The organism is Desulfobacterales bacterium (genome assembly GCA_034003325.1).
GTDB lineage: Bacteria > Desulfobacterota > Desulfobacteria > Desulfobacterales > JAFDDL01 > JAVEYW01.
Genome location: JAVEYW010000019.1, coordinates 1 through 89,711 on the forward strand (window position 1 = coordinate 1; position 89,711 = coordinate 89,711).

Genomic DNA, 89,711 nt, shown 5'->3' on the forward strand with positions numbered 1-89,711 from the left:
TTGATCTGCCATTTTTTATTCCAATAATTCGAACCGCATCACCTGACATGATTTGTCCTCCATTCTGGGGCCTATCATGCCAGGATTTTTCCAGGCTGTGAAGATGGGGTTTACCGGACGCTTACCCTCTGCGGGACAAACCCAGCTTGTCGGCCAGCGACTTTTCATCCAATGGGCCGTGCGTTTTGATCAGCGTTTGCGCTTCCGACTCCAGCTCCTCCAGCCAGTCTTCGAAAAGCACCAGCACATCGGGATCGGCAATGGCCAAAAGCTGTTCGGACCGCGCGACTTTATCCACCAAGCTTTGGCACATCTGCGTTGGGTCGACACCTTCGCCCATGCACTCAGCCAGTCACAAATGCACCATGCCTGAAATCTTGTCGCCTTCGGATTGCCCGATGAGCGACATCAAAAACCGTTCGCGTGCGTCATTATCCAGGTCCTGCAAGAGCCTTCCCAGGACCTTGGTGATTTCCGACAGAGCCTCTTCAGGTGCCATGTGGGAAATGATTTCAAAAAATTTGTCCATACGGTCGATCTACCCCCTTTTCCTTCAAAACAGTTTTCTGCCGGCCAAAAGGTCCGTTGCCACATCGCTCAGGATTTGCAGTACATTTAAGATCCTCGAATCCGCCAATTCGTAATAGACGAATGGACCCTCACGCTCTACCTTGACCATCAAGGAGCGCTTCAACTCTTTCAGGTGATGCGACACCAGCGGTTGAGACAATTCAAGCTCCTCGACGATTGCGGATACCGATTTCCTGCCATTGCTGATGAGGACCAGTATCCTCAGTCGGTTTCCATCGGATAGACACTTGGCCAGAAAGGCGGCGCTTTGGAGATGATCATTCGTCAACTCACATTTAGCCGCGAATCCGTCGTGGCGTGCTGCCAAGTCCTGGCCCACATCGTCATTGGACGACTTGTTTTGCATTCTGTTCATCGCTGAAACCATCATGTTGACACGTCTGGCCGCCTTTGCGGGTTTCGACATAATGCGCTGCCGCCAAGGCGGCCGTGCATCCGTCCGCGGCGGCGAGCACGATCTGATTGGCGTATTTTTGCCGAAGATCGCCCACTGCGAAAATGCCTGGAATATCAGTCTCGCATTTTTCATCCGTGATGACATAACCGGTGCGGTTGGTCTTGATCCCGGCGGGAACCAGCTGGTTGTTGGGAGCAAAACCGACGAAAATAAAAACACCCTCTGTTTCAATATTTCGCTGCGCACCGGTTTGCGTGTCCTTCAAGGCAATGTCACGGACACCGTCGCCGCCACCGTTGATGGAGGTGACGACCGCATTGTATATGATTTCAATCCGTGGTTCCGCGAAAACCCGTTGCTGGAGGATGCGGCTACCGCGGAAAGCGTCCCGCCGATGGATGAGATAGACCTTGCGGGTGATCTTTGAGAGGTAAAGGGCATCCTCCAAAGCGGTGTCGCCCCCGCCCACGACCGCGACGGTTTTGTCACGGAAAAAGAAACCATCGCAGGTTGCGCAATAGGACACCCCTTTGCCGAAATTTTCGTCCTCGCCCGGGATGTTCAGCTTTCTTGCAGTGCCGCCGACGGCCAGAACGACCGCATGGGCCTTGAGCAGGGTGCCATCGGCCAGACGCACCGCATGATACTCGATCCCGGGCTCAGTGGCGATGACCTCTTTCTCGATCATTTCCAGCCCGTAATGCTTGGCGTGTTGCAAAAATTTATCACAAAGATCAAAGCCGCCTATTTCAATGAACCCCGGATAATTCTCAACTTCCTTGGTGATGGCAACCTGCCCACCCGGGACGCCTCGCTCGACCAACACGGTTTTGAGCGCCGCACGCATGGCATAAATCCCAGTGGTCAAACCGGCCGGGCCTCCGCCTAAAATGATCAAATCGTAGTGTTCGTTTCCAGCCATGTCTCCTTTTCCTCTTAATAAAATCGATGCACGATATGAACCTCAACGCCGTTACCATGAACATATAAGTTGTCATTTATATGTTTATTTTAGTCCTTGTCAATAGCTTTTTCTTCAGGGGGAAATCCATATAAAAAGAAGATGATGCACACAGAAAGGATTTTCATTAACAAAACAAGGGGAATGGAATTTTAGAGACCTGGGGTAGGATATCCCTGTGCTTGATATGCAAACGGGAATCGAGCCCGCATCCGTTCTCTGTTTCGGGAAAATGAAGAGAATCAATTTTCTCGCGGCTGACTTCGACGAAGCCTACTGGCGGGAGGATGCCAAGGCTGTACTTTACTTCGACCGAGATCGATTGCGCTTTTTATCTGTGCGGGGTTTAATTTCCTCCCCCGCCTGTTCCAGCCACAGCAGCGTGTCGATATAGGAGACAAACCGGTTCAAATAGTTCGGCGATAACCGGCGCATGATAAAAAGGGAACGCGTCGCCAGCAGTTGCGAATTGAGAGGACCGGCATTCTCGGGGCGTTCCTTGATAGCCCGCGCGACCAACCGCTCCGAATTGAGCGTGGCCAGGGTCTTCTTGAAAAACCGAAATGGTTTCGACCCCGCTTCATTCGGGCTGCTTGAAGGGGCGTCTTCAAACGCCACGGCATGGCCGAGCGACTGAAGGACGTCCACTTCCTGCTGATATAGAAGATCATCAAACGCAAGCAGCGTCTTTTCCTTTTCCCATGCACGCGCGTTTTTTTCGATATGACGCGTCAATGCGAGAAGAAGCCCCTGACGATGCCGAAGACGAAGCCTTTCGACCAGCCGCCTGAACGCCTTGAAATTACTTTCTTCAAAAAGCCGTTGCAACTGTTGCGTTGCATCGGGATATGCTGAAGCGGCACGGGCCATGATATCCGCTGACTTTGCCTGCTCGCGGTCAAAGCGACTCTGATAGTCATCGAGGGCCGTCAGGGCTATTCGCGCGATTTGTTCTCTAACGTTGCCCTGCTTTTTCCCGGCTCTTTGCAATAGGGATGCGATATACCGCCATCGGGCCGGATCAAACCCATCGGCCCCCTTCTCTTTCAGCACGGCAAGCCGGTGTCGAAGCAAATCGCACCGCTCCATCACGGGGGATCTCCCGGTGTTTTGCCTCTCGGAACCGGCGCAATCTCCACGCGGCGATTTTGAGACCGCCCTTTTTCGTCCCGGTTCAAAGCCACGGGCTGATGCTCCCCAAAGGCGGCGGCAAACACCAGCGCCGCCGGCATGCCTTCTTCGATCAAGGCACGGGTAACCGTCAGTGCGCGCTGAGCCGAAAGATCCCAGTTGTCGTCAAACCGGGAATTCCCGTCAAGAACGGGCAGGTCGTCGGTAAATCCGCTGATCATCAACAGCTCATCTCGTTCGCCGAGATAGACGCGCAAGGGGGCAACCAGGGTTCGCAGCAACTCTCGGCCTTCCGGCTGCAATTGAGCGGAGTTCAACAGGAACAACACACTGCCGCTGATGCCGATCCGGCCGTCGCGCAACGTCACCCGCCCTTTCGCCAGCGGATCCGCCAGGGCGGTTTCCAACGCGATTCTGCGCTGTTCTTCCGCCTTTCGTTTTTCGATTTCGGCTTTGAGCGACTGGGAAAGGTTGACCTGGAACACCAGGGTCCATACCAAAAGAAGCACGAACACGCCCACGACACCCGTCATGAGGTCTCCGAAAATCGCCCAGATGGGCGGCGTGTAAGCCGACTCTTCTTCTAGTTCTTCCATTCGCTTGATTCCGGATTCACCGTGTGTCTGGGGCGAAGCTGCTGAAGCGCTTCGAATATTTCCTTCTGTGAGCGCATGCAGTGATCCACGATCTCACGTGCTTGCGCCACGTAATACCCCAACTGTTCATCGCTCCTGGCGGCCGTTTTATCCAAAGACGCCTCAATATTGACGAGGTTCTCCACCAGATTTTCATTAGTGTCCGTAAACACCTGGACAGCGGCGCCGAAGGCCTCCCCGAGACTTGCCATCTCCGCCGCACTGACGGCGAAACTCTCCGCTACCTTTGAAAAATTCGATGCCTCAGTTCCCACCTGTTCGGCAAACCGGCCGGCAATCTCTTCCAGCATGCGCCGGGATGAACCGATGAGCAGTTCGACGGCTTCCTGCTGCCGGTTCGAAGTCGATGCCAGGGCGCTTGAAAGCGTATCGATTTTCGTCAGAATGCCCCGGTGTTCTTCCAGAAAGCGATTGTCACGTTCAACGGTTTTTGCGGCTTCCTTGCGCAGTTGGCCAATGACCTCCGCGGCAGCGAGCGGAACCTCGGCCGCCGTTTTAATCAGACGATTCATCGGGGCTTCGATTTCTTTGGCGATCCTTTCCAGATGGGAGGCAAGCGTGTCTTCCAGCATTGACAGGCGCGCCACCGCCGCCTCACCGCGATGGTCTTCCGCCTCCCTGAGGGCGGATAATTCCGCTTTCAGCGACGCCGTGAGCGCATCCATTCGATCGCCGTGTTGCGCAAGCCAAGCCGCTTCCGTCTTCATTCGCGCTTGAATCAGGTCTTCGGATGACGTCAACAGGCCGGCCACCTCCTGATGCATTCGGGCAGTCAGGGTCAGGGCATTGGCGGATAGTTCCGCCACCGTTTCCTTTGACATCGCGGCAAACAGACCGGAAACTTCCTTGAGGGTTTCTGTGGCGGACCGCGTCAGAAGCCCGTGAACCCGCTGCGTCTCCGCTGAAAGGCCTGCCATGGCCGCTTGCAGAATCGGCTGCATGCGCTCACCCGCCAGCCGAATGCTTTCGCTGAGGTTTTCCTTATGGGATCGATCCACCGAAGCGGAAAGATCGGCATACATGGTTTTCACCGTGGCATGAAACATGTCCTGATTGGCAGCCAACCGGTCCCCCAGTGAATCCAGCTTGTCCGTCATGGCAGCCATCTTCTCCACGACTTCAGGCAGCGCGCGCGTCTGACCTCGAATCGCCCGGAACGTCTCCCGCTGGTCATGGGCCAGAGAAAAATCCTGAAAGGCCGCTGCCGCTCGGGTATCCAGACAGCGGGTCGCCAGGATTCGATCGCGCCGGCTGAGTGTGGACATCAGTCCCAACATGGCGGATGTCGCCACCCCCGCAACAGAGGTGCCGAATGCCAGACCGAGTCCTCGAATCGGTGCTGCGAGCCCTTCCCGAATCGCCTGAATTTCAGTCGCCCCCTCAAGGGCGCCGACCGCCCCTCTCAAGGTCTCCACCATGCCCACGAACGTCCCCAACAGCCCCAACATGACCAGAAGCCCGATTAAATAAGGGGTCAAAATGGGGGCCGGCAGCCCCACCCGCTCCCCTTCAATCCGCAGGCGGACAGAACTTCGAAGCGATGCATCGAGCGGATCGAGCCACGCATTCAGATCCGTGACCTTCTCCGCTATCGTGGCAAGGGCGCGCAACAGCGTGAATGTCGCACGGCGAAATTGAAACAGCTCGACCACACCGATGCTGTAGACACCCCCGATGACGAGGGTAACGATCAGTGCCAGGCCGTTCGTATCCACCATAACGGAACTGATCCAGCCGACGGCAGCGATCCCCAGCAAGAGAGCCATCGTAAAAAGAAGTTTAGTCACAGTCCGGGCCTTTTTCCTGATCCAATAAGTGATCAGCAGCGCTTGTTTCCGAAAGCGACTCAATCATCCCCGACACCGGCTGCAATCGCACTTCAAGTTCCGCCAGCAGCAGCGCTCGCATATCGTTGCAAAAGAGCCCTATCCACCCATCCGGCTCGATCCACTGCGCCAAATCGGAGGCCGCCGGCGCTTTTGAAAGTGTCCGCCGATGTGCATCAAGGCCGCCCCCGAAGCGCCGTTCCAGCAGCTTTGGAATCACCGCAAAGAGTTCTTGCGTGCGGGGTAACAGCACCTCGCCGAGGGAGGCGTCCAGTGTCGAAAGCTGCGCCGATTGCGGGGATATACCGGAAATTTCAGCTCCGATATGGGACCGAAGCTGCCGAACCTTCATTTCAAGCTCTCTTTGACGCGCCGTGTAAAATTGCCGGTAAGGCTCAAACGCCGTAGCATGGGTTTGCGGGTTTCCGGGGCGTTTGACTGCAAAAACCCCGGTCAACTGAAAATGGGCGTGAAGCCGCTCCGGCGTGGGCAGCCGGTCCTTTGGGTTCCCCGCCATCGGAATAAAACTCATGGCAATGGCGCGCACCAAAGACCTGCGCGCCCTTAGAAAGGCTTCCGTAATCATCTTGGCGGCACCTGCGCTCGTTGCCGTCACGTCCGGCTTAAGCCCCGTCGCGGAAAGTTCCGCATGCACCTTTGAGAGCGACATCGAACCGGCCAACCCCACCAGGTTACCGAACCGGTCCGCAAAATAGCGACCGGGCGCCTCGATATCGGCGGGAATAAAGGCGGACAACAGGCGGACAAGCCTTGATCCGTTAAAAGATGGAATTGCCGGAGTATCCATGAAATTTCAGCGCGTGCCTTTCAGGAGAAAAGGTTATGCGTCAAGCGGTTTCCCTTTTTAACTTTTCGTATGATTAAAGATAGTTCCACCACATATGCGTTCTAAACTCATTCCACGCACAATATATTGTGGCCATCCGTTACCATAACTCCTTGAGCATTTCAATTCTTAAATGACGGCAGGCGCAAGCGTATCAACCGGGCTATCCGAGCAGAATCGCCGCCATAATCGCACATACAATCCCGGCGCTGGTTTTCAGCGTGATGGCTTCGCCGAGAAAAATAACGGCCAGTAGCGCCGTGATCAACGGATAAAGCGCCGTCAGCGGCACAACAATGCTGGCGGGTTTATATTTCAGGGCAACGATAAAGGTCACCGTTCCCACGCCCCATAGAATCCCGAAAAGATATCCCCACCCGTTAAAATGGCTGAACACGGACAAGAAATCTTTTCGAAACGACAAGCAGATAAGCAAAGCCACCGTCAGTGATCCGGCCGCCTCCAGCAAATAGGTGCTTATGGCCGTGGCTTCCTTTAACACCGCTTTGCCGATAAACGCGCCGATTCCCCACAGCAATAGGGTCAAAACAATAAACAGATCCGCCATTGGTTTTTCCTTTTCAATCGGATAATGTTAATATTGACTTTTATCATAAACGGACCCATCAAACTTGCAAGCACGTTGCGCTGGAGGGGATAAAAATGGAAGAAACGGCAAGAGCGCATGTTATTATAACCGGCCGCGTACAAGGGGTTTTTTTCAGGATGGAAACCAAACGCGCCGCCGATCGGATCGGTGTTTCCGGTTGGGTCCGCAACCGGCCCGAAGGAACGGTTGAGGCTGTTTTTGAAGGGGATAAGGAGAAGGTCGAAGCGGCTATAAATTGGTGCCGGGTTGGATCACCCGGATCTCAAGTAACCGATGTGGCCGTCACCTGGAAGCCGTTTGAAGGGACCCATGAACATTTTGAAGTCACTTATTTTTGAAGCACTCCCTTCGCATCGGAAAATCCGGTTGTCAGGCGACAAAACCGGCGAATACGCCGCCGACACGACCATCAACGGGAGAATATCAAATTATAATACCGCCGCTGATAGTTTCGTGCCATAATGTATCAGAACCGTCCGAGCAGCAAATGCGGTGATAGGATATAGATTATTCGGCCCGTTTATTTCTCAATTCGCGTAAAATGCTTCGCTGTGCGAAAGCGTGCTCATTAAACAAGCAGATGAGGAGTTGAATGGTTGCTAAACAGTGCTCATTGGGGGTGTGTCTCGGTTCCGCCACCATATCGATGGTACTTCTGGAGACCACCCCGAATCACATAGATGAATCCAACAATCCTTCATTACGCCCGCAAATCGTCGGCTCCTGGCGATTGGCGCATGAAGGAAACCCGAAAGAAACACTTTTAAACGCGCTGGCGCAAGTCAAGATAGAAGAAATAGACCGGATTGCCTGCACCGGCCGGAAATTTCGTGAGCTCATCAACCTTTCGACCATTGCCGAACCGGTGGCGGTCGAGGTTGCGTACCGGTTTCTAAAACCCGCCGGTGTGAATTGCCCCGCAATCGTGTCCGCGGGCGGCGAGACCTTCATGGTTTATGTATTAAACCGCGCCGGGCAAATTGTGAATGTGCTCACCGGAAACCGATGCGCCTCCGGGACGGGCGAATTTTTTGTGCAGCAGTTGCGGCGGCTGAATATTTCCCTGAATGAAGCCGCCGATTGGCCGGTCACCGAAAGCCCTTATCAGGTATCCGGCCGATGTTCGGTATTCTGCAAATCCGACTGCACACATGCCACCAACCAGGGCATCGCCAAATCCCGCGTGGCGGCCGGTCTGTGCCAAATGATGGCCGACCGGGTGACGAGCCTTCTGACCAAGGTGCCCCGCAGGCACATTATGCTCACCGGCGGCACCGTCCACAATCAAATGATGCGGGAATACCTCGGCCGCGAAATTGAGGATATCATCGTCCCGGACGCGGCGGATTGCTTTGAAGCGCTGGGCGCGGCGCTCTGGGCGCTGAAGAATGAGACAACTCCCTTTCCGGGTAAAGCCGCCTTGTTCAACGCCAACCGCACCTCTTTTGCAACGCTTCCCCCCTTGCGCCAATTTAAGGACCGGGTCACATTCAACACGCTCACAAGGGGGGAAATCCGCGTCGGCGACACCTGTATTCTGGGTCTCGATGTCGGCTCCACCACCACCAAGGCCGTTTTGATGCGCGAATCGGACGATGCGATTCTTTCATCCGTTTATCTTCGCACCAACGGTGATCCGGTGGGGGCCGCCCGCAGTTGCTATGCCGATCTTCTGGCGCAGGTATCCGAAAAAGTGACGGTGGCGCAAATCGCCATCATCGGTCTGGGAGTTTGCGGCTCCGGCAGGCAGATCGCAGGGCTTCACGCATTGACCGACGGGGTTATCAACGAAATCATCGCGCATGCCGCAGCCGCCGTCTATTTTGACCCCCAGGTCGATACCCTTTTTGAAATCGGCGGGCAGGATGCCAAGTACACGCATATCACCAACGGGGTACCTTCCGACTATGCCATGAACGAAGCCTGCTCGGCCGGTACCGGCTCGTTTCTGGAAGAATCGGCGTTTGAAACTCTGGGCATCGCAATGGCTGAAATCGAATCGATCGCTCTTGCCGGGAATTCTCCGCCCAATTTCAACGATCAGTGTGCCGCCTTTATCGCATCGGACATTAAAACCGCCATTCATGAGGGCATCGGTCGCACCGACATTGTGGCCGGTCTCGTGTACTCCATCTGCATGAATTACACAAACCGGGTCAAGGGCAACCGGCCCGTGGGCCGAAAAATCTTCATGCAGGGCGGGGTCTGCTATAATAAAGCCGTCCCCCTGGCCATGGCCGCATTGGTGGGAAAACCCATCGTGGTGCCGCCCGAGCCCGGCCTGATGGGCGCGTTCGGCGTGGCCCTGGAAGTCAAAAACCGGATTCGAAACGGGTCGATGCAGGCAGGCTGTTTTGATCTGAAAACCCTGGCGGATCGCTCCGTTACTTACGGAAAATCGTTTACCTGCAACGGCGGCCGGGAAAAATGCGACCGCCGGTGCACCATCGCGGTGGTGTCCCTGGCGGGAAAACGCTATCCCTTCGGCGGCGCCTGCAACCGGTATTATAATATGCGCCACCAGATTCACCGCGCCAACGAATCCGTCAATCTCGTGCGCGCGCGACAGCATCTCGTGTTTGCGGAAATCGATTCATGTGCAAAACCGCCCGGCCAAACCATCGCGCTTAACCGCAGTTTCATGGTGAACACCTATTATCCATTTTATGCCGCTTTTTTCAATGAATTGGGGCTATCGGTAATGCTTCCCGACACAGCCTCCCGGGAAGGCATTGACCGGCGCGGATCCGCCTTTTGCTATCCCGGAGAGCTGGCCCACGGTTTTTTTCACACGCTGTTGGCCGAAACACCAACGCCCGACTTTATTTTTCTTCCCCACTTCAAATCATTCCCTTCCGGAAACGGCGATTCAAGCAGCCAGGTCTGCCCCTTTGTTCAGGGCGAGACCTATTATCTGAAAACAGCCTTTCGAAACGACATCGAAAAACTGGAGCAGCAGGGCATGCGCATCCTTTCTCCGGTTCTCGATATGGCCAAGGGGCTTGATGCGGCCAATTCCGAAATGCTGAAAGTAGCCGCCACCCTGGGGCGAAGCCGCCACCACGGCCAACTCGCATTTCAAAAAGCGCTCGCCGCGCAGCAACGGTTTCATTCTGAGTTAAAAGCACTCGGACGCCGGCTGCTCTCGGATCTGGAAGCAACCCCCGGAAAAAGCGCCGTGGTCCTTTTCGGCCGCGCCTATAATGCCTTTGCGCCCGAAGCCCATATGAGTATCCCCGATAAATTTGCTTCTAGAGGCATCCCGGTGATTCCCTTTGACGCCCTGCCCTTTGAAGCGGAACCGGCCAAACGGCATATGTATTGGGGTACCGGCCGGCAATTGTTGCAGGCGGCCCGGCTGGTCTGGAAACATCCGCAGCTTTTCGGCGTGTACGTCACTAATTTCTCCTGCGGCCCGGATTCTTTTCTTATCGGCTATTTCCGGGAGATCATGGGGCAAAAGCCCGCCTTGACCCTGGAGCTGGACAGTCACACGGCCGATGCCGGACTGGAAACCCGGGTGGAAGCGTTTCTGGATATCGTGGCGGCTTATTCCCACAAGCCGGTTGCGCCCGCTGAAAACACCCAAACAGTCAAATGGGTCGAACCCACGTTCTTTTTCGGCAATGGCGTGCCCATGGTCATGACCGCATCGGGAGAAAAATTATCCTGCCTGAACCCGCGAGTGACCCTGCTCATTCCGTCGATGGGCCAACTGGCCACCCAGGCGCTTGCGGCCGCATTTCGGGGCAGCGGGTTTAACGCCGTCGCGCACCCGCCGGCGGATGAAGCGGTCCTGAAATTGGGCCGGGCCAACACGACCTGCAAGGAATGCCTGCCGTTGATTCTGACCACCGGCAGCCTGCTCAACTACATTCGAAACCAAAAACGGTCCGATGAAGTCCTTCTCTATTTCATGGCCACCGCCTCCGGGCCATGCCGATTCGGGCAGTATTATGTCTTCATGGAGGATCTGATTCGGCGGGAAAAAATATCCAACGTCGCCATGTTCTCCCTGACCGCTGAAAACGGGTACATGGGCTTGAAAAACGGTTCCGAGCTAAGGGGGTGGTGGGCCATCATCATATCGGATGTCATGGAGGATATTCGGGCCATGCTGCTGGCCGCCGCGGAAAAGACCGAATTCGCCACGGCGAAATTTGAAGAAATCTGGCAAAATTTGCTACTTTGGCTGGAAAAAGGCAAATGGGAAGACATTCAAACCGCGCTTTTTGAAGCAGCCCGGCAATTAAAACAGATTCCCTTAAAAAAAGCGCCCGCCGAAGTGCCCCTGATCGGTCTGGTGGGAGAAATCTTTGTCCGCCGGGACGGGTTGTCCCGGCAATGGCTCACCGAGCATCTGGCGGAAAAGGGGTTCGCCGCCGTCTGCTCACCGATCGCCGAGTGGCTTCACTATTGTGACTATCTATTCCATCACGACCTGGTCGATAATCCACCCAACGCCATCCAAAAAATCAGAAGCCGGTTTCGGCGCCATTTTAAAACACGATTTGAGCGCCGAATAAAATCGATATTATCGGAATCCGGGCTGATTCAGGCCCATCCGATTCGTCTGGACCCGATCATCAATGCCGCCCGGCCGTATTTATCCGCCAACCTGACCGGAGAGGCCGTTCTGACGGTCGGCTCATCGCTGGCGGATGTTGCCGAACGGTTCTGCGGCATTATTTCCATCGGCCCGTTCGGGTGCATGCCTAGCAGACTTTCAGAGGCGATTCTCTCTGAAATAATGACCGTAACGGATAAGTTGTCGCTCGTCTCCGGGAACGGGCATCTTCGCGCCGTGTTATCCAATGTCGAGGATTTGCCGTTTTTGGCCGTGGAAAGCGACGGCTCGCCGTTTCCACATCAAATCACCGCAAAGCTGGAAGCCTTTTGCCTTCGGGCGTTGCGGCTGCACGACCGAATGCGGTCGGTAGCCAGCGAAGGTCCCCTTGGAAACCGTGCCGCGCACTTTTATTCAATGCCGAAGAACCGCGCTACCCGAGCAAGACAATAGGAGAAGCATATGGCGGTACCGGGTTGGATGGAAAAAGCATTTTACGCTATTTCGGATTTTCTTTTCGAAAAACTTCCCCGGCCGGCGCCGACCCCTGCCCAACTTAAAACCACGCGGCTGATATCCCATCGCGGCAGTTACGATAATCATCGGGTCTATGAAAACACCCTGGCGGCATTTGACCGGGTCATGGCAACCGGCATATGGGGAATCGAGTTCGACCTTCGCTGGACCGCCGACAGGCAACCGGTGGTGTTCCACGATGCGGACTTAACGCGTCTCTTTGCGGAAAAGACAAGCATCGGAGGTCTGTCTCTCAAAGCGGTAAAAGCAAGATTTCCGATGATCCCGACCCTGGCCGAGGTGATTCAACGATACGGCGGTCGAATGCACCTGATGGTGGAAATAAAACCGCATGTCCTTCCTGGCCGGCATCTGAATGAAGTTCTTTCGGAGCTGTTTTCTCCCTTGCAACCCGTCACGGATTTCCATCTACTTTCGCTTTCCCCTCAGCTCTTTTCAGCCGTCACGGCCCTGCCTCGGGAAGCCATGATTCCCATCGCGGAGACAAATGCCAGCGCCGTTTCAGATCTGGTGCTTCAAAAAGGCTACGGCGGAATGGCCGGGCATTACCTGCTGATTCAAAACGCGGCCCTGAAAAAACTCACCCGGCATCACCTCCCGGTCGGCACCGGCTTCATTAATTCCAGAAACTGCCTCCATCGGGAAATAACCCGCGGCGTCACCTGGCTTTTTTCGGACCGGGCCATAGAACTGCAGCGCTTAATCAGCGTGCCAAGGTCCGTAAAATGACTCTCCGGTCACCCGGCGCCTGACTCAGATGAGCGCTTTTACAAATTGCTCGGCGTCAAAATCCTGAAGGTCTTCGATGCTCTCGCCCACACCGATTTAGCGAGGCGGAATATTCATCTCATGACAGATGCTCACCACCACGCCACCCTTGGCGGTTCCATCCAGCTTGGTCAGGGCCATGGCGGTGACCCCGCAGGCCTCATGAAAAAGCTTTGCCTGAGATACGGCATTTTGCCCCGTGGTGGCATCCAGCACCAGGAGAACCTCGTGAGGGGCCGCCGAATCGATTTTGGCAAGCGACCGCTTGATTTTTTTAAGTTCTTCCATGAGGTTGACCTTGGTGTGAAGGCGTCCGGCCGTGTCGATAAAAAAGAATTAGGGAAATTATGATTGTCACCACTACCCTCTCTCTGTGCCCATTCAGGGGGTACAAAACATGGAAAAACAGGTATTGAGAAAGCGTCGAAAAAAGAGTGATCCATAAAGGCAATTTTGATATTTTAGAAATCAGCCTTTTATTAATGATAATATCGGCAATGCAACCCCAGGTTGCCCAGCAATTCTCGGTGAAGGGCCGGAATAGCCACTTGCCGGACAGTTTCGGTATCCGCACGGTTGTTTTACCGGGGCGAATATGAAATTATTCAGTCCAATATGCCCCATTGGAGCATGTAAAACCGGCGAAATACGGACAAAGAGACGCTGCCATTCCAGTTTTGACGTGCGCGCGCCTTTACAATTGAAACATCGCGTAAAGATGAGCGTGATTTCGATAAATTAAAGGCAGGAAAGACGGGAAGCACGCGATAATCTCACAACGCCCTTACCATGGACGGATCAGAAAGATAATCCAGCAAGTGGTAGAAGTCCCTGAACAGGATAATTCGGAAGGTGCATCGCAATTGATTCCAGAATTCTTTGCGAGAGGAAAACTTTGCGCGGCACCGCTGATAGGAAGGGTCGCAGAGTTCTATGATTTGATAGACAAAAACAATATCCCCAAGCGCCCCATGGTGATACCTCCTTTTTTAACCCAATCGTTGATAGTCCGGGAAATCATGTCACCCCTTAAAAACCGTTCAGGCGAAGGGTTTCTTGAATCTGATCGCGCCATGCGGCGGAAACCCCTGCATCTTCCGCATAGTCCCGCCAGCGGGAAACAACTTCTATTACCTCGGTGACAATGGCAGCGGCACGTCCCCGCTTCATGGAAGCGGTTTTCGCGCAGGCATTGAAGTCATCCAGCGTAAAATGATCCCGCTTGCCGTTCATCGTCATCTGGTGCGCGGCGGTCCATTCGCCTGAAGGGTTGAAGCTGTATGTCAGGTCAAAGGCCGGCGAAAGCGACCAGTTGCCGGATTTATCCATCAGAAAGGCGATGTTTTTCACATGGTCGTCCTGATTCCTGGAAATGATGTTAAAGGCCATGCGCCGGAACTGCTCTTCGACATCACCCATCGCCAGCCCCAGTTGCCGGATGGCAAACAATGCCTGCTCGTAGGCATAGGCTCCGGCCAGATTAAAGTCGAAATGGGCAAGCGCGCCCAGGGACTGCATGTGCAGTTTCTCCCCGTTTTCAAGCCGGTCAAATCGACGGCTCATGAAATGCCGCCGGTTGTTCTCTTCAAAGAGGCGGCATTCGCTCATGCTGATGCCGGCATCGGATGCCATGCGAGAATAGGCGTATTCAATGGCGCCATACCCTTTCGGGTCTTCGAGTTCCTTATCCTTGTTGCCGGCAACCCCGTCAAATTTAAGCAGCCAATACTCAAAGCCTTTGCCCGCCGGAACCTGGCCTGAGCGCACTTCATTGGTCGATGGATTCCAGGCAATTACCGCCTTTGCCCTGGCACCGCCGGCCGAGGTGCCGACACTCAGAATTTTTTTCAAAGCCTGCTCTTTTCTGGGGGCAGCAAACGATACCTTCAGATTATTGCGATGGGTCAGGATTTCAGATGCCAGCGCTACGAGTTTATCAATTTGAACTCGAGAGGCCTTGCGGGTTTTCGGCCCAATGGCGGGCTCAAACTCAAGCGCGCCCATTCCTCTTTTCCCCGTATAGCAGAGACGCTCGATCGCATTGAAGGATTCCGGTGTCCGACCCTGGGTGGCCAACCAGGCATTGATAAGGGCGTTGCCGAACCGGTCCGGCAGAGAATCCGCGAGCAACCCGGGAAGCCCGTGAAAAGTCCTCCGCGATAATTCCGGGAATGTGTAAACGCGATCGGAAAGCGGCATGGTCAGCGGTGCGATTTCAATCCCGCTTTGGGCAAAAGCTGAATCATACTCAAAGGCGGCGGCCTCCCTGCCCTCTTCAAGGGATACCGCACCGATCGTTCGTCTCCAGAGCTTGACCTCGGCGATCGTGCTCACGAATCATCCCCCCAGGACCAACCTGTTTTGGGTCGCTCCGGGGTCTTGCCGGATGAGGCGCGCTTGCGCTGCTTCCCTTTGAGTTTGAGCAGCTCCATCGGCCTGGAGCCGGGTTCCGGAACCAGTTGGTCGAGGCCCTGCAGCAGATCCAGTACCCGCAATATTCGAATCAGGCTCAACGTCTGCGCTGCAGCCCCGGTTTCTATCCGCTCAACCGTTCTTTTGGACACACCGGCCTGTTCGGCCAATTTCGCCTGTGTAAGCTGAAGATCAAGGCGCCGGCGCGACAGCCGTCTGCCGAGCGCTTCGAGAAGTGCGCCGTCAGACATCAATTTAATATCTTCCATAGTCGTCTTTCGTGTCGAAAATTTTATTATAAAACCTTTTTTTCGCCTTTTTTGACGAATTAAAAGCTATTTTAATCTCGCCATACATGGCAACGCCCAGCAAACCGGAACAGGTTATACGGGAAAGTTTAAGGTAAGATGACGTTACCCTCAACATTGTTTTTTTCAATCACAGCGAAAAACGGTTTTAATTACAACCGCACCCCCTTCACAGGTGGGTTCGATGACCTTTAACTCTTTCAGGACAACTATCTTCCGGAAATACCCATTTTAAGCTTACATCCAAAAAATAACCTTTACAAAATCATACATAATACTTTACCTTTTGCTATATATTAGTTGACCTACAGTTGCAATGAACGATAGGTATACTCTTGCTGATAATTCTCATGGGACAGCCAATACCTGATCCTACGGCCCTCGACGTCTATCGCCTACGTAATCCACAAGCCAGTGGCTACTACCAATGCGTTCAAAATCATTTTGAAGAATTGGGTCAGCTTTGGGACGATCGATATGCACCTCATTTTGGATTTTGGCGTCCCCATGTCATGGATGTCATTCGCCGCTATTTGGATTGCGGCGATCTGCATTGTGGATTCGCAAGAGTTAAAAATACGGAATGTGGTCATGAGTAGTTATTGGCTTTTTCTTGGAAGCGGAAGCATTTTTGTCCTTCCTGCCACCAGAAAAGAGTGGTTGTTGACAAATGTTTTGGATGCGATTCCCGGGGCCAGCATAGCTGTGCACACTTACGGAGATTTTTTAAATTCCAATCCCCATTTGCACACCATCGTGTCGGACGGTTATTCGGCCATTCTTACCAAGGCCATCCGGGAATGGCCGGTCGATTCCGTCATGATGCCCATAAACCCGGTTGAAGCGGCACTGGGCGGATTCATGGATATGGCTCTCAAGACCGCTTTGGAAAAAAATATTGCCGTGATTGGAATCAAAGTCCTTGGCAGCTCCCATTACATTGCCCCGGATGCGGGTATGACACCACCTGGTGTACTGAATCGCTTCGCCCTGTCCCAAGCCATCACGGTTGCCATCGTCGGCTGTTCCAATGTGTATCACGTCCGAACCCTCTCCGCAGCCGGCCGGAATTTCAGCCCGCTCAGTGTGCGGGAACAACAGGACATCGTGGGCCTCTATAATGCTCAAGCCAAACAGCTGGCTTTTTATAGAGGCGTTCTTTAAACAAGGCTGGAAAGGAGTTTTACTGATGGCAAAACCAAACCAGAACGATAATTTCCTTTCAAATTTTACTCAATTTATATCTTTTCTCAAAAATCTTTGGGGTGCACTTGCAGGTATATCAATGTTTTTCCTCTTTCGAATATATTTTTAAAAATGATTCCGATACGCAACACTCAGGATGATCCTGCTGGCGCGTGGTCTTATGTCTCTGCGGGATTAATTACTTCTCTTACCACGTTAGTCCTTTACTTCGTCTTATTGTGGACCTATGGGCAACGTTATCATGAAACTTATAGATTTCTAACGGAAACCATGGCAAAGACACCCCGAAACTAATCTTAAAAAAGATTCCCGATGATCCCGACCCCGGCCGAGGTGATTCAACGATACGGCGGCCGAATGCACCTGATGTAAGATGACCCTTGCCGGTCACCCGGCGCCTGACTCAGATAAGCGCTTTTACAAATTGCTCAGCGTCAAAATCCTGAAGGTCTTCGATGCTCTCGCCCACACCAATGTAGCGAAGCGGAATATTCATCTCATGACAGATGCTCACCACCACGCCGCCCTTGGCGGTTCCATCCAACTTGGTCAGGGCCATGGCGGTGACCCCGCAGGCCTCATGAAAAAGCTTTGCCTGAGATACGGCATTTTGCCCCGTGGTGGCATCCAGCACCAGGAGAACCTCGTGAGGGGCCGCCGAATCGATTTTGGCAAGCGACCGCTTGATTTTTTTCAGTTCTTCCATGAGGTTGACCTTGGTGTGAAGGCGTCCGGCCGTGTCGATGAACACCAGGGTCGCCCCCCTGGATCTGGCGGCAAAATACCCGTCATACGCCACGGCGGCGGGATCGGTTCCTTCCCGGTGTTTCACGAAATCGGTTCCGGCGCGATTTGCCCAAATTTCCAGTTGCTCCACAGCCGCCGCCCGAAAGGTGTCAGCCGCGGCGATCAACACTTTTTCTCCGCGCGCAACGGCCCTGGCCGAAAGCTTTCCGATGGTCGTGGTCTTGCCGACGCCGTTGACGCCCACCACCATCACGACCTTGGGACCGATAATCTGCGGCGCACGATCGTCTACAGAAGAAATCAGCGCCAGAATCTCTTCTCTCAGCACCGCTTTTAAGTCTTCAACCCCTTTGATTTTTCCGACCTTCTTTCTCACCCGCGCCATCAGGGAAGTGACCGTATGAATGCCCAGGTCCGCCGTGATCAAAAGTCCTTCCAGATCTTCCAGAAAATTTTCATCCACCTTCGTCTTGCCGGTAAATAGCGAGTCGATATCCGTGGTGAGAAATTCCCGTGTCTTGGTCAACCCGCGCTTGAGGCGATTGAAAAATCCACCGTTTTTCGGTTTGGACAAATGATTGAAATCCGTATTTTCCGCGCACACTGCAGCGCCCCCCTCCGGCTCGACCGCCGCTGAGGTCTCATCTTGCTCAGCGGGCGTATCAACCGTTTCCGCTTCTGAAGCCGAATGCTTATTCGAAGATGCCTGCAATTCTGTTTTTGTTTTCTTAAACCACCGTAATGCCATAGTGTTTTCCCATTAAGTTAGGCTGTTGTTCGGCACCGATCCTTCGGTGACGGTCCAATGCCATAGCATTAATTCCCCGATGACTCAAGACCGGTGAGAAACGGCTACAGAGCAAAGGCATGTGGCTTTGGCTTGAGAATGGTAACTCAGTCTGGTCTCCGATCAGCCGGGTTTGATATCGCCTTAACCGGCTCTAAAAACTGCGGGAAATCGATCAGGCGCTTGCCGGGGGAGGAAAATTGTTGATCGCCGCAGGGGGGCGCAGGGCGTATTTTGCCCGCACCCCCGGATGCTTATGCGGTTTCATCAACACGCTTGGTATTTAGAGCCGTTATCAAAGGCATACACGCAAAAACCATGCATCCGTCAACAAGGTGTATTTGATACAAACTATCAACTATAAGCAGTGAACTGCCAGTTCCCGGCGAAACCGGATTGGGGTAGCGCGGACGGAACGCCTACGATCAAAGGCGTTTTATTCGGGGAGCAAATTCAATAATCCCTTCTTCGGAACGGCTTCTTAGCGCGTTGCTTGCCACCAGGATCCGCGGGATTTACTTTAATGTTGTTTCCATCGATCATCTTTCCGTTTAATGCCTTGATCGCCTTGTCCGCATCAGAATTACTCGGCATTTCGACGAAACCGAATCCTTTTGATTTTCCGGTAAATCGGTCGGTTATAACCTTGACGGTTTCTACCTCGCCAAACTCATCGAAAATTGTTTTTAAGCTGTCCGTCGTCATATTATATGACAGGTTTCCGACATAAATATTCATATTCAAAATCCTTTCTCTCATTTTTTGCAATTCAAATCATCCGCAAAAAACGCACCTGACCCCACAAAGACAGAGAAATGATAAATCGATGGCTTTATGCAAAAACATAAAGCCCGAACGATGAAGGGCACCCACTGAACTTTGGTGGCATGCCCTTCATTACAAAATAACCGAAAAATTAGGCTACAGTGACATTAACTGCAGACGGGCCTTTTTTCCCCTGCTCGATGTCAAACGTAACCTTGTCGCCTTCATTCAAGCTTTTAAAGCCGCTGGCATTGATTGCCGAATGGTGAACAAACACATCCGGACCATCAGCCTGCTCGATGAACCCGAATCCTTTGCTGTCGCTAAACCACTTAACTGTTCCATTAATCATGACAACATCCTCCTTTCTAAAAATTTTCAAAGTCTTACGCTGGAGGATGTCAAATCGGTAGGTATAGACACCTTCAGAAAAAACTGCCCCGCCACTTGCAGGCGAGGCCAAATGAGTGTGTCAAGGTAACCTTTCCTTTGAATAATAGCAAGCTAATTATTAAGTTTTTTTAAGAGGGGCTTGTTTTCGTTCACACACCCCCCGACCCGGCAAGGCCGGAAGCTGGAATGCTGGGATGCTGGGATGCATAAAAGCCATCTTTCACCTTCGGCGAATATACACGCAAAAGCGTGTATGTTACTGATAAAGAGTCTATCCTCTAAATGGGATGCGCTTGATTCACATATCGGCCGTTACGCCGCCTCCCTGCGCTCCAAACTGACCGATACCACCTTCGAAATTCCCTTTTTCTCCATGGTAACGCCGAAGAGCGTATCGGCAAATTCCATGCTTCGCTTATTGTGTGTGACGATGACGATCTGGGACTGCTCACCGATAATCCGCAGCAGTTCATTGAACCTGAAAACGTTGGATTCATCCAGGGGCGCATCGATCTCATCGAGCAAGCAGAACGAGGCCGGCTTGATCAGGAAGATGGAAAAAATAAAGGCGATCGCGGACATGGCTTTTTCACCGCCGGAAAGAAGGCTCAGGCGGGTGACTTTCTTGCCCGGTGGATGAATGATGAATTCCAGCCCCGACTCCAGGGGATTGTTCAAATCCGTCAGCACCAGCTCCGCGGAACCGCCTTCAAACAAACGCGGAAATACCTCCTTCAATTTTTCGTTAACCCGGCTCAGTGTTTCAAGAAACCGCGCCTGGGTCACGCGACTGATTTTTCGAATGACTTTCTGTAGATCTTCCAAGGCCCGGTTAAGGTCATCCCGCTGGGTCGTTAAAAATTCAAAGCGCTCCTTTTGGGTATCATACTCCCGGATGGCGCCTGGATTAACTTCCCCCATATTGGTTATTCGCTGCCGAAGTTCCACCAGTTGCGTTTCGATTTGCTCGGGGGATCGTTCGTCTTCGACATCGGCAAACCGGCTTTTCAGTTCCTCAAAGGGGCGCTGATAACGCTCTTCCATGCGCACGGCCAGGCTCTCCAGGCGCGTTCCTCGCTGGGCTTGCTCTGTTTCCAGCATGCGAATGTTCTGCAAGGTCTTTTCCCGCTGGGTCTGGATATCGGAAACCGCCGTGTCCTTATGCTGCATATCCGCGGAGATGGCCTGATACTGGCTTTCGTTTTCTTCCAGGGCACAGTTCAGTGACGTCAACTGCTCATACATGGCGGCAAGGGAAGCGTCCAATTCGGCGGCCCGCTCCTTGGCGGCAATTTGCCTTCCGGCTTTCGCGTCGATATCCAGGCGCAATTGTTCAAGGCGCTCTTGGCCGTCCCGTTGAAAATCCGCCAGGCGTTTTAGTGTTTTTTCACCGTTTTCCAACCTTGCGTTCAGAGAGGTCTGCGTCATCTTGCCATCCACGATACGCCGATCAAAGGACTCTATTTGGCGTGTCAGATTCCCGAACTCTGCGGCGAGCTCGTTAATCTCCTGTTGGGTGGCCTGAATTTCTTTCCGGATTTGAACCAGCTCGCCCCGGAACCGGTTCAGCTCCTCATCCACATCGTTCTGTTCTCCCTGAAGCTGTTCCTGTTCCAGTTGCACGATATCCAGATGATGTTGGGCGGTTTTAAGGTCTTCCCCGGCTTTATAATGCGCTTTTTCGAACTCCAGTTCATTGCGGACCGCCCGGTTTTTCTTCTCGATCAACTGCTGTAAGCCGGTTTCAGCAGCCCGAACACGAACTTCCAGCTCCGTCCGGATTCGTCCGACTTCATCCAGTGCGGAATCCATCTCAAAGATTTGGTGCTGAAGGGCTTTTAATTCTTTTTTCTTCAACAGGATGCCGGCCAGGTTCTCTCGGCTTCCGCCGATCATAATCCCCTGATGAGAGACCACATCCCCGCCCTTGGTAACCACGGATTGCACCGCGCCGTTTCGATGGTAAAGCGCCATGGCTTCAGATAAATCTTCGGCCACGGCCACATGGCCCAGCAAAGCCTCCGCCACGTTTTCATATCCCGGTTGAATCGTCACATGGTTCAGCAGCCGCTTGTCCGCATCCGGCCCTTTTGAGCTGCCATTTGTAACGGTCTTGACCGCAGAGACAGGCACAAACCCGCCACGACCCGCGCCGGAACGTTGCAGATAGTCGATGGCGCCCATTCCGGCTTCATGGTCACTGACCAGAATATACTGCAGAGATTCACCGAATACCGCCTCTACCGCCATTTCGTAACTCGGTGCCGGTTCCACCATGTCGGCGACGATTCCCAGCACACCGTTCACCGGTGCCGGGACAACGTCCCGTTCATCGTCCCCTTTTTTCACGCCGCAGGATGTTAAAATGGCCTTGACCCCGTCCTTGTACCACCCCATGCTCTCTTCCATTTTTTTCAAGGTGGCATATTGGGACACACAGCTTTTGCGTTCAAGCTGCAACCTCTGGTGTTGTTTGATCTGCTCGCTCAGGGCGCGGCCGGATTCATGCACCTCTTTTTCCGAAGTCGACACCCTGCCTTTCAAGTCCGCCAGTTCCCGGCAGCATTCGTCGAGATCTTCATGAGCGGTTTGAACACGCTGCTGCACCTCGCTGACTTTCTTCCGGGCGAGCACCTCCTGCTCATCGGCCAGCCGCAATCTCCGCTTCAATGTTTCTTTTGTATTTTCTGAATGCTGGAAGATATTTTGGTACTGGGCTTCCCGGGCGCTCAAATCAAGCAGGCGACGTTTTTTATCTTCCATCACCGCATTTAAGGCGGAGAGCTTTTCCCGAATAGCGCGAGAGGCTTCATGCTCCCGGTTTAAGGTCACTTTTACGGATTCCAGCGCACTGCGGGTCTGGTTGTTTTCAGTGCGAACCTGATCGATTTCCCCATCGATGGTCTGATTTTTTTCCGCCAACTCATTGTGGGCCGCCTGAAGTCCTGCCTGCTCGCTGCCAAGCCGCCCGATTTCTTCACGCAAATGCGCCAGGTCATTTTCCGCCTTATCAACGCGCCGCTGGTATTCAAACTGGTTCGACTTTTGCTCCGAGATAAGCTGATTTTTCCGCCATCTGGACAACTTGATCGCTTCCAGCACGGCATCAAGTTTTTTAAGCTCCGCGAAATGAGCCGTATCAGCGTCCCTGAGGCGGGTCAGCAGGGCATCGGCTTCCTGAATTTCACGAGATAATGCCTCATAATGGTGAAGGGTCAAGCGAACATCGAGCTGAACGGTTTGCTCCTGAAACTGGTTATACTGCTCGGCCTTTTTGGCCTGACGCTTCAAACCATTCATCTGACGCTCCACCTCAACGATAATATCGTTTAAGCGCAACAGGTTCTGTTGGGTGGCCGTGAGCTTTCGAAGCGCCTCGTCCTTTCGCTGTTTATAGCGCGTAACCCCTGCCGCTTCTTCAATAAACACCCGCCGCTCTTCCGGCCCTGCGTCGGTGATCGCCCCGATCCTTCCCTGCTGAATAATGGCATAGGATTTGGCACCCAGGCCACTGCCCAGAAACACATTGTGAATATCCTTCAGCCGGCAGGGCCGCTTATTGATAAGGTAAGTGCTCTCGCCAGACCGGTACAATCGCCGGGTAATCATAATCTCGGAAAAATCCCGCAGTTCCTCGGGCATGAAACTGCCGTCGTTGGACAGGGTAAGGGATACTTCCGCCATGTTCAGGGGCGGTTTTCCACCGGCGCCGGCAAAAATAATATCCTCCATGGCCTTGCCCCGAAGCTGCTTGACGCTCTGCTCGCCCATGACCCATCGAAGCGCATCGAAAATATTGCTCTTTCCGCAGCCATTGGGCCCCACGATCGCACAAACGCCTTCAGGAAATTCGATCCCAGCCTTATCCAGAAACGACTTGAATCCGAGAATTTCCATCTTTTTAAGTTTCATTAGCGAATCACTCCTGATGAAGCCTGCCGGAAAATTTATAGAGAATATTAAGGACCCATGCATTTTAAAAATATCATACGACCTACCAGAAACCTGCTTTTCTGTAAAGCAAAAAAACACAATTTGCGGTATTTGCATCTATATATAGACACAATATATGGGAATATCGCTTGAACACACCGGCCGGACTGCGTGGCTTGCCCTTAACCTGTGCCGCCGTGCGCTTGCAAACGCCAAGCGGCTTGCCCCCCAACCTTTGAAATGATCTTGACACCTTGCCCCCTACACAGGTATGTATCTGAATTAAGATGGAGAATATGCGGCTGTTTGGTCCATACGCGTTAAAAGCCGAACCAGGAGGAAGCACCCGACCCATGCCACCTACTACAGAATCGACTGACCCCCAAAAATCCGGATCAGGGCAGAAAATTGACTCCCTCAAACTGCAATTGGCAATAGTGAAAGAGCATCGGCAAGAACTCATTAACCGGCTTGACAAACTGGAACACCAGACCAAGGAAAACGAATCAAACTACCGGTGGAACCTGTTGGCGCTGGCGCAGCTTCTGCGCGTGGACGGCAATCCTGAACTTGAACAGCATTTAAATGCCTTTAAGCGGCTGGCGAAAAACGGCGCGTCCCACGAGTCACTGAAACACCTGTTGCTTCAGCTGAAGGATGCGACACTTAAACAAAGCATCAACGCCCCCGAATCAAAAAAGAATAAGAGTATCTCCCCAGCACTGCTCAAATGGCTTCGGAAAAGTGATCCAGCTGAAACCGCGCCGGCAGCACAACAGCCAGATGCGTCCGATGCCATCTCTCAGATAAAACAAACGTACCAGCATATTATCAATGAGCTGCGCCTCAATCTGGACGAAAGCGTGCTTAAAAAAGTTCGGAAAATCGAGCAACAGCTCAATCAAGCCGCAGACGCCGAATCGTTTGTCACCATTCGAACATCGATATTGAACCTGATAACCAATTACGTTTCTAAAATCAGCAAGGAACGTGAAGAGGCCGCCGCGTTTATCAGGGAAATTGGGGAGCGGTTGATTGAAGTGGAAGGTCAAATGATCAATTCCCTGTCATTTGCCAAAGACGTTCAACAGGTCAGCTCCTCATTTACGGACACCATTGAAGTTCAACTGGTCGACTTCAAGCAAAGTATCGACTCCTCAAGAAATTTATCGGAATTAAAAAGTGCGGTCGTCTCCAGACTCTCTTTCATCAAAACCGTACTGGAAAATAAACGTAAAGATGACTCAACGCGGCTCGAACTGGCGGATCAGCAAACGCAGAAACTTCAACAGAACCTGCATGATATGAAAGGAGAAATTCAAACCGCCTGGAAACGCGCAAAAGCCCTTGAGCGCGAACTTCTGATCGATCCGCTCACGGGCATCTATAACCGCCGTGCGTATGATCGAAGAATGGAAGAGGAACTCCAACGATTCCAGCGGTATCATCGCCTCTTTTCCCTGCTAATTTTCGATGTCGACAACTTCAAGCGTATCAATGACCTTTACGGGCATAGCATCGGCGATTTATGCCTGAAGGAAATTATCAACCGGATCAAACCGGTGCTGCGAAAAAGCGATTTTCTGGCCCGGTATGGTGGAGAGGAATTCATTGTCATCGTGCCGGAAACCCCCGCCGAAGGCGCGCTGGAAATGGCGGAGAAATTGCGGCAAACCGTTGAGCAGACAAAGTTTATTCACAAATCCGACGAGGTGACCATCACCGTCAGTATCGGGCTTACTCAAACCGTTCCCGAAGATCTTACCCAAGATGATATTTTTACCCGAGCGGATCGGGCGCTTTACAACGCCAAGCAAGCCGGGCGAAACCGCGTATCCGCCCTATAAACTTTTTTCAAAAATCAAACTACGGAATGGACGTGATGAATATTGAGGAATTTTTAAAACACCCTGAAGTTGAAAAAGTGACCGCCAACAAAAATCCGGAGTTAATCGAAAGAAGACAATACAAGCCGCCCGTGTGCGCCGCCTTTCTCAAGCCCTACACGATCTTAACCGATAGCGATCAATACAAATTCGAGATCGATGGCGAGGCCAGAAAGCAACTGCCTAAAATTATAAACAACAAACTCCAAACCATTCACGGTACCACCTTGCCCGGTGAAGCGGAAAAAACCGCTTTCAGCAAAAAACGCAACATCGGTATCGTGTTTTCAGGCGGCCCCGCACCCGGCGGACATAATGTCATCGCCGGCATTTTCGACGCGGCCCAAAAGGCCAACCCGGAATCCAGACTGTTTGGATTTCTGCTGGGGCCGGACGGCATTATAGAGGGGCAATATGTTGAGCTGACCCGGGAACTTGTAGACAACTATCGGAATATCGGCGGATTCACGATGATAAAAACCGGGCGAACCAAAATAGATACCCCTAAAAAAATGGCGCTTTCCAGGGAGACCTGCAAACGACTCGGTCTGGATGCCCTGGTGGTCGTGGGAGGGGATGACTCCAACACAAATGCCGCCTTTCTGGCACAGGAAATGTTCGATGATCATATTCAGGTCATCGGTGTCCCCAAAACCATTGACGGGGATATTCAAGTACGGGACGCGACCGGCAAAACCCTTTGCGCCATGTCTTTTGGCTTCCACACGGCCGCGCGCGGGTTTGCCCTCGAAATCAGCAATCTCTGCACGGACTGCAGCTCGGACGTTAAATATTGGCACATCTGCAAAGTGATGGGACGGGTGGCCAGCCACCTGGCCCTGGAAGTCGCCTTGCAAACCCATGCCAATATCACCCTCATCGGCGAAGATCTTTGCGATTATGTGGATCACAGACGGCTAAGCAAGGCTGACCCCACCCATAGCGACATCGATTACAGCGCCTATGGTATGACCTTGCGACATCTTTCCCGGGTCGTATGCGACGGCATCGTTCGAAGGGCCGCAGCCGGAAAAAACTACGGCGTTATCGTCATCCCCGAGGGGGTTCTGGAATTTATCAATGAAATTCAGGTTTTTATTATCAAGCTCAACATGATCATCGCGGAATATAACCATACTCACGACAAGGATTTTCACACCACCTTCCTCCTGTTGGAGGAAAAGCTGGACTATTTACGGCGGCTGGGCCGGGATATTCGCGGAGAAAGCGCCCGCGGCATATGGAACAGCCGGGATGACGAATTATTCAATGATCTGCCCCAGTTTTTTCAGGAAGGCCTCTTAACGGAGCGCGACAGTCACGGCAATTTCCAGTTTTCCCTGGTTGAAACCGATAAGGTTCTGATGGGCCTGGTCACGGACTATTTGAATATTTTAAAGGAAAAAGGGGAATATAAGATCGGCATTCATAGGGCATACTATGAGGAAACATTGAAAAAAGGCGGTTTGGACCCAGACTTTTTCGGTCCCATTCTGTTTAAAAATTATCCGAATGCCGATTACTACATCGTAAAGCCGGACATCATCTCTCAAAAAACCCTGAAGCAGGCGATCGTCAAGGGCCAAGCCATTAAAGAAGCGCAGGACACACCGGCGGCAATCGCTAAAATTTACACCGCCTCCGTGCCTAAATTTAAAACACAGTCTCATTTCTACGGGTACGACGGCCGCGGCAGTGATCCGACCCGGTTTGACTGCATTTATACGTATAATCTGGGGCTAACCGTATTCAGCCTGATCGCCAACGGCGCCACCGGCCAGATGGCGGCCATTCAGAATCTGGAAAAAGATTTTTCACAATGGGAACCCATCGGCATTCCCATCGCGCCATTGATGCATTTGGAAGAACGGCAGGGAAAGCTTTCCCTGGTGATCGAAAAAAGTTTGGTGGATATTCATTCCCCGGCCTTTCAGGTCGTCAAAGCCTTTCGGGAAAAATGGCTCGCGGCATCTCACGGGGATGATGACTACAGGCACCCCGGACCGATCCGTTTTACCGGAATGAGTGAAGAAGACCGGCCCATCACCCTGATGCTCAATGATCTGTGGAACGGCCGGAACACCGAATAAGTCTCTTCACAAAAGCGCCCGCCACGCCCTTGACGGCGTGGCGCAAGAGCACGCCTTAAGACAAATACTTTTGAAGGCGGTGCTCAGCTTGTTCGTCTTTTTTTGTCATGGGGATCGGCAAAAAGTTTTCCTCTCAGGCGGTATCGGTCTTATCTGGTTCAACCATGAAGGGCCTTGACGGCATCCATGGCAAAATAGGTTAAAATGATGTCCGCCCCGGCCCGCTTGATGGCGGTCAGCGTTTCTAGCATCACGCGTTTTCCGTCAAGCCATCCCATCTGCTCGGCCGCCTTGATCATGGCAAACTCTCCGCTCACGTTATAAGCGGCCACCGGCAAATCAATTTCCTGGCGAATGCGATAAATCACATCTAGATAGGCCAATGCCGGTTTTATCATAATAATATCAGCCCCCTCCTCAATATCCAGGGTCACCTCTCGAATCGCTTCCAAGGCGTTGGCTGGGTCCATCTGATAGGTGCGCCGATCACCAAATTTGGGTGCGGAACCGGCCGCTTCCCGAAAGGGCCCGTAATAGGCGGAACAATATTTTGCCGCATAGGACATAATCGGAATATGACTGAAATGATTGTCATCGAGCGCTTCTCGAATTTCAGCCACCCGGCCGTCCATCATGTCCGAGGGCGCCACCATGTCCGCGCCCGCCTTGACATGGGACACCGCCGTACGGGCCAGCAGATCAAGGGTTGCATCATTGTCGATGACCTCGCCGTCCAGGCATCCGCAGTGACCATGCTCCGTATAGTGGCAAAGGCATACATCTGTAATTACGGCCAAATCAGGCACCTTTGACTTAACGGCGCGAACCGCTTTTTGCACGACACCGTCACTTCGGTACGCTTCGGTACCCAGGGCGTCTTTTTTGCCAGGAATGCCGAAAATCATTACCCCGGGAATTCCAAGATCCCGTGCCTCCTTGCAGACCTTGACCAAGTGATCCGGGGAAAGGTGAAAATTGCCGGGCATCGAGGGGATCGGCTTTTTCACGTCCTTCCCCTCAACGGCAAAAAGGGGCAAAATGAAATTATCGGGGGTCAGCACCGTTTCCCGTATCATTTTTCGAAAGGATTCATTTTGGCGCAATCGTCGTGGCCGATAATCCGGAAAGAGCATTTGGTTCTCCTTGTTTTTTTTATTCTTTTGTATCCTGCAGCTTACTGCTCATCGCCTGGCGAATGAGCCGGTTTAAGGCTTCCTCCGGATTCAGGAGCGCCTCCCTATTGATAAACAGTCTGTTTTTTTCCGGTTTTTTCAACCAAAAGCTTGGCGCCGTCTTCAAAATCATGGGAGAGCTTTTCCCAAATCGCCTCCATCGGCATATCCTTTTCGACGATCTGCGCGATAATATAATCCACCGCGTCTTCCTCAAGAACGATATTGGTGTCATGCTGTTTGTAAAACCGAAGCTCGATATTTTTTATTTCCTCGTAATACGTTTTAATCTTTTTCACCGCGGCTTCAATATCAATAATATGCCCGGCATAATAGTCGGCGATGGATCCCATCCGGGAAGGCGTCAGCGTAAACCGGTATTTCCCGGACCAGTTTTCCCGGTTCTGTTCCAGATACGTCATCAACGCCTGTTTGTTTTCCTGAACGATTTTCTCAAATGCCGCCAATTGGCTGTCACTGCCGGGATTATCGCTAAGCTCTTGAAGAAATTTTTCAGGCGCTTTGATAATATCGATCGTCGCCGGAAACTTACGCAATTTCGTGGACGGCAGCTTCGTTTCAAAGGGCAGCATCGCGCTTTCGACGGCGCTGACCAAGCCCCGGGCGCCCGTATTTTCCTCATAGGCAATAGCCGCCAATTTTTGCAGCAGCTGGTCTTCCATCTCCAACTCAATACCGTAGGAAGCAAAATCCAGCCGTTTCCCTAACATTACGGGATTGTTCGGATTTTTCAAAATATCATAGAGATCTTTCTCTGTGAGCCGCTCAAAAACAGCGCGTACGGGCAACCGCCCCACAAACTCGGACTCGAAACCGAAGTCTATCAGGTCTTCAGATTTCAGATGCTTTAAAATATCCGACTTGTCCTGAAGTTTGTTGATTCTGGCGCCAAACCCGATCCCCTGATTCAACAGGCGTTTTGAAATGATATCCGATAGATCGTTGAACGCCCCGCTCATAATAAACAAAATATTTTTGGTATTAACGGTGGCCTTCTCCCGCTTTCCCGTTTTCCGGAACCGCTCCACCTCCTGAATCATGGAAACCGGATCATGGGGCACCTTTAAATCAACATCCGTTTCCTCCATCGGTTTCAGCAACGCCCGTTGCACGCCGGTCCTGGAAACATCCGCGCCGACGATATTCCGGCTGGAAGCGATTTTGTCAATTTCATCGATATAGATGATCCCGCACTGGGCCAACTCGATATCGTCGTTGGCTTCCCGCACAAGATCCCGAACCAGATCCTCCACATCACCACCGACGTATCCGGTTTCGCTGAACTTGGTGGCATCCCCCTTTACGAACGGAACCCCTATTTTCTTGGCGATCAGCTTGATCATATAGGTTTTTCCGACACCGGTCGGACCAACCATCAACACATTATTCTTGATGTTACCGACCATTTCAAAGGCTTTTTCGGATTGCCCCTGCAAATGCTTGATGCGATTGAAATGCGTGCAAATTTTGGTAGCCAGTACGGCTTTGGCATAATCCTGCTTGATAATGTACTGATCGAGGTAATGCACCAGTTCTTCCGGTTTCAGGTCAAAATTTATTTTTTCTTCCTTTTTAACCGGTTTTTCCGTCATGTCGGTCATTGCCTCTTTGGGCAGCGTAAAGGGGGATATGATTTTCACATTCTCACCAAACCGTTTGGATAGAAAGCTACTGATTTCCTTCTCGATCTCTGAGGGGGACGGTGTGTTCTTTTCACTATAAGGTTTCATAATGCCTATATATACCCATATCATTGAATTAATTCAAACAAGCCGCCGAACCGCCCGCTACCGCAAGGGCGGTCCGGCGGCGGACTGTCATCACCTGCGCGCATTCAGCCCGCAACGCGAACGCGGCAACTATTCTATCGCAACCATTACGGCATTCTCCATGGGATCTTTAAACGGCACCGTAATTTTCAATAAGCCGTTCTCGTAAGTCGATTTTGCCTTTTCTGCACGAACCGGACAGCAAAAACCCGAAGCAGCCACATATTCAAAATCATCCCGCGGTGCGGAAAGGCTGAAACTGTCATCCAGCATCCGTAAGGTGATATCCTCTTTTTTTACCCCGGGAATTGCGATCTCAATGCTCAATGCCGATTGGTCGTCATGTACAAACGTACAAATCTCCGGAGCAACCCTATTTCTATCATCAGCCATGTTGCTCACCTCCTTTCCCATAGTGACAACTGGCAATACGCCAAAGATTCCCCCTGTTCTTTCAATTTTCAACCAATAATGGGGCATCTCGTGACTGATAACATAATACGAAGGGTCGTAAAGGCAAGCCTGTTGGGGGCTATTTAATTGATTTAGTACTTATTTTTTTTGTGACCGCCCCCCATGCGGGGTGTGTTTCGTTCTTAAAAAGATGAACCTGCCGTAACATGACGAAACATAAAAAAGGCGGCACACGCCAGACAAACACTGGCCCACAGATAATCCCATGTCAACGGTTGTTTCATATAAAAAAAACAAAATCCGCCGAATACGATCATGGTGAGTACTTCCTGAATGACCTTGAGCTGCACCAGTGAAAAGTAAGCACTTCCCATGCGGTTGGCCGGCACTTGCAGGCAGTATTCAAAAAAAGCGATGCCCCAACTGATCAGAATCACCAGCAGAAGGGACTTGGCCCGCATGTCTTTCAAATGTCCGTACCAGGCATAGGTCATAAATAAATTTGAAATAAGCAGCAGGACTATCGGCGCCAACCGCATACTGTAACACTCCATTCCTCAGGGAATAAAAAATGCATCCCGCCGGCACACCGCATCGGCGGAAAAAAAAGGGCATTTCACCGAAATTCAATGAAATACCCTTTATCCATCAGGAATTATTTTTTATTCTTCAGTCACATTGACTGCGGAAGGCCCTTTCTTGCCCTGCTCGATGTCAAATGTAACCCGGGCACCTTCTTTGAGAGTTTTGAACCCACTCGAATTAATCCCCGAATGATGGACGAATACATCCGGTCCATTCTCCTGCTCAATAAAGCCAAACCCTTTTTTGTCGCTAAACCATTTTACAATTCCTTTTGCCATCTTGCTCTCCCCTTTTGATAAAAATCCTCAATTGTTAAATCTCAACTTCTAACCTAATATGAAATTAAAAATGTTTGTCAATAAAATAAAACCGGTTAAACCCTGCCGCGAAAGACTGAACCTCTGGTTGCCGAGGGCTTCTTAACTCACCACAAAACGTTAAAATCAAATATATATTATTTTTTCAAATAATTAAGAAGTATTCCCGATGCAGTTGTTTTTTCAAAAAGACAGGGATGGGTATTTTTACCCAATTTGATGAATTTAAAAATAATGAACACCCCCCATGCTCTATTTTTGTATCTTTCATCCAAAAATAAGCTTACGTCCCTTTTTAGGGCGGAGATCAAAGTGAAACGGCTGAACCGAATTAACGGATCAGCCGTTTGGAGGAGAAGGATTTAGCCGGTTGCGCCCAAACAACCGGCTAAAAGGAGGAGAACAGATGAATTATTTTGTCTGTTTGATGAGAGTTAGTGCAATAAATTTGCCAAATCAGCATAGATCGCCCTGATTTCTCCTCATTATTTTTTAACCATATGTTTTTATATTATATTATATTTTTATCGCGTTAGCTACGCAAACGATTTATCGCAGGGAGCCTGATCCGGCGCCTTTTCCAGTTCAATATTTTAAATTCAAAATCAGACCGTTTTAATATTATTTTACAATATTTACAGCATATTAACAAATTTTTCCGAGCGTTCAAAATTTTAAACCATGCGCGTGCATTCGCATAATGGCGGATAACTGATTTATATGATTTGGTTTCTATGGTTTATTCCTGTGAACTTGTTTTTCCGACGTCCGCTTTGAATTCGAGGGTTTATTCCGTGCAAAACCCTGTGAAAGGAAACGGTTGAATTCGGGTATTGCCCAACGTAGCGTTTTTCGGCATAATTAAAAAGATTAAGTAACTGCTCAGTATCCAGGAGACAGTATTCAGAATTCTGTGTTCCTGAGTAGTTACAAAATTAAGTGATAATCAAATTCGCTGGAGTGTTTACCCAAGAACATGACAACCAATCGGCTTTTTAAAAAAATCATTCTCTTTGAATATATTGGATTTGGCGTTGTCATTCTGGTTTTGTGGCTGAATGAAATATTGGATGTGCCCGCCTTCCTTCCCGGTGGTCACCCCACACCGATAAATTTTACGGAAAGTCTTTTCGAAACCGCTGTCATTTTGCTGCTGTCAATATTCGTTATCTGGGCAACCAGGGATATTCTTTGTAGAATCGAGCACATAGCCATGTATGACCCGCTGACCGATTTGATGAATCGGCGGTTTCTGATGGAATATTTAAAACACAAGGTGATGAAAGCCTCCCGATCAAAGCGGCCTTTTTCGATCATCCTCTGCGACATCGACGATTTCAAAAAGATAAATGATCGCTTTGGTCATGAAACCGGCGACTTCGTTTTACAACAAATAGCCAATATTCTTAAGGAAATAACACGCCCACAGGATTTAACCAGCCGGTGGGGAGGAGAAGAATTCCTGATTTTTCTGCCGGACATGTCCTCAGGGAATGCCGGCGACACGGCGGAAAGACTTCGGGAAAGGATTGACGGGCACATTTTTTCATTCGACGAAATAGAAATTAAGGTCACCATGAGTTTCGGCGTCTCCGATCACTTCTACGGCGATACGGGATCAGCAGAATGTATTCGGGAGGCCGATAAAAACCTGTATGAGGCAAAAAGACAGGGGAAAAATCGGGTCGTAAAAAGCGCTGAGTAAAAGGCGGTGGTATTCCGAAACTGCCCCAACTGCAACAATCACCGCTTATCACCGGTCTCTTCTTTAGGCCCTTTACCAGAAACATGCACGCCTTTGCGTGTATGTTCGCCGAAGGTGAAAGATGGCTTTTATGCATCCCAGCATCCCAGCATTCCAGCATCCGGCTTTTCCGGATTAGGTATCACCTCGTTAAATAAACTTTCAATTTCTGCCGGAAGCGGTGCAATCCAATCCATCTTCCTTCCCGAAACGGGATGAAGCAGTTGCACCCGATACGCATGAAGAGCCTGGCGGGAAAGAATCAGCTTCTGTTTGTCTTCCGCGGTTAGTCGGTCTTCGATGAACCGAAGAAAGAGGGTGTCATCCGGTCCGTATAGTTTATCCCCCACCACGGGGTAGCCCATCGAAAACAGCGTCGTTCGAATCTGGTGCAACCGACCGGTGACCGGAAAAGCGGCCAGAAGCGACAGCCCTCGGTTTCGCGCCAGCAGTTGAAAATCGGTTTGGCAAAATTTCACGGCGTCCGAAGAAAAGTCATACGCCCCGCTAACGATAAAGCGCTGTTTTTTTCGAACCGAGCTGGTCATATCCCTGCTCAGTCCCCCCTGTGCGCCTATTTTTCCTAGCGGAAAATCACCATAAACCGCTACCCGATATTGCTTTTGAACCGAGCCGGATTCAAATTGCCGACGGCATGCGTTACCCGCATCAAGGGTTTTAGCCACCAGGACAATGCCGGATGTCTCCCGATCGAGCCGATTGATAAAATGCAGGGCACCCATTCGATACCGGGCTGTCAGAAGGTGCCACAGGGTATGCCGAAAATAGCGCCCGCCCGGATGGCAAGGCAAATTTCCCGGCTTATTGATGACGAGCAGATCCTCGTCCTCATACAAAACATCGTATTGCTCGCAAACCGGCGGTTCTATTTCATCAAACCCCACATAGGCCAATTCATCTCCGGCATTGAGTTCCGCAAGGGGATTCGTTTCCCGGTCATTTATCCTCACGTTGCCTGCGCGGATCAACCGGGTCCATTTGCCGCGGTCATGATAGGTGAAACGACAGCATAAAAAATCCAGCACACCGGTGCCTGCATATTCAGCGCGAATTCGGATGGATGCCCTGCGATTCCCCTGCCGCGCGCCGGGCCACTTGACTTTTGACGATAAGACCCCATATTTACGGTCATAGTCTTTAATACGATAGGGTTTCATTGTGACAACACTTCTCTAAAAGGGAGGTACACCATGACTTATACATGTAAAAATTGTGGTGCCATGGCCAACTCACCCGGGCATCTGTGCAATCCATGCGATGAAAAGGAAAAATGCAGTTTTTGCGGCACGCTGGAAACGGATCCCAAGCATATGTGCAAGGACAAGCTATCCGCCATGAATTTTGTCTGTGACGGTTGCGGTCGGCTTTCCATTGAGTCGGAGCATCTGTGCGCCCCTCAGCCAATCCAATAAAACGGTTGCGCCCCTCTGCTTATAAAGGGCTTCGGAAATCTCTTTTTCCTTAGCCCTTTTTAACATCAATTCGGGGACGGTGAATGCGCTCGCACAGGAGGTGCATCATCATTTGACAATCCTTAATCTGTGCGTCGCTTTGAGCTTTTGCCACAACTGCTGAAGCAACACGGCGACCGCCTCTTCGCGTTGATAGATCTTACCGGTCAATTGAAAATACGACGCCACGAGCGCGCTGTTGGCAGTCCATTCGTCCAGTCTTTCAGCAACGTAACGACCGAGCGTCTCTTCAAGCGAAAGCACCTCTTTTTCGGTCATGTTGGCCACCATGGTTCTATCTTTAAGCGACATGGCACCAATAATAATATCCACAGCCGCTGCCACACTGCCAGGCAAATGGGTTAATCCCTTTTCCGACTGTTGGGGCGGCAATTGGGCCGTCATATTCGCTTTAACCATGCCCAAATAATACACGCCCTCAATAATTTTTCTGACATCGGCATAAATCGTTGCATCTTTGCTGGCCCGCGGACCGGCCACGTTGAGAACGGCGATACGGTTCGCTATAAGCCAGTCCACGATCTCGGATAACGCTGAAAAAGCGGGCGTTACATTCAAATCGATGTGAAGGGACGGCTTTTTGTTATCCTTGGCTGCTGTTAATGTGGTAGCCGACCCCCCTGTGAGAGCCCCCCGCGAGATAATCAGGGTGCCGTCAGAATCAATGACGTTTTGCACGGTGCGATCCCTGTAATCAGCAGAGGGCATCTCCTGAAGCGCATAGGAATCCGGCAACGGACCGTCTTCCGCGATTCTGCCCTTGGGCAACCACCCGCCGTGAGGAACTCCCAAGGCGATGGCGGCATCGAGCGCCGCCCTGTCCGCGCCGGTCTGACCACCGGATACGATTTTTTCTATCACATGAACCCCTTGATGTTTTAGGCTGAAAATGGTTTGATTTATCATGATACTATAATACAAAAACCGCGTATTAGAAAGGTATGAAAAAGCAGAGGGCATCACACCCATATAGAATCGATACTGTTTCCAAAAGCCCGGATGGTTCGCCTCCCATTTCTTGTTGCTGACCCGCTGGTTCTCCTTGTATGATCAAAAAAATACGGATATTTCAAAACATCTGGGAATCAAATCGAATAAAAATGGAAACCGGCTACCCTCCGCCGGTGATTTCGGCATCGAATTATGCCAATGAAAACGGTGAAAAATGAAGATCCAACCCCACGCCACGCACTGCCGAAAACGCCGGGAAGCCGGGGGATCGGTTATGATAAGTGTGAGGTTACCCTTCGGGTGAGGGGAAACCTGCTGCCCTGATTATGGCAGCCTTTTGTTAAAAGGATATCGAAATGCGCTATAGATTTGACGGTAAACAACCGGTTGTCGGGAAAACTTCCTATATTAGTGAAATTGCACAAGTCATCGGCGATGTGGTGATAGGGGATGACTGCTATATCGGGCATGGTGCCATTTTAAGAGGGGATTACGGAAGAATTGTGATCGGAGACGGCGCATCGGTAGAAGAAGGCGCCATCGTTCACGCGCCCCCCGGCGATGTAAACCGGATCGGAAAACATGTTACGGTTGGCCATGGCGCGATTCTACATGGGGAAGAGGTCGGGGATCACGCCGTTATCGGTATGGGGTCGGTTATCGGCATTTGGTCTAAAATAGGAGAATGGTCGATTTTGGCAGAGGGAAGTATTGTAAAGCGCCGGCAAATCATTCCGCCGGAAGTCGTTGTTGCGGGAAATCCGGCGACTATTGTACGAAAACTTGCTGAAAAAGATAAAGAATTTTCAAGCAGGCGGCAACAGATCTATATTGAATTGGTGAAGAAATATCTGGAAGCCGGAATGACGGCTATCGGTAACCGATGACCTTTTCCCGCATGGGCCGCACGGTTTGCCCAATTTCCCATACGGCGCTGCAATGCCTTGATTCTCTCCGCAGGACAACCAACGACGGGTTAGCAAGGCCGCTTTCCCGGCAGTTGCTGGAGGAAAAGGTGCCACCGGGCTCGGCGGTTCCTTATGGTTCCCCACAAAATCGGCATATCTTGTCGGCAACCTGTTGCGGGGTCAATTGATCCGTATCGATTTCGTATTGTGCGGCACGCTGGTATTTCGGCAACCGTTTCGTCAGGATCTCCGAAACTTCCTCCGTAAAGGATTTTTCGCCGGTCAGAGAGGGGCGCTCGGTATCCCCTTGAATACGTGAAACAATGGTGGCTACTGAGGCCTTGAGCCAGATGAGTTGAGCATTCTTTTGAAGCGCTGTGATATTTTCAGGCCGTTCAATGACCCCGCCACCGGTATCAATGACAAGCTGATCACGCGCTGCCAATGCTTGCGCCACTTCGGACTCCATGTCGCGGAACCCGGGCCAGCCATATGTTGCCACAATTTCCGGAATGCTCATGCCGGCCTTTTTGACTATTTCCACGTCCATGCCGACATACGACAGTTTTAGCCGTTTGGCCACAAGCTCTCCAACGACGCTTTTCCCGGTGCCACGATACCCGATCAACACAATCTTCATGCGGTTAAATGCTCCATGACCACCTGCCGCATCACATCGACCGGTGCGTTTTGGCCGGTAAATTGTTCAAACTGCAGGGCTGCCTGGTTGATAAACATTTCAACGCCGGATATGGCCGTTAGCCCGCAAAATCTGGCGTCTCGTAGCAGCTTTGTTTCAAGCGGTGTATAAACCGCATCAAACACCACTTGCCCCGGCCGAAACAGCTCGACCGGAACCAGGGACGCATTCACCTTTGGATGCATCCCGATGGGTGTGCAATGGATAATGATATCCGCGGTTGCCATTGCTTCGGCGAGGGTGCGTTCGGTCAGGGACTCGGATTTGATGGCGGCGTCCGTTCCGGCCTTTAGATCCGCTGCCAGCACCTGTCGCATGGCCTCGTCGATATCTAACAGCATGAGTTCCCGCAGTTTCCTGTTTATAGCGAGAGTAAAGGCAATGGCTCTGGCGGCGCCACCGGCGCCGAGCATCAAGATCGCTTTCCCGTCGATTTCCGTACCCGCATCACCAAAGGCCTTTAACGCACCGGGGCCATCGGTGCCCAATCCGATCAGCCTGTCTTTCTCATGAATCACCGTATTGATGGAGCCGATGGCACGGTCCGCTGCCGTGATGTCATCCACATATTTCATCACTTCGATTTTGTGCGGAATCGTGACACTTAAGCCGCGAAAATTACGGAAGGCACGCATGCCCGCCAACGCATGTTTCAAGTCCACCACCTGATGCGCCACATAAACAAAATCAAGACCCGAATGACGGTATGCGGCATTGTGAATCGCCGGAGAGAGACTGTGAGCAACCGGATTGCCGATCACCGCGCAAACTTGCGTACGGGTACTGATTGAATGCCTATCTGTCATGATTCCTCCTATGAATTCGGCGGGGAAACGGCCCGTCGTTTTTTGGCTGCCCGCTAGACGCTTCCGGATCGATATGCGACCTATTCCTACCACTTCTAACTGATTTATCAAGTAAAAACAGCGCATATAAAATTCCGGCGCGATTCCGTGTCGTTCCGGCGGGCTTTAAGTTCAAATCGTTATGACTGATCGCGCCCGGGATGCAGCGCTTGCTCGAATTCGAAAAATTCTCTATAAGCGTATGGGAGCAGTTTATCAGAAACATGCACGAAAAAGCGTGCCTGATTGAAAAGGGTGCCTGGCGCCAAGCAGTCCAGCCGCCCAGCTTTTCAGAAGCGCCGGTGGGTTGCTACGAAAAGGAAAGCGTGTCATGAACTACGATGATGTTGAAACGGGTTTGATTGGCGCCCTGACCCTTGCGGGGGATGAAGCAGGGCTGCGGCACATTTTCTTTCCGCAAGGAAAAAAATTGGTTTTCCTTCGGGACGACTGGAAGAGAACCCCGGAATTTTTCAAGTCCGCCAAAGCACAACTGCGGGCCTATTTTAATGGGGAATTAACACGGTTTGAGCTTTCTCTGGCGCCTGTGGGCACCCCCTTTCAGCAGAAGGTTTGGAACGCCCTGCAAAAAATTCCCTACGGAAAACTGGTGACCTATCAAATGATCGCCGAAGCTGTCGGCAGCCCCAAAGCCGCCAGGGCCGTGGGCGGTGCTGCCGGTAACAATCCCATTCCCATCATCGTGCCGTGCCATCGGGTTATCGGCAGCAACGGCGCGCTGACCGGCTTTGGCGGCGGTTTGGCGGCGAAAAGGCGGCTCATTCAATTAGAACGAACTCAACGCTAACCCGTAATTTTGGTATGATGGCGACCCACTGTCCTTATGATAGAAATTGGATAAGGTATTCGTGCGGGGGAGGGGGAGGCAAGGCGGGGCGCGGCGCCGGCTTCTTTCATCAGTCGGTCGGCGGCTGGGGCATTATCCGCGTTTTTCCGGGTCATGGATGACATTTCTTCCAAAGATGCGGATATTTCTTCGATGGACGCCGCCTGTTCGGTGGATCTTTCCGCTAAAGAAAGGCTCGCAGTTGAAATAAAGCTGGCTGCCGTATCGATCAAGGGCGTAACATGCGTTAAACGATTGATCACGCTGTTTACCGGATCGGCAATGAAACGTTTAACCACCAGCCACACGACCGTCAGCGACAAGGACAGCACAATGCCGAAAAGAAAGGGAGCCTTACGTCCAGAAAGACAAGATCGTAATGCCCTTCCTGAATCATGGTGCGTCCCTCAAGCAACGTATGCGCCTTTTGGACGATGTGCTTAAGACGAAGAACATACTCGCAAAGAATGTCGCAAACCAGCGGGTCGTCATCAACCACAATGACCTTGGCCATCATTTTCTCCTATCCGGTCGCCCCGGCTGTGAGTGCAAGGGCTTTAATAACGTAATTAAAAGTTATGTTGTATTGCATGTACGCTCTTATTTTTCAACAATCCATTCCAACGCAATGAATCGATGAGAGGTGCTTATGCGCCGATTTTTGAATATTTTTCGGCATTGAGCGGCATCGCTCTGAAAGGATAAACCGTATTGAAATTTTATACCTCGTGGCATACAGTAGATCAGTATTTTTATTTTAGTCGGTTGCCCACGATTCGGATAGGGTCGGCTTGTGATGACCGGTTCAGTGTCTCGGTCCGGCGGAATTTTCCGTCCTTGCGGCACTATCCATTTCCTTTGAGCCTGAAAATGACATTCATGATTCAGAACGGTAACGCACCGGAAGATACTGCGGCGCAAGCCTTTAAAATAAGAATAATAACCATCGGCCTATCTTTGGTTGTCGGCGTTCTTTTGATGGCGGTTAAATTCTATACTTACAGGCTCACGCATTCTTCCTCCGTTCTGTCCGATGCGCTGGAATCCATCATTAATGTTGTTGCCAGTGCGTTTGCCATGGGCAGTATCATCGTTGCCGCCAAACCGGCGGATCGGAGTCATCCCTACGGCCACGGCAAAATCGAGTATTTTTCCGCCGGGTTTGAAGGCGCCCTGATTATCGTCGCCGCTATAGGCATTTTTAAAACGGGCCTGAATCGTATAGTTACCCCGCAAGTGCTTCCCAACTTGCAACAGGGGATGATTATTTTGTTTTTGGCCTCTCTGGTAAATCTGGCGGTCGGCAGCCTGCTGATTCGTATGGGCAACCGCACCCAATCACTGACCCTTATCGCGGACGGCAAGCACCTTCTGACGGATGTGTACACGACGTTCGGCGTTCTTCTCGGGTTGCTTCTTGTCAAAAGCGGCGGATGGCTGTGGCTGGACGGCGCCGTGGCCTGCATGGTGGGATTGAACATTTTGTATACCGGGGCGAAACTGGTTCGTCAAAGCTTTTCAGGACTCATGGACACCACGGATCCGGGCATTATCGATGAAATATCCGCGCTCCTTCTTCGCCACCGCAAACCCTATTGGATCGACATTCATAAACTTCGGACCAAACGGTCCGGGGCTTTCCTTCATATTGATTTTCACCTGGTTCTTCCCCGTGATTTTTCGTTGGCGAGGGCCGATATTGAAGTGCGTGAGCTCGAACACATCATCAGCACCCATTTCAAGGGAAATGCCGGTGCGTTGATTCATACCGATCCCTGTAATGATCCGGACTGTGCCATATGCAGCGAATATGCCTGTGAAAACCGCACATCGGAGCAAGCACTGAAAAAAGACTGGACGGGCGAAGAAATTTCGCATTGCGGTAAATAATTTATTTTTGTTACCAACGACTACGCGCATCTTCACCTTTGAATGAAATCCATTGATTCATCCTTTCACCTGTGTTAACCGATCGGATCTTTTATTTTTTTTAGTTATCCATGACAAATAGGCACGTTTTTGTGGGTATGTTTCCGATACAGCGTTTAACCAATAAAAAGGGAGAAAAATGGGCGGTTTTTTTGGCGTAGTTGCAAAACATAACTGTGTTGAAGATCTTTTTTACGGTACGGATTACCATTCGCATCTCGGAACCAAAAGAGGCGGTATGGCGCTGTTGGGAAAAACCGGCATCCGCCGATCGATCCACAGCCTTGAAAGTAATTATTTTCGGACAAAATTTGAATCCGAACTGCCGAAAATGGAGGGGAAATCGGGCATCGGCGTTATCAGTGATTATGATTCTCAACCACTCATCATTGGAAGTCATCTGGGAACCTTTGCGATTGTCACCATCGGCAAGATTGCCAACATAGACGAACTGGTTCTTAAGGCGCTCGATCAGAAAAGCTATTTTTCAGAAACAACCGGCGGCAAGGCCAATCCTTCGGAAGTCATCGCCATGCTGATTTGCCAGGGCGAGTCTTTTGAAGCGGGAATCCAAAAAGCCCGGTTAATGATAAAAGGATCATGCTCCTTGCTGTTGTTAACCGACAAGGGAATATACGCTTCCAGGGACAAGCTCGGCCGAACCCCCATTTGTATCGGAAAAAAAGACGGTGCACTGGCCGCCGCTTCCGAAACCTGCGCCTTTCCCAATCTTGGATATGAAACCGTTAAATTTTTAGGCCCCGGTGAAACCGTTCTTTTATCCGCCGACGGGTATGAGCAGGTGATTGCGCCGGGGGATAACATGCAGATATGCTCCTTTCTCTGGGTGTATTACGGGTATCCGGCTTCCGAATATGAAGGCATCAATGTGGAGGAAGTCAGAAACCGCTGCGGCGCCGCGCTGGCAAAAAGGGACGATGTGGTGGTGGATATGGTCGGCGGCATTCCGGACTCCGGCATCGGCCATGGCATCGGCTATGCGAATGCTCGGAATTTGCCTTATCGCCGGCCCTTCGTAAAATATACCCCTACCTGGCCCCGAAGTTTTATGCCGCAAAACCAAGCCGTCAGGGATCTGGTCGCCCGAATGAAGCTGATTCCGGTGAAAGCCATCATCAAGGGGCAACGATTGCTTTTCTGCGAGGATTCCATTGTCAGAGGAACGCAGCTCAAGGAGAACGTCGAACTTTTATTCGAATACGGGGCCAAAGAGGTTCATATGCGCCCCGCATGCCCGACCTTGGTTTATCCGTGTGAATTCTTGAATTTTTCCACATCACGCTCGACGCTGGATCTGGCCGGACGCGCCGTCATTTTCGAGCTTGAAGGCCAAAATGAAAGATGCCTGCCCGAATATGCCGAATGCGGATCGGAAAAGAACCTGCTCATGATCGAGAAAATTCGGCAGAGATTGAAACTGACCACCTTAAAATATCAACGATTGACCGACCTGATTGAGGCAATCGGCATACCCAAGCAACATCTGTGCACCCATTGCTGGGATGGCTCGAGTTATTTTTAGATTAAAAGGCCATTCGGCTTCCACACCGAATAGCCTTTTTTCAATATATGCCGGTCAGGTGAGCGGTCCTATTTGATGTTGCCGTGATATTCCTGAAGGGATCGCACGATCGGCTTTCCTTCCCGGCGGGCGGCGATGCCTTTGGCCGCCGCGATGGCCGCCGCGGTCGTACTGATATAGGGCACCTTGTGCTTGATGGCGGCGCGCCGAATATTGGCGCCTTCTTCCGCACTTTTCCGGCCGCTCGGGGTATTAACCAGTAAATCGATATGGCCGTTTTTGATGGCATCCACCAAATCCGGCCGCCCGTACCCGAGTTTTCGAATCGGCGTGGTTTCAATTCCCCTTTCACTCAGGAATTTATGGGTGCCTTCCGTGGTCATGATCGTAAACCCGAGTTCCCGGAAAAGGCGGACCGGTTCCAGCGCCGCGGTTTTGTCGCGGTCCGCAATGGTAAAGAGCACGCTGCCTTCAAGCGGAAGCCGCCCCTGAGTGGCCTCTTGTGCTTTAAAAAACGCTCGGCCATAGGAGTGGGATAATCCCAGCACCTCGCCGGTGGAACGCATTTCCGGCCCCAGCAACGGATCCACTTCATGGAACATATTGAACGGAAAGACGGCCTCTTTAACGCCGAAATGCGGAATCAGCCGATGCGTAAGCCCCAGCGACGAGAGCGGTGTGCCGAGCATTACCTGGGTGGCCAGTCTGGCCATGGCCACATTGCAGACCTTCGACACGATCGGCACGGTCCGGGATGCGCGCGGATTGGCCTCCAGCACATACACGGTATTTTCAAAGATGGCATATTGAACATTCATCAATCCGACCACATTGAGCGCCATCGCGATTTTTCGGGTATACTCGCTGATGGTTTCGATATGTTTCGGGGCGAGGCTGACCGGCGGTATCACACAGGCTGAATCGCCCGAATGAATACCGGCCAGTTCAATATGCTCCATGACGGCCGGCACAAAGGCATCGGTTCCATCCGCGATCGCATCGGCTTCTGCCTCGATGGCATTATCCAAAAATTTATCAATTAAAATCGGGCGGGTCGGGGAGATATCGACGGCGCCTTCCACGTACCGCTTGAGCATCTCCTCGTCCAGAACCACCTCCATGCCGCGGCCGCCGAGCACATAGGAGGGCCTTACCATGAGCGGGTATCCGATTCGATCGGCAATCTGCCCGGCCTCTTCGAGATTGCAGGCCATGCCGGATTCGGGCTGGGGAATGCCAAGTTCGCGCATGATGTGACGAAACCGGTCCCGATCCTCCGCCAGGTCAATGGTGTCCGGAGACGTCCCCAATATGGTCACCCCTTCGGCCGCCAATTCCGCGGCAATATTCAAGGGTGTCTGCCCCCCGAATTGGACGATGACACCCTCGGGTTTTTCTTTTTGGTAAATACTCAGCACATCCTCGACCGTAAGTGGTTCAAAATACAATTTGTCCGACGTGTCGTAATCCGTTGAAACGGTTTCCGGATTGCAGTTGACCATGATCGATTCGTAGCCCGCCGCTCGAATGGCCATTGCGGCGTGAACGCAGCAGTAGTCGAATTCGATTCCCTGGCCGATTCGGTTGGGACCGCCGCCCAGGACCATGATTTTTTTCCGGTCACTGACCGGCACCTTATCCGAGGCATTGTAAGTGGAGTAATAATAGGCCGCCTTTTCCACGCCGCTCACCGGTACCGGCTCCCATGCTTCCACGACGCCAAGGACGGTTCGTCGGGTTCGGATTTCTTTTTCCGTTATATTCAACAGTTGCGACAGATAGCGGTCTGAAAAGCCGTCCTTTTTTGCCTGAACCAACAACGCATCCGGCAATGCGTTGTCTTTATATGCCAAAATTTGTTCTTCAAGATCCACCAACGCCTTCATCTGCTCGACAAACCAGCGTTTGATATGGGTTATCTCAACCAACCGATCAATGTCGGCGCCTTTTCGAATGGCTTCATACATCAGAAACTGCCGTTCGCTCGTGGGCGTCAACAGCCGCACCATTAATTCCTCAAGAGACAATTCGTTAAAATTTTTGGCAAACCCTAACCCATAGCGATTGATCTCCAGGCTGCGGATGGCTTTTTGCAATGCTTCCTTGTAGTTTTTCCCGATGCTCATGACCTCGCCGACCGCACGCATCTGCGTGCCGAGCTTGTCCTCCACGCCCTTGAACTTCTCAAAGGCCCACCGGGCGAATTTTACCACCACATAGTCTCCGGACGGCGTGTATTTTTCCAGCGTGCCATCCCGCCAATAGGGGATTTCATCCATGGTAAGGCCGCCGGCAAGCAGCGAGGATACGCGTGCAATGGGAAATCCCGTGGCTTTGGAGGCAAGGGCGGAAGACCGTGAGGTTCGCGGATTGATTTCAATCACGACGATGCGGCCTGTTTTGGGGTCATGCGCAAATTGGACATTGGTACCGCCGATCACTTCAATGGCATCCACGATGTCATAAGAATATTGTTGCAATCGTTGCTGAAGCGCTGAAGAAATGGTCAGCATCGGGGCCGTGCAATAACTGTCTCCCGTATGAACCCCCATGGCATCCACGTTTTCAATGAAGCAGACGGTGATTTTTTGATTTTTGGCATCCCGGACGACCTCAAGTTCAAGCTCCTCCCAGCCCAGCACGGATTCTTCCACCATCACCTGGCCGACCAGGCTCGCGGCAAGTCCGCGGGACGCCACCACGCGAAGCTCCTCCACGTTATACACCAGGCCCCCGCCCGTACCGCCCATGGTATACGCCGGTCGAATCACCACTGGATACCCCAGGGATTCGGCCGTTTTTTCCGCTTCCGCCAGAGTGGTGACGATTTCGCTTCGGGGCATATCGATGCCGAGGCGCTCCATGGTCTGCTTAAAAGCCAGCCGGTCTTCCCCGCGCTCAATGGCGTCCACGTTAACGCCGATGATTTTGACACCGTATTTTTCCAGGACGCCGGCGCGGTGAAGTTCCGAAGAAAGATTGAGCCCCGTCTGCCCGCCTAGATTCGGCAACAATGCATCGGGCTTTTCTTTGGCGATAATTTCGGTTAAAACCGTTAAATTGAGGGGTTCGATGTAGGTGGCATCGGCTATTCCGGGATCGGTCATGATAGTGGCCGGGTTGGAATTTACCAGAACAATCTCATATCCCATGGAACGTAACGCCTTGCAGGCCTGCGTTCCGGAATAATCGAATTCGCACGCCTGACCGATGATAATGGGGCCTGAACCGATAATCAGAATCTTGTGAATGTCGTCACGTCCGGGCATCGGGACTCCTTTCGTTCATTTAATTATTATTACAAACTGTCGATATTAAATTCTTGTGAGGATTTCAGTTAAAATAAATAGACTATGGGGTATTAAAGAAAAAAACATGCCAAATCAAGGGAGAATATTGCAAATTACAAACCATGATGGCCACGCTGATCGATAGACATTTAACGAATGGAAAAGTAACCAACGTCATGAGATATACATTTTGCCCCTCCTGCGGCAGCCAATTCGAGCCTTTGCCTCAAGGAAAAGGAGGCCGCCAGTATTGCCATCATTGTCATACCACTCATTACCACAACCCGACCGTCGGGGTCGCTGTCGTGTTGTTGGAAGATCATTGTCTATTGTTGGTGAAACGCAATGGCTCGTATCGGGATCAATGGTGTATTCCCTGCGGCCATGTGGAATGGGATGAAGACATCCGCGCCTCCGCCGCTCGCGAATTTAAAGAGGAAACTGGCCTTCAGGTTTCGATCGGCCCCGTGTTGGCGGCATTTTCAAATTTTCACGACCCGTCCCATCAGACCGTCGGCATTTGGTTCTGGGGAATTCGTGACAGCGGGGCACTTACCCCGGGGTCGGACGCTGCCGACGCTAAATTTTTCCCCCTATCCGGTATTCCGGAGAACATGGCGTTTCCGACCGACATCCGCGTTTGCGAAGCGTTAAAAAAAGCGGACACCGACGGCGCTTTATATCAATGGCTCACTTCAGCCGTACAAATGGAGAGAAGCTTTTCTCTATTGCTTAGGGAATAAGGGGGGGGGGTGTTTTCCAGTTGGATATCGAATTAATTCTGTAACTGCTCAGTAGCCAGGAGACAGAATCCAGAATTCTGTATTCCTGAGTAGTTACTTAATTCTTTTATTATCAGAAGTTTTCTGGTAGATTTCAGGCTCGGATGATGATGGGATATTTCGGTAAAGAAAAATCCGCTTCTCTTCATTCCCAATTTCAGAGGAGGATAACGGATAGGGAGTTTATGTCAATGGAACCGGAAAGACGGCTTTCGATTCTTCGCTCACATATCAGCAAGATGCCGCCGCTATCCCCCACCGTTTCAAAGGTACTGGCGTTATGCAACAAGCGGGATGCCTCACCCGTTGAATTGAACCGGGTAATCAGCATGGATCCCGTTCTGACCGGTAACGTCCTGCGGCTTATTAACTCGGCGTATTATGGCCTGAGCCAAAAGGTTACCAGCGTGGTCAGGGCAATTACCATGTTGGGCATCAATACCGTCCGGAATCTTTTACTCAGCACGGCGGTTTTGGGCGCTCTGGGAAACCGGAAAAATTTCGACTCCCTGGACTCCGCACAATTCTGGGAACATTCCCTCGCCGCCGGTGTTGCGGCCAGATTGATTGCCGTCAAACACCGTGTTCCATTGGATCAGGTGGAAGGGTATTTTATTGCAGGATTGTTGCATGATGTCGGCAAAATCCCGCTGAACAATCGGTTCGCTGAAGAATTCAAGACCGCCTTGCATCTGGCGGATGAAAAGGGGCAGGCCCTGTTTAAGGCGGAACAGGAAATTTTTGGCCTTGATCACGCTGCCATCGGCAAGCTGATTGCGGAGAAATGGGGCCTGGGGGAGGAGATATCAGACACCATCGCGTTCCACCACACCCCCGCCGACTATAGCGGGTCGCATAAAAATTTTGTGTATCTCGTTACGCTGGCGGACTATTTTGTTAACACCTTGAGAATAGGGTTTTCGGGAAATCTGCATCGGGTGGAAATACCGCCGGAGGTTCTGAATTATCTGAAATCGAATTTGGGGTTGACGCTTCAGATTATCGAAACGATCATAAAAGAATTATCACAGGAAGTTGAAAAATCCCGCGTCTTTTTAACACTTACACAATAAGGCGTCATCGGGCCTGTTCCCTTTCGCCGTTCTTTGGGCGTTCGGAAGCGGCATCCTCTGCTGAAGGAGCGTTTTATGAAGGTCAAATTTTGGGGTGTTCGCGGCTCCATTGCGTGCCCGGGTCCGAAAACGGTCTATTATGGCGGTAACACGTCGTGCATCGAACTCTATTTCGAAAAAGCAGATCGGCTAATTATCATTGATGCCGGGTCCGGAATCCGCCCACTGGGACATGACCTAAAAAAAAGAACCCTATCGAAAAAAGGCCTGAAAGCGGATATCTTCCTAAGTCATACGCACTGGGATCATATTATGGGGTTTCCCTTCTTTGACCCGATTTATCTGCCAGGCACCGAGCTGAATATATACGGCCCCGTGACTTATGAAGAAGAAACGCTGGAAAAAATCATCGGCGCGCAATTGAGTTATCGTTATTTTCCGGTCCGCCACAGCGAATTGGCGTCAACGCTTCGATATCACCAGCTAAAGGAGTGTGAGATAGACCTGGGGGATGGCATTCATCTTAAAACGAAATTTCTCAACCACACATTGCAATGCCTCGGGTACCGATTTGAATATCAAGGAAAATCCTTGTGCACCGCCTTTGACACCGAGCCTTTCCATAATCTTTTCGCCATGCCGGCAAATTCCCCGGACTACGATCCTTACGCCGTTGCGGAAGGAAAAAAAGCCGCAGATGAGGAAAACCGCCGCATCGTTGCCTTTTGCCTCGGGGCGGATATGCTGATTCATGACGCCCAATACAGTGAAGAAGAGTATGAAACCGATAAAAGAGGATGGGGGCACTCTTCCTTTGAGCATGCGATAGCGACGGGCACATTCGCAAAGGTTAAGAAACTCTATCTCTTCCACCATGATCCCGCCCGTTCGGACAAGGATCTGGCCACGGTTGAACATAAATGGCGGAAAAAGTCACCCGGCGACAACCGTCCCGACATTTATGTGGCCAAGGAAGGAGCAACGGTCGAGTTGTAGTTTTCATTGATTCATACCGGCCCGTTCCCGATAATTCACCGACGATTGATCTTCGAATTAAAAAATATTATATGGCTTCATTAACTGTATCAGACCCTTTACCAGAAACATGCACGCTTTTGCGTGTATCTTCACCGAAGGTGGGAGATGCCTTTTTTTGCATCCCGGCATCCCAGCTTCCCAGCAATCCGGCTTCGCCGGGTTAGGAGACCATACGCATGAGCAGACCCCATCCCGCCGACCTTTCCGTTTGGAAAAAACTGGAAAAGCAAGCGCATACCATGAATCAATCCGAAAACCACCTGAAATATCTTATCGAACAACCGGATAGACTTTCGGATTTTTCCCTCAAAGCCGAGGCGTTTTTTTATGATTTTTCCAGGCAACGCTTGAATGGCGTCACCCTCTCACTCCTTCTGGAATTGGCGAAAGAAAGAGATGTTCTTCAACAATTCAGCGCCATGCGCTCCGGAGCAATTGTCAACCGGACTGAAGACCGGGCCGCATTGCACACGGCATCCAGAAGCTTTTCGGAACAACCCGTTTGGGTGAACGGGGTGAATGTGACGCCTGAAATCAGCCGAATTCGCATGCAGATAAAGGACTTTTCGGAAAAAGTGCATGCGGAAATCATCACCGGGTCCACGGGAAAGCCCTTTCGACATATCGTGGTCATCGGCATCGGCGGCTCCTATTTGGGCACGGCCTTCGTTTCCGAAGCACTGGATGCTTACGCGGATAAGGGAATGAAGATTCACTACCTTGCCAATGTGGACAGTCATAATTTCGGCAGCATCGCGCGAAAAATCGACCCGAAAGCAACGCTTTGGATCGTGATCTCCAAAAGCTATACCACGGCTGAAACCATGGCCAACGAAGCACTGGCCCGTGCGTTCATGCGTGATAAGGGGCTTGAACCGAACAAGCACTTTGTCACGGTCACCGCGAAGGGAAGCCCGGGGGACAAACCGGACAGTGGAGACATTCTGGCTTCCTTTCATATGTTTGATTTTATCGGTGGTCGTTACAGCGTCACGTCCGCGGTCGGTGGTGTTCCGCTGAGCCTGCTTCTTGGTTTTGACCGGTTTGAGCGGTTTTTAAAGGGGGCGGAAGCGATGGATCAACACGCGGCCGATACACCCGCTTCCCGGAACATTCCCCTGATGGCGGCGCTGATATCGATCTGGAACAACAATTTTCTCAAGTATCCCACGCAAGCCATCATTCCGTATGCGGAGCCATTGAGCAAACTGGCACCTCATGTTCAGCAACTCAACATGGAAAGCAACGGAAAATCGGTTTCCGCTGACGGTTTGCCGATGACCATTGAAACCGGGGGAATTGTTTTCGGCGAGCCCGGTACCAATGCGCAGCATTCGTTTTTTCAACTGGCGCATCAGGGCCGCCCGTTTCCGGTCGAGTTTATCGGCGTCGTAACGCCCCAGTATACCCAATACACCCAGCTTTCCAAAGGCGTTACCAATCACCAGGAACTTTGGTCCAATCTGATTTCCCAGCCCAGGGCGCTGGCTATCGGAAAGGATAGCGATGATCCGGCCAGATTCTTTTCCGGAAACCGGCCTTCGGCCACTATTTTATTGGACGATCTCTCCCCGGAATCAGTAGGCGGGTTATTGGCCTATTACGAGGCCAAAACCGTGTTCGAGGCCTTTATCTGGGGAATCAACCCGTTTGACCAGTTCGGTGTGGAATTGGGGAAAAAACTGGCGTCCGGTATTCGTGAAGAAATGGCGCAAAAAAATCGGGACAGCAGCCATTCCTTTGACAAAACAGATACGATCTCCCGGTTTTACCTGGACACACTTTTCGCAAATACCAAGCCAATAGGGTAATCCTTTGAAACATTTCACACTTTGCAGGAAACCTTAGACCATGATCGCAGACATTTTGACCCACCCCACATTTATCGCCTCGGTTATCTGTTTCATTCTCGGCAGCTTCGGCTACATTCTCTTTCGGCTTTGGTTCAGCCCGATGATGCAATATCGAAAAACAAAGAAAAACATTCGCGCGGCGCTGATGGGTTTCGATTCAGCCGAATCGAAAAAAACGCAGTTGAGGCAATATGCCGCCACCTTATCGTCGGTTTATTACGATACCCTTCCTTATTGGTATCAGTTGCTTCTCGAAAAGCGAAACGAAGATCCGATTCAGGCGGCTTCGTTGCTGATGAAGCTTTCCAATACGCGCGACAAAACGCACGCTTCACGCCAGACCAAGGAAATCATGGCCTGTTTACAGTGTGAGAATTAACGGAACGGTATTCAGCCGGGTTTTTATCCGCCATGGATTCCGGCTTGAATTGCATCGATAATCATTGGAAGGGTAATCCTATCATTGGATTGTTAATAACAAAGGCAAATAAATGAAACATTCTGATTCTGATCGTGTTCCAGCATATGAAATAGAAAACCGTATTAACATCATACAACAAAAACTTCAAAAAACCGCTATCGGCGGACTGGTTGTGATTCAGCAAGTGGATTTGCTTTATTTTTCAGGTACGGCCCAAAACGGATTTCTCTATATCCCGGCAACCGGCGATCCGCTGCTGATGGTTAAACGATACCTTCCCCGGGCGGTTAAAGAATCCTCGCTCAAACATATCCTTGAAATTAAATCTGTTAAGGAGGTTCCCGAGAGAATTTTGGATGGTTACGGCACTATCCCGCGAACCATCGGCTTTGAGCTGGATGTTCTTCCCGTAAGAGAGTTTAATTTCTATCAGACGCTATTCCCCGATTCTTTGCTGGTGGACGGATCCGCTCTGATTCTGGAAACGCGAATGATAAAATCGGTTTGGGAGATTGAGCAGATGCGTAAGGTCGCCGCGCTTTCCCATAAGACCTTTGAATTCATGCGATCGGTCATAAGGCCGGGCTTGAGCGAACTTGAATTTGCCGGCATGGGTGAAGCGTTTTCAAGAAAATGCGGTCATCATGGGAAAATACGCATGCGTGATTTTCAAGCACAGGTCTATGCCGGACATGTGTTGAGCGGAGAAAACAGCGCCATGCTGGGCTTGCTGGAATCTCCGGCCAGCGGAGCCGGAACGTCGGCGGCGTTTCCCTGCGGCCCGGGGTGGAAGCAATTAAAACGAAATGAACCCATATTCGTCGATTTTGCTTCTGCGTTTGACGGGTATCATATGGACGAAACCCGAATGTTTGCCATTGGGGCCATGCCGCAAAAGGCGTTGGATACGACGAAAGCATCCATAGAAATTCACAATGCCATTATAGAAACGCTGAAACCCGGCATGAGCGCTCACGAAATATTCGAGTTTGGACTTTCTGTGGCGCAACGCGCGGGTTATCAGGAATCCTATCTGGGGCCTGAAGGATATAAAATGACGTTTGTGGGGCATGGGATCGGGATGGAATTGGTTGAGCCGCCGGTGCTGGCCAGAGGAAAACACATATTGCTGGCGCCGGGCATGACCCTTGCCGTGGAACCCAAACTCGTGGTGAAGGATGAATTCATGGTCGGGGTTGAAAGCGTTTTTGAGGTCACAGAAACCGGCACCCGCCTTATTTCAGAAGTTCCGGTCGAGATCTTGATCGGTTGACGACATCCCTGTTTTTTTGCCCCGCCACCTTTTTACAGTGGCTTTTCGTCGGGCAACGGTTCGGTTCAGAAGTGAGAACCGGGACCGCATTGCCAGCCTTTACCCACTGAAGCCGGTTTTTACAAGATAGACGATATAGCCGACATAGCAGGCCAATAAGGCCGACCCCTCAAAACGATTGATACGGCCCGGCCCCTTCCTGAATTTAAACCTATAGCCGATTGCGAAGAGCGACACGGTCAGCACGGCCATCACCAGTATGTCACGTAAAAAAACCTCCGGCCCCACAGACAGCGGATGAATCGTTCCGGCGATTCCCACCACTGCCAGGGTGTTGAACAGGTTGGAGCCGAGCACGTTACCGAGGGCGATGTCGTGCTCGCCCTTGCGGGTGGCGATGATTGATGAAGCCAGCTCCGGCAACGAAGTGCCAATGGCAACAATGGTAAGGCCGATAATCAGATCGCTGACGCCAAAACCATGGGCGATTTCTACAGCGCCCCAGACGAGAATGCGGGAGCTGAGGATCAGCAGCGCCAGGCCGACGACAAGCCAGATGACTGCTCGGCGCAGCGGCATCGCATGAACCGTTAACTCCAACGCCATCTCGTAGCCCAGAATATCGGCCTTTTTCTGCATGCCTTGCCAGATGGTCCAGGTCATCAATATGCCGAATACGAGCAGCAGTACCAGCGCATCGACACGGGTGATTTCCCCGTCCCGAAGCTGCCACGCGGCTAAGGCTGTGATCACCGTGAGGATTGGCAGCTCCTTACGCAACACCTGCGAATGAACGGTAATCGGACTGATCAACGCGGTCAGACCCAGAATGAGGGCGATATTGGTGATGTTCGAACCATATGCGTTGCCTAACGCGATGCCGGGATTCCCTTGCGAAGCCGAAATTGCGGAAACCACCATTTCCGGCGCGGAGGTTCCAAAGCCGACGATCACCATGCCGATCAAGAGCGGCGGCATGCCGAAATAACGAGCAGTGGCGGCTGAGCCTTCCACAAACCGGTCGGCGCTCCAGACCAGAAGGGCCAAGCCGAAAGCCACCGCGAGAAACGCAATGATCATATCAATCCTATATTCATCGAAATAGTGACGAGGTCAAAACAACTTGTTACACCATGCCGGATTTGCGAACCATACTGACTCGGCAAAGTGAGCCCCGGGGTTGTGGGCCGGTTTTTTCCAGGGAAAACCCCGGCGTTCGGAAAAATATATCATAAAGACTTTAAAAGGGAAAACGATAGTCTTTGTCAGGTGTATAGATACGAATCAGACAGACTGACCGGTCCGCACCCTTGGCCAAGGGCGCAAAAACGCAATGCAAGCCACCTGCATGAAGCGTCACCCGATGTCTCCTGTTTTTTAATGGAATCTTTTTGGTTGCGAAAAAAAAGAATCCATGATTAATTTTCATTATTAAACCAAACGATTGTCAATGTTCAGAGGAAGCATCCCAAATGAGTAAAAGCAATTTCAGCACCACACGGCAAGAGCGATATCTGGAGGACTACGTGCCCGGAGCCATACACGAGTTCGGGCCTATTACTATCACGGAGGATGAGATCATCCAGTTTGCCAAGAAGTTTGATCCACAAGTTTTTCATACCGATCCGATTGCGGCCAAGGAAACAGTGTATGGCGGTCTCATCGCCAGTGGTTGGCACACTTGCAGTCTGATGGCGCGGTTGATCGTTGCGCATTACCTGCCGGCCGATCAGGCAAGCTTGGGCGGTCCGGGGGTGGATGAGCTGCGCTGGCATAAACCGGTGCGCCCCGGAGATCAACTCTCCGTGCGTACCACGGTACACAATGTGAAACCTTCCAGCAGTAAACCGGATCGGGGCTTGTTAACTTATTTTTGTCAGATGCTGAATCAAAAAAACGAAGTCGTGGCTTCAATGATGGCCTTGACCTTTCTTCGGTATCGTGACAGAGGATAAGGGCAGAACGCTCCTGTCGGATCAAAGCCGAGACCCCGGCCTCGAAGCCCATGTTATAATCGCCCCCTCGGACCAGATCACGTCAAATTCCCCCACCGCAAAAGGCAGGGCATCCATTGAGCAGTTCAGTGTGATGATTTTGTCCACCACGCCATGGTCGTGCGCTCTGGATTGGAGTTCGTCAAGAAACACCGTCAGAAAATTCACGGCGGTGATTTCCGCATCCAGTTCCTTTGCGAGCAGGATGGTCGACGCGCCCGTCCGCAGCCAATATCCGCAATCTCCAGAGAGCGACCGGTCGAGTCCTGCAAGTTCCAGCACCCACCTTGTTTCAGCTTCCCCGCCTAACCCTTGCCGTGGCGCACGCCGGTGAAGGTCTATGAGCAGTTGGTAATCGTTAACGGTTTTTCACCCGGGATTGTACTTGCTGTGATACGGCGGATAATAAGCCAATTCGATACCGATAAAGAATGCGTCGCTAAAGAAACCGGGAACCAATCAATTTATCATCAACCCCAACGAGGTTGTGTCAATGCCACGGGATGAGCGGTTTATATAAAGTTGACGCAACCCCCTCGGGGGGCCAGACCGCGAGTCGCTTAATTCACGTTACTCACCCGAATCGTTGTTCCCACCGGAGGCATTTCGGAAAACAGGGCGGAAAACTTCGCCTCCCTGCGATGTTTCCGACCTGTCAGGACTCGCGGGTAATAGGTCACTTTTTGAGCGGCGATCACCGCTCCGGATTTATCCACAAGGGCCAGCTCCACATAGTCGGGGATATCGAGCCGCATCCTTCCTTTCGGACGAAGTTTCCCCGACACCTTCAGTTGGCCATTCTCCTCCACCGCCCACACCCGGCTGAAAGAAGCCCGGTTGTTCGGAATGATTTCCTTTCGATATTTCTCAGAGCGTAATAGATTCTGTGAGGCTGCGCATCCGATACATAGCAGTAAACCAATCATGACCCCCATCAGGGGTGCTAAAATGTTTTTAGACATTTTTTTCTCCTTTTATCAAAAGGTTCTTCATCGAAAACCGAAGAAAGATTCTCATGGCTGTTTTTGCGTTGGCTTGCAGCGCTTCCATATCCGGTTGCGTATCGGATCGTTCTTCAAACCACTCGTAAATCGTCGGCAGAACCACCAGCGTGAGAATCGTTGAGGTGATAAGTCCTCCCATGACGACAATGGCCAGAGGCTTTTGAATGTCCGCGCCCGATCCGGTTGCATACAGCATGGGCAGATGCCCGATGAAACTGGTCAGCGCCGTCATCAGAAGCGGCCGAAACCGTAACCGGCACCCCTGCGTGACCGTTTCCTCCACGGATTTTCCTTCGGCCCGCAATTGCCGAAAAAAGGCAATCAACACCACCCCGTTTTGGACCGCGATCCCGAGCAGGCAGATGAAGGCGATCGCAGCGGATATCGACATCGGCATTCGATATGCCCATATGGCCAGCGTGCCGCCCACCAAGGCAAAGGGCAGGTTTAAAACGACCAGCAGGCTATCGCGCAGGGACCCCAGGGCCATGAAAAGAAGCATCAGGATAAGCAGAAGCGAAATCGGCACCACGATGGCGAGCCGCTGCATCGCCCGTTGCTGGTTTTCGAATTGTCCGCCGAATTCCAAAAAATAACCAGCCGGAAGTTGCTTTTCGATGTCCCGCAGTTTTTCTCTTGCTTCCGCCACGAAGCTCCCCAGATCCCTGCCGCGAATGTTCACCTCGGCGGCAACACGCCGCATCCCCCTTTCCCGGGTTATCTGGGCCGGGCCTTCGACCGTATTGATGGCGGAGACGCTGCCGAGGGAAAGCATTTCACCGCCTTTTCCCCTCAGCATGGCTTTCTTAATTGCTTCGATATCTCCGCGCGCCCCCTCGGGAAACCGCACGATCGTTGCGATGCGCATGTTTCCGTCAACGACGGTTGTCGCCTCTGTTCCGGCCAGCGCCGTTTCGATCACCTCGTTGACATCGGAGACATTGAGGCCATAACGGGCAAGCGCCACCCGGTCCGGGGATATTTCCACATGCGCCATTCCGGATACCTGCTCGACCCTGGCATCGCTTGCGCCTTTCACACCAGCCAGAACGCCGGCGATCCGGTCGGAAAAGGATTTAAGCGTTCCGATGTCCGGCCCGTAAACCTTCACGGCAAGATCGCTTTTGACTCCGGAAATCAACTCGTTGACCCGGAGCGCAATCGGTTGAGAGAAGGAAAGCCGGACCCCCGGGATTTTTGACAGCTCCCCCTGCATGGCGGCCACCAGTTCCCCCTTTGTGCGCGGCAAAGGCCACTCCTTTGTGGATTTGAGCATGATGAGAATATCGGTTTGCTCCGGGCCCATCGGGTCTTCGGAGATTTCCGCGCGGCCGGTTTTGCTCACGACCGCCTTTACTTCCGGAAATTCGGCGAGAATCCGTTTCTCCATATAGGTGCCGACCGTGAGCGAGCCATCCAAGGAGGCATTTGGCAATCGCACCACGTTGATGGCGATGGAGCCCTCGTCCAGCGACGGTATGAACTCGGTGCCGATGCGCGTGGCGACCCAGCCCGCAAGGATGAGCGATAAAAGGGAGAGCCCCAACGTCAAGGCTTTGAAGCGTCTGGCGCCCCGCAAAAGGCCCAAATACCCGTGGTGAAATTTTCGAACGAATCGGAACTCCTTCTCCTCGCTTTGTTTCAACAGTATTCCGGAAAGAACGGGGACGATTGTCAGCGCAACCACCAGCGATGTCAGGATCGCGATGATCATGGTCATTGCAAGGGGGGCGAACATCTTGCCTTCGATCCCCTGAAGCGAGAAAAGCGGGACGAGAACGATTCCGATGATGAGAACGGAGAAAGCCACGGGCCGGGCCACCTCGGTAACGGCCCGGGCCGTGATCAGGCGCCGCTGGGTTTGCTCCCGCTGCTCGCCGAAGTGACGCCTCACGTTCTCCACAATGACGATGGAGGCATCCACCACCATGCCGACAGAAAAGGCAAGTCCCCCCAGACTCATCAGATTGGATGAGATACCCGCCCCTCCCATAATCAGAAATGTGATGAGAAAAGTCAGTGGAAGGGAGGAAACCACGATGAGCGCCGTGCGGAATTCCGCCAGAAAAAGAAACAGGACCAGAATGACGAAGATTCCGCCTTCGAGCAATGCGTCCACGACCGTCTTGATGCAAGCTTCGATGAGATCGGTCCGGTCATAAAAAACATTCAGGTCGACCCCTTTCGGCAGGCTGTTTTGAATTCGGGGGATCGCCTCCTTGACACGGGTCACCACATCCTTTGAATTTTCTCCCCGAAGCATAATCACCATGCCCGCGACCGCTTCGCCTTTGCCATCGCGGGTAACCGCACCCTGCCGTGGCTGTGGGCCGGGGCCGATGTCGGCCACGTCGGAAAGGTGAACGCTCGCGCCGTCCTTTGCCTTTAAAACGATACGGCCGATGTCATCGGGGTTTAAAAACTGACCGAGGCCCCGAAGATAGGTCTGTTCCCATCCCCGGACAATAAAGCCCCCTGCGGCGTTGGCATTGTTTTTCCCCACCGCCTCTACAATTTCCCGCAAGGTAAGATCGTACTTCAGAAGGGCGTCCGGACGCACAAGGATATGATACTGCTTGACGAAGCCCCCGAAACTGTTCACTTCGTTCACTCCGGGAATGGGTTTAAGTTGCGGCGATACGAGAAAATCCTGTACGGAACGCAATTCCATGGGGGAGAGCGTTTCGCTTTCCAGCGTATACTGGAATATCTCCCCCAATCCCGTGCTGATCGGTCCCAACTCCGGTTCCGCAAAGGAGGGCAGGCTTTCTCTTGCGGTTTGCAGCCGCTCAAACACCTGCGCCCGGGCGAAATATATGTCGGTGCCGTCCTCAAAGACCACGATGACCTGGGAAAGACCCGATTTTGAAAGCGAACGGACCTGGGTGACATGGGGCACCCCCCCCATTTGTTGCTCAATCGGATAGGTGACCTGCTGTTCCACGTCAAGAGAAGAAAGCCCGGGGGCTTCCGTGAGAATCATTACCTGAATGTTGGTCACATCGGGAAAGGCATCAACGGGAAGACGGTTCCAGGCCAATGCCCCGGCAATGACCAATACTGCGGTAAGCGATAAGACGATGAGTCTTCGGTGAAGAATAAATTCCATGAAGCGTTGCATGCTCTTTCCTCCCTTAATCCGCGCAGCCTGCGCCCATTTTGCCGCGCAGCACGTCGGATTTCGCCACGAAAGCGCCATCGGTGAGAATCATCTGCTCCGTCGTCAGGCCGTCCAGAACCTCGAGCAGTCCGCCGATTTCCCTTCCGGTAACGACAGGACGCCGGATCCAGTAGTCTTTTTCCTTGTGGGTAAAGACAAAGGACCTTCCCTCGTCGATCAGTACCGATGCTTTGGGTACGGCCACCTTCTCGCCCCCGCCGGGAATGAGCAGTTTGATTTCCACGAACATGCCGGGCCGGAGTTCACCGTTCGGGTTCGGCAAGGTTATCCTGGCACGGACGGTTCGAGTTTTCTCGTCCATGGTTTTTGAAACCTGGTCCAATTTTCCCTGCTGTTTGTGGCCGCCCGGCAGGTTTACCTCCGCGGAAACGGTCCCCTTGACGGTTTGTATCGCCGAAAGGTCTGCTTCCTTCAGATTCGCCCAGGCCCACACCTCCGACATATCCGAAATCCGAAGCATAATTTTTCCGACTTCCACGAATTCCCCCGTCACCGCGTTTTTTTCCAACACGACACCGTTTCCGGGCGCCCGAACCGTGACCAAACCGGAAAAATCATCGCCACCCCCGGCCAGGTGGTTCACAACATCGGGGCCGATTCCCAGCCGCAAAAGCCTTGCGCTTTCTTTGGAAACCGCGACACGGGCCTCGGCCAGTCTCGCCCTTGCCGCCTCGACTTCCATTCGGGCGGAAATCTTTTTATCGAAAAGCCGGGTTTCCCGGTCCGCGGTTTTCCGGGCAAGATCGAGCATAACCAGCGCGTTGAGGTAGTCGGCTTTCCCTTGCGAAACCTCCTGGCTGTCGATATCAAAGAGGGGCGCACCGGCCTCGACCCGTTCCCCCACCCCCACATAGACCGTCCTTACAGCACCGGCCAGCGGACTGGTTACGGTGACGGTCTTCTCCTCGCTGATGGCGAGTTCGCCGGACAAAACCCGTTCCTCTGAAAATTCCATGCGACTCGTCCGGGCCGTCTGAATGAAACCGTCCTTCGCCTTTCCCACGATCATCTCGTCCGGCAGTTTCACCACGCCGACCTCGTAGCGGCATTCGTCACATTCGTATTGGAGAATATCGTGCTCACACCTGGAAGCCCAGAGGTCTTCGACCGGGCGATCCAGATCGCTTCCCTCATCTCCGTGCGCATCGGTGCACGTCCCCTCCTTTTCATGTCCGCCATGAAGGAATTTCTGTTCGTGGTCATCCTTTTCATTGTGATCCTCAGCGTTTGCCGCAGGAAAAAGGATATCGGGCTGCTTGTTTTCCACGCAGAGCCAGCCGGCACCGATAAAGGCCAGTACGCCCGCAATTCCAATCGTGACACTCAATCGGTTTAAGGTGTTGCTTTTCATTTTGATTCTCCTTTAAACCGGTCTTGGGGGGGTGTAACCAGCCGGTTCATGGCAATTTTTTCAAGTTCAAAGGATATGAGCAGGTCAAGGTGACGAAGCTTGGCGCCGGTCAGCTCCTTTGTGGCATCCAAAACGTCGAGATATCGGAATTTGCCCAGTCTGTAGCCCTCGGATACGGCATCGTAGGCTTGTTGCGCAAAGGAAAGCATCCGGTCGCGAACGATGCCTGCCTCGGCGGCGAGCGCTTGCAAGGCCGCATGCCGCTTTTCGATCTCCGATCTGACTCTCAATTCTTCGGATCGCGCGCCGTAAGCGCTCCTATCCAGTTCCGCCCGGGCTTCCATAATCCCCCCCAGGTTTTGGTTGAAAAGCGGCAGGGGAATAGACAGTCCGGCAATGAACGCGGTTTCATCGTTTTTTCGGTCGACCGACAATTTTCCCGAAAAGGTGATATCGGGCGTGGCTGCGGCCAGTTCCGACTCGACGATGGCGCTTCGTCTGTCCCGCTCCAGCTTCCAGCGCGTGAGATCGGGATTTAAACCAGCAGCGGCGACAAGAGCGCTCTTATCCGGGAGCGTCGGCTCGGTGGGAATCCGGCCCTCCACGGCAGTAAACCGGGCCTCAGGGGTTCCCATCGCGGCCGCCAGGGCCAGGCGGGCATTCTCCAATTCCCTGCCGGCGCGGGCAAGATCCGTTAACGCGCCGGCCAGCAACACCTTTGCCCGGGTTTCCTCTATGGGAGATATGGCACCTGAGGCTGCCCGTTCAGTGACGGTAGCGGCGAACTGCTGGGCGGTATCATAGGCAGCCTGCACGAGAAGTCCTTTTTCCTGCGCCCCGAGCAGGGTTATAAACGCCTGAGAGACCTCGTTGATAATGTCCAGGCGGGTCCGCAACCGGTCATTTTCAACCAGCGGAATTTCGGCTTCCGCAGCCTTGACACGAGCGGCCCGTTTTCGTGCGAATTCAAAAGCCTGACTGACAACAACGCTGTCTTCATCCCCGAGGCTCGATGTCTCCAGCCCCAGCTCCGGGTTTGGAAGGGTCGCGCTTTGGGTCACGCGCCCCTTTGCCGCCAGAATGTCCTTTGAAAAAGCTTCCGGCTCCGGGCGCTGCAAAAGCGCCGTCTCAATAGCTGTATTCAATGTGATGGCGGATGGTTTCTCCGCCATCGCGTCCGATAAACCCGCCGTTCGGACTGCGATGATGATGATGAGGGCTCTCAAAAAGAGTCGCCCCCGTCGTGAAATCAAAACGATCATTCTAAACCTCCGATAGGGGTTCGACGCCTATTTTTGTTCACGGCGTTATGAAGGAATTGCCGGCATTCGGTAAAACGAAAAGCCGTTCCGAATGGACAGTCCGAAATTAGCGCGACTTAAGTGTCTGTTCTTTGGAATTTGGCAAAAAAACGAGGGGCTTCAAATTCGAAGCACGATGGAAGAGATGCTGTATTGGGTCAGGCTTTCGATAAAAAATGGATTTTGAATGTTGCCGTAAGAATTGGCTGACACAAGGGACAGGGCGAACACATGACCACCGGTTACCGCAACGATCCCTCCGAAGTGGGCGTCCGGTGCTTTTGGGACAACAGATCCGGATAGTAGGGAATAGGGAGAGATGAGCATATCATGGCAGTCGCGGGAGGTATCCTCGCTGATACAGCAAGGGCAAGCGTTGACATTCCGACCCGATTCGCAGGTTTCATCAGTGGCGTCAAGGGCGCACCTTGCCGTCAGCTCGATAGCGACATGGCCGTCTTCGCCGACGCACAAAACCGTCCCCCAGACGGGGGCTACCCCCTGAAGTACGCAAAGTGTTACTATGACTAAAAAATTAGTTCGTCGCAACGCAAGTCACCTTTGCTGACCCTCATCCATTAACTGCCACGCGGTTCCTCTACCAACCCCTATCCCCGCCTGTCAACCCAAAAGCCTATTCCGGCAAAGCCGGAAGCTGGGCAGCTGGGATGCTGGGATGCATGAAAGCCATCTTTCACCTCCGGTTCGGTTCAACTCTTGCTCGATTTTGGCGCCGCACGCGGCGCAGTCGAGATTTTGAATTCGAAATCGAATGGACGGTGCGGATTCCATGTTTCGGATACTCCCTGATCATTTTCTATCTCTTGTGAGGTCTGTGTACTCCACTTGCCGCCGGAGGATTGGCCTCTGCAGCGCCTCCGTCTGATCCACCCACACGTCCACGGTTGCCCCGGATTACTCCGCATGCAGCACCACGGAAAAACAGCTGAATAGCGCCCAGATGTCCTCCCCCTCGGTCAGATTAAGGTTTCGACTTTCTGTGGTAGAAATAACAGCGCATAATTTGGTCGCATCCGAAATTCGGACAACGCACTCCGTATTGATACGGCCGGTTGTGATCCTTTCCAAGACCCCTTTCATCTTATTATCTGAACTGCAAACGGGCGCCTTGCCCCCTTTTTGCAGAAAAACCCACGGCGCCTTGACCTCGGCCGTAATCAGACGGCCTTTTGTCAGGCCGAGACGTTCCACGCTTTCGTTTGTAATCACCGTGGTGATGGAATGGCCTTCGAGAGTCGTCAATTCCACACGCGCCTGTATGTCGTCCCTCAGGATGTTTTGAATTTTACCAAAGAAAGAGTTTCGCGCGCTGGTTTTTCGCACCGATTCTTTTTCCATGAAACGCTTTGCAACCTGCTGAATTTCTTCCTTCGAAAAGGATACGTAAGACGAAGTCAGATTGGGAGTCGAATGTCCCAACATCATCTGAACTGCCGGTAACGGCATGTTGCCCTGCATCAACTCCACGGCCCGCGCTTTGCGAATCATCTCAGGACCGCCCAAACGCTTGGGAAACCCACAGTCCTGAGTGCGTTCGTAAAATTTACGGCGCACAAAGCCGGGATCGACATGGAACATGTTTTGCTCAGCGCCTCTGGATAAAGGGTCTGCGAGTGCATCCTGAATCTCGCGGGAGAGTGTTTCCGAGACCTGAACCTCCCTTGAGCTCGAGTCCATGCCGGCAACATTGCCACGAAAAAAGATCGCCCGCCGGACAGGATCGATGTCCTCAAACGGGTTCAGCGCCAAGACTTCGCTCAACTTGGCACCCGTATATCGGATCAGCAGAAAAATGAATAAAATTCGGCGGCGGGACAGGCGCACATCGGCACGCGGCGAGCTTTCAGCCCATTCCCGGAAAGATTGCTCCAGCCGGTTGAGCTGAACCGTGTCCAGGCAGTTGCCATCCTCTGGAATCGAAACGATACGTCCGTGGTCCCTGCTTTCGGACAATGGCGTTGGTGAAACAGTACGCGTTGGATCAATTTTTGTATTTGAATTCATCGAATGGTACCATCGACTAACCCGGCTCTGCGATCAGGCCCTTTCGGCCCTTTATCAGAAACATGCACGAAAAAACGTGTATCATTAAAGAAGGTGATTAGCTGCCAAGCATCCCAGCATCCGGCTTTGCCGGTTTAGGCATTTTCTATTTGAGTAGTTATAGCATATCCCCTTCGTAAAGTAACTCGGCTTCTTTTTTCACGTTTAGTCTGCGTTTAAGCTATTTCTCTATTTCGACCGCAACAAATACAGCAGCTGAAAGAACCAAAACCATCGCAAGTTCATTTATGGTAAGCGGCACCGTCTTGAAAACCGGGTTCAGGAAAGGAATGTAGATCGTTGCAAATTGGAGAAGGACGGTTGCCATAACGCTCAGCATCAAAGGCTTATTGGTGAAAAAGCCCTGAGTAAAGATCGACTCCTTTTCAGAACGGATGGCAAGGACATGGCCCAACTGAAGAAGACAAAGCGTGGCAACCACCATCGTCTGCCAGTGCGCATCCCCCGTGTGAATCGCCCATGCCTGAAGCGACAGCACCACGCCCGCCATCAGAAGGCCCACCCACACCGCATGATATCCCAGCCCGCCGGAAAAGACACTTTCCTTTGAATGACGCGGCGGCCACTTCATAATATTTCGCTCCGCGGGTTCCATTGAAAGCGCCAGGGCCGGAAGACCGTCGGTCACCAGGTTTATCCAGAGAATGTGTATCGGCTGAAGGGGTATCGGAAGCCCCAGAAACGGCGCCACAGATGACGATCACGGCATAGGCAAGCTTTTTCCCGAATGCGGCCAGCCTTTTCTGAAGCGGCGTTTTTCCCTCTTCCGCCGCTTGCAACAGCGTCGCGATTTTCCCGAGTTCCGTCGTCATGCCGGTTGCCGTAACCAGGCCGATCCCCCGGCACAAGGTCTGAAGCCGGAATAACGGATTGCTCGCCGATGAACCCAGAAATGAGCGCCGCGGCGATAAGGATCATAATCAGAAAATCCGAAAATTGATCCAGGAGCATGCTTAAGGCGGTTTTCCCTTTTTTTTCGACCAGTTCGTTCGGTCCGAACCGCTGCAACCGCATTTCGGCTTCTTCCGGCGCAATCCCCGTCAGGGATGAATTGATTTCCGCCAGCGCTTGCGCCGTGCTCATCGTGTGCCGTGCCACTGCTCCATCTTCGCTCATGGACTCCTCGTTTATCGGCCCGCCGATTCAGGTCGGGGGCAACCGGTTCGGGTTCACCCAAATAAAAAGACCTTTGCCACGGATTACCCGGTGGCAAAGGTCTTGCTTGTTAGAATTCTCTAACCAGTGGTACCGGATTTTCAGGCCGTGTTGACGATAGCCACTGATTCAGCTACTCCCCTTTGTTGCGCGATGGTTCAAATCATTCATTCACTTGTCAAGATACAATCTTCGTTGGGAAAAAACCAAGCCGGCCCAGTCTTTTTCCGTTTCTTCCCACCGGCAGGACATGCACGCATCCTCATAACTGGTTTTGATATCCGCGCATTCATTCTGCTTTATCCCCGATAGCACGATGGCGCCACCGTCCCGCAAATAAGCCGTGATAACGGGTTTTAATCCATGAAGGGTGGGGGCACGCAGGTTTGCCGTCACCAGGGAAAATTGATGACCAGGTAAATCCGTCAGGGAATCAACCGGTTTTATCTTTCAGCACCGCCGCTATCGTCTCTCTGAGCTGAACCAGTGTATAGGGTTTTACGATCCTGGCATTAAAACCGTACCGGGAATATTCAAGAATGACAGGCGCATTGACATGCCCGCTGGAAACGATGGCCCGAACGCCGGGATCGATTTCCTTAAGTTGCTGAAGCGCTTTTTCAGCCCCTGCGCCGCCTTTGATGGTGAGATCCAGAATGACTGCATCGTAGGGCGCACCTTCTTCAATCGCTTTCCGGTACCATTGGCAAGTCTCTTTCCCATTCGTTACGATCGTGGGTTCATATCCAAGATGGGAAAGCATGTTGCCGGCAAGCGTTGCCAAAATAGCCTCGTCCTCCATTACCAGAATTCTTTTTTTCGCGCCCGAGTGTTCCGCCCGAGGCGCAGGCGGTGTCTCAAGGCACGCCTCTTTAGCCGGAAAACACATCGTCACCGTTGTCCCCGCGCCCCTTTCTGAAGAAATCACCACCTGCCCCCCATGGTTTTTCATGATAGAATAGGTGGTGGTCAGCCCGAGTCCCATCCCCTTGCGATTTCCCTTTTCCTTTGTGGAAAAATAAGGGTCGAACACGCGATGAATATCTTCCTCGGCAATCCCCCTTCCAAAATCCCTGACCGATACCCGAACGAACTTGCCCAAACTCAGGGAAAGCCTTTTGGCTTCTTCCAGGGAAGGCGGCTCCCAATTTTCAGCCTGAACTTCAATACGCCCCCCCTCTTTTGAAGCATCCATCGCATTGGCAAGCACGTGACGTAACGCATCCGTTATTTGTTCCGCATCAAACTCAACCGCCCAAAGCCCTTTGGAAACCTTCACGTCTTCTTGAAAGCTTGTACCGGCAAGTGTCAGCTTGACCGTATCCCGAAGCAGATTTTCAATGTTCCCGATTCGCTTCTGCGGTGTGCCGCCGGTGGCAAAAGTGATGAGTTTCATTGTTAAATCCTTGGCTTGCATACACGATTGTTCAGCCTGATTCAGCAGCGGCAACACGGAGCGAACCCAACCGGCCTCCTCTCGAACCAGCGAAATGCTGCCAAGAATAACCGTCAGCAGGTTGTTAAAATCATGGGCAATGCCACCTGCCATCACGCCGGCCGCTTCGAATTTCTTGGCGTTCAACAGGGCGTCCATTGACGCGGCACGCGCGGTATCATCCTGAATAATCGCAAGAATGTGCGGAACCGCCTGATCCGATGTGAGAACGGCGGTCGAAATACTCACAATCCGCCGCTCGCCGTCGGATCGAATGATTTCCACTTCATTCAGCCGACACTCCTCTCCCCGCAACATTCGCTTAATGGTATCTTTTTGAGGAAGCCCACCATCAGGCGCCCTTAAAATCATACGCCCCGGCCCGTGCCGGTTGATTTCCTCCATGCTATAACCGGTGATCTCGGTTATTCGGTCGTTCCAGACGGAAAAGTGCAAAAAAGGCTTATCCTTGATGCGCCGGCAAACACAAAAGCCTTCGGAAGCCCGCTCGACAATCGCTTTTCGAAAAGACGCCTCCTGCTCAAGCGCCCTTTCCATTTGCTCATGCTGAATCAACATCTCTTTTAACACATCCGCCTGCTGCCGAACCTGCTCATAGAGTTCCGCGTTATAGAGGCTGCTTCCGACATGCGCGGCAAGGGTCCTCAAGAAGGCGTCCTGCTCCGAGAAATCCCTTTTTTGACGGGATGCCAGAGCGATCACACCGATCGTCCGCATGCCGGCAAAAAGGGGCAATGCGGCGAAAGAGGTCAACCCTGCGTCCTTGCATTCAGTTAAGGTACATCGTTCATCCCGGTGAATATCAATCGAATAGAGCGGATTACCGGTTTCAGCCACGATCCCGCATAAACACTGCCCCACCTTTTTCTTAATGGGAGAATTGATTTCAACCGGATGAATGCCTTTTCCCGGATTCAGGCAGATAAGGCTGTCGCCCTGCTTAAGAAAACTGAGGACGACATCCGGGTTGATAAAGGATTGGATTTGTCGATGGGCGCAACCGATCACCTCGTCAACGGAAAGATAACGGGTGACCTCCTGAGCAAAACGGTTTAACGCCGCCAGTTGCGTCACCTGCTGTTGAAGCTTTTGATTTTCCAGTCCTTGCTTGGAAATGTGGTCCCTCAGCATTGCCACCTGCAAATCAGGCGATTGTTCTTTCGTCATTCGTCAGGGCCTCCTGCAATGCGCATACTCATCTCCAAGCCGCATGGTAACAACATATTGACAACGAAAACAACCACATCAACACAGAGGATTCCAAAAAGCGCTGAGGCCTTCAGCCCGGAAGCGGCTTTCAGGCTGGCATAGCCTGCTTTTTCGTGTATGTTGCTGATTATGGATCTAACATTCCCACCGGGCGCTTTCAAGAAATTCCACGCACTTGCAATCTTTTTTACACCTAACCCCATTAAATTTAAATTAAAATAAATTTGTTAAGCACCGCCAATCCGGTGGGGTTTTGCAGTCAACGCGCCCCCACGTTAAATAAAAACAATACCAAAAGGTTGATCAATTATAGCGCTTGTTATTAATATTCATTACAAGGCTCATGTTAAACGGCGCTCCTTATTTGTATCGCGGGAACAAGGGCCGTCGGCAGTTTAATCAAACACATCCGCCACAGTCAATGGCGCCGAAATAATGCAGGAGATACAGATGACTTTCCCCCATAACGAACTGGCCGGGTACCAGGGCTTTGAGCAAGGCCCGATTCGGCCGCCCAGCGAGGCGTACAGCCTTCTAATACGCGTCACCCGCAATTGCCCTTGGAACCGGTGCACCTTTTGCACGATCTATAAAACAACGCAATTTTCCCTGCGCCCCGTCGCCCATGTGATCGAGGATATTGATCGCGTTCACCGGTATCTCTCCGGTTTCTTTAAAAACGCCGATGCGTCTCAGCCCATAACCCGGGAACGGGCGGTAGCCGTCGCCGATGACATCATCCCTAAAGACACCATGGCCTTTCAAGCCGCATACCATTGGGCAAGCACCGGCATGCAATCCATTTTCCTGCAGGATGCCAACAGCCTGATTATAAAGCCGGAGGCGTTAATCCACATTTTGCGGCATCTGAAAAAACGCTTTCCGTGGGTGGAAAGGATCACTTCCTATGCGCGGTCCCGCACCATCGCCCGCATTCATGACGATGATCTTGGGGCCATGCGGGAAGCCGGGTTGAACCGAATCCACATCGGGCTGGAATCCGGTGCCGATGCCGTATTGAAAATGATATCCAAGGGCGTTGACCAGGCCACCCACATCAAGGCGGGCTTGAAGGTGAAAAAGGCAGGCATGGAATTATCCGAATACGTGATGCCGGGTCTCGGTGGAAAAGCCCTGTCCACCGAGCACGCCATGGAAACGGCATATACGTTGAACCAAATCAACCCGGACTTTATTCGGCTTCGCTCCCTCACGGTTCCCAACCAATCCTGTCTTTATCAGGTACTTGCGGCCGGCGACTTTCAAAAATGCACGGAAATCGAAACCGCCGGGGAAATTCTTCTGTTTCTCGAACATCTTAACGGTATTACCAGCACGGTGAAAAGCGATCATGTTCTAAATCTGTTCCAGGAAATAGAAGGCACCCTGCCCGGGGATAAACCGGCCATGACGGGCGTTATAAAGACCTTTCTGGCCTTGCCGCCCGCGGATCAGTGTATCTACATCGTGGGCAGGCGCATGGGCATCCTGTCCCAACTATCCGACATGCAGCGCCCTCACCGCTATCAAAAGGTTCAAGACACCTGTACGCGGCTCGGCATTACCGCTGAAAATGTGGATAGGTTCATCGATGAGATGACGAAACGGTTTGTATAAAAGGGGCATGATTGGAGGTAAACACCGGCGGATCACGGCGAACAATATCCGCGACATTCGGGTGGCGCTTGAACTTTTTATCTAAAAACTGCCGAACGCGGTGCCGATCCCAGCCCGAAGGATGCGAAAAGTTGCGATACAAGGACAGATCCCCGTCGTAAAAATCGCCGGTAAGCAACAAATCCGCCTCGGGCCCATAAGCGGGCAAATTGAAAACCGCCAGGTTCAGAAACGAGATGGCCCGGTGATGGACCACGGTAAAGGCGAGCGTTTTTTCAGCATCCGCCTCGGTTTCCCAAGGAGTTCCGAATAGCAGGTAAACATAGGTGGCGATGCCGGCCGCTTTCAGACAGTCCAGCGCCTTTGCGGCAAGGGTCAGATCGATCCCCTTGCCAAAGGCATTCAGCACGCGCTGGGATCCCGACTCAAGCCCAACCTGAAGCATCACACACCCAGACCGTTTTAACCTTCGGCAAAACTCCGGGTCCACCAGCGCCGCCGTAATTCTGACAAATCCGTACCAGGGAGCGATTCGCGGCGCGCCGGCAAGGGCTTTAAGCAGGGCCGGGCTTACGGCATTGTCCGTCAAATGAATGAGGGCGGGCCGATACCGATCGGCCAGAAAGGTCAATTGCGTCAGCACCAGCGCCGGCGGAATCGGCCGATAGGGATTTTTTTCCGCCCGTTCGGGGCAAAACGCACATTTTCGCCAGTAGCACCCCGAAGAGGCGCTATAGGGCATCACCCTTCCGGGAGAAAGATAGGCGTCCAGGGAAAATCCATCAAAACAAGGAAGGGGATACTCATCCGTAATGACTATCCCCAGGGCAGCCAGCAACGCCTGCTCGCCCGGACCGCACACGAGCGTGTCAATAATGCCGGAAAATGGGTTTTGCCATTCGGGCCGCTTCATCCAGGAGGTCACCAATCCGCCGCCCATCATAATCCGAACTTTCGAATCCAGCCGTTTTAACGCCCCGATCATGGCAAACGCGCACAAGGCCTGGGGTAAAAAATTAACTGAAATTCCGATCAGGTCAGGCCGTTTCGCCGTGATCAATTCACGCAACCGGTTTTCAAAATAAGGAAAAAAGCAGTTTTTCTCGGGCGATTCAAAGGCCGATAGGAGATGCCCGCTGTTCAATGGGGAAAGCGCGGCATCCTGATAATTGGATAAGGTGATTTCCACATCAGCGGTCTTTCCTTTTTGGGTGAGCACCCGGTTCAAATCCAAAACCGCCTGGCGATAACGGTCCAACCGGGTGTAGGTGCCCGGTTCCCGCAACGCATTCAAATTCCGTTGAATACCCGTGACGGCGCGACGGGTCCAGGTATCCATGGCCGGCGCTGGGGAGTTCAATAAGTACTCGAGCCCCTCGATGTTGGCATCCAGTATCTCACATTCAACCCCGTGCCACGCCAATGCGCCGGCCAGCCGGGCAATGCCCGGCGGCGGCTCGCAGGGCCGCACCACCGGCGGATGAATCAGAAGCACCCGGGACTGTGAATTCATGTATTATCCATTTATAATGCATGTGGATGGCAATGCTCGCCACCGGTCGATTTTCTCTTTTAAGCGCGGGAAATGCGTCCCCTTCCAATATACCCGGCCGCAATCGGCGCACTGAAAAAATTCCCGGTAATAGATCTTGGTCTTGGGCTCAAGCAAGTGCCACACGGCTTCTTTGGAGGTTTCATGAATCACGCCATTGCAGGCCAGGCACCGGGGAACAGCCCCAAATTGATTAAAAAGATCAAACCGGCGAAGCACCTCGACGACTTGCGCCTCGGGGTTCATGGCCCGTATCCAGTATCCATGCGTTACCATCTTGGCCTTTAGCAGTTGCACATCCCGGGTGAGCACAATCCGGTGCTCGGCGGCCGCAATTTGAACAATCCGGGAGTCTTCATAATCATTTCGATACAAAGCATCAAATCCGAGTAACCGCAGCATTCGGGCAAGCTTTCCCAAATGCACATCGAGAATAAAAGCCGCCGGTCTTGGCGGCGTGGGCCCAAGCCGAAAAATCGGCTTAATATCCAGGCTGTTAAATACGGAATAAACGGCAATCCGGTCGGAATTAGCGACATAATGCTTAAAATCAACGGATACCCCGTTGACCAGAATGACATCGATTTCCGTATGCGGCACCCCGATAGACTCGATCAGGTGTTTCACGGTGGGCCTTCCATCAAAATCACAGGAAAACTCACGGTTACGTCTTTTTTGCGGCAAAAAATCGTTTAACGCTTCATAAAATCGAAAAAAAGCCGTCTTCATCGCAGCCACGCCCTCTCACGGTAGGCACCCGGGGTGTGTCTCCCCTTCCACAATTGCCAATAGCGCAATACACACGGATTGGCTTCATATACGCGAATACGCATCCAAATCCAACCGCTTTCATGTTCCGTTGACTGATTCCGTCATTCTGGATGAAACCGGTAATCAACAAGCACTTAAAGGAAATGGTGAAAATGGAAGAGTTTAGTCCGCCAAAACCCGTGCCCCCTTTTCCATTTCCAATAAAAAAAGCCTCCCTTTCAGGAGGCTCCTTTATGATGAAAATTTTTCCCGGTTTCAATTTATTTAGATAATTCGGCTGCTTTTGGTTTATTTTAAATTCGGCACTCTACACCGGCAATGTCGTATTGTTGTGCTATGATAATGCCTTCCGAAATATCCATGGCAGATGTGTGGACATGAACATGGGCATCATATGAATTTAATTGAGCGTGCTGCATCCCTATTTTACCATCTGCGAAGACCTGCCCGCATATTGGCGTCTCAGTGCTATTTTGTCAATTTTACCGGTGGTGGTCAGCGCCATTTCTTCAATAAATTCTATTCTGTCCGGCAGCCACCAGTGGGCCACTTTTTCTTTCAAATGGTCGCGCAATTCCGTTTCCGTGCACATTTTTCCGGGTTTTAATGTGCAGAGCATCAACGGCCTTTCCTGCCATCGGGGATGTGGTATACTGATGACCGCCGCACGTTGGATGCTTGAATGCCCCAGGGCCGCGCTCTCAAGCATTTGCGTGCTGATCCATTCGCCCCCCGACTTGATGACATCTTTGCTTCTGTCTACTATTTCAACCCGGCCGTCCTGATGAATACAGGCAATGTCACCGGAACTCAACCAGTCAACCATCTCTTCTTTACCTTGCCCAAGGTAGCCGCCGGCCACGATGTTGCCCCTGACCTGCATTTCGCCGCAGGCAACGCCGTCATGGGGCAGTTTCTTCCCCTCTTCATCGACAATCCGATGCTGAACGAAAAAGGAGACGCATCCTTGCGTTCTTCTTCGCATGGTTTCTCGTTCCTGTGCCGGCAATTCATTGGCGCCCGGTGGTAAGGTGCCGTGGGTGCATCCGGGTGTTTCGGTCATCCCCCATTGCTGGCCAACTTTGATGCCGTGTTTATCAAAAAGGTCGAATAATGGGTCCGGCGCTCTTGTCCCCGAAATCAAAGCGGCTCTCAATGCCGTAAAGGTCTCCCCCGGCTTTAAGTTTGCAAAAATATCCATATACACCGTGGGTACTGCACCGACCAGGGTGACTTTTTCACTGTTAATCAGATCAATCAGTCCCCGAGGTGAAAAATCGCGGCCGGGCAAAACCAGCTTGTAACCATTCATGGGTGCCGTAAACGGCATCAGCCAGCCATTTGCGTGAAAAATGGGTGCTATCGGCATGATGACCGTTAATTCACCATTGATGAAACTATCGGCGGTGGCAATGGTCATATTCAACGAACTCAAGGTTGTGCTTCGATGGGAATAAACAACGCCTTTGGGCAATCCAGTCGTACCCGACGTAAAACAGATCGTCGCCGCCTGACGTTCGTCAAATTGCGGCCATTCGATGTCTTCCGGCGCATCTTTTACCAGTTCGGATTTGGATATGATATTGCTAAGCGTGGTCGGCGGCAGAGGCTCTTCTTCATCCAAAAAAACCCATCCCTTCAGATTCGGCAATTTATCCTCAAGTTGTTCAGCGAGCCGGATCGTGTCCGCATCCACAAAGATGAGGGCATTATCCACCTTGTTTGCCATATAGGCCAGATGCTCAATGGTCAGGCGCGGGTTCATGGTGTGCAGGGAGGCCCCGATCCCCATAACGCCGTAGTGCACCTCGATATGGTTAATTGTATTCCATGCCAGAGATCCCATTTTGCTGCCGACACCATACCCTTTCGCCATAAGCGCATTTGCCAGTTTGGCCGACTGTTTTCTCAAAGTTCGATAATTTCTTCTTTCGATCCGGTTGTTTAACCTGCGGCCGACCACCTCGGTATCTCCATGAAACTCGGCGGCGTGGTCGATCATTCGAGATAACAACAGGGGTAGATCCATCATTAGACCGTTCATTTTTTATCCTTTCTGCAAATCGTATCTTGGTTGGTGATGGTAAGTCAGCGTATAAGATGATCTCCAAAATATGTGGAATGAGAGATTTTTATTTATGTTCGCAAAATTTGAACCATGTATGCAAAATAAATATATCTATCTGTTTTTTTAATTATAAAGAATATTAATTGGGTGTCGCTTGAAGTCCATAAATGGGCACGATAAATGGACGCAACTGTTGATAACGCTACACTTACTGTTGATAAATCTACACTTTGGGCTTTGGTGCTGGAAAACAGGCTATGGATTGGCTTCATATATATCTCGGAGCTGCACCTTGCGAATTTTTATCATCGGGGAAATACCGTCGAACACATTGTCTATCTGATCGATCCCTGGGTATTTTTTTGCGCCATCAACAATGAGAATAATAATTTCTTTTTAAGGGACGAGCCCTTTGAGCTTTTTATCCTATGGAAACTGATTCAACGGGGGTACCCATCGGATCGCATTTTTTCCTACATTCAAATGATTGCAAAGGATGACTGGGAACACTTTACCCGATACAGCGAGCCCGGCTTATCCGAGTTAACCCTGAAAGCCATCAATCCCGTAAACAAGAAGAGGCCCGGAAACATTACTTGAGCCTGTATAAACCGGATCGCCTTGAGACGTACAGCCGGTTTTTGCATGTGATCAATGCGTTGGCCGGAGCGAACAACAGCCGTATCACGTATATCATGCTGCCGATTCTGATGGATGACTTTCCCGGCGCAAAACAGGTGGATGAGAAATTAAAGGCCGTTTCCCGGGAGGATCGGGTGGCGTATCATAATCTCGTGGCATCGGTTCGGGATATTCGCTATTTCTATGACCATATGCATTTTAACAAGATCGGGGTCGCTTATTTCACGAAAACCTACTTAAAGCCCATTCTCGAGGAAAAGCAGAACCCGGAAATCCGTTAGGCCGGACCCGAATCGCGTCCCCCTTGGTTATTTGATAGCCGTCCCCATAGGGAAACCGCCTTCCGCTTCAGCGCCGTTACCGGCATTGTTTATTTGAACAGCGTCTGACGGGCTCATGATCGTCAAGGCCTATCTAACGTTGTTGAACCCGCCGAATGTAGTGATACCCACAATATGATAGTTACGCCCGTGTCATGCCCATGCCATTAAATTGAACACCCTGAATAACTTCATTCTTCAATTGCTATTGATCCGTTCTCCTGATATCCTCCAACTTCACGAACACAGGATGACGAAATGGCTTCTCATGATATTCCACAAGCCCGTTGCCTGCGATGGGCATGGTTACCCATTCCTGTTTTTTTAGGTGTCATGTTCTTGCTGTTGGGATGGAATGTAACGAGCTCCTACGAATCGCCATACTTTCTTCTCGCACTCAATTTCATTTTTATCATGCTTGCGTCCCTGATAGCCGCTTATTTGGCAGCCCGGGCCTTCCTTGTCAACGGAGAGCTGAAACTGATGATGCTGGGGTGCGGGTTGCTGTTATGGGGTTTCGCCACAATTGTCGCTACCGTCTTTATTGAGTACGGTGCCAATGTGAGTGTGACGATCCACAACCTGGGTGTCATGTTATCGGCGGGTTGTCATATTACGGCCGCAATCATCAGTACCCGGTCGAATGGCACCACCAGAGAACCCGGCCTATGGCTTGTAGGGGCCTACACCTGCACCATGGGTATCATAGGCTTGGTGGCGATTGCGACCCTCGCCGGATGGACGCCGGTATTTTTTATTCAAAATTCGGGTGGAACCACCATACGACAGGTTGGATTAGGGAGCGCCATCGGCATGTTCATCACCACCGCATGGCTGATGGGAAAGCAATACCATAGATCGCCATCGGCTTTTTTGTATTGGTATGCAAATGGCTTGGCCTTGCTTGCGGTTGGATTATTGGGTGTAATGATGCAATCCGCCCAGGGGACCTTGTTGGGATGGACCGGTCGCACCGCCCAGATTCTCGGCGGGATTTATATTCTGATTGCAGTAATCACAGCTGTTCGGGATTCTCGTGTCTGGGGTTTCCCGTTGGAGACGGTTCTCCATGATACCCAGGCCAGGCTGGAAGAACAGATCGAACGGTATGAACTGGTGTTCGCCGGTGTCGGCGCCGCCATCTGGGACTGGGACGTTCTCAATAAACGCGTTGTATTTTCATCGCATTGGAAGTCAATGCGAGGCTTAACCGATGAAGACGTCAGTGACAGAGAGGAAGAATGGAGCAGTAATATTCATCCGGAGGATACAAGTCGAGTTTTCACCGCGTTGCAAGCTCATTTTAACGGTAAAACGCCTTCTTTTTCGGAAGAATACCGCATCCGCTGTAAAGATGGCTCTTGGAAGTGGGTCTTCGATTGCGGCCTGGCCAAACGCGATGCCGTCGGAGGTGTCGTGCGCATGGCAGGATCAGAAATGGATATCACCGAACGTAAGATCGCGGAGCTGAAACTCGTGCAGGAAAACCGTGAGATCGCACTGGTCAACCGCATCCTGCGTGTGTTCGCCGAGGCGAGCGGCGATGAGTTGTTCGATCAGGTATTGAAACTCGTGCAAGAGGGGCTATCCAGCCGGCACGGTGTGTTTGGATACATAACCGAGCCGGGCCACCTGACCTGCCCCAGTCTGACCAGGATGCTTGATGAGTGCGAGGTTGCCGGCAAGTGCATTCACTACCCGCCCGAGAAATGGAAGGGACTGTGGGCCCGTGCCCTGCGGGAGAAACGTCCATTTTATACCAACGAAGCGTCTTCGGTACCAGCCGGCCATCCACCCATTCGTAATAATCTGGCAGCCCCCATCATTTTTCATGGCGAAGTGATTGGGTTGTTGAACCTTGCCAATAAAGAGGGCGGCTATATCGAAGCCGACCGGGTGCTGCTGGATGCCATGGCCGGGCGGATTGCTCCGTTGCTCTATGCCTGGATTCAGAAGAAGCTGCGGGAGGAGGAGAGTGCAAAAACCAAAGAGGCACTGTGGCGAATGAATGAAACCCTGGAGCAGCGGGTGGCTGATCGCACCGCACTGGCCAATGCCAGGACAAAACAACTTCAATCCCTGGCGGTCGAGTTGATCGAGACCGAAGAGCGTGAACGGCGGCGGATTGCCCATTTGTTGCATGAAGATTTACAGCAAATATTAGCGGCCGCCCGTTTTCAGTTGCAGGCGCTTCGCCCAAACCTCGTCGCCGAACCCATCTTGGAGAATGTAACCCATCTTCTGGAGGAATCCATCACCAAAGCTCGTCGCCTGTCGCATGAATTAAGCCCGGCGGTTTTGTACCACTCCGGCCTGATAGACGCACTGAAATGGCTGGCCGAGCAAATGAAGAAACAGTTCGGACTGCGGGTCTATCTGGAAGCTGCCGCGGGACAGACCGTTGAAAGCATGCCCATCAAGATTTTCATGTTCCGCGCGATTCAAGAGCTATTATTCAATGTCGTAAAGCATGCCCATGTGAAGAGTGCCCGGATCGTCATATCCGGTTCTACAGACAACGTCATCGCTATCGTGAGCGACCAGGGGCGCGGGTTTGATTCCAATGTTTTGGAACCCTCCACACCAGTGGTAGGCTTGGGGCTGCTGAGCATTAAGGAACGAGCCAGTTATATCGGAGGCAGCCTGGTGATCGAAAGTGAGCCTGGTCGAGGCAGCCGTTTCATCTTGGCGCTTCCCCTGGGTGTTTCCAAAATCGATTCGATGTCTCCGTTCGATCTCAAAACCGAACCGCCGCCTGATACACCTGTCAAAGACCCGGAAATTGCCGGTGTGAAAGGGATCAGTGTCTTATTCGCCGATGATCACCTGGTAATTCGCCAGGGATTGATCCGGTTGATTACGGGGCGGCCGGGAATCATCTTGGCGGGTGAAGCGACAACAGGTTATGAAGCGGTTGATCTGGCCCGTCGTCTAAGACCGGATGTCGTCCTTATGGACATTTCTATGCCGGAGATGGACGGAATAGAAGCGACCCACAGAATCAAGGCCGAACTGCCCCAGATCCGCGTGATCGGATTATCCATGTACGAGGATGAACAGATCTCAAGGGCCATTCTTGAGGCGGGGGCCGAGGCCTTCTTGAACAAAGCCGCGTCCGCTTCCGATCTGCTCAAGGCGATCTATGCCAATACCGGCCATAACCTATCGGCAAAATCCGCATGAAGCCATTAAAAGTTATGGACGTGATCCCCCGCCATCAATGATGAACGGCCCTTCTGGTTAATATTCCTCTAAAATACTTTGTCAACCGGATTAAAATAATGGGTTCAACCCATTTACCCGGATTTGCAACTCAACGATAGTCATACTCTAAATTAGAAACTCGGGGTTATCAGGAGATTTTCATACAAAGGAGGCATTACCATGAAAAACGACGATCGCAAATTTACCACAACCGATGCCGGAATCCCCGTAGCCAGCGACGAGTACTCGCTCACCGTGGGGCCGGATGGCCCTATTCTGCTGCAGGACCACTACCTCATCGAGCAGATGGCCAACTTCAATCGGGAGCGGATTCCGGAACGACAGCCTCACGCGAAGGGGGCCGGGGCATTCGGACACTTCGAGGTGACCAGCGATGTCAGCGTCTACACGAAGGCCGCGGTGTTCCAGCCGGGTACGAAGACGGATACGTTGATCCGGTTCTCCACGGTCGCCGGCGAGCGCGGCAGTCCTGATACCTGGCGGGACCCGCGTGGCTTCGCGCTGAAGTTTTACACCACCGAGGGCAACTACGACATGGTGGGCAACAACACCCCGATTTTCTTCGTGCGTGACCCCATGAAGTTCCAGCACTTCATCCGTTCCCAGAAGCGCCGGGCGGACAACGGCCTGCGCGATCATGACATGCAGTGGGATTTTTGGACCCTGTCGCCCGAATCGGCTCACCAGGTTGCGTGGCTGATGGGAGACCGTGGAATTCCAAAGACATGGCGGCATATGAACGGCTACTCGAGCCACACTTACATGTGGGTCAATACAAAGGGCGAGCGCTTTTGGGTGAAGTACCACTTCAAGACCGATCAGGGTATCGACTTTCTTACTCAGGAGGAGGCTGACCGGATCGCCGGCATTGACGCCGACTACCACCGGCGCGACCTGTTCGAGGCGATTAAACGCGGGGATTACCCCAGCTGGACACTGCGGATGCAGATCATGCCCTTTAAAGAGGCCGAGACCTACCGGTTTAACCCCTTCGACCTGACCAAGGTCTGGCCGCATGGAGACTACCCGCTGCATGAGGTCGGCCGGCTGACCCTGGACCGAAACCCGACCGACTTCCACACCGAGATCGAGCAGGCGGCGTTCGAACCGAACAACCTCGTGCCGGGGATCGGTGTCAGCCCGGACAAGATGTTGCTCGCCCGCCTCTTTTCTTACGCCGACGCTCACCGTGCCCGCCTGGGCGTCAACTACAAGCAGATACCGGTTAACCGGCCCAAGGTACCGGTTCACAGTTACAGCAAGGACGGGGCGATGCGGGTCCAGAACGTCTCCGATCCCGTGTACGCGCCAAACTCGAAGGGCGGCCCGGCGGCTGATAGCAAGCGCTATCCGGAGGCAGCGGTTTGGAAGGCCGGCGGTGAGTTCATCCGCGCCGCGTATACCTTGCGAAAGGATGACGATAACTTCACACAGCCCGGCACCTTGGTGCGCGAGGTAATGGACGATGGACAGCGTGACCGGCTGGTGTCCAATGTTGTCGGACACCTCAAGAAAGGCGTGTCCGAGCCCGTTCTGAAGCGTGCGTTCGAATACTGGCGCCATATCGATAAGGAAATTGGTGACCGCATCGCCAAGGGCGTGAACGGCTAACCCTTCCGAAGCGCTTCGCCGGCCCGCCGGTGCGTCGAATGGCGGGCCGGACACCTGCAAACTTTCTTCGATCTTTCCGGTTGCCAAGCCATAAGGTCATGATCATCATTAAATATAGAGATGGTTGGAAGGTAAAAAAGGGGGGGGTACAATGGCCGCATTGCCTGAAATAAAATTTACTTCGAAAGGTCCCCGGGTAACCAGGATCGGCCTTGGCGGCGAAGGTGTTCTCAGAACTTACGGACGGGACGCAGAGGCCGGAGAGGTTATCCGGGAAGCTTTAAAGCAGGGCATCACTTACTTCGACACCGCACCGGCATATTCCGGCAGTCAAGCCTATCTGGGATCTATCTGGAGCGAGGAACCCGAAACCAGGGCCCGGGTATTCCACACGAGCAAATCAGCACAGCGCAACTTCGACGGAGCGATGCAGGATTTGGAGCAGACCCTCCGGATCTTGCACAGCAGCACACTGGACTTGTGGCAGATCCACGACGTTCGGACCTTGGCGGATGTCCGAAGGATCGAGGCCCCGGACGGGGCCCTCAACGCCTTTGTTCAGGCCAGGGAACAAGGAAGGGTGAAACATATCGGAGTCTCAGGGCATCATGATCCCGGTGTCCTGAAGATTTGCGTACAAAACTGGCCTCTGGATTCGGTGCTTTTGCCCGCCAATCCCGCGGAGGTTCATCTGGGAGGATTCTTGGACGATGTGGCCGGGCGGGCCCGTGAAAAAGACATGGCCGTTATCGGGATGAAGTGCCTGGGTGGCGGGCATTATGTTAAGCCGCAACGTGGCGCTACTGCGGAAAAACTCTTGAATTACGCGCTGCATTCCGGGGTGGATTTGATCATTGTGGGGTGCTCCTCACCCGAAGAAGTGAGGGCGTTGGTCGGTGCAGCCCAAGGAGAGCCTCTTGACGAGCGGGAGCGCTCCGAACTGGAAGGGCTTTTTCTCCCCGGTGTTCGGCAGTTTGCCTATTACCGCGGCAAATTTTGAAGAAAGAAGACAAATGATTAGCTTTGACAATACGTATTCTCGACTTCCGGAACTATTTTATGCCAGGGTGGCTCCGGCCAAGGCCCCGAAACCGGAACTTATAAAGTGGAATATCGAGTTGGCGCGACAACTGGGGGCTCCACTAGAATCGCTTACAGACAATGAACTGGGGGAAATATTTACGGGTCAAAAATTGTTGCCCGGTTCAGAACCCATCGCCCTTGCCTATGCCGGTCATCAGTTCGGTCATTTCGTCCCCCAGCTCGGGGATGGCCGGGCGCTGTTGCTGGGGGAAGTTCTGGATCCATCAGGACGGCGTTACGATATTCAACTCAAAGGCTCCGGTAGAACGCCCTTTTCACGCCTTGGAGACGGAAAAGCACCCCTCGGTCCCGTGCTGAGGGAATACCTCGTCAGCGAGGCTCTTCATACTCTGGGGCTGCCTACCACCCGCGCCCTGGCTGCGGCCAAAACAGGCGAACTGGTTTACCGGGACAAGGCTTTTCCGGGGGCCATGTTAACCAGAGTGGCTTCAAGTCATCTTCGTATCGGCACCTTTGAATATTTTGCTGCTCGCCAAGACATGGAAAATTTAGAGATTTTAACCCAATACGCCATCAAACGCCATTACCCCGAAATTCAAAACGATTCTGAGGCCTATCTTCAATTTTTCCGCAAGGTCGGCCATGCACAGGTTGAACTGGTAACCAGTTGGATGGCGGTGGGCTTTATTCACGGCGTAATGAACACGGATAACATGTCCATTGCAGGGGAGGCGATCGACTTCGGACCCTGTGCTTTCATGGATCAATTTCGTTTCAATCAGGTGTTCAGCTCCATCGATCAATTCGGCCGTTATTCTTATGCCAACCAGGCCCAAATCACCCTTTGGAACTTGTCCCGGCTTGCCAATTGCCTGATTCTCCTCTCCAATCATGGTTCAAAAGAGGAAATTGAGATGTATAAGAAGGAGCTGGATTTTTTCGGCAATCTTTTTGACCAACGGCTTACCTTCAAAATGAGAAAAAAACTGGGAATCTTCGACGATGAACAGCCGCAAGACCGGGATCTAATTCGTAAATGGCTTCTTTATCTTGAAGCACAGCAGCTTGATTATACGCTAAGTTTTCGAAATCTGGCCAACCTGTTAACGAATGATGCCGATTCCGATTTTTTTGAACAGACCGGGGAGTTCCAGGATTTTCAGCCGTTATGGCGAAAAAGGATTCAACTTCAGGATCTGGAACCCCGGCACATCCGGGAACAAATGAACCGGGTTAATCCGGTCTTTATCCCCAGAAACCACAAGATCGAGCAGGTGATTGAGTCGGCGTTGACGGGGGACTTCAGCCTTTTTCATGAGATGAACAAAGTGCTGAAGAAGCCTTATGCAGAGCAGAAACGGTTCAACAGCTATAAATCAGCCCCCGGACCGGAGCAAGTTGTCCATGCTACATTTTGTGGAACCTAGGAAAATGGAAACCCGGTAAATTCACCATTGCCCCGAATACGCTCATCCCCTTCCTAGAATGCGCGGGCTTTTTGCCATGATCTTAATTGTCCCCTGCTTGGTCAGTGCCCCCCTTCCCGAGCAAGGGGATAAACAGCGTCGTCTACCACCTACCAGAAAACCACACCCCGGTAGGCAAACCGCCCAAAAAATGAACCCGGAGCCCGCCGCACCGGACCGACTGGATATGAGGGTAATGCCCAAAAAAATCTTCATGCCACATTTATTCAATAATTGGATACTACAGACTTATCACAGGATTCAGGATGTGATTGATATTTGTGCTTTTTGAGTGGATATCTCAGGAATCATCAGGGTGAAAGCGCCGTTCGTTTCCACCCTGACCAATCTATCGTCAGCTATACAATTTATCTATCCATTTCATGGCTTCTACGCTACTTATTTTTCGTAATAATTCAGACAGTTTTCACCTTGATCTGATTTCTGCAATTATAGTAACCGCCGGGCCGAACCGTCTTGATCAGATGTTTTCAAATAGGGCGGCTATACGAGGTGCTCATTTTTTATTGAAACATCATGCCATTAAGATTAGATATAAACGCTTGTTTCCCGAAACCATAAGAAGCCGGCTATTTAATATCTATCTTTGACTCGTGACAACAAAGCTGTTGGATATGTGTAATAAAGTAAGAGGAAATGCATGGCCCTGAAGAAATCCGAACTATATTCATCCCTTTGGTCCAGCTGCGACGAACTGCGCGGCGGCATGGACGCCAGTCAGTATAAAGACTATGTCCTGGTAATGCTGTTCATCAAATACGTCAGCGACAAATATGCCGGGCAGCCCTATGCGCCGATAACCATACCGGACGGGGCAAGTTTCAAGGACATGGTTGCACTCAAGGGCAAGCCCGACATCGGCGACCAGATCAACAAGAAGATCCTTGCCCCGCTGGCCAGTGCCAACAAACTGTCCGACATGCCGGATTTCAACGACGCCACCAAGCTCGGCAGCGGCAAAGAGATGGTGGACCGTCTTACCAATCTCATCGCTATTTTCGAAAATAAGGCGCTCGATTTCTCGAAAAACCGGGCCGACGGCGACGACATCCTGGGGGACGCTTACGAGTACCTCATGCGGCACTTTGCAACCGAGAGCGGCAAAAGCAAAGGGCAGTTCTACACCCCGGCTGAAGTGAGCCGTATCATCGCGCAGATCATCGGCATTCGTAACGCAAAGACCAGCGCCGATACGACTGTCTATGATCCCACCTGCGGCTCGGGCTCCCTTCTGCTTAAAGTGGCTGATGAGGCCAGGACGCCGGTCACCATCTATGGGCAGGAAAAAGATGCCGCCACCAGCGGACTGGCTCGCATGAACATGATCCTGCATAACAACCCAACGGCGCTCATCGTGCAGGGCAACACCCTTTCCGACCCGAAATTCAAGGACGCAGAGGCCCTCAAGACCTTCGACTACGTGGTCGCCAATCCGCCTTTTTCAGACAAGCGTTGGAGCACGGGCATCGATCCGTTGCATGATCCATACGACCGCTTTCAGCCTTTCGGCACACCGCCCGGGAAACAGGGCGACTACGCTTATCTGTTGCACATTGTCCGGTCGCTCAAAAGTACCGGCAAAGGGGCCTGTATTTTACCGCACGGTGTTCTATTTCGCGGTAATGCCGAGGCGGATATTCGCCGCGCGCTCGTTCGAAAGGGCTACATTAAGGGCATCATCGGCTTGCCCCCGAACCTCTTTTACGGCACGGGGATTCCCGCCTGCATCATCGTTATCGACAAGCAGGACGCCCAGGCCCGCAAGGGCATCTTCATGATTGACGCCAGCAGCGGATTCATGAAAGACGGCCCCAAAAACCGCCTGCGCGCTCAGGACATCCACAAGGTTGTGGACGTTTTCAACCGGCAGCTTGAACTCGCCCAATTTTCGCGACTGGTTGCCGTCGAGGAAATCGAAAACAATGACTTCAATCTCAACCTTCCGCGCTACATCGACAGCCAGCAGGCCGAAGATTTCCAGGATATCGCGGGCCATCTGCAAGGCGGCATCCCGAACCGGGATATCGACGCGCTTGAAACATACTGGAAGACTCTGCCCACTCTAAAATCCAGCATTTTCAAACCGCTCCGTGAAAACTACTCCCAGCTGTCCATTATCCAGTCCCAACTCAAAAAAACCATTTACGAGCATCCGAAATTTGCCGCTTTTATTGCCGGAATGAACACCCACTTCGTTGCTTGGCGGCAAAAAAGCGCCGCAACGCTCAAGGCTTTACAGCCCGGTTTTCATCCAAAGGAACTCATTGCCGCGCTTGCCGAAGACCTGCTGGCCCATTACGCCGGAATGCCGCTTATCAGCCACTACGCCGTTTATCAACACCTCATGGACTATTGGGCCGATATTATGCAGGACGACTGCTATCTGATTACAGCCGACGGTTGGAAAGCCGAGACCACCCGCATCATCGAGGTGGATAAGAAGGGGAAGGAGAAAGATAAGGGCTGGGCCTGCGATCTGGTGCCAAAAGCACTCATTGTTGCCCGCTACTTTGCCAAGGAGCAGGCCGTCATTGATCAACTTGCAGCCGAGCTGGAAAGCGTTACCGCCCGTTTAACCGAACTGGAAGAGGAGCACGGTGGGGAGGAGGGCGCTTTCTCCGAACTGGAAAAGGTGAACAAGGGCAACGTCACTGCCCGACTGAAGGAAATCAAGGGCGATAGAGAGGCCAAAGACGAAGTGGCCGTGCTCAATGATTGGTTGAATCTGAACAGGGAAGAAGCCGACCTTAAAAAACGTCTCAAGGGCACCGAGGCCGATCTGGACACAAAAGCCTTCGCCCATTATCCCAAACTCACCGAGGAGGAGATCAAATCGCTGGTGGTGGATGACAAATGGCTCGCCGCCCTGGAGACCGCCGTCCACGGGGAGATGGATCGCATCAACCAGGCGCTCACCTCGCGTGTGAAAGAATTGGCCGAACGCTACGAAACGCCGCTGCCGCAACTCACGCGCCGCGTGGCCGAGCTGGAGGCAAAAGTGAGTCGCCACCTGGAAAGGATGGGTTTCACGCCATGAACGACATCACTCATTATGGATTTAAAGAACTTGTCGATCTCTGCAAACAGACCCATCAGGAGATGCAGCGGCGAGCCGGCCGCACCGTGGACATCCATCTCGTGATCCGCAATTGGCTTTTTGGTTGGTATATCGTTGAGTATGAACAAGAAGGCTCTGACAGGGCGGAATATGGCGCTTATCTGATCAAGCGGCTGTCGGATGAGCTAGGAATGCAGCTGGGGCGAGGCTTTTCGGCACGGTCCTTGGAGCAATGCCGAAAGTTCTACATGACGCAAAAGGAAATTTCGCAGACATTGTCTGCGGAATTCAACACGGAGGGAAGCGGTTTCCCTCCGAAAGAGCGCCTGCTGATACCGCAGGCAGTGTCTGCGGTATCGGGTGGCGTGGCATTAAAAGCGGGCGACTGGCAAGATATAGTAACCCGCCTGCTCAACCGATTCTCCCTCGGATGGTCGCATTACGTGACACTTCTGACAATCGAAAACCCGGACGAGCGACGTTTCTCTGAAATCGAAGCCGCTCAGAACCATTGGAGTGTGCGGGAGCTGGAGCGGCAAATCGCGAGTTCGCTCTACGAACGGCTGGCGCTCAGTCGAAACAAGAACGAAATCCGAAGGCTTGCCGAACAGGGGCTTGTGGTTGAAAAAGCGGTGGACCTGATCAAAAACCCGTTGGTTTTGGAATTTCTTAATTTGGCGGAGAAGCCTTCCTGGTCTGAAAACGACCTGGAATCCGCCATCATCGACAAACTGGAAACGTTCCTGCTCGAACTCGGCAAGGGGTTTCTTTTCGAGGCCCGCCAGAAACGCTTTACGTTTGACAACGACCACTTCTATATCGACCTCGTTTTCTACAACCGGCTCCTCCGCTGCTATGTCCTGATCGATCTGAAACGGGACAAGCTCACCCACCAGGACCTCGGTCAGATGCAGATGTATGTGAACTATTTCGACCGTTACGTGAAAACCGCCGATGAACTTCCCACCATCGGTATCGTCCTCTGCCGCCGCAAAAACGATGCCTTGGTTGAACTGACCCTGCCGCAAAACGCCAATATCTTCGCTCCGAAATACCAGCTCTATCTGCCGTCCAAGGCGGAGCTGAAAGCGCAATTGGAAAAGATCGAGGCGGAATTGGAAGGAGGTGCGCGTGGGTGAAGCCGCCGCTGTCCGGAAGGGGTACAAACAGACTGAGGTCGGTATGATTCCAGATGATTGGGGCACGATTAGTGCGTACGACGCCTGTTTAAAAATTCAAGATGGAACTCACTTTTCACCACGGCCTGGCGGAAATGAATATCTCTACATTACCTCAAAGAATATCCGTTTCGGCTTTTTGGATATCTCTTCTGCTCCACGAATTGATGCTGCGCAACATCGGTCAATTTTTAAGCGCTGCGATGTTAGGCGTGGTGATCTGCTTCTCACAAAGGACGGAGCGAACACAGGTAACGTTGCTCTGAACACGCTTGATGAAGAATTCAGTCTGCTCTCAAGCGTCGCTTTCTTGAGGTTCCTTCCAGGCAAGCATATGGCAGAATATTTTCTACAGCAAATATTGACTTCACAGGGGCAACGTCAGATCCAAGATGCGATGGCGGGCAATGCAATTACCCGTTTGACTCTTGAGAAAATAAAAAAGCTCCGTTTTCCCATACCCCCCACTCTCGCCGAACAAGAAGCCATAGCCGAAGCCTTAAGCGATGCGGATGCCCTCATCGAATCCTTGGAGCAACTCATCACCAAAAAACGCCAGATTAAACAAGGCGCCATGCAGGAATTGCTTACCGGAAAAAAGCGGCTGCCGGGTTTTCAAACCAAGCCCGGCTACAAACAGACTGAGGTGGGGGTAATTCCTGAGGATTGGGTAGTCGAATCCGTCGAAAACATTGCCCATATCACGACTGGTGGGAAAAACACTCAAGACCGTATTGATGACGGTGAGTTTCCATTTTTCGTCCGTTCCCAGACAGTTGAGCGTATCAACACCTATTCCTTTGACGGAGAAGCTGTCTTAACAGCCGGAGACGGCGTTGGAACAGGCAAGGTATATCACTACGTCAATGGGAAGTTCGATGTGCATCAGCGCGTTTACCGTATTTCGAATTTCAACCGAGAAGTAAATGGCTACTTTTTCTACCTGTATTTCAGCACTCATTTTTATGACCGCATCATGCAAATGACAGCCAAGTCATCGGTTGACTCAGTTCGAAGAGAGATGATCGCAAAAATGCTTATTCCGCTTCCTCCTCTCAAGCAGGAACAAAACACTATCGCCACCATCCTAATCGACATGGACGCCGAAATAACCGCTCTCGAAGCCAAGGTCACCAAAGCCCGCCAAATTAAGCAGGGCATGATGCAGGATCTCTTAACCGGGAGGATTCGCCTCGTATGAAAGAATCCCAGCATATCGAATGGAAAGAAACTTGGCGGAACGAGTATCTCATCCAAGAAACTACCCAGATCACTCCCCCGATCACTCCCCCGATCACTCCCCCAATCACTACCCCAAACCAATTGGTGTCCTTGATCCTGGCGAAACCCGAAATCTCGCAGAAGGAGCTATCGGACGCACTGGGTTTGACCCGCGATGGAATCAAATATCACCTGACTAAAATGAAGAGAGACGGGGTGATCCGTCATGTCGGGCCGGCGCGCGGCGGATGTTGGGAGGTGTTGAAATGAACAGGATCGGCCAGTCCGAACGCGCCACCCAGAATCGCATCATCGCCCTGTTCCAGGATGAACTGCATTACCGTTACCTTGGCGACTGGTCCGACCGCGACGGCAACAGCAACATTGAGGAAAAGCGGCTCAGGACCTACCTGACCGAATCCGGCTACACCCCGGCGCAGATCAACGTGGCCGTTCACAAACTGCGCACCGAGGCGGACAATCACAACCGCGGGCTCTACGGTAACAACCAGGCCGTTTACAACCTGCTGCGCTACGGCGTGCCCGTGAAAACCGAAGCCGGTATCCCTACGGAAACCGTCCACCTCATCAACTGGCGGAAGCCGGATAGAAACGACTTTGCGATTGCCGAGGAAGTGACGCTCAAGGGAAATCTCGAACGGCGGCCGGACCTGGTGCTTTATGTGAACGGGATCGCCATCGGCTTAATAGAACTCAAAAACAGCCGCGTCAGCATCGGCGACGGCATCCGGCAACACCTGTCCAACCAGAAAGCCGAATTCAACGAGTGGTTTTTCAGCACGGTGCAGTTCATTTTCGCCGGAAATGATTCCGAGGGGCTGCAATACGGCACCATCGGTACGCCGGAAAAGTACTTTCTCAAGTGGAAAGAGGATGAAGCGGATGACAGCCGCTTCAAGCTGGATAAATACCTGCTAAAGATGTGCGCCAAGGATCGCCTCATTGAGCTAATGCACGACTTTGTGCTTTTTGACGGCGGCGTAAAAAAACTGCCGAGGGTCCACCAGTATTTCGGGATCAAGGCCGCTCAGGAGCAGGTACAGGCGCGCAAAGGCGGTATCATCTGGCAAACCCAGGGCAGCGGCAAGAGCATCGTCATGGTGCTTTTGGCAAAATGGATTCTGGAGAATTATCCCAACGCCCGCGTAGCAATCATCACCGACCGCGACGAGCTGGACAAACAGATCGAGCGGGTTTTCGCCGAGGCGGGTGAGGCCATCAAGCGCACCAGCAGCGGCCGGGATCTTATGGCGCAGCTCGGACAGGCCAAACCGCGACTCCTGTGCTCGCTGGTCCACAAGTTCGGCCGAAAGGACGTGGACGACCTTGATGCCTTCATCCGGGACTTGGAGGCGCAACCCACCCATACGGTGGGTGAGGTCTTCGTATTTGTGGACGAGTGCCACCGGACCCAGAGCGGCAAGCTGCACCGGGTGATGAAGGCCATGATGCCCAATGCGGTCTTCATCGGTTTCACCGGGACGCCCCTGCTCAAAAAAGACAAGAAAACCAGCCTGGAGGTATTCGGCAGCTACATTCACACCTATAAGTTCAGCGAAGGGGTTGAAGACGGGGTGGTGCTGGATCTCATCTATGAGGCGCGGGACATCGACCAGCATCTGGGTTCCGAAGACAAAATCGATGCGTGGTTCGAGGCAAAGACCAGAGGGCTGAACGATTGGCAGAAGGATGAGCTGAAAAAGCAGTGGGGCACGATGCAGAAAGTGCTCAGCTCCAGATCCCGCATGGATCGGGTTGTGAGCGATATCGTCTTTGACTTCAGCGTAAAACCCCGGCTTTCCAACGAACGCGGCAATGCCCTCCTGGTAGCGTCAAGCATCCACGAGGCATGCAAATACTTTACCCTGTTCCAAAAGACACCCTTCAAGGGAAAATGCGCGGTGGTGACCTCCTACAATCCGCAGACGCAGGATGTAACCAAGGAGGAAACCGGCACGAACACCGAGTCCGACAAGCAGTTCATCTTCAACACGTACACGGCACTGCTCAAAGACGTCGACGCCAAACCCGGAACGACGAAAACCGAGACCTACGAGGAAAAAGCCAAGGATCTCTTTACCCGGGAACCGGCAAACATGAAACTGCTCGTGGTGGTGGACAAGCTGCTGACCGGTTTCGACGCACCGCCCTGCACTTACCTTTACATCGATAAATCCATGCAGGATCATGGTCTCTTCCAGGCCATCTGCCGAACGAACCGGTTGGACGGTGAGGACAAGGAATTCGGCTACATCGTGGATTACAAAGACCTGTTCAAAAAGGTCGAGAACGCCATCTCGGTTTATACCTCCGAGCTGGATCATAGCGCACCCGGGCCTGCGCCTGAAGTGCTGTTGCAGGATCGCCTAAAGAAGGGGAAGGAACGCCTCGATAACGCGCTGGAGGCGCTATCATTACTCTGTGAGCCGGTGGAGCCGCCCAAGGGCGAGCTGGAACATATTCATTATTTTTGCGGCAATACCGAAATTCCGACCGATTTGCAGGAACATGAGCCGCAACGCGCCGCACTCTACAAGGCAACCGTCTCCCTTGTGCGGGCTTATGTCAACATCTCCGATGAACTGGAACCGGCCGGATACAATACGGCAGACATCACCCGCATCAAGCAGCGACGCGACCATTACCTGGTAAGCGTCCGGTAAACCCCATCTTCACAGCCTGGAAAAATCCTGGCATGATAGGCCCCAGAATGGAGGACAAATCATGTCAGGTGATGCGGTTCGAATTATTGGAATAAAAAATGGCAGATCAAC

At 52.1% G+C, this 89,711-nt stretch carries 74 protein-coding genes; 31 read left to right on the plus strand and 43 right to left on the minus strand.

Translation table 11 applies throughout. The features are described 5' to 3' along the window. Positions 1-121 precede the first annotated feature (121 nt). The 9 genes from RBT11_17220 to RBT11_17260 form a co-directional block, all read right to left on the minus strand. Positions 122-340 carry a hypothetical protein gene (locus tag RBT11_17220; protein MDX9788521.1) on the minus strand — a complete coding sequence of 73 codons (219 nt, stop codon included), beginning with the start codon at positions 338-340 and terminating at the stop codon, positions 122-124. A gap of 12 nt (positions 341-352) precedes the next feature. Beyond that, entirely contained in the window at positions 353-529 is a 177-nt protein-coding gene (locus tag RBT11_17225; protein MDX9788522.1) for a hypothetical protein, read from the minus strand. A 24-nt stretch (positions 530-553) separates the two neighbouring features. Further along, on the minus strand, positions 554-946 hold the full coding sequence (locus tag RBT11_17230) for a metalloregulator ArsR/SmtB family transcription factor (GenBank protein ID MDX9788523.1): 393 nt from the start codon (positions 944-946) through the stop codon (positions 554-556). Continuing rightward, positions 915-1,910 (minus strand): thioredoxin-disulfide reductase, encoded by a 996-nt coding sequence (gene trxB / locus RBT11_17235; GenBank protein ID MDX9788524.1) that lies wholly within the window; start codon positions 1,908-1,910, stop codon positions 915-917. The genes RBT11_17230 and trxB overlap by 32 nt, the downstream gene beginning before the upstream one ends. A gap of 342 nt (positions 1,911-2,252) precedes the next feature. Continuing rightward, a complete protein-coding gene (locus RBT11_17240) occupies positions 2,253-3,038 on the minus strand; it encodes a DUF2894 domain-containing protein (GenBank protein MDX9788525.1) in 786 nt (261 codons plus the stop codon). Further along, positions 3,038-3,676, minus strand: a complete 639-nt coding sequence (locus RBT11_17245; GenBank protein ID MDX9788526.1) for an OmpA family protein — start codon at positions 3,674-3,676, stop codon at positions 3,038-3,040. The genes RBT11_17240 and RBT11_17245 overlap by 1 nt, the downstream gene beginning before the upstream one ends. Further along, the gene (locus tag RBT11_17250) at positions 3,664-5,523 is read right to left on the minus strand and encodes a hypothetical protein (GenBank protein MDX9788527.1); all 1,860 of its coding nucleotides are present in this window, start codon (positions 5,521-5,523) and stop codon (positions 3,664-3,666) included. The genes RBT11_17245 and RBT11_17250 overlap by 13 nt, the downstream gene beginning before the upstream one ends. Continuing rightward, complete coding sequence (locus tag RBT11_17255) at positions 5,516-6,370, minus strand: DUF3348 family protein (GenBank protein ID MDX9788528.1); 855 nt, start codon at positions 6,368-6,370, stop codon at positions 5,516-5,518. Before RBT11_17255 ends, RBT11_17250 begins: the two co-directional genes overlap by 8 nt. A 202-nt stretch (positions 6,371-6,572) precedes the next feature. Next, positions 6,573-6,977, minus strand: coding sequence for an EamA family transporter (locus RBT11_17260; protein MDX9788529.1), 405 nt, complete (start codon positions 6,975-6,977; stop codon positions 6,573-6,575). 95 nt (positions 6,978-7,072) lie between these two features. Between RBT11_17260 and RBT11_17265 the strand changes: the two genes are divergently transcribed. The 3 genes from RBT11_17265 to RBT11_17275 all read left to right on the plus strand — a co-directional run bounded on the left by RBT11_17265 (position 7,073) and on the right by RBT11_17275 (position 12,852). Further along, entirely contained in the window at positions 7,073-7,357 is a 285-nt protein-coding gene (locus RBT11_17265) for an acylphosphatase (GenBank protein MDX9788530.1), read from the plus strand. 254 nt (positions 7,358-7,611) lie between these two features. Next, positions 7,612-12,039, plus strand: coding sequence for an acyl-CoA dehydratase activase (locus RBT11_17270; protein MDX9788531.1), 4,428 nt, complete (start codon positions 7,612-7,614; stop codon positions 12,037-12,039). A gap of 9 nt (positions 12,040-12,048) precedes the next feature. Further along, on the plus strand, positions 12,049-12,852 hold the full coding sequence (locus tag RBT11_17275; protein ID MDX9788532.1) for a glycerophosphodiester phosphodiesterase family protein: 804 nt from the start codon (positions 12,049-12,051) through the stop codon (positions 12,850-12,852). Between the two features lie 96 nt (positions 12,853-12,948). Here RBT11_17275 and RBT11_17280 read toward each other — a convergent pair whose 3' ends face one another. The 3 genes from RBT11_17280 to RBT11_17290 all read right to left on the minus strand — a co-directional run bounded on the left by RBT11_17280 (position 12,949) and on the right by RBT11_17290 (position 15,572). Then, entirely contained in the window at positions 12,949-13,218 is a 270-nt protein-coding gene (locus RBT11_17280; protein MDX9788533.1) for a hypothetical protein, read from the minus strand. Between the two features lie 702 nt (positions 13,219-13,920). Next, positions 13,921-15,225, minus strand: coding sequence for a HipA domain-containing protein (locus RBT11_17285; protein ID MDX9788534.1), 1,305 nt, complete (start codon positions 15,223-15,225; stop codon positions 13,921-13,923). Continuing rightward, positions 15,222-15,572, minus strand: a complete 351-nt coding sequence (locus tag RBT11_17290; protein ID MDX9788535.1) for a helix-turn-helix transcriptional regulator — start codon at positions 15,570-15,572, stop codon at positions 15,222-15,224. Before RBT11_17290 ends, RBT11_17285 begins: the two co-directional genes overlap by 4 nt. A gap of 630 nt (positions 15,573-16,202) precedes the next feature. Between RBT11_17290 and RBT11_17295 the strand changes: the two genes are divergently transcribed. Next, the gene (locus RBT11_17295) at positions 16,203-16,775 is read left to right on the plus strand and encodes a transposase (GenBank protein ID MDX9788536.1); all 573 of its coding nucleotides are present in this window, start codon (positions 16,203-16,205) and stop codon (positions 16,773-16,775) included. A 445-nt stretch (positions 16,776-17,220) separates the two neighbouring features. On the opposite strand, the gene ftsY is transcribed toward RBT11_17295, so the two are convergent. The 4 genes from ftsY to smc form a co-directional block, all read right to left on the minus strand. Next, the gene (ftsY, locus tag RBT11_17300) at positions 17,221-18,312 is read right to left on the minus strand and encodes a signal recognition particle-docking protein FtsY (protein MDX9788537.1); all 1,092 of its coding nucleotides are present in this window, start codon (positions 18,310-18,312) and stop codon (positions 17,221-17,223) included. A 492-nt stretch (positions 18,313-18,804) separates the two neighbouring features. Continuing rightward, a complete protein-coding gene (locus RBT11_17305) occupies positions 18,805-19,089 on the minus strand; it encodes an RNA-binding protein (GenBank protein MDX9788538.1) in 285 nt (94 codons plus the stop codon). A 178-nt stretch (positions 19,090-19,267) separates the two neighbouring features. Further along, complete coding sequence (locus tag RBT11_17310) at positions 19,268-19,468, minus strand: cold-shock protein (GenBank protein ID MDX9788539.1); 201 nt, start codon at positions 19,466-19,468, stop codon at positions 19,268-19,270. A gap of 353 nt (positions 19,469-19,821) precedes the next feature. Continuing rightward, the gene (smc, locus tag RBT11_17315) at positions 19,822-23,421 is read right to left on the minus strand and encodes a chromosome segregation protein SMC (GenBank protein ID MDX9788540.1); all 3,600 of its coding nucleotides are present in this window, start codon (positions 23,419-23,421) and stop codon (positions 19,822-19,824) included. Between the two features lie 374 nt (positions 23,422-23,795). Between smc and RBT11_17320 the strand changes: the two genes are divergently transcribed. Beyond that, positions 23,796-25,289 (plus strand): diguanylate cyclase, encoded by a 1,494-nt coding sequence (locus tag RBT11_17320; GenBank protein ID MDX9788541.1) that lies wholly within the window; start codon positions 23,796-23,798, stop codon positions 25,287-25,289. A gap of 26 nt (positions 25,290-25,315) precedes the next feature. After that, complete coding sequence (locus RBT11_17325; GenBank protein ID MDX9788542.1) at positions 25,316-27,418, plus strand: 6-phosphofructokinase; 2,103 nt, start codon at positions 25,316-25,318, stop codon at positions 27,416-27,418. Positions 27,419-27,576: 158 nt separating this feature from the next. Here RBT11_17325 and hemB read toward each other — a convergent pair whose 3' ends face one another. The 5 genes from hemB to RBT11_17350 all read right to left on the minus strand — a co-directional run bounded on the left by hemB (position 27,577) and on the right by RBT11_17350 (position 31,657). Further along, entirely contained in the window at positions 27,577-28,551 is a 975-nt protein-coding gene (gene hemB / locus RBT11_17330) for a porphobilinogen synthase (protein MDX9788543.1), read from the minus strand. 104 nt (positions 28,552-28,655) lie between these two features. Then, the gene (locus RBT11_17335; GenBank protein MDX9788544.1) at positions 28,656-30,341 is read right to left on the minus strand and encodes an AAA family ATPase; all 1,686 of its coding nucleotides are present in this window, start codon (positions 30,339-30,341) and stop codon (positions 28,656-28,658) included. 129 nt (positions 30,342-30,470) lie between these two features. Then, on the minus strand, positions 30,471-30,773 hold the full coding sequence (locus RBT11_17340; protein ID MDX9788545.1) for a hypothetical protein: 303 nt from the start codon (positions 30,771-30,773) through the stop codon (positions 30,471-30,473). Positions 30,774-30,976: 203 nt separating this feature from the next. Beyond that, a complete protein-coding gene (locus tag RBT11_17345; GenBank protein ID MDX9788546.1) occupies positions 30,977-31,333 on the minus strand; it encodes a DMT family protein in 357 nt (118 codons plus the stop codon). A 123-nt stretch (positions 31,334-31,456) separates the two neighbouring features. After that, positions 31,457-31,657 (minus strand): cold-shock protein, encoded by a 201-nt coding sequence (locus RBT11_17350; GenBank protein MDX9788547.1) that lies wholly within the window; start codon positions 31,655-31,657, stop codon positions 31,457-31,459. Between the two features lie 1,015 nt (positions 31,658-32,672). Between RBT11_17350 and RBT11_17355 the strand changes: the two genes are divergently transcribed. Next, positions 32,673-33,401 (plus strand): GGDEF domain-containing protein, encoded by a 729-nt coding sequence (locus RBT11_17355; GenBank protein MDX9788548.1) that lies wholly within the window; start codon positions 32,673-32,675, stop codon positions 33,399-33,401. A gap of 128 nt (positions 33,402-33,529) precedes the next feature. Here the strand turns inward: RBT11_17355 and RBT11_17360 are convergent, their stop codons facing one another. Then, positions 33,530-34,618, minus strand: a complete 1,089-nt coding sequence (locus RBT11_17360) for an RluA family pseudouridine synthase (GenBank protein ID MDX9788549.1) — start codon at positions 34,616-34,618, stop codon at positions 33,530-33,532. 33 nt (positions 34,619-34,651) lie between these two features. Here RBT11_17360 and RBT11_17365 point away from each other — a divergent pair, with 33 nt between their 5' ends. Further along, complete coding sequence (locus RBT11_17365) at positions 34,652-34,873, plus strand: hypothetical protein (protein ID MDX9788550.1); 222 nt, start codon at positions 34,652-34,654, stop codon at positions 34,871-34,873. Positions 34,874-34,981: 108 nt separating this feature from the next. Here the strand turns inward: RBT11_17365 and RBT11_17370 are convergent, their stop codons facing one another. Next, positions 34,982-35,794 (minus strand): putative molybdenum carrier protein, encoded by an 813-nt coding sequence (locus RBT11_17370; GenBank protein ID MDX9788551.1) that lies wholly within the window; start codon positions 35,792-35,794, stop codon positions 34,982-34,984. A gap of 446 nt (positions 35,795-36,240) precedes the next feature. Here RBT11_17370 and RBT11_17375 point away from each other — a divergent pair, with 446 nt between their 5' ends. Continuing rightward, positions 36,241-36,771 carry a gamma carbonic anhydrase family protein gene (locus RBT11_17375; protein ID MDX9788552.1) on the plus strand — a complete coding sequence of 177 codons (531 nt, stop codon included), beginning with the start codon at positions 36,241-36,243 and terminating at the stop codon, positions 36,769-36,771. Positions 36,772-36,922: 151 nt separating this feature from the next. Here the strand turns inward: RBT11_17375 and RBT11_17380 are convergent, their stop codons facing one another. After that, entirely contained in the window at positions 36,923-37,432 is a 510-nt protein-coding gene (locus RBT11_17380) for a shikimate kinase (GenBank protein MDX9788553.1), read from the minus strand. After that, complete coding sequence (aroE, locus tag RBT11_17385) at positions 37,429-38,298, minus strand: shikimate dehydrogenase (protein ID MDX9788554.1); 870 nt, start codon at positions 38,296-38,298, stop codon at positions 37,429-37,431. The genes RBT11_17380 and aroE overlap by 4 nt, the downstream gene beginning before the upstream one ends. 370 nt (positions 38,299-38,668) lie before the next feature. Between aroE and RBT11_17390 the strand changes: the two genes are divergently transcribed. Continuing rightward, the gene (locus RBT11_17390; protein ID MDX9788555.1) at positions 38,669-39,145 is read left to right on the plus strand and encodes a methylated-DNA--[protein]-cysteine S-methyltransferase; all 477 of its coding nucleotides are present in this window, start codon (positions 38,669-38,671) and stop codon (positions 39,143-39,145) included. Here RBT11_17390 and RBT11_17395 read toward each other — a convergent pair. After that, positions 39,142-39,507, minus strand: a complete 366-nt coding sequence (locus RBT11_17395) for a hypothetical protein (GenBank protein ID MDX9788556.1) — start codon at positions 39,505-39,507, stop codon at positions 39,142-39,144. The two genes, RBT11_17390 and RBT11_17395, sit on opposite strands and share 4 nt — an antisense overlap. Continuing rightward, positions 39,498-39,701: a response regulator gene (locus tag RBT11_17400; protein MDX9788557.1), complete on the minus strand. Its 204-nt coding sequence runs from the start codon at positions 39,699-39,701 to the stop codon at positions 39,498-39,500. The genes RBT11_17395 and RBT11_17400 overlap by 10 nt, the downstream gene beginning before the upstream one ends. A 353-nt stretch (positions 39,702-40,054) precedes the next feature. Here RBT11_17400 and RBT11_17405 point away from each other — a divergent pair, with 353 nt between their 5' ends. Continuing rightward, on the plus strand, positions 40,055-41,074 hold the full coding sequence (locus tag RBT11_17405) for a cation diffusion facilitator family transporter (protein ID MDX9788558.1): 1,020 nt from the start codon (positions 40,055-40,057) through the stop codon (positions 41,072-41,074). A 178-nt stretch (positions 41,075-41,252) separates the two neighbouring features. Then, positions 41,253-42,656: an amidophosphoribosyltransferase gene (locus RBT11_17410; protein MDX9788559.1), complete on the plus strand. Its 1,404-nt coding sequence runs from the start codon at positions 41,253-41,255 to the stop codon at positions 42,654-42,656. 68 nt (positions 42,657-42,724) lie between these two features. On the opposite strand, the gene carB is transcribed toward RBT11_17410, so the two are convergent. Then, entirely contained in the window at positions 42,725-45,925 is a 3,201-nt protein-coding gene (gene carB, locus RBT11_17415; GenBank protein ID MDX9788560.1) for a carbamoyl-phosphate synthase large subunit, read from the minus strand. A gap of 197 nt (positions 45,926-46,122) precedes the next feature. On the opposite strand from carB, the gene RBT11_17420 reads away from it, so the two are divergent. From RBT11_17420 to RBT11_17445, 6 genes are all read left to right on the plus strand, one after another. Beyond that, complete coding sequence (locus RBT11_17420; GenBank protein ID MDX9788561.1) at positions 46,123-46,689, plus strand: NUDIX hydrolase; 567 nt, start codon at positions 46,123-46,125, stop codon at positions 46,687-46,689. A 230-nt stretch (positions 46,690-46,919) separates the two neighbouring features. Then, positions 46,920-47,801 (plus strand): HDOD domain-containing protein, encoded by an 882-nt coding sequence (locus RBT11_17425; GenBank protein MDX9788562.1) that lies wholly within the window; start codon positions 46,920-46,922, stop codon positions 47,799-47,801. 75 nt (positions 47,802-47,876) lie between these two features. Next, positions 47,877-48,797 (plus strand): MBL fold metallo-hydrolase, encoded by a 921-nt coding sequence (locus RBT11_17430; GenBank protein MDX9788563.1) that lies wholly within the window; start codon positions 47,877-47,879, stop codon positions 48,795-48,797. Positions 48,798-49,015: 218 nt separating this feature from the next. After that, entirely contained in the window at positions 49,016-50,650 is a 1,635-nt protein-coding gene (gene pgi / locus RBT11_17435; GenBank protein ID MDX9788564.1) for a glucose-6-phosphate isomerase, read from the plus strand. A 40-nt stretch (positions 50,651-50,690) separates the two neighbouring features. Next, a complete protein-coding gene (locus RBT11_17440) occupies positions 50,691-51,071 on the plus strand; it encodes a hypothetical protein (protein ID MDX9788565.1) in 381 nt (126 codons plus the stop codon). Positions 51,072-51,183: 112 nt separating this feature from the next. Next, positions 51,184-52,386 carry a Xaa-Pro peptidase family protein gene (locus tag RBT11_17445; protein MDX9788566.1) on the plus strand — a complete coding sequence of 401 codons (1,203 nt, stop codon included), beginning with the start codon at positions 51,184-51,186 and terminating at the stop codon, positions 52,384-52,386. A gap of 99 nt (positions 52,387-52,485) precedes the next feature. On the opposite strand, the gene RBT11_17450 is transcribed toward RBT11_17445, so the two are convergent. Next, positions 52,486-53,466: a calcium/sodium antiporter gene (locus RBT11_17450; protein MDX9788567.1), complete on the minus strand. Its 981-nt coding sequence runs from the start codon at positions 53,464-53,466 to the stop codon at positions 52,486-52,488. Positions 53,467-53,858: 392 nt separating this feature from the next. Between RBT11_17450 and RBT11_17455 the strand changes: the two genes are divergently transcribed. Next, entirely contained in the window at positions 53,859-54,341 is a 483-nt protein-coding gene (locus RBT11_17455; protein MDX9788568.1) for a MaoC family dehydratase, read from the plus strand. A 21-nt stretch (positions 54,342-54,362) separates the two neighbouring features. Here the strand turns inward: RBT11_17455 and RBT11_17460 are convergent, their stop codons facing one another. The 11 genes from RBT11_17460 to RBT11_17510 all read right to left on the minus strand — a co-directional run bounded on the left by RBT11_17460 (position 54,363) and on the right by RBT11_17510 (position 67,080). Beyond that, on the minus strand, positions 54,363-54,662 hold the full coding sequence (locus RBT11_17460; protein MDX9788569.1) for a class I SAM-dependent methyltransferase: 300 nt from the start codon (positions 54,660-54,662) through the stop codon (positions 54,363-54,365). A 278-nt stretch (positions 54,663-54,940) separates the two neighbouring features. Next, complete coding sequence (locus tag RBT11_17465; protein ID MDX9788570.1) at positions 54,941-55,342, minus strand: hypothetical protein; 402 nt, start codon at positions 55,340-55,342, stop codon at positions 54,941-54,943. Next, positions 55,335-58,505 (minus strand): CusA/CzcA family heavy metal efflux RND transporter, encoded by a 3,171-nt coding sequence (locus RBT11_17470; GenBank protein ID MDX9788571.1) that lies wholly within the window; start codon positions 58,503-58,505, stop codon positions 55,335-55,337. Before RBT11_17470 ends, RBT11_17465 begins: the two co-directional genes overlap by 8 nt. A gap of 13 nt (positions 58,506-58,518) precedes the next feature. Continuing rightward, positions 58,519-59,916, minus strand: a complete 1,398-nt coding sequence (locus RBT11_17475) for an efflux RND transporter periplasmic adaptor subunit (protein MDX9788572.1) — start codon at positions 59,914-59,916, stop codon at positions 58,519-58,521. Further along, positions 59,913-61,178, minus strand: a complete 1,266-nt coding sequence (locus tag RBT11_17480; GenBank protein MDX9788573.1) for a TolC family protein — start codon at positions 61,176-61,178, stop codon at positions 59,913-59,915. Before RBT11_17480 ends, RBT11_17475 begins: the two co-directional genes overlap by 4 nt. A 159-nt stretch (positions 61,179-61,337) precedes the next feature. Then, positions 61,338-61,766, minus strand: a complete 429-nt coding sequence (locus RBT11_17485) for a hypothetical protein (GenBank protein MDX9788574.1) — start codon at positions 61,764-61,766, stop codon at positions 61,338-61,340. Between the two features lie 366 nt (positions 61,767-62,132). Next, on the minus strand, positions 62,133-63,242 hold the full coding sequence (locus RBT11_17490; GenBank protein MDX9788575.1) for a TOBE domain-containing protein: 1,110 nt from the start codon (positions 63,240-63,242) through the stop codon (positions 62,133-62,135). A 220-nt stretch (positions 63,243-63,462) separates the two neighbouring features. Further along, positions 63,463-63,930 (minus strand): cation-translocating P-type ATPase C-terminal domain-containing protein, encoded by a 468-nt coding sequence (locus RBT11_17495; GenBank protein ID MDX9788576.1) that lies wholly within the window; start codon positions 63,928-63,930, stop codon positions 63,463-63,465. Between the two features lie 5 nt (positions 63,931-63,935). Further along, positions 63,936-64,418 (minus strand): cation-transporting P-type ATPase, encoded by a 483-nt coding sequence (locus RBT11_17500; GenBank protein MDX9788577.1) that lies wholly within the window; start codon positions 64,416-64,418, stop codon positions 63,936-63,938. A 210-nt stretch (positions 64,419-64,628) separates the two neighbouring features. Then, positions 64,629-64,904 (minus strand): 50S ribosomal protein L11 methyltransferase, encoded by a 276-nt coding sequence (locus tag RBT11_17505; GenBank protein ID MDX9788578.1) that lies wholly within the window; start codon positions 64,902-64,904, stop codon positions 64,629-64,631. Then, entirely contained in the window at positions 64,891-67,080 is a 2,190-nt protein-coding gene (locus RBT11_17510) for an ATP-binding protein (GenBank protein ID MDX9788579.1), read from the minus strand. Before RBT11_17510 ends, RBT11_17505 begins: the two co-directional genes overlap by 14 nt. A gap of 492 nt (positions 67,081-67,572) precedes the next feature. Between RBT11_17510 and RBT11_17515 the strand changes: the two genes are divergently transcribed. Next, complete coding sequence (locus tag RBT11_17515) at positions 67,573-68,739, plus strand: radical SAM protein (protein MDX9788580.1); 1,167 nt, start codon at positions 67,573-67,575, stop codon at positions 68,737-68,739. On the opposite strand, the gene RBT11_17520 is transcribed toward RBT11_17515, so the two are convergent. The 3 genes from RBT11_17520 to RBT11_17530 all read right to left on the minus strand — a co-directional run bounded on the left by RBT11_17520 (position 68,708) and on the right by RBT11_17530 (position 73,106). Continuing rightward, positions 68,708-70,252, minus strand: a complete 1,545-nt coding sequence (locus tag RBT11_17520; GenBank protein ID MDX9788581.1) for a radical SAM protein — start codon at positions 70,250-70,252, stop codon at positions 68,708-68,710. The genes RBT11_17515 and RBT11_17520 overlap by 32 nt on opposite strands. Positions 70,253-70,255: 3 nt before the next feature. Further along, complete coding sequence (locus tag RBT11_17525) at positions 70,256-71,020, minus strand: Mut7-C RNAse domain-containing protein (protein MDX9788582.1); 765 nt, start codon at positions 71,018-71,020, stop codon at positions 70,256-70,258. Positions 71,021-71,483: 463 nt separating this feature from the next. Next, positions 71,484-73,106, minus strand: a complete 1,623-nt coding sequence (locus RBT11_17530; GenBank protein ID MDX9788583.1) for an AMP-binding protein — start codon at positions 73,104-73,106, stop codon at positions 71,484-71,486. Between the two features lie 204 nt (positions 73,107-73,310). On the opposite strand from RBT11_17530, the gene RBT11_17535 reads away from it, so the two are divergent. The 11 genes from RBT11_17535 (at position 73,311) to RBT11_17585 (ending at position 89,600) form a co-directional block, all read left to right on the plus strand. Then, entirely contained in the window at positions 73,311-73,730 is a 420-nt protein-coding gene (locus tag RBT11_17535) for a hypothetical protein (GenBank protein MDX9788584.1), read from the plus strand. After that, positions 73,727-74,053 carry a hypothetical protein gene (locus RBT11_17540; protein ID MDX9788585.1) on the plus strand — a complete coding sequence of 109 codons (327 nt, stop codon included), beginning with the start codon at positions 73,727-73,729 and terminating at the stop codon, positions 74,051-74,053. The genes RBT11_17535 and RBT11_17540 overlap by 4 nt, the downstream gene beginning before the upstream one ends. A gap of 297 nt (positions 74,054-74,350) precedes the next feature. Continuing rightward, positions 74,351-77,275 carry a response regulator gene (locus RBT11_17545; protein ID MDX9788586.1) on the plus strand — a complete coding sequence of 975 codons (2,925 nt, stop codon included), beginning with the start codon at positions 74,351-74,353 and terminating at the stop codon, positions 77,273-77,275. 201 nt (positions 77,276-77,476) lie between these two features. Then, complete coding sequence (locus tag RBT11_17550; GenBank protein MDX9788587.1) at positions 77,477-78,928, plus strand: catalase; 1,452 nt, start codon at positions 77,477-77,479, stop codon at positions 78,926-78,928. A gap of 151 nt (positions 78,929-79,079) precedes the next feature. Beyond that, the gene (locus RBT11_17555) at positions 79,080-79,928 is read left to right on the plus strand and encodes an aldo/keto reductase (protein MDX9788588.1); all 849 of its coding nucleotides are present in this window, start codon (positions 79,080-79,082) and stop codon (positions 79,926-79,928) included. 13 nt (positions 79,929-79,941) lie between these two features. Then, positions 79,942-81,399, plus strand: a complete 1,458-nt coding sequence (locus tag RBT11_17560; GenBank protein ID MDX9788589.1) for a YdiU family protein — start codon at positions 79,942-79,944, stop codon at positions 81,397-81,399. Between the two features lie 700 nt (positions 81,400-82,099). Beyond that, a complete protein-coding gene (locus tag RBT11_17565) occupies positions 82,100-84,496 on the plus strand; it encodes a type I restriction-modification system subunit M (GenBank protein MDX9788590.1) in 2,397 nt (798 codons plus the stop codon). Further along, positions 84,493-85,656: a PDDEXK nuclease domain-containing protein gene (locus RBT11_17570; GenBank protein MDX9788591.1), complete on the plus strand. Its 1,164-nt coding sequence runs from the start codon at positions 84,493-84,495 to the stop codon at positions 85,654-85,656. The genes RBT11_17565 and RBT11_17570 overlap by 4 nt, the downstream gene beginning before the upstream one ends. Next, entirely contained in the window at positions 85,649-86,896 is a 1,248-nt protein-coding gene (locus RBT11_17575; protein ID MDX9788592.1) for a restriction endonuclease subunit S, read from the plus strand. Before RBT11_17570 ends, RBT11_17575 begins: the two co-directional genes overlap by 8 nt. Then, positions 86,893-87,186, plus strand: a complete 294-nt coding sequence (locus RBT11_17580; GenBank protein MDX9788593.1) for a winged helix-turn-helix domain-containing protein — start codon at positions 86,893-86,895, stop codon at positions 87,184-87,186. Before RBT11_17575 ends, RBT11_17580 begins: the two co-directional genes overlap by 4 nt. Further along, positions 87,183-89,600, plus strand: a complete 2,418-nt coding sequence (locus RBT11_17585) for an HsdR family type I site-specific deoxyribonuclease (protein ID MDX9788594.1) — start codon at positions 87,183-87,185, stop codon at positions 89,598-89,600. The genes RBT11_17580 and RBT11_17585 overlap by 4 nt, the downstream gene beginning before the upstream one ends. The last annotated feature ends 111 nt before the right edge of the window (positions 89,601-89,711 follow it).

What these genes read in the sequence shown, in the direction of transcription:
- RBT11_17220 (MDX9788521.1), bottom strand. Translation starts at nt 340, where the DNA reads ATGGGCGAAGGTGTCGACCCAACGCAGATGTGCCAAAGCTTGGTGGAT.
- RBT11_17225 (MDX9788522.1), bottom strand. Translation starts at nt 529, where the DNA reads ATGGACAAATTTTTTGAAATCATTTCCCACATGGCACCTGAAGAGGCT.
- RBT11_17230 (MDX9788523.1), bottom strand. Translation starts at nt 946, where the DNA reads ATGAACAGAATGCAAAACAAGTCGTCCAATGACGATGTGGGCCAGGAC.
- trxB (MDX9788524.1), bottom strand. Translation starts at nt 1,910, where the DNA reads ATGGCTGGAAACGAACACTACGATTTGATCATTTTAGGCGGAGGCCCG.
- RBT11_17240 (MDX9788525.1), bottom strand. Translation starts at nt 3,038, where the DNA reads ATGGAGCGGTGCGATTTGCTTCGACACCGGCTTGCCGTGCTGAAAGAG.
- RBT11_17245 (MDX9788526.1), bottom strand. Translation starts at nt 3,676, where the DNA reads ATGGAAGAACTAGAAGAAGAGTCGGCTTACACGCCGCCCATCTGGGCG.
- RBT11_17255 (MDX9788528.1), bottom strand. Translation starts at nt 6,370, where the DNA reads ATGGATACTCCGGCAATTCCATCTTTTAACGGATCAAGGCTTGTCCGC.
- RBT11_17260 (MDX9788529.1), bottom strand. Translation starts at nt 6,977, where the DNA reads ATGGCGGATCTGTTTATTGTTTTGACCCTATTGCTGTGGGGAATCGGC.
- RBT11_17265 (MDX9788530.1), top strand. Translation starts at nt 7,073, where the DNA reads ATGGAAGAAACGGCAAGAGCGCATGTTATTATAACCGGCCGCGTACAA.
- RBT11_17270 (MDX9788531.1), top strand. Translation starts at nt 7,612, where the DNA reads ATGGTTGCTAAACAGTGCTCATTGGGGGTGTGTCTCGGTTCCGCCACC.
- RBT11_17275 (MDX9788532.1), top strand. Translation starts at nt 12,049, where the DNA reads ATGGCGGTACCGGGTTGGATGGAAAAAGCATTTTACGCTATTTCGGAT.
- RBT11_17290 (MDX9788535.1), bottom strand. Translation starts at nt 15,572, where the DNA reads ATGGAAGATATTAAATTGATGTCTGACGGCGCACTTCTCGAAGCGCTC.
- RBT11_17295 (MDX9788536.1), top strand. Translation starts at nt 16,203, where the DNA reads ATGAGTAGTTATTGGCTTTTTCTTGGAAGCGGAAGCATTTTTGTCCTT.
- ftsY (MDX9788537.1), bottom strand. Translation starts at nt 18,312, where the DNA reads ATGGCATTACGGTGGTTTAAGAAAACAAAAACAGAATTGCAGGCATCT.
- RBT11_17305 (MDX9788538.1), bottom strand. Translation starts at nt 19,089, where the DNA reads ATGAATATTTATGTCGGAAACCTGTCATATAATATGACGACGGACAGC.
- RBT11_17310 (MDX9788539.1), bottom strand. Translation starts at nt 19,468, where the DNA reads ATGATTAATGGAACAGTTAAGTGGTTTAGCGACAGCAAAGGATTCGGG.
- smc (MDX9788540.1), bottom strand. Translation starts at nt 23,421, where the DNA reads ATGAAACTTAAAAAGATGGAAATTCTCGGATTCAAGTCGTTTCTGGAT.
- RBT11_17320 (MDX9788541.1), top strand. Translation starts at nt 23,796, where the DNA reads ATGCCACCTACTACAGAATCGACTGACCCCCAAAAATCCGGATCAGGG.
- RBT11_17325 (MDX9788542.1), top strand. Translation starts at nt 25,316, where the DNA reads ATGGACGTGATGAATATTGAGGAATTTTTAAAACACCCTGAAGTTGAA.
- hemB (MDX9788543.1), bottom strand. Translation starts at nt 28,551, where the DNA reads ATGCTCTTTCCGGATTATCGGCCACGACGATTGCGCCAAAATGAATCC.
- RBT11_17335 (MDX9788544.1), bottom strand. Translation starts at nt 30,341, where the DNA reads ATGAAACCTTATAGTGAAAAGAACACACCGTCCCCCTCAGAGATCGAG.
- RBT11_17340 (MDX9788545.1), bottom strand. Translation starts at nt 30,773, where the DNA reads ATGGCTGATGATAGAAATAGGGTTGCTCCGGAGATTTGTACGTTTGTA.
- RBT11_17345 (MDX9788546.1), bottom strand. Translation starts at nt 31,333, where the DNA reads ATGCGGTTGGCGCCGATAGTCCTGCTGCTTATTTCAAATTTATTTATG.
- RBT11_17350 (MDX9788547.1), bottom strand. Translation starts at nt 31,657, where the DNA reads ATGGCAAAAGGAATTGTAAAATGGTTTAGCGACAAAAAAGGGTTTGGC.
- RBT11_17355 (MDX9788548.1), top strand. Translation starts at nt 32,673, where the DNA reads ATGACAACCAATCGGCTTTTTAAAAAAATCATTCTCTTTGAATATATT.
- RBT11_17360 (MDX9788549.1), bottom strand. Translation starts at nt 34,618, where the DNA reads ATGAAACCCTATCGTATTAAAGACTATGACCGTAAATATGGGGTCTTA.
- RBT11_17365 (MDX9788550.1), top strand. Translation starts at nt 34,652, where the DNA reads ATGACTTATACATGTAAAAATTGTGGTGCCATGGCCAACTCACCCGGG.
- RBT11_17375 (MDX9788552.1), top strand. Translation starts at nt 36,241, where the DNA reads ATGCGCTATAGATTTGACGGTAAACAACCGGTTGTCGGGAAAACTTCC.
- RBT11_17380 (MDX9788553.1), bottom strand. Translation starts at nt 37,432, where the DNA reads ATGAAGATTGTGTTGATCGGGTATCGTGGCACCGGGAAAAGCGTCGTT.
- aroE (MDX9788554.1), bottom strand. Translation starts at nt 38,298, where the DNA reads ATGACAGATAGGCATTCAATCAGTACCCGTACGCAAGTTTGCGCGGTG.
- RBT11_17390 (MDX9788555.1), top strand. Translation starts at nt 38,669, where the DNA reads ATGAACTACGATGATGTTGAAACGGGTTTGATTGGCGCCCTGACCCTT.
- RBT11_17400 (MDX9788557.1), bottom strand. Translation starts at nt 39,701, where the DNA reads ATGATGGCCAAGGTCATTGTGGTTGATGACGACCCGCTGGTTTGCGAC.
- RBT11_17405 (MDX9788558.1), top strand. Translation starts at nt 40,055, where the DNA reads ATGACATTCATGATTCAGAACGGTAACGCACCGGAAGATACTGCGGCG.
- RBT11_17410 (MDX9788559.1), top strand. Translation starts at nt 41,253, where the DNA reads ATGGGCGGTTTTTTTGGCGTAGTTGCAAAACATAACTGTGTTGAAGAT.
- carB (MDX9788560.1), bottom strand. Translation starts at nt 45,925, where the DNA reads ATGCCCGGACGTGACGACATTCACAAGATTCTGATTATCGGTTCAGGC.
- RBT11_17420 (MDX9788561.1), top strand. Translation starts at nt 46,123, where the DNA reads ATGAGATATACATTTTGCCCCTCCTGCGGCAGCCAATTCGAGCCTTTG.
- RBT11_17425 (MDX9788562.1), top strand. Translation starts at nt 46,920, where the DNA reads ATGGAACCGGAAAGACGGCTTTCGATTCTTCGCTCACATATCAGCAAG.
- RBT11_17430 (MDX9788563.1), top strand. Translation starts at nt 47,877, where the DNA reads ATGAAGGTCAAATTTTGGGGTGTTCGCGGCTCCATTGCGTGCCCGGGT.
- pgi (MDX9788564.1), top strand. Translation starts at nt 49,016, where the DNA reads ATGAGCAGACCCCATCCCGCCGACCTTTCCGTTTGGAAAAAACTGGAA.
- RBT11_17440 (MDX9788565.1), top strand. Translation starts at nt 50,691, where the DNA reads ATGATCGCAGACATTTTGACCCACCCCACATTTATCGCCTCGGTTATC.
- RBT11_17445 (MDX9788566.1), top strand. Translation starts at nt 51,184, where the DNA reads ATGAAACATTCTGATTCTGATCGTGTTCCAGCATATGAAATAGAAAAC.
- RBT11_17450 (MDX9788567.1), bottom strand. Translation starts at nt 53,466, where the DNA reads ATGATCATTGCGTTTCTCGCGGTGGCTTTCGGCTTGGCCCTTCTGGTC.
- RBT11_17455 (MDX9788568.1), top strand. Translation starts at nt 53,859, where the DNA reads ATGAGTAAAAGCAATTTCAGCACCACACGGCAAGAGCGATATCTGGAG.
- RBT11_17465 (MDX9788570.1), bottom strand. Translation starts at nt 55,342, where the DNA reads ATGTCTAAAAACATTTTAGCACCCCTGATGGGGGTCATGATTGGTTTA.
- RBT11_17470 (MDX9788571.1), bottom strand. Translation starts at nt 58,505, where the DNA reads ATGCAACGCTTCATGGAATTTATTCTTCACCGAAGACTCATCGTCTTA.
- RBT11_17475 (MDX9788572.1), bottom strand. Translation starts at nt 59,916, where the DNA reads ATGAAAAGCAACACCTTAAACCGATTGAGTGTCACGATTGGAATTGCG.
- RBT11_17480 (MDX9788573.1), bottom strand. Translation starts at nt 61,178, where the DNA reads ATGATCGTTTTGATTTCACGACGGGGGCGACTCTTTTTGAGAGCCCTC.
- RBT11_17490 (MDX9788575.1), bottom strand. Translation starts at nt 63,242, where the DNA reads ATGAATTCAAATACAAAAATTGATCCAACGCGTACTGTTTCACCAACG.
- RBT11_17500 (MDX9788577.1), bottom strand. Translation starts at nt 64,418, where the DNA reads ATGAGCGAAGATGGAGCAGTGGCACGGCACACGATGAGCACGGCGCAA.
- RBT11_17510 (MDX9788579.1), bottom strand. Translation starts at nt 67,080, where the DNA reads ATGACGAAAGAACAATCGCCTGATTTGCAGGTGGCAATGCTGAGGGAC.
- RBT11_17515 (MDX9788580.1), top strand. Translation starts at nt 67,573, where the DNA reads ATGACTTTCCCCCATAACGAACTGGCCGGGTACCAGGGCTTTGAGCAA.
- RBT11_17520 (MDX9788581.1), bottom strand. Translation starts at nt 70,252, where the DNA reads ATGAATTCACAGTCCCGGGTGCTTCTGATTCATCCGCCGGTGGTGCGG.
- RBT11_17525 (MDX9788582.1), bottom strand. Translation starts at nt 71,020, where the DNA reads ATGAAGACGGCTTTTTTTCGATTTTATGAAGCGTTAAACGATTTTTTG.
- RBT11_17530 (MDX9788583.1), bottom strand. Translation starts at nt 73,106, where the DNA reads ATGAACGGTCTAATGATGGATCTACCCCTGTTGTTATCTCGAATGATC.
- RBT11_17535 (MDX9788584.1), top strand. Translation starts at nt 73,311, where the DNA reads ATGGACGCAACTGTTGATAACGCTACACTTACTGTTGATAAATCTACA.
- RBT11_17545 (MDX9788586.1), top strand. Translation starts at nt 74,351, where the DNA reads ATGGCTTCTCATGATATTCCACAAGCCCGTTGCCTGCGATGGGCATGG.
- RBT11_17550 (MDX9788587.1), top strand. Translation starts at nt 77,477, where the DNA reads ATGAAAAACGACGATCGCAAATTTACCACAACCGATGCCGGAATCCCC.
- RBT11_17555 (MDX9788588.1), top strand. Translation starts at nt 79,080, where the DNA reads ATGGCCGCATTGCCTGAAATAAAATTTACTTCGAAAGGTCCCCGGGTA.
- RBT11_17560 (MDX9788589.1), top strand. Translation starts at nt 79,942, where the DNA reads ATGATTAGCTTTGACAATACGTATTCTCGACTTCCGGAACTATTTTAT.
- RBT11_17565 (MDX9788590.1), top strand. Translation starts at nt 82,100, where the DNA reads ATGGCCCTGAAGAAATCCGAACTATATTCATCCCTTTGGTCCAGCTGC.
- RBT11_17570 (MDX9788591.1), top strand. Translation starts at nt 84,493, where the DNA reads ATGAACGACATCACTCATTATGGATTTAAAGAACTTGTCGATCTCTGC.
- RBT11_17580 (MDX9788593.1), top strand. Translation starts at nt 86,893, where the DNA reads ATGAAAGAATCCCAGCATATCGAATGGAAAGAAACTTGGCGGAACGAG.
- RBT11_17585 (MDX9788594.1), top strand. Translation starts at nt 87,183, where the DNA reads ATGAACAGGATCGGCCAGTCCGAACGCGCCACCCAGAATCGCATCATC.